The sequence below is a fragment of the Streptomyces sp. NPDC048420 genome, assembly GCF_040651535.1.
Lineage (GTDB): Bacteria > Actinomycetota > Actinomycetes > Streptomycetales > Streptomycetaceae > Streptomyces.
In genome coordinates this window covers 317858-407178 of sequence record NZ_JBEZKG010000009.1, presented here as the reverse complement: position 1 = coordinate 407178, position 89321 = coordinate 317858, and the positions used below count along the sequence as shown (strand labels likewise).

Below are 89321 nucleotides of genomic sequence, written 5' to 3'. Positions count from 1 at the left end.
GGTGAGGCGTAGGGGGGCCGCCGGGGGTCACCCGGGGGTTTCGGGGCGACCACACCAACCGGCGCCGCTCCCCTTGCAAGGGGAGCGGCGCCTTTCGTGTCGTCAGGGGCGCGGGGAACTGCGCGACCAGCCACAGACGACCTGCACCCGGCATCCAACAGAACCCGGCAGACGAGACCCTAGATCCCCTGCCAGTCAGGCTTGTTGACAAACGTGTGCCGAAAGTAGTCCGCCAGCTTCAACTTGGAAGCAGCCCCCTCGTCCACGACCACCGTCGCATGCGGATGCAACTGCAACGCCGACGCGGGACACACCGCAGCAACCGGCCCCTCCACCGTCGCCGCCACCGCATCCGCCTTCCCCTCACCCGTGGCGAGCAGCACCAGATGCCGGGCCTCGAGAATCGTCCCGATCCCCTGAGTGATCACATGGTGGGGCACCTGCTCGATGTCCCCGTCGAAGAACCGGGCGTTGTCCACCCGGGTCTGCTCGGTCAGCGTCTTGATCCGGGTCCGCGAGGCCAGCGAGGAACACGGCTCGTTGAACCCGATGTGCCCGTCCGTCCCGATCCCGAGCAGCTGCAGGTCCACGCCCCCGGCATCGGCCAGCGCCGAGTCGTACGCCGCGCACGCGCCGGGGATGTCCTCGGCCGTCCCGTCCGGCCCCATGAAGGAGGCCATCGGTACCCCCAGCGGCTCCAGCACCTCGCGTCGCAGCACCGAGCGGTACGACTCCGGATGCTCGGCCGGCAGCCCCACGTACTCGTCGAGCTGGGCTATCCGCGCCCGCGAGGCGTCCACGGCGCCGGACCGCACCTTCGCCGCCAGGGCCTCGTAGACGGGCAGCGGGGTCGAGCCGGTCGCCACCCCGAGCAGGGCGCCGGGCTTGCGCCGGAGCAGCTGGGCCATGGCCTCGGCGATGAGCTCGCCACCCGCCTTGGCGTCCGGAACGATGACAACTTCCACGCTGGGCCTGCCGATCTGGGGAAACGATCTGGGGAAACGAACCAAGCGGGGCTCGACCGGACCCGGCACAGCCCATGTGGTTTAGACCAATCTAACAGAATCGGGTCCCGCGGCCCAGGTCCCCCAACGCCGTCACCGCGCCATATCGAGGACAGGCGCCATTCCGCGCGGGGGAGTGAAATGGGGGCCATGACCACCGCCAAGACGCCCGACCCCCGCAGCGAACTCCCCGGCCGGATCATGGCCCGCGAGATGGCCGAGCAGCCCGCGGTCCTGCGCCGCATCCTGGAGGAGGGCGCCCCGGCCATCCGCAAGGTCGCCCAGGAGATCGCCGCCCGCTCGCCACGCTTCGTGCTGCTGACCGCCCGCGGCACCTCCGACAACGCGGCCCTGTACGCCAAGTACCTCCTTGAAGTCCGCCTGGGCCTGCCCTGCGGCCTGACCTCCATGTCGACGACCACCGCCTACGGTGCCCGCCCCGACCTCACCGACGTCCTGGTCGTCACCGTCAGCCAGTCCGGCGGCTCCCCGGACCTGGTCGCCTCGACCCGGGCCGCCCGCGAGTCCGGCGCGATCACCCTCGCGGTGACCAACAACCCCGACTCCCCGCTGGCCGGCGTCTCCGAGTACCACATCGACATCATGGCCGGACCCGAGAGGGCCCTCCCCGCGACCAAGACCTACACGGCCTCCCTCCTCGCCCTCTACCTCTTCGTCGAAGGCCTGCGCGGCGGTGACGGAGCCCCCGCACAGGTGCTGCCCGACCTCGCCGCCGGACTGCTCGCCCGGCAGGACGAGGTCCGCACCCTCGCCGCCCGCTACCGCTTCGCCGAGCGCATGGTGATCACCTCTCGCGGCTACGGCTATCCCACCGCCAAGGAGGCCGCCCTCAAGCTGATGGAGACCAGTTACATCCCCGCCCTCGCCTACTCGGGCGCCGACCTTCTGCACGGCCCCCTCGCCATGGTCGACAACGTCTCCCCGGTCATCGCGGTCGTCACCGACGGCAAGGGCGGCGAGGCCCTCCAGCCCGTCCTGGACCGGCTGCGCGGCCGGGGCGCCGACCTGGTCGTCATCGGCCCCGCGCCCCAGGTCGACCGGGCCTCGGCCGGCTTCGTCCTGCCCACCGAGAACGTGGCCGAGGAGGTCCAGCCCGTCCTCGAGATCATCCCCCTCCAGCTCCTGGCCTACGAGGTCACCATCGCCCGCGGCCAGGACCCGGACGCACCACGCGCCCTGGCGAAGGTGACGGAGACGCACTGAGCCTTCCAGCCGGTGCATGGATGTGATGTGCGTCACGTCGCTGTCGCTGCTCGGTGAGCTCATTTGGGAGCATGCGCCAGTCGTATGCGGGATGTGCGGCGTGCATTTCCGTTCGTACCTGGTCGGTGCCTAGATTTCTTGTCGGTCCCATGAGTCCAGACGCAAGAAAAGTAGGCCGACGTAGAGGACGATTCATGCCTTCACGTATCCTCGGAAAAATCGAGTTGGATCAGATACTGCTCGCCGACGACCTGGCTACCCTCGCTTCTTTCCCGCGCATAGAGGAAGCGTACGACGAATTCAGTTCCGGCTACTGGAAGAACTGCTCTCTCTGGAATGCTTCCGGCGAGGCGTCCGACACCACGTACCGGGACATCAACAGTCAGGCGCGGGAAACGGACTACGGCAGGAAGCTGCCCTATCTGGAAAGCGTGGTGCGCAAGCACTTCGACATGAGCAGGGTGACGATGGTCCGGGCGCGCAATCTCGTCGACGCCATGGTGATACCGCACCGGGACTTCGTGGAGCTGGAGAAGAGCAAGGAGCGGTACTTCCGCCTCTTCATGGTCCTGGAGGACAATCCGGCCGCCCTGCACTCGGACGAGACCGGGGTCTTCCGGATGCGGCCGGGTGAAGTCTGGTTCCTGGACGCAGCCTCGGTCCACGCCGCCGTCAACTTCTCGACGAACAGCCGCCAGTCGATCTGTGTCGACTTCGTCTTCGACGGGCCGTTCGAGGACTGGCAGGTATTCGCCAACCAGAAGGTCTACCGCCCTGACATCACGCCGGAAAAGCCGTTTCGGCAGCCCCCGCAGGAGGAGGAATTCTCGGAACGGCTCAGGGCGCTTGCCGCGGTCATCGACCACGACAACTTCAAGGACGTCCTGTTCCTGCTCTCCAAAGTCCACTTCCGGACGGACGTCCCGATCACGGCCACCTACGACTGGCTGGTCGAGGTGTGCAAGGAAAGCGGCGACGCCACCCTCACCCGCAAGGCGGAGAAGCTGCGCCGCTACATGGTCGAGAAGCGCGTGATGGACGAGCGTCTCTCCATCGCCTCAGCCGCCTGATTCTGTGCGGGAGAGCGGGGAGGAGAGCACATGCGGGCGGCGATCCCGGACCGGACGCGGATGAACTCGCCGGCGGCGTTCGCTCCGTGGGTCTTCGTGCTCATGTGGGCGAGCGGCGCGATATTCGCCGAACTCGGCCTGCGGTACGCGTCGCCCGTCCCCTTCCTGGCGGTCCGGGCCGTGCTCGCCGCGCTCATCGCCTGGGCGGTCACCCGATGGACGAGGGACACCAGGCCGGTCGGCCGCGGCACCCGTGGTCGCGTCGTCGTCGTGGGTCTCGTCACGCAGGTGGGCTACCAGGGAATGTTCTTTCTCGCCCTCGACCTCGGCGTCTCCGCCGGGATGCTGGCGGCGGTCCTCGGCATGCAGCCTCTGCTCACGGCCTCGATCGCCGGGCGACGGCACGCGCCCTGGGCGGGGCTCGTCATCGGACTCGTGGGCATCGTGCTCGTCGTCTTCGACCGGGCGGATCCCAGGGACGTGCTGACGGCCCTGGACGGAGTCGGCGCGGCGCTGGCCGCGATGGTCTGCCTGACGCTCGGCACCATCGCGCAGCGGCAGCTCACCGGCATCGGGCTGTGGCGGAGCATCGCCATCCAGCACACGGCGGCGAGCTGCGTCTTCGTCCTCCTCGCGCTGGCCCTGAAACAGGCCGTCGTCGATCCGGGCCCGGGGTTCTGGGTGGCCGAGGCCTGGATGGCCGTCGTCGTGTCGACCGGCGCGACGGCACTTCTCTATGCCATGGCCCGCACGGGGAACGCGACGCGAGTCGCGAGCCTGTTCTATCTGGTTCCGCCGGTCACGGCGGTGCTCGACCTCGTTGTGTTCGGCACCGGCCTGCGTCCCCACCAATGGTTCGGAATGGCCGCTGTCGTCATTTCGGTGTTCTTGGTGGAGCGTTCGACGGCGAACGACTCCGGCTCGCACACCGAGTCAAATATCATCGATCGAGTCAAAGGGAAATAAATGACCTCGCGCATTCTTGGGAAGCTCAACCTCGACGACAACAGGCTGGCCCCCGAGGTTGCCGCCATCCGAAACCTTCCGAAGGGTGAGGAGGTGTACGACGAATTCACCAGCGGATTCTGGAAGAACGTACCGCTGTGGAACGACACGGGTGACGGCAGTGACACGCTGTTCCGGGAAACGGAGTCCCCGGCCAGGCCGACGGAACATGCGACGCATCTCCCGTACCTGAACGAGGTCATCGCGAGCACATTCGCCGTGGATCGGCTGGGTATGGTCCGCGGCAGGGACATCGTCGACGCTTCGATGATGCCGCACAAGGACTTCCTCGAACTCGACGAGACGGACGGAGAGCGGCAGCAGCGGAACTTCCGGGTCCTTGTGGTGCTTGAGGACAACGAAAACACCTACAACTCGGACGAGGAACAGGTCTTCAGGATGCGGAAGGGAGAGATCTGGTTCCTGGACGCAGCCGGTGTCCACTGCGCGGCGAACTTCTCCGACGACAGCCGCATATCGCTCTGCCTCGACTTCTCCTTCGACGGGCCGTTCACCCCGGCCGACATATTCGCCGACCGGAGTGCGTACACGCCGGGCATCGAGCCGCTGCTCGTCAAGCGGACTCCGCTGCCGTCGGATTTCACGCTCGATGTGCGTCGGCTTTCGACAGCCTGCAACCGCCACACGTTCCGTGACCTCGCCTTCGCGCTGGCGAAGCTCCACTTCACCAAGGAGACGCCGAGCGTCGCATGCTACGACTGGCTCATCGAGATCGCGGAACGCACTGACGATCCGGCTCTGGTGGCCAAGGCGGAAGAAGCCAAGGACTTCTACGTCACGGACCGGGCGATGCACCAGCGATTCTCGTTCACGTCCTGGTGAACGAGTCCGGTCGATCAGGGAATTCGGGAAGGGCATGACCGGCAACCCGGCAGAAGAGGCCAGGACACCGGGCGGCGTGGCGCGCATGCCCGCTCGCTCCACGGGCGGTTCGCTGCCTCCCGCGGAGTGGGCGCTCCTCGCCGTCGCGGTCGTCGGCATCTCGCTGGCCGCACCCCTCGCCGCGGCAGCCGCGGCGCCCCCGCTGGCCATCGCATTCTGGCGCAACGCGGCGGCCAGCGTGATCGTGCTCGGCAGACGGGGTGCCGGCCGAGCACGCCGGCGGCTCGGGCGGTCGGACGTGCTGCACTGCGTGTTCGCCGGAGTGTTCCTTGCGGCCCACTTCGGTTTGTGGATCCCCAGCCTGACCATGACGTCCGTCGCCACCTCCACGGCCCTGATGTGCACGACGCCGCTGTGGGCCGGGCTCATCGCCCGGGCCCGCGGCCATGCGGTGCCGAAGGCGGGGTGGGTGGGCATGCTCGTCGCCTTTGCCGGTGTGCTCGTCGTGAGCAGCGTCGACGTGGGAGTGTCCGCCCGGGCCCTGACCGGGGACGCGCTCGCACTGGCGAGTGGCGTGTGCCTGGCGGCATACCTGTCCGTCGGTGAGCACGTCCGGCAGCGGCTCGACACCGAGACGTACACGGTGATCTGCTACGCCTCGGCGTCCGTGGCACTTCTGGCGGTGTGTCTGTTCACGGGCAGCGACCTGGTCGGGTACTCGGCCGGAACGTGGATGACGCTGGGCGCGCTGACCATCGCGGGCCAACTGCTCGGGCACTCGCTGCTGAACCGGTCACTCGGAGTGGTGAGCGGAGCCACCGTTGCCGCCGTCTCACTGCTCGAAGTGCCGGGTGCGGCCTTGTTGGCGGGCCTGTGGCTCGGGCAGACGCCACCGCTTCAGACGTACCTGGGTGTACTCGTTGTCCTGGTCGGGGTGTTCGTCGTCGTACGGGCGGATGCAGCGGCGTGAGGGGCGTGAAAGGGAGGTACGAGACGAATCACGGCGAATCAGGGAGATGGGGTGGACGGGGCGAACGCCCGCTTCATGTGGCTGGTGAAGGCAGCGAGTGCCGGGTGATCGGAGCCGGCCCGCCAGGCAAGGTGGAGGTCGACGGCCGGGACGTCCGCCAGCGCGACGAACGCCAGTGACGGATGGGGGCGGAGCGCGGCTGTGGACGCCGGGGTGAGACCGATCCCGCGTCCGGCGGCGATGGCGAAGGTCCAGTCCTCGAACGTCTCCACCGGCAGCCGCTGCTGTGGTCCGCCACCGGGTGGCCACAGACCGGAGGGCACGGTGCCTGACGTGGTGTTGTCCACGAACACTTCCGTCGCCAGGTCATCGAGGCGCAGGACGGGCCGTTCGCTGAGCGGGTGATCCCTGGGCAGGGCCACGTAACGGTCCTCGCTCAGCAGCGTGAGGCTCCGGTACGCGTCATCCGGGAGGCCGGGGAGGCCCGTCGGCCGCTCCCGGACGAGCGCGACGTCGGTGCTCCCGTCGCCCAGCCCGGCGAGCCGGTCGTCGCAACGGCGCGTGACGATGGGATGGAGGGGGTGAGCGCTCTCCCAGGTCTCCACCGTGCTCAGAATCCGGCTGTCCAGCATCGACCAGGTGTAGCCGAGCAGGAGCGGCCTGCTGAGCGAGCGCGCACTGGACAGCGTGTGGTCGAACTTGGCGACCGCCGCACGGGCGTGGTCCAGCAGTACGGCTCCCGCCTCCGTCGGCCGCGCCTCACCGGTGCTCCGGTCGATCAGCTCGGCTCCGACCGCCTCTTCCAGCTGCTTCACGGTCCGTGACACCACCGGCTGGCTGACCACCATGCGCGTGGCGGCGTGGGTGAAGCTCCGGGCCTCGCACACCGCGATGAATACGCGTAAGTGCCGTAATTCCACACTCATAGGCGCCCCCTTCGTTTACTACGTGTATGTACCCGCTATCGTAGCGTCGCTATTTCTGTGCCGCGAGAACCGCCTAGTGGAGGCTCAACAGCGATCCCCCCGTCGCGTCGACGTGCTGTCCTGTGACCCAGCGGGAGTCGGGAGACGCCAGGAACGCCACCACGTCCGCGACCTCGGACGAAGTGCCGACGCGCCGGAAGACCGACACGGACTCCGCATGCGCGCGTATCGCGGGGTCGGAGAGCGCCGTGCTGGTCAGGTCCGTGTCGATGAACCCGGGGCCTACGGAGTTGGCCGTGATGCCGCGCGGTGCCAGCTCGGCCGCGAGGGAGCGGGTCAGGGTCGTGACCGCGCCCTTGGCCATGTGAGTGGCGGCGATGGGAGCGATGGCCGCGTCCGTGGCGGCCGTGACGTTGATGATCCGGCCGTGGTCGCGCAGGCGGCGCAGGCCGTGCTTGACGATGAAGAACGGCGCCCTGGCGTTGACGGACTGAGTCCGGTCGTACATCTCCTCGTCCGTCTCGCCCACGGTCGCGAAGATCGCCATGCCCGCGTTGTTCACCAGGATGTCCACCCCGTGCGCATGCCGGTCGAAGGCCTCCCACAACGCCTCCGCGTCGCCGGGCACCCCGAGCTCCGCGCGGATCGCGAACGCGCTGCCGCCCGCCGCCTCGATCACGGCGACCGTCTCCTTCGCCGCCGCCTCATTGCTGCCGTAGTGCACGGCGACCCGGGCCCCGTCACGCGCCAGCCGCTCGGCGACGGCCCGTCCGATCCCCCGGCTCGCCCCCGTGACCAGTGCCGTCCTGCCGGCAAGCACACCCATCCCGACGCCCCCTTCACTTTTCCTAGCGGTCGCTACAAAAAGACCGTACAGGACCTCCCCGACCTTTCTCTAGCACCCGCTATACAATTCACTCCATGGTGAGCAGCGAGGAGACGAAAGCGCAGGTCAAGCCCACGATCCAGACATCCAGACCGCGCGGCCGCCCGCGTTCCTTCGACCGCGAGACCGCGCTGGAGAAGGCGATCCTGGCCTTCTGGGAGCACGGATACGAGGCCACGTCCGTCTCCGACCTCACCCGTGTCATGGACATCGGCGCCCCAAGTCTGTATGCCGCCTTCGGCGACAAGCGCTCGCTCTTCGAGGAGGCGGTGAGCGTCTACGGCTCCCGCTACGCCGCCTTCGCCGACCGGGCCCTGGCCGAGGAACCCACCGCCCGCGCCGCCGTCGAGCGGACCCTGCGGGAGGCCGCCCATGCCTACACCGACCCCGGCCTTCCGCAGGGCTGTCTCATCGCCCACGCGGCCATAAACTGCACGACCCCGGAGGTCGCGGCCTCCCTGCGGGACCGGCGCAACGCGATGATCGCCGCCTTCGAGAGCCGTATCGGAGCCGACGTCGCCGCAGGCCGGCTGCCCTCGGACACCGACGCCCGCGCACTCGCCCGGCACACCGGCGCGATCATCCACGGCATGTCCCAACAGGCGCGCGACGGCGCGAGCCGCGAGGAGTTGGAGGCGGTCGCGGAAATTGCCATGGCGATCTGGCCCCGCACATGAACCCACACGCGTTAGGCTGCGTGGTGGATGTTAGGGCGTCCGACTAGTCCGCTCCCGTGCGGGAAAGCTCCAACAACAAACAGGCTCCAACGCATGGACACACCTAGTGGTCTAGTCCACAATTGAAGCGCGACTTCCGTCTTCCCCGCACAGGAAGGCGGACCGAGGAACCGGAGCTCTCTGCCCTGACTGCCCTGGGTCCTCATCCTTCGGCCGACCGGGACCGCACACCCCACGGCCGATATTGCTCCGGGCTGCGGTGCCGGGAAGGCTGAGGGTCCTTCCCAGGCGCCGCGGCCCGCGGGTGTTTCCGGGGGCTCGCCAGTCGCCTCGGTGCACGGTGTTTTTAGGCCACTCACATACCCCCAGGTACGCTCGCACCCGTGCCCTCCATGAACGAACTGGTCCGCCAGCACACCGCCCTCGACGACTCCGACCTCGAGTGGCTCCATCTGCTGGTCTCGGAGTGGCAGCTGCTCTCCGACCTCTCCTTCGCCGACCTCGTCCTGTGGGTCCCCACCCGCGACGGCGCCCGCTATGTCTCCGTCGCCCAGATGCGGCCCAACACCGGCCCCACCTCCTACCAGGACGACATGGTCGGCCACCTCGTCCCGCGGGGCCGCCGCCCCCTGCTGGACGCGGCGCTCGACGAGGGCCGGATCGTGCGCGAGGGCGACCCGGAGTGGCGCGAGGAGGTCCCGGTCCGGGTCGAGTCGATTCCGGTACGACGGGAGGGGCGCGTCCTCGGTGTCATCGCGCGCAACACCAACCTGCTCACCGTCCGCACCCCGAGCCGGCTCGAACTGACCTATCTGCAGAGCGCGTCGGACCTGGCGCAGATGATCGCGGCCGGTTCCTTCCCGTTCCCCAACCAGCAGATGGACATGGACGCGGCCCCGCGCGTCGGTGACGGTCTGATCCGGCTCGACGCGGACGGCATCGTCCAGTACGCCTCCCCGAACGCCCTGTCCGCGTACCACCGCATGGGCCTCGCCTCCGACCTCGTCGGTCAGCCCCTGGGCCAGACCACCGCCGAACTCGCCCCCACCCGGGGTCCGGTGGACGAGGCGCTCGCCAAGGTCGCCAGCGGCTGGGCGCCCCGCGAGTTCGAGATCGAGGCGCGTGACGGGGTCATCCAGTTCCGGGCGATCCCGCTCAAGCCCAAGGGCACCCGCATCGGTTCGCTGGTGCTGCTCCGGGACGTGACGGAACTGCGCCGCCGTGAGCGCGAGTTGATCACCAAGGACGCGACCATCCGGGAGATCCACCACCGGGTGAAGAACAACCTCCAGACGGTCGCCGCCCTGCTCCGCCTCCAGGCCCGGCGCATCGAGTCCGACCGCGGTCGCGAGGCCCTGGAGGAGGCGGTGCGACGGGTCGGCTCGATCGCGATCGTCCATGAGACGCTGTCTCAGAACCTGGACGAGCGTGTGGAGTTCGACGAGATCGCCGACCGGGTGCTGGCGATGGTCGCGGAAATCTCACCGGGCAAGGTCACCGGCCGGCGCAGCGGCCGTTTCGGCATCCTGGACGCCGAGGTCGCCACCCCGCTGTCGATGGTCCTGACCGAGATCCTCCAGAACGCGCTGGAGCATGGCTTCCGCGAGGGCGACACCGGCACGGTCGAGGTCTCCGCGGTCCGCGGCGGCTCCACCAAGGAGGCCCGTCTCCTCGTCACGGTCCAGGACGACGGTGTCGGCCTGCCCGACGGCTTCGACCCGCACACCTCGGGCAATCTGGGTCTGCAGATCGTACGGACCCTGGTGGAGGGCGAGTTGGGCGGTACGTTCGACATGGTCCCGGCGCCGGAGGGCGGCACCCGGGTGATCCTGGACATGCCGGTGCAGGCCCACAAGTAGGACCCCTGAACGGTCCGGGGTACAGCAAAAAGCCCCGGACCGTTCAGGGGTCCGGGGCTCAAATGCTCGTTGCCAGCGTTTGCTGCGCATCGGGGGTACTGCGCGCTGCGGCTCGGGGGCGGGAGAAGCGTACGCGGTGTACGCGCCGCCAAGCTCAGGCTGTTTTGTGGGGCGGGTGTGTCAGGCAGAAGCCTGACGGGCCCGGTTGCGGGCGGCACGGCGCTTCATGGCGCGACGCTCGTCCTCGCTGAGACCACCCCAGACGCCGGAGTCCTGGCCGGACTCGAGCGCCCACTGCAGACACTGATCCATAACGGGGCAGCGACGGCAGACGGCCTTGGCTTCCTCGATCTGCAGCAGCGCAGGACCGGTGTTGCCGATGGGGAAGAAGAGCTCGGGGTCTTCCTCGCGGCAAACGGCGTTGTGACGCCAGTCCATGGCTGCTACCTCTCCTTGGTATTACATGCAAGTTGCTTGTGAATGTGAACGCTTTCACGAATCCCTCAACAAGTGAAGGGCCGCCCGCCGAGTCTTCCCCGGCGTGGTCCTGTGGATTGAAGAGGGGTTCCGGTGGTCAGTGGACGCTGGTGTTGCGGGCTGTCCCGACCGCCACGTAGAGACTCGCAAACCTCAGCGGCGGATACAACCCCTTCCGGAAAGTTTTTTTTGATTCCTCGGTGTCGACTAGGTCACAGCCGTACTTCCATGGGGTGGACCCTGGTCTAAACGTTCGAGTGAAAGGACTTTAGCCCCTTCTGCTCACACAATCACACGCAGTGCACGGCGTACGCCTGTGAACGTCACGCTCGTACGCAGTCCGAGGTGGTCGCCGTCCATCTGGAGGGGCAGGGGCACCTTCGAATGCAAGGTGAACTGGTCCAGGTCGTGCAGGGACACGGCGTGCTTGCCACGGGGGCCGCGTTCGGGGGACGAAGTGAGCAACTGGGTGCCATATCGGGTGATCGCGGTCGTCGTCATACGGCTGAGGCCGAGCACGTCGAGGCCTTTATCGAACGAGGCCTTAGGTGACGCGTACATCGGGTGATTGCCGAGGAAGGTCCACGGAGAGGTGTTCGAGACTATGGAAAGGACCAGATCGGTCACCGGCTCCGCATCCGGACGTTCCAGAGTGATCGTGCCGTGGCGGCGGTGCGCCTCGCCGAAGAACTGGCGCAGTGCCTGGCGGACGTAGAGAGCGTGTGTGGATTTTCTGCCGCGCTCACGCTGCTGCTCGACCCGGCCGACCACACCGGCGTCGAATCCGAGGCCGGCGTTGAAGGTGAACCAGCGTCCCGGCACGGCTTCGTCCTCGGTGCCCGGGGTGCCTGAGGTCAGACCCAGGCCGACCGTCCGCTCACGGCCCTCGCGCAGGGCGTCCAGGAGAGCGCCGGTGGCCTCGACGGCGTCGTTGGGCAGACCGAGGGCGCGGGCGAAGACGTTGGTGGAGCCGCCGGGGACCACGGCGAGACCGGGAAGGTGCTCGGGGGCCGGGCCCGCGTGCAGGAGGCCGTTGACGACCTCGTTGACCGTGCCGTCGCCGCCCAGGGCCACGACGAGGTCGATGTCCTTGCTCTCCGCCGCCTGCCGGCCCAGGTCGCGCGCGTGGCCGCGGTACTCGGTGGTGACCGCTTCCAGTTTCATCTCGCTCGCGAGCGCGTGGATCAGGACATCGCGCGTACGTGCGCTTGTGGTGGTTGCCGCCGGATTGACCACGAGAAGTGCACGCATGGGTTGCAGCGTACCTACTGGGTGGTACCGGGCACAGGCCGAGGTAGGGATCACGTAAGACCTGAGGGCGTGAGGCTTGCCACGGGGGCGCGGGTCAACCCCGGAGCGGGCGAGTGCGTCGGCCTCGCGGAGTACGCCGTGGCGCGTCGGGCGGGCGTCGGCCTCACCGCGGGGGTGCGGGGGGCGAGGGCTACTCTTCAGGGGTGAGCAGCGAGCAGACCCCCGCCACCCCCGAGACCGTCGGCCCGCGCCCGCGGCGCCTGACGTACGCCGCCGCCCTGGCCGGACTGGAAGGGCTCGCGCTCCTCGCGGGCGGCGCCTGGATGCTCGTGGAGGGCCTCGCCGGCGACCCCGACGACCGTCAGTCCGCCGTCACCGGGGGCATCACGCTGATCGTCCTCGCGCTGCTGCCGCTGCTCGCCGCGCGCGGACTGTTCGGCCTGCGCAGCTGGAGCCGCGGTCCGGCCGTCATCACGCAGATCATGGCCCTGCCCGTCGCCTACAACCTGCTCCAGGCCGACAGTGTGGCGATCCCGGCGGGCATCGCCCTCGCAGCCGTCGCGGTGACCGCGCTGATCCTCTTGATCAACCCGGCGGCAACCCAGGCCCTCGGCATCAGAGGTCCGGGACGGACAGAGGGCAAGCGGCAGCCGTAGGGCGACCTATGGCCGTCGGCCTTGAGCGTCGGCGGTGGCGAGAGGTCGGGATGTCCGTGGGGACGCGGGGCGAACGGCGCCGTCGTGCCGGGGCGAGACGTAGCCGTCGGTCCCGAGTGCAGCGTTGCCGTAGTGCCCGAGGTTCCCGAGTGCGGGCGGTCGCGGTGGCCCTCAGGGGCCGTAGCGGCGCAGGGCGGTGGCGGCCGCAGGGCCAATCGAGCCGTAGGGGCCGCGGACCCGGTGACAGTCGTGGGCCGGGCGAGGTCGCTGTCGGCCCTCGTCCTGCTTCGGGTGCCGGGTCCCTGGCCCGGTTCTCCGATCGAGGCCAGGGGGAGGCCCGGCGGCGACCTTCTCCACCTGCCTGGTTACGCACCGGCGCGAGGCGTCGGCCGCCTGAACCGGGCCGGAGGCCTACTCCTCCACGAGCAGTTTCTCGCGGAGCTGGGCCAGGGTTCGGGCCAGCAGGCGGGAGACGTGCATCTGGGAGATGCCGACCTCCTGGGCGATCTGGGACTGGGTCATGTTGCCGAAGAAGCGCAGCAGCAGGATCCGTTTCTCGCGCGGGGGCAGGTCCTCCAGGAGCGGCTTGAGGGACTCCCGGTACTCGACGCCCTCCAGCGCCTCGTCGTACGCACCCAGCGTGTCCGCGACCGCCGGGGACTCGTCGTCGGTGTCGGGGACGTCCAGGGACAGCGTGGAGTACGCGTTGGCGGACTCCAGGCCCTCAAGGACCTCCTCCTCCGAGATGGCCAGCTTCTCGGCCAGCTCGTGGACCGTGGGGGAGCGGCCGTGCCGCTGCGAGAGCTCCGCCGTCGCGGTGGTGAGCGCGAGGCGCAGCTCCTGAAGGCGCCGGGGCACCCGCACCGCCCAGCCCTTGTCGCGGAAGTGGCGCTTGATCTCGCCGACGACCGTAGGGGTCGCGTAGGTCGAGAACTCGACACCGCGGTCCGGGTCGAAGCGGTCGACCGACTTGATCAGACCGATGGTGGCGACCTGGGTGAGGTCGTCCAGGGGCTCGCCGCGGTTGCGGAAGCGGCGCGCGAGGTGCTCGACGAGCGGCAGGTGCATCCGGACCAGCCTGTTGCGCAGCTCCGCGTACTCCGGGCTGCCGTCCTTCAGCGCGCGCAGCTCGACGAACAGCGCGCGTGCCCCGCTGCGGTCCTGTGGATCGTGTCGCTGGACAGGCGTGTTGTTCGCGCCCGCCGCGCCGTCCTCTGCGTTTCGCTCGTGCTCGCTCATCGTCCCGCCCGTCGCCCTTCCACGAGCCCTCGCCTCCGTCGGCACCGGGAGGACCCCGGCCCGCCCGGCCGGAGGCGCACCCTGCACGGCACCTTCCCGATCACGCTGCCCCTCGTCCAGGAGGCCGACCACCGTCGTGTCGACGGTGTCCTCCTCCGGGTGCGGCCGGGCCTGCTCGGGGATGCCGTCGATGCCGTCCGCCATGCGTCGGGAACCGCCGGGGCCGTCGTCGCCCAGGCTGTCGGCGCCGCTCGGGCGCGGAGGGCGGTGTCCACCCTCGGCCGACAGCTCCCGTGTGCCGCGCTCTTCGTCCCGCACCGGCCCGTCCCCGTTCCTCACGCCGGCCCGGGTCCCGCGCCGCGCTGTTTGTAGAGGCTGATCGAAACGGTCTTGTCCTCGTCCACGGCCGACGAGACCTTGCCCGCGAGGGCCGACAGGACGGTCCAGGCGAAGGTGTCCCGCGAAGGTGCGTGACCGTCCGTGGTCGGGGCCGAGACGGTGACCTCCAGCGAGTCGTCGACGAGGCGGAAGACACAGCTGAGCACCGAGCCGGGCACGGCCTGCTGAAGCAGGATCGCGCAGGCCTCGTCCACCGCGATGCGCAGGTCCTCGATCTCGTCGAGGGTGAAGTCCAAACGGGCTGCGAGGCCGGCCGTGGCCGTCCGCAGCACCGACAGGTAGGCACCCGCGGCCGGCAGCCGGACTTCCACGAAGTCCTGGGTCGCGGGCTCGCCTGCGATCTGGGACACCCTCACCTCCAAGGTGGTACAAGCTTTTCGGGGCCGAGGGTCGCCCCCCGGAGTAACGCGACGTGTGGTTCAGCGGTGACGCTACCGCGCTCTCGACTTTCCTGTCCCCCGGGACCCCAACCCCTTGCCGTCACTCACAGTAAAACTGTGGACACGCTCCGTGTCTAGGGGTTTGCGGCTCCAATTGGGAAGAACGCGCGCCGGGTTGACGTACCCAGACGTCAGACGGTCGAACCGTCCTGGAACCCTGGGGTCCAGGGTCACACAAGGACGTGGTCCACGAAGCACCAACGCCAGTTCTCACCCGGTTCGTGGGTCCTCATGATCGGGTGGTCGGTGTCCTTGTGGTGCTTCGTCGCGTGCTGTCCGGGCGAGGAGTCGCAGCAGCCGACGTGACCGCAGGTGAGACACAGGCGCAGTTGTACCGGGTGGGTGCCGTCCCTCAGGCACTCCGGACACGTCTCGTTGAGAGGCTCGGGGTCCGGGTGCGGCAGCGCGTCGGCGTGCGTGCACTGTTTCATGATTGCCAGGTTACGACGGGCGCGCGAAAGGCCGCGCGCAAAATCGAGGGCGGGCGCACGACGATGAGCGAGGGCGGGCGAGGGCCATGGACGTGATGCCACTGCTGTTGCTGGTGGCGGGGAGCGCGGCGATCGCCGCGGCGGCCCGACGCACCCCGGTGCCGGCACCACTGCTGCTGGTCGCGGCCGGGCTCGTGATCTCGTACGTCCCAGGGGTCCCGGAGTACACGCTGGACCCGGACGTGGTCCTGCCCCTCATCCTGCCGCCGCTGCTGCACTCCGCGGCCACCGACAGCTCCTATCTCGACCTGCGGGCGCAGATGCGTCCCGTGGCGCTGCTGTCGGTGGGATACGTGCTGTTCGCGACCTTCGTCGTGGGCTGGGCGGCGTACCAGATCGTGCCGGGCCTGTCGCTGACCGGGGCGCTCGTGCTGGGCGCGGTGGTGGCGCCGCCGGACGCGGTCGCGGCCACGGCCGTGGCACGCCGTGTGGGGCTGCCCTCGCGGATCACCACCATCCTCCAGGGCGAGTCCCTGGTGAACGACGCGACCGCGATCACCGCCTACCGGGTCGCGCTCGCGGCCGCGGTCGGCGAGGGCGCCACCTGGGCGGGCGGCATCGGTGAGTTCCTGCTCGCGGCGGTCGGCGGGGTCGCGGTCGGTCTGGTGCTGATGGTGCCGATCCACTGGCTGCGTACGCACCTCAAGGAGCCGCTGCTGCAGAACACGCTCTCCCTGTTGATCCCGTTCGTCGCCTACGCGGCGGCCGAGCAGTTCCACGCGTCCGGGGTGCTCGCGGTCGTCGTGGTGGCGCTCTTCCTCGGACACCGCGCGTGGGAGGTCGACTTCGCGACGCGCCTCCAGGAGGACGCCGTATGGAAAATGGTCGCCTTCGTCCTGGAGTCGTCGGTGTTCGCGCTCATCGGGCTGCAACTGCCCGTCGTGCTGCGGGGCCTCGGGGAGTACGAGGGCGTCCGCGCCGCCTGGTACGCGATCGCCGTCTTCCTCGTGGTCGTCGTGTCGAGGTTCGTGTGGGTCTATCCGGCGACCTTCCTGCCGCCCATGCTGTCCGCGCGGATCCGCGCGCGTGAGGACGACCTCACCTGGAAGGGGCCGTTCGTCATCGCCTGGGCCGGGATGCGGGGTGTCGTCTCGCTGGCGATCGCCTTCTCGATCCCCGAGCACCTGGACGGCGGCGAGCCCTTCCCCGGCCGCAACCTGATCCTGTTCCTCACCTTCACGACGGTCATCGGCACCCTTGTCGTCCAGGGCGTCACCCTGCCCCCACTGATCCGCATGCTGAAGCTCCCCGGCCGCGACCAGCAGGCCGAGACGCTCGCCGAGGCCAACGCCCAGGCGCAGGCCTCCCGGGCCGCCGAACGGCACCTGGAGGAACTCCTCTCCGACGAGCGCAACGCCCTCCCACCGCCCCTCGCCGACCGTCTGCGCAGTGTCCTGGAACGCCGCCGCAACGCCGTCTGGGAGCGCCTGGGCCAGGCCAACCCGCTCACCGGCGAGACCGTCGACGACACCTACCGCAGGCTGTCCCGGGAGATGATCGGCGCCGAACGCGCGGTGTTCGTGAAGCTGCGGGACGGGCGGTACATCGACGACGAGATGCTGCGGACGCTGCTGCGCAGACTGGACCTGGAGGAGGCGGCGGCGTACCGGGAAGCGGCCGAGTAACGCCGGGCGGAGGCCAGGGAAGGGCCGGTTCAGGTCAGGGAAAGGGCCGGCCCGTGACCACCGCCGCGAGTGTCGTCCCGCGCGCGAAGGCGCCTTCTTCGGCGAGGGTGACCAATCCATACAACAACTTGGCGACATAGAGACGTTCCACGGGCAGTCCGTGGCGGTCCTCGAAGTCCTCGGCGAAGGCGTCGAGTTCGGGGGTGGTACGGGCGTAGCCGCCGAAGTGGAAGCGGTCGTCGAGCGTCCAGTCACCTCGTCGGGCACCGAAGGCGCGGTGTTGCAGGGACTCTATGTCGGCGGTCAGGAAGCCGCCCTTGAGAACGGGAACGCCCAGGCAGCGCTGGTCCGGGGCCAGTCCGGCCGCCAGGCCCGCGAGCGAGCCGCCGGTGCCGCAGGCGATCGCGACCACGTCGGCACGGCCGGACAACTCCTCGCCGAGCGCGCGGCACCCTCGTACGGCGAGCGTGTTGCTGCCGCCCTCCGGGACGACATAGGAGCCCTCGGCGTGTGCCGCGCGCAGCACGCGCGCGAGGGTGTCCGGCTCGGTCTTGCGGCGGTAGGTCGACCTGTCGACGAAGTGCAGTCGCATGCCGTCGGCCGCGCACCGGGCCAGTGAGGGGTTGAGCGGACGGTCGGCCAGTTCCTGGCCGCGGACCACGCCCACCGTGGGCAGGCCTAGGAGGCGTCCGGCGGCCGCGACGGCGCGCAGATGGTTGGAGTAGGCGCCACCGAAGGTGAGGACGGTCCGGCCGGCCGCGGCGGTGAGGTTCGGCGCGAGCTTGCGCCACTTGTTGCCGATCAGCTCGGGGTGGATCAGGTCGTCGCGCTTGAGGAGAAGGCGCAGGCCGCGGCGGCCGAAGCGGGGGTCCGACAACTCCTGGAGGGGGGAGGGGAGGCGGGGGTGCAGGGTGTCGGGACCGGTCACATGGCCATTGTGACCTGCGGTGTCACTTCAGGCGCGCCCGGATCCGCCCGCGCAGCCAGGCCATCGTGAAGCCGCGTGGGTCCACCTTCCCGGGCTGCCACTCCAGATGGCCGATGACCGACCGTTCCGTCCATCCGTGGTGGCGGCACACCGCCGCGGAGACCTTCTCGACCGCCGCCAGCTGAGCCGCCGGCCAGGGGTCCTCGCCGTCGCCGAGGTTCTCGCACTCGAAGCCGTAGAGGTGGCGGTTGCCGTCGATGTTCGCCTCGTTGTCGAGGGGGAGCGCCTTCTCCGCGATCACGGCCCGCAGGACGTCGTCGTCGCCGAGACCGGCGTGGTTGGCTCGGCCGTAGCCGACCAGGTGGACGGTGCCGTCCTTGGTGATGACACCGTGGCACAGGGGGCCGGGCAGACCGGTGTAGCCCTTGCGGCACAGTTCCACCGTCGCCGCGCCGCCCCTGGTCACCGTGTGATGGATCATCACGCCGTGCACCGGCCCCCAGGCGCCGACGTGATTGCGGTTGTGGTGCTCCCAGTCGCCGACCTCGACGACGGTGGCGCCCTCCGCCCGCAGGACCGCCAGGAATCTGCCCGCGGACATGGGTGAGGCCATGGCCGCCTCCTTCGCACTGCACGCCGGCCGCCGGACGCGGTCGGCTCGTACCGGTGCTTGTACCGAAAGCGGCCGCGTCCGACTCCTGGTCCGCACAGCGTGCGAGTCGATTCGGACAGTCAAATTCCGCTCAGGAAAACGGACTTGGCCGGGCGTGAGTGGACAGGAATCGCTCATATGCCCAGCCCAGCGGTGATCCATTCCCGCTCTTTCGGGTAATAGCATCGCCACGTTCCGTGCGGAAGGCTTGCCCGTGCACACGATGCCCAGGCGCAGATCGCGTCCGGGCATGTACCGGGAGGGCAATTCCTTATGTCGGTAGGCGAAGAGGTCCGCACCGAGCAGGACCGGCCGCAGCAGAGCCTCGGCACGGCGGCCGCGCGGAACCTGGCCACCACCACCAAGTCCGCACCCCAGATGCAGGAGATCAGCTCCCGCTGGCTGCTGCGCATGCTGCCGTGGGTGAACGTCCAGGGCGGCACGTACCGGGTGAACCGACGCCTGAGCTACGCCGTGGGCGACGGCCGGGTGACGTTCGTGAAGACCGGGGACCGGGTCGAGGTGATCCCCGCCGAGCTGCGCGAACTGCCGGCGCTCCGATCGTACGAGGACGACGACGTGCTCTCCGAGCTCGCCCAGCGCTGCCAGCAGCGGGAGTTCGCCGCCGGGGCGGTGATCGCCTCGTTCGGCGGTCAGGCCGACGAGGTGTACCTGCTGGCGCACGGCAGGGTCGAGAAGGTCGGCACCGGCCCCTACGGCGACGACGCCGTCCTCGGTGTCCTCGCCGACGGCGCCTACTTCGGCGACCAGGCGCTTCTCGACCCGGACGCCATCTGGGAGTACACCGCCCGCGCGGCCACCGCCTGCACGGTCCTCGTACTGCCCCGGCAGGACGTCGATCAGGTCGCGGAGCGCGCCGACGCCCTGCGTGAGCACCTCCAGGAGCAGCGCGCGATCCCCTCGCAGCGCACCAACAAGTACGGCGAGAAGGCGATCGACCTCGCGGCGGGCCATGACGGCGAGCCGGACATCCCGCACACCTTCGTCGACTACGACGCCCGGCCCCGCGAGTACGAGCTGAGCATCGCCCAGACTGTCCTGCGCATCCACACGCGTGTGGCCGACCTCTACAACCAGCCGATGAACCAGACGGAACAGCAGATCCGGCTGACCGTCGAGGCACTCAAGGAGCGCCAGGAGCACGAGCTCGTCAACAACCGCGAGTTCGGGCTGCTGAACAACTGCGAGTACGACCAGCGGCTCCAGCCGCACGACGGCGTGCCCAGCCCCGACGACCTCGACGAGCTGCTCAGCCGGCGCCGGGGCACCAAGCTGCTGCTCGCCCACCCGCGCGCGATCTCCGCGATCGGGCGTGAGCTCAACAAGCGCGGTCTGGTCCCGGAGACCATCGACATGGGCGGCAACCGCATCCCGACCTGGCGCGGGGTGCCGATCTACCCGTGCAACAAGATCCCGGTCACCCCGGAGCGGACCACCTCGATCATCGCCATGCGTACCGGCGAGGCCGACCAGGGTGTCATCGGTCTCCAGCAGGCCGGTATCCCGGACGAGATCGAGCCGAGCCTGTCGGTGCGGTTCATGGGCATCAACGAGCAGTCGATCATCAAGTACCTGGTGACGGCCTACTACTCGGCGGCCGTGCTGGTGCCGGACGCGCTCGGAGTCCTGGAGAACGTCGAGATCGGCCGCTGGAGGTGACGTTTCTGCACCTGGGAGCCGTGTCCCCGCCCACCGGGGCGGGTACATCCCGGTCGGACGCCGGGGTGGAGACACCCCGGTCGACCTCCGGGGTGGAGGCACCTCGGAGGACCGCACCCGCCCACAGCGGAGGCGCCACCGTCCGCGGACTGACCGAGGGGGGTCCCATGGCCGGGTTCACGACGGAGACGGAGCCGGAGCAGGAGCCGCCGGCGGAGGAGAGGGTGGCGGACAGGGCGGAGGTGCGGACACCGACCGCCGGGGGGCGGGAGGTGCCGGCCACCAGGCGCGTCGAGGAACAGGCTGACAGGCGGTCCGGGGAGCAGGCGTCGGCCTCCGAGCCGGGCACGCTCAACGGGCACGGGACGCGTCCGCTCGACGGGCACGAGGCCGGGGTGATTCTGGAGCGGGCCCGGGCGTCGGTCGATCCCGAGCTGCGTTCCGCCCTGGAGTCGCTGCCCGGTTCCCTGCGCAGGATCGCGCTCTACCACTTCGGGTGGGAACACGCCGACGGCACTCCCGCGGCCGGCAACGCGGGCAAGGCGATACGTCCCGCCCTCGTCCTCACCGCGGCCGCCGCCCTCGGCGGAGACCCGGCGCGGGCGGCAGCCGTACGGGCGGCCGCGGCGGTGGAACTGGTCCACAACTTCACGCTGTTGCACGACGACGTGATGGACCGGGACACCACACGCCGGCACCGACCCACCGCGTGGACCGTGTTCGGCGACGCCGACGCGATCCTCGCCGGGGACGCCCTCCAGGCGGTGGCCCTCAGGTTGCTGGCCGAGGACCCGCACCCCGCGGCCGCGGCCGCCGCGGCCCGGCTCGCGGCCTGTGTCGTCGAACTGTGCGAGGGCCAGCACGAGGACACCGCCATGGAAGGGCTGGACCCCGCTGAGGTCACCCTCGACCAGGTGCTCGTCATGGCCGAGGCCAAGACGGGGGCGCTGCTGGGGTGCGCCTGTGCGCTGGGGGCGCTGTACGCGGGAGCGTGCGCCGAGGACGTCGAGGCCATGGACGCGTTCGGCCGGGAGGCCGGGCTCGCCTTCCAGCTCATCGACGACGTGATCGGCATATGGGGCGACCCGAGCCGCACCGGCAAACCGGCAGGAGCGGACCTCGCCGCCCGCAAGAAGTCCCTCCCGGTGGTCGCCGCGCTCACCTCCGGCACGGCGGCGAGCGCGGAACTGGCCGCGCTGTACGCGGCGCCCTACGACGGGGAGGACTTGGCGCGTACGGCCCTCGCCGTCGAGGAGGCCGGCGGGCGGGACTGGGCGCAGGTCCAGGCGGCCGACCGGATGGCCCGGGCGATGGGAGAGCTGGCCCGCGCGGTGCCCGATCCGGAGTCGGCGGGCGGACTGCTCTCCCTCGCCGAGTTCGTGACGCGGCGCAGCGCCTGAGGGCTCCGGGGTGGCCCGCACCGTGCGGCTCCTGACCCCGCACGGTGTACGGCGGTTCCGGTACGGGCGGGTCCCGCACATCCCCACGGTGTGCGGGGCCCGTTCACATGTGTTCACCGGATAGTCTCAACACCCTTGTGTGCAACGGTGGTTGAGATGAAGGGGTGGGGCATGGGCGTGGTGATACGGACGGCCGGCGGAGGCGATCGCGAGCTGGTCGCGGGGCTGCTGGACTCGGCCTTCCAGGACGATCCGGTCAGCGGGTGGATCTTCCCGGAGGAGGAGTACCGGCGCACGACCCATCCCCGGCTGATGGCCGCCTTCGTCGACATCGTGCTCGCGGAGGGGCGGGTGGATGTCACGGAGGACGGGGCGGCGTGTGCGCTGTGGTTGCCTGTGCCGGCTGACGGGGGCGAGGAGAGCGACGAAGGGGAATTCGCTCAGCTGCGGGAGGCGCTTGATCCGGGCAACGAGCGGATCGAGCAGATCGGGACGCTCACGGCCCAGGTGCATCCGGCCGGGCGGGCCCATGAGTACCTGTGGATGATCGGCGTGGCTCCCGGGCGGCAGGGGGAGGGGCTGGGGACGGCGCTGATCGGGTCGGTGCTCGAGCGGTGCGACCGGGAGGGGGTGCCGGCGTATCTGGAGGCGAGCAGTGCGCGGAGTCGGGGGCTGTATGAGCGGCTCGGGTTCGCGCTGGTGGAGCGGCCGCTCGATCTGCCCGACGGGCCTCAGATGTGGCCGATGTGGCGCGAACCCAGGCAGCCGCGATAGGTCGTTCGGCGGGTGCGGCGCCGTTGGGGTTGGTCGCGCCCACGCGGCGGAGCCGCACATCGATACAGCCCCGCGCCCCTGACTAGGTCATCGGCACGATCGTTTCTACGATCCGTTCCACCAGGTCATCCAGGACCTGTGCCCCCGGTAGCACCCCCTCCAGCACCCCCGGCAATGTCAGATGCTCCAACAGCAAGCCCAGCATCGCCAGATAAAGCACCGTCACCGTCTCGTCGCCGCCCGGCAGCCCCGCCTCCCGGTGGAACCGCATGCCCTCCTCCAGGTCGGCCCGGACCGACTTGGTGTAGGAGGCGCGGAGTTCCGGGCGGCGGGTGGCTTCCAGGCGCATCTCCAGGAGGCCCAGGTAGCCCGTGCGGTCGTGGGTCGCGCGGGCCATCAGGTCGTGCATGAACGCCGCGACCAGGCTTCGGTCCTTCGGCCGGGTCAGCAGCTCGGCGAGCTTGTCCGGGTCGGGGGCCAGCCGTAGGTGCAGGCGGGTGTCGATCTGGCGGAGCAGGTCGTCGCGGCCCGTGAAGTAGTTCGAGGCCGTGCCCGTCGGGACCCCCGCCTCGGCGTCGACCGCGCGGAACGTCAGCCCGCGCGCCCCCTCGCGAGCGAGCACTTCGACCCCCGCGTCCACGAGCGCGGCCCGGCGCTCCGGATTGCTGACCATGCGGAATCTCCCCTCCCAGTTGCGTCCGGTCCTGAAAATACCCTTGCGACCACTACAAGTGAAGCACTACAACTGACGTGGTTCACGGTGCAGGGCTCAACCTACGAAAAGAGACCGGCTTGCGAAAGCTCACGTACTTCATCGCCTGTTCGATCGACGGCTTCATCGGGGACGAGAACGGCGACGCGTCGTTCATGTACCCCTTCGTCGTGGGGGAGTTCGCCGAGTACCTCGCCAGGGAGCACCCCGACGTCAACCCGAGTCATGTGCGACGGCTCATCGGAACCGACGGCGTCGCGATCAAGGAGTACGACACGATCATCCAGGGTCGCGGCAGCTACGACGTGGCCCTCAAGGAGGGCATCACCAGCCCGTTCGCCCATCTGCGCGAGTACGTCGCCTCACGCACGCTCGCCGAGTCGCCCGACCCGCACGTCGAGATCATCGGCGACGACCTGGTCGGCAAGGTGCGCGAACTGAAGGCGGAGGACGGCGAGTTCGGCATCTACCTGTGCGGCGGCTCGAAGGTCGCGGGCGAGCTGCTCGACGAGATCGACGAGCTGGTCATCAAGACGTACCCGATCGTGCTCGGCGCGGGCATGCCGATGTTCGGCTCCGGCTTCGCCGTCACCGAGTTCACCCTCGGCACCACCCGCACGTTCGACAACGGCGTCGTGGTGCGGACGTACAGCAGGAAGAGCTGACGTACGGCAAAAAGAGCTGAGGGAAGCGCGGACGGCTCCTTCGCCCTACCCTGAGGACATGGGCAGCGACGAACACGTCTGTCCCGCCTGCGGACAGCCGGTCCAGACAGTTGTACGGCGTCACAAGACGCTGGGTGCGTGGGTCCCCGTGTGGGTGGGCGGCCCGTGCCACAACCCGAAGTGCGAGGCGTACGCCGACGCGGAAGCCGAGTCCGACGAGGACCACGGCGGCGCGCCCGCCGGAAAAAATTCCTGAACCCTGTCGAGAATCCGTCCCCGGCTCCGACGTCCCCCGTGAGAGCCGCCCGCACCGGGCGGCCGAGCAGACCGAAGGCGAAGGAGCGGAATCATGAAGTACCTGGTCATGGTGCAGGGATCGCAGGCCGACTACGAGGCCATGCGCGGCAAGGGCTCGGAGAACTCCCCCGCCTGGAGCGAGCAGGATATCCAGGCGATGTACGCCTTCATGAACGCCATCAACGACGACCTGGCCGAGACCGGCGAGATGCTCGACGGCCAGGGCCTCGCCGAGCCCGCGAAGGTCCGGCACGTCAGCCGTGACGCGGACGGCAAGGCCGTGATCACCGACGGGCCGTACAGCGAGACCAAGGAGCTGCTGTGCGGCTACTGGGTGCTGGAGTGCGAGAGCCTGGAGCGCGTCACGGAGATCGCCGAACGCATCACCCAGTGCCCCCAGCCCGCCGGCGCCCCCGAGTACCCGGTGGTGATCCGGCCCATCCTGGACGGCGCCGGGGACATCTGAGGACCGTGCGAGAAGCCACCGAGACCGAGGACCTGCTGCGCCTGCACGCGCCGCAGGTCCTCGGCGCGCTGGTCAGGCGGTACGGCCATTTCGACGCCGCCGAGGACGCCGTACAGGAGGCGTTGCTGGCCGCGGCCGGACAGTGGCCGTCGGCGGGGGTGCCCGACAATCCGCGCGGGTGGCTCATCAGGGTGGCCGCGCGGCGGCTGACCGACGCGCTGCGCGCGGAGGAGGCGCGGCGGGCGCGGGAGGAGCGGGCGGCGGCGCTGAGCGTGCGGGAGACGGCCGTCGCCGACCGGGCACCGCGCGAGGACGACACCCTGTCCCTGCTGTTCCTGTGCTGCCATCCGCAGCTGCCCCCGGCCGCGCAGATCGCGCTCACCCTGCGCGCGGTCGGCGGTCTGACCACGGCGGAGATCGCCCGGGCGTACCTCGTCCCCGAGGCGACCATGGCGCAGCGCATCAGCCGGGCCAAGCAGAAGGTCCGGGGCGTCGCCTTCGGACGGCCCGAGCACTGGGAGGAGCGGCTGCCCGCCGTCCTGCACACCCTCTATCTGATCTTCAACGAGGGGCATACGGCGACCTCGGGACCCGCCCTCCAGCGGCGCGACCTCGCCGGCGAGGCGATCCGCCTGACCCGCATGGTCCACCGTCTCCTCCCCGACGACTGCGAGATCGCGGGCCTGCTCGCCCTGATGCTGCTCACCGACGCCCGCCGCGACGCCCGTACCGGCCCGAGCGGCGACCTCGTCCCCCTCGACGAACAGGACCGTGCCCGCTGGGACAAGGCCGCGATCGAGGAGGGCGTCACCCTGGTCACCCGGGCGCTGGCCCGCCGCCACGCGGGGCCCTACCAGATCCGCGCGGCCATCGCCGCCGTACACGACGAGGCGCCTTCCGCGGAGGAGACCGACTGGCGGGAGATCCTCGGCCTCTACGACGTTCTCGTACGGCTCGTTCCCGGGCCCGTGGAGCGGTTGAACCGGGCGGTCGCGGTCGCGATGGTGCACGGACCGGAGGCCGGGCTCGCCGAACTCGACGATCTCGACGACGAGTTGGGGCACCGGCTGGACGCCGTGCGCGGACATCTGCTGGAGCGGGCCGGTTCCCACGAGGAGGCCCGTGCCGCCTACGAGTCGGCGGCCGGGAAGACCCTGAGCCTGCCCGAGCAGCGCTATCTGCAGGGGCGGGCGGCACGGCTGAGGCCTTAACGTGACGGCATGTCCACAACGAACGCCATCGTGCACCTGACCGAACGTTCCCTCTGGGAGGAGGCCCTGGTCCGGGGCGCGTACGAGATGTCCACCCGCGGCCGCACCCTCCAGGAGGAGGGGTTCATCCACTGCTCGACGCGGGCGCAACTCCCGGGCACGGCCGCCCGTTTCTTCGCCGATGTACCGGACCTGGTGGTCCTCGTCATCGACCCCGACCGGCTCGGCGTACCGCTGAAGTACGAGGCCGCGCGGCCCGGGGGCGAGGAGTTCCCGCACGTCTACGGGCCGCTCCCGGTGACCGCGGTCGTCGACGTGGAGACATGGGGGTGACCGGGCGCCGTCGGTTATGGCGCCGGACCCTGCTGCTGTGGGCGGCTCTCGTGGTCGTCGCGGGCGGGCTCACGCTCTGGCTCCAGGACTCGGCCGAGCCGCCGGGGCCGTACGGCTGGGAGGAGAGCAGTCCGACGCCCTCGCTGCCGGAGGGGTGGGAGTCGGCGTGCGCCGGCGCCACCCCCGACGAGAAGGGCCGGACCCTCTGCTTCTTCAGGACCCGCTAGGCAGTCCGCCGGTCTCCGGGTCCCGCCCCGTCAGGCAGTACAGGCCGCCCGCCGGGTCGCGCAGCACCGCCCAGTTCCGGTGGCGGGTGACGAACTCGGCCCCCAGGCGCTCGTGTTCCGCCCGCGTCGCCTCGACGTCCGCACAGGCCAGGTCCACGTGGGCGGCGGCGGGGCGCTCCTCGTCGAGGCGCTGGAGAAGGATGCGGAACGGCAGGCCGGGCGGGGGCACGAGGACGTGGAACTCGGGCAGGGAACCCGGACGGGACTCCCAGTCGGGCAACAGCGCTGACCAGAAGGCGACTTCGGCGTCGTGGAGGGAGGGTGGGACGTCGAGGCAGACCTGGTCGAGACGGCTGCCGCGGACCACCGGTGGGCGGCTCGACTGCCCGCGCCAGGGATCGCCGCAGAACAGCAGACCGGCGGGGGAGCGGAGCACGACCAACGTGCCCTGATCGGCGACCACATGGCCGCCGAGTGCCTGCGCCGCCTTCGCGAACTTCCGTACGTCGTCGACACAGAAGTCGAGATGAGCACCGCCGGGCCCGGAGGCCACGGCCTGCACCTTGACGCTCGCGTCGGCCCCGTCGAGCGGCAGGAGGGTCACGAACTCCCGCCGCTCACCCCGGAATTCGGACAACCGGGTGCCGGTCACGCCGGCCCAGAAGTCGCAGGCCTGGGCGAATCGTGCGACGGGCCGGTCAACGAAGGCGTACGTCCAGCGGGTAGTCATGCGGTGATCGTAGGCGCCCCTACTTCGGCACCTGCATGAACCGCAGCATGTTGCCCGCCGGATCCCGGAACGCACAGTCCCGCACCCCGTACGGCATGTCCGTGGGCTCCTGGATGACGTCGGCCCCCGACTCCCGCACCCGGGCGAACAGGGCGTCGCAGTCGGTGGTCGTGAAGTTGACGCCCCGCAACAGCCCCTTCGCCAGCAGCCGCGCCATCGCCTCCTTGTCCGCGGGGGACGCGTCCGGGTCCGCGGCCGGCGGTTCCAGGACGATGTCCACGTCCGGCTGGAGCGGCGAGCCGACCGTCACCCAGCGCATCCCCTCGTACCCGACGTCGCCCCGCACCTCCATGCCCAGGACGTCCCGGTAGAACGCGATCGCCTTGTCGTGGTCGTCCACCGCGATGAAGCAGTTCTTGAGCTTGATGTCCATGGCCCCACGTTAGGCCCGTCGGGGCCGGGTGTGCCTGCGGACCACACACGGCGGAACGCCCGCGATCTCCTCGTGGTCGCGGGCCCGGTAGGCGCTCGGTGTCTCGCCCACCAGTTCCGTGAAGCGGGAGCTGAAGGAGCCGAGGGAGGTACACCCCACGGCCATGCAGACCTCCGTGACCGACAGGTCCCCCCGCCGCAGCAGCGCCTTCGCGCGCTCGATGCGCCGGGTCATGAGATAGCCGTACGGCGTCTCCCCGAACTCCGCGCGGAAGCTGCGCTGGAAGTGCCCGGGGGACATCAGCGCGGTGCGGGCGAGCGCGGGGACGTCGAGGGGCTCGGTGTACTCGCGGTCCATGCGGTCCCGCGCCTGCCGCAGCCGCACCAGGTCCTCGATGCTCACCATCACGCCAGCATCGCACGATGCTCACCGGCTGGGTGCGGGTACCTGGAACGGGCTTTGCCTCACGTTCGCCTCCCGTACGGAAGCGCTTGCTCCCATGAGAGGCATGGACCACATCACGTTCCTCGTGGCGGTCGTCATCGTCACAGCCCTGGCTTTCGACTTCACCAACGGATTCCACGACACGGCCAACGCGATGGCGACGTCCATCGCCACCGGCGCGCTGAAACCCAGGACGGCGGTCCTGGTCAGCGGTGTCCTGAACGTCGTGGGCGCGTTCCTGTCGACCGAGGTCGCCAAGACGATCTCCGGCGGCATCGTGGACGACACCCTCGTCTCACCGGGGATGATCTTCGCGGGGCTCGTCGGAGCGATTCTGTGGAACCTGCTGACCTGGCTGGTCGGCCTCCCGTCGAGCTCCTCGCACGCGCTGTTCGGCGGGCTGATCGGCGCGGTGTGGGTCGGCGCCGGTGAGCACGGCGTGCACTTCGACAAGGTCGTCGAGAAGATCCTGATCCCCGCCGTGGCCTCCCCGGTCGTCGCGGGCGTCGCGGCCCTGATCGCCACCTACCTCGCCTACAAGCTCACCGCCCGCGGCCGCAAGGACTCGGTGACCAAGGGCTTCCGGCTCGGCCAGATCGCCTCCGCGTCCCTCGTCTCCCTCGCGCACGGCACCAACGACGCCCAGAAGACCATGGGCGTCATCACGCTGACCCTCATCTCCGCCGGTGCGCTCGGCCATGACGCCGGCCCGCCGGTCTGGGTGATCGCCTCCGCGGGTCTCGCGATCGGCCTCGGCACCTACCTCGGCGGCTGGCGGATCATCCGCACCATGGGCAAGGGCCTCACCGAGATCCAGTCCCCGCAGGGCTTCGCCGCCGAGACCGCGTCCACGACGGTCATCCTGACCTCCGCCCACCTCGGCTTCGCCCTGTCCACCACCCAGGTCGCCTCGGGCAGCATCCTCGGCGCGGGCCTCGGCCGTCGGCTCGCGGAGGTCCGCTGGGGCATCGCGGGCAGGATGGTCCTGGCCTGGCTGATCACCCTGCCCGCCGCCGCGCTGGTGGGCGGCCTCTCCGCGAGCGCGGTCAAGCACGGCGGCAACTTCGGCACCGTCGTCGTCGCCCTGGTGGGCGCGGCCGTCGCCGCGGGCATCGTCCTCGTCTCCCGCCGCAACCCGGTCAGCGCCCACAACGTCAACGACGCCCACGAGGTCACCATCCGCACCGAGCCGCCGACGCGCGTCGGTACGGCCGCCTGAGCCCCAGGAGTCCCTGTCATGAGCATCGACTGGACCGCACTCGGCCAGGTCACCGCGGTGAGCATCGGCGTCACCGTCGCCGTGGTCGTCGTCTTCGCCCTCGGCGTCCTCGGCCTCGCCCGTTTCGAGGGAGCGAGGGAAAATGGCGGCAGCACGTCGAACCTCGGCGTCGCCCAGGCAGCCTTGTGCTTCCTCGCCTGCGCGGCGGTGGTGGCGTACGGCATCCATCTGATCGTGCCCCAGTTCCACTGAGACTCTGTGAGAGGGGGAGCGCGGATGACGCCCCTGCTGACCGACCTGAAGGTGGACTACACCGACCCGGACGACCCCGTGCTGATCCGCCCGGACGGGAGTCCCATCGACACCTGGCGGGAGAACTACCCCTACGCGCACCGCATGGAGCGCAAGGAGTACGACTGGCACAAGCGGCTCCAGCAGATCGAACTACTGAAGCTCCAGAGCTGGATCAAGGAGACCGGGCGTCGGCTCGTCATCGTCTTCGAGGGACGGGACGCGGCCGGCAAGGGCGGCACGATCAAGCGCTTCACGGAGCACCTGAACCCTCGTGGCGCGCGGGTCGTGGCGCTGGAGAAGCCGACCGAGCGCGAGCGCGGGCAGTGGTACTTCCAGCGGTACGTCGAACATCTGCCGACCGCGGGCGAGATCGTGCTGTTCGACCGGTCCTGGTACAACCGGGCCGGGGTCGAGCGGGTCATGGACTTCTGCACCGACGACGAGTACCGGCGCTTCATGCGGCAGGCCCCGCTGTTCGAGCGGATGCTCGTCGACGACGGCGTGGACCTGCTGAAGTTCTGGTTCTCGGTGTCGCAGGGCGAGCAGCGCACCCGCTTCACGATCCGCCAGATCGACCCCGTACGGCAGTGGAAGCTCAGCCCCATGGACCTCGCGTCCCTGGACCGCTGGGACGACTACACCGCCGCCAAGGTCGCCATGTTCCGTGAGACGGACACCGAGTTCGCCCCCTGGACGGTGGTCAAGAGCAACGACAAGAAGCGGGCCCGCGTCGAGGCCATGCGCAGTGTGCTGGCCCGCTTCGACTACTCGGACAAGGACGAGGAGGTCGTCGGTACGCCGGACCCACGGATCGTGGGCGCGGCGGCGGGCCTCCTTGAGGCGGGTGAGGACTAGGGCCTGTCCGGCGGATCATGCCGGCGGCGCGGGGCCTGGCACGCGCATCTGCCGCGTTGTCGTCACTCGCCGACGCTCCGCGTCGACTCCCTCCTCCCCTTGCAGCTGCACGCACCAGACCCCGCTCACCTGCGCTGACAGGGCGCCCGTCCTTGGAGCCGGCCTGATCCGCCGGACAGGCCCTAGGCGCCGGTCCACAGGGCGGCGACCGTCGGTGCCGCCGTCCTGCCCTGGGCGAAGCCGGCGTGGCCGGCGGGCGTCCGGCTCGCCGGGGACAGCGGGTCGTCGCCGAACGCGGTGAGGGCGGCCTCGTCGGGGGTGATGACCTCGACGCGGCCGCCGCGCTCCACGATCGCCGCCGCGTCGGCCTCCAGCACCGGGTCGGGCATCGGGGCGACGACGAGCGTACGGGCGTGACCGGCCGCGAGATCGAGGTTGGTGAAGGAGCGGACACCGCCGTCGATGTAGGGCGTGCCGTCGACGGTCGCGGCGGGCCAGACGCCGGGCAGGGCGCAGCTCGCGGCCACGGCGTCCACCAGGCCGACGCCCGAGGCGCGGTCGAGGAGCCGGGTCTCGCCGGTGCGGGCGTTCACGGCGACCACGGACAGCGGGCGCCGCGGCCACTCGTGGGACGGGAGCCGGCCCGCGATCACGGGCCGTCGCTCGGCCTCGGTGATGGTGTCCGCGGCCAGCGCCAACTCGCCCATCCTGCGCAGCCGTTCGACCGGGTCGTCGACCTCGGCGTCCAGCTTCGCGGCGAACTCGAAGAGGGCGGCGAGCGCGCCCTCGGGCGGCTGGAGCTCCTCGCGCTGGAACTCCGGGTCCACCTGGGCCCGCAGCAGCTCCGGCAGCGGTGTCCCACTGGCGAGCTGCGCGGTCACGACCGACCCGGCCGAGGTACCGAGCAGCAGGTCCGCGTCGGTGACGTGCACGCCGGCGTCGGCGAGCCCGGCCAGCACTCCTGTGGCCCATGCGATCCCGGCGACCCCGCCGCCGCCGACGACCAGTGCGCGTTCCTCACTCATCCCTGCCCCCTGCTCCTGGATCACGGATCTTGCATGAGTACCAAGTCCCGTGTGGACAGGGGCTATTCCCCGGACCGGCATGGACGCACGGGAACGCCGAAGGGGCCCGGCCATGACGACCGGGCCCCTTCAGGGTTCCCGTTGACCTGCGATGGTGCACCGATCGCGGGTCGGCGGAGGCTGACGCGGAGGTCAGGCCTTCTTGGTCTCCCAGAAGATCTTGTCGATCTGGGCGATGTAGTCCAGAGCCTTCTGGCCCGTGGCCGGGTCGGTCGAGCCCTTGGCGGCCGAGAGGGCCTTGAGGGCGTCGTTGACCAGCTGGTGCAGCTCCGGGTACTTCTCGAAGTGCGGGGGCTTGAAGTAGTCGCTCCAGAGCACGGAAACGTGGTGCTTCGCGAGCTCGGCGCGCTGCTCCTTGATGACCGTGGCGCGAGCCTGGAAGTGCGCGTCGTCGTTGGCGGCCATCTTCTCCTGCACGGCCTTCACCGACTCCGCCTCGATGCGGGCCTGGGCCGGGTCGTACACACCGCAGGGCAGGTCGCAGTGTGCGCTGACCTTGACCTTGGGGGCAAACAGGCGGGAAAGCATGGAGCGTTCCTTCCTCGTGATCGTCTTCTCAGGTGCGACATTACTCCCTGGGAGAGGCGAATTCGCGAGTGCCCCCATGGGCTTAGGACAAAAGTCCGGGGTCAGACTGAGACTGGTGGACGAACGTACCGGGGAGGTGCCGGGAATGCCGGAGCTGTCGCAGGAGACCGAGCAGGGGAGGTCCTTGCTGCCCTTCGTGGGGGTGGCCGAGGTGACCGGCCCCTCGATGGTGCCGACCCTCCACCACGGGGATCAGCTGGTCGTCCACTGGGGTGCCCGGGTCCGGCCCGGTGACGTGGTGATCCTGCGCCATCCCTTCCAGCAGGACCTGCTCGTCGTCAAACGGGCCGTGGAGCGGCGCGAGGGCGGCTGGTGGGTGCTCGGCGACAACGCGTTCGCGGGCGGCGACAGCACGGACTACGGCGCCGTACCGGAGGAACTCGTACTCGGGAAGGCCCGGCTCAGGTACCGGCCGCTCGCGCCCGGTCAGCGCTCGCCGCTGGCCGCCGTGCGCTGGGCGCTGTCCGCCGTACGGCCCGTGTTGCCCGACCGGTCGGCCTCCAGGCGCTTGCGGGCCCGGTAGGCGGCCACATTGGCGCGGGTGGCGCAGCGGTCGGAGCAGTAGCGCCGGGAGCGGTTCGTGGACGTGTCGAGGTAGGCGTTGCGGCACGGGGCCGCCTCGCACAGGCCCAGCCGGTCCACGCCGTACTCGGTGAGGTGGAAGGCCAGGCCCATCGCCGCGATCGCCGCGTAGCCTGCGGTGGCGTTGGACGGATGGTCCGCCAGGTGCATGTGCCACAGCGGGCGGCCGTCGTCGTCGCGGAAGTCGTGGCCGGAGATCTGCGGACTCACCGGGAACTCCAGCAGCAGCGAGTTCAGCAGGTTCACCGCCGTCTCCTCGTCGCCCTGGTCCGCCGCCTCGAAGACCGCCCGCAACCGGCCGCGGACCGAGCGGAAGCGGGTGACGTCGGCCTCGGTGGCCCGGCGGCCCGCGTCCTGGCTGGCGCCGAACAGATCACGGACGGCCTCGACCGAGGTCAGCGCGTCCTTGGCGCGGGCCGGGTCCTCGCTGTTGACCAGACGTACGGCGTAGTCCGAGTAATAGGCCAGTTCCACTTGTAGTCCTTACGGAGGCGTTCTATCGTCGTGGTGCGGTCAGGTAACAGCTGATCGTGCTTCCAGGGTATTACGACAGTGAGCGGACAGGGGGCTTTGATGGCGACCGGTGTTGACACCGACTGGCAGGCCTGGCAGGAGAGCTGGGACCGGCAGCAGGAGTGGTACATGCCGGACCGCGAGGAGCGGTTCCGGGTCATGCTGGACATGGCCGAGGCCCTCGTCGGCCCCCGGCCCCGGGTGCTCGACCTCGCGTGCGGCACGGGAAGTATCACGGCCAGGCTGCTCGCCCGGTTCCCGGAGGCCACCAGCACCGGCGTGGACCTCGACCCGGCGCTGCTGACCATCGCCGAGGGCACCTTCGCGGCCGACGAGCGGGTCACCTTCGTGACGGCCGACCTCAAGGACCCGCACTGGCCCACCAAGCTGCCGTACGACTCGTACGACGCCGTCCTGACCGCCACGGCCCTCCATTGGCTGCACAGCGAACCCCTCGCGGCCCTCTACGGACAGATCGCGGAACTCGTCCGCGACGGCGGTGTCTTCATGAACGCGGACCACATGACCGACGAGACGACGCCCCGGATCAACGCGGCCGAACGCGCGCAGCGCCACGCGCACATGGAGCGGGCCAAGCGCGACGGCGCCCTCGACTGGGCCGCCTGGTGGGAGGTCGCCGCCGCCGACCCGCTCCTCGCGGCGCCCACGGCCCGCCGTTTCGAGATCTACGGCGAGCACGCGGAGGGCGACACGCCCTCGGTGGACTGGCACACGCGCGTGCTGCGCGAACAGGGTTTCGGCGAGGTCCGGCCGGTGTGGTGCTCGCCGTCGGACACGCTGCTGCTCGCGCTCAAGTAGCCGCCCATGCGAAAGGGGCGGTACGGGAAGCCCGTACCGCCCCTTCGTCGTCGTACCGCCGGGACCTAGAGGGCCTAGAGGACCTTCGACAGGAACGCCTGGGTGCGCTCGTGCTGCGGGTTCGTCAGGACCTCGCGGGGGTCGCCGGACTCGACGACCACGCCGCCGTCCATGAAGACCAGGCTGTCGCCGACCTGGCGGGCGAAGCCCATCTCGTGGGTGACGACGACCATCGTCATGCCGGACTCGGCGAGGTCGCGCATGACGTCGAGGACGTCACCGACCAGCTCCGGGTCGAGGGCGGAGGTCGGCTCGTCGAACAGCATCAGCTTCGGGTCCATCGCGAGCGCCCGGGCGATCGCCACGCGCTGCTGCTGGCCGCCGGAGAGCTGCGCCGGGTAGCTCACCGCCTTGTCGGCGAGACCGACCCTCTCCAGCAGTTCCCTGGCCTGCTCCCGGGCCTCGGACTTGCTCACGCCCTTGACCTGGACCGGCGCCTCCATGACGTTCTCGACGGCCGTCATGTGCGGGAACAGGTTGAACCGCTGGAACACCATGCCGATGTCCCGGCGCTGGAGCGCGACCTCGCTGTCCTTGAGCTCGTACAGCTTGTCGCCCTTCTGGCGGTAGCCGACCAGCTCGCCGTCGACGTACAGCCGGCCGGCGTTGATCTTCTCCAGGTGGTTGATGCAGCGCAGGAAGGTCGACTTGCCGGAGCCGGAGGGGCCGATGAGGCAGAAGACCTCGCCCTGCTTCACTTCCAGGTCGATGCCCTTGAGGACCTCGACCAGACCGTAGGACTTGTGGACACCCTCGGCCTTCACCATGGCGGTCATGCCGCGCCCCTTTCACGGCTGAACGCCATCAGGTTGACCTTGATCCGCTGCCACGGCGTCGGCGGCAGGTTCCGGGACGAACCGCGGGCGAAGCGGCGCTCCAGGTAGTACTGGAACACGCTGAACACACTGGTCATGACCAGGTACCAGATGGAGGCCACGAACAGCATCTCCATCACCGCGTACGACGTCGAGCCGATGGTCGAGGTCGCGCGCAGCAGTTCGTTGTACGTCACCGCGTACACCAGCGACGAGGTCTTCAGCATGTTGATGAACTCGTTGCCGGTCGGCGGCACGATCACCCGCATCGCCTGCGGGATCACGATCCGGCGCAGCGTCTTGGCGTGGCTCATGCCGAGCGCGTGCGAGGCCTCCGTCTGGCCCTCGTCGACGGCCAGCAGGCCGGCCCGGCAGATCTCGGCCATGTACGCCGCCTCGTTCAGGCCGAGGCCCAGCAGCGCGCACATGAACGGCGTCATCACGTCCGTCATCTCGTCCTTGTAGATCGGACCGAGGTTCAGGACCGGGAAGATCAGCGCGAGGTTGAACCAGAGCAGGAGCTGGACGTAGACCGGCGTCCCGCGGAAGAACCAGATGTAGAACCAGGCCACCCAGCTCGTCACCGGGTTCTTAGAGAGCCGCATGACGGCCAGTACGACGCCCAGGACCACGCCCAGGACCATCGCCAGGACGGTGATCAGCAGGGTGCGGCCGGCGCCCGCGAGGACCGTGGAGTCGAACAGCGTGTCGCCGACCGCGTGCCACTGGATCTTCTTGGCGGTCGCGAACGCGTTGACCAGCAGGGCCACTAGCGCCAGTACGACGACGGCGCTGACGTAACGGCCGTAGTGGCGCACGGGGATGGCCTTGATCGCCTCAGGGGCGAGGGAGGCCGACGGCGGGGTGTCCGCCGGCTCCTTGTCGAGCTTGTCAGTCACAGTGACTGCCCTTCAGTGGTGCGGGGTCCGTCACTTGCCGCCGTTGATCGCGGCCTTGTCGATGGCGCCCGTCTCGGCGCCCCACTTCTCCAGGATCTTCTTGTACGTGCCGTCCTCGATGATGGCGTTCACGGCCGCCTCCAGGGCGCTCGTGAGCTCCTTGTTGTCCTTGTTCACGGCGAGGCCGAACGGTCCGGCGTCCACCTGCTCGCCGACCACCTGGAAGGCGTTGCCGCCGTCGGCCTTGCGGGCGATGTCGACGGCGACCGGGTAGTCGTTGACGCCCGCGACGGCGCCGCCCGACTTCACCCGGGTCTGGGCCTCGGTGTCGTTGTCGAACGACTCGATCTTCAGCGCCTTCTTACCGGCGTCCGTGCACTTCTTGGACTGGTCCTTGAGCATCTGCTGGTACGTCGTACCGGTCTGTACGGCGACCGTCTGGCCGCACAGGTCGTCGATCGAGCTGATGTTCTTCGGGTTGCCCTTCTGGACGTAGATGGCGGTGCCGGCCGTGAAGTAGTCGACGAAGTCGACACCCGGGCCGAGCTTCTTGCCCTTGTCGTCCAGGCCCTCCTGGCGCGCCTTGGTGTCCGTGATGGAGGACATGGCCACGTCGTAGCGGCCGGAGTTCAGGGAGCTGATCAGGCCGTCGAAGGAGCCCGAGGTGAACTTGAACTCCACGCCCAGCTGCTTGCCCAGGGCGGCCGCGATGTCGGGATCGACGCCGACGATCTTGCCGCCCTCCTGGTACTCCATGGGGGCGTACTCGGCGTTGGTGCCGACCTTGATGACGCCGGCCTTCTGGATCTTCGCAGGCAGCTTGTCGAACAGCGGCGCGCTGTTGGACGACTCGTCGGAGCTGCTGCTGCCGGTCTGGTCACCGCAACCGGTGAGAATCAGGGCGCCTGCGACCGCGATCGCACCTACCGCGGCTGTCCTGGTGCGCGCGACGGTCGTACGACGGGTGGAGCTTGCGGTCATTTTGGGTTCCTCCGGCGGATGGGTGGAGTTGCCGATGGGCGGGGCGGCTGCCGATGGGTTCGGAGCACGGCCTTCATTCCTCAGGTCGACGAGAGCACACGCCTTCGAGTGTCGCGACCTCGTGTGATTACGGCATCTTGCCATTCGGACTGGACCATTCAGGATGCCGGTCATGTCAAAATCGGATAACGGGTGACCCCCGAACCACACCATGTCCGTACATCGCGACCGGACCATCTGCGGGAATCTGGCATTCCGGCCGGAAGATCTTCGGTGTGTCCCGCGGTGCGGGCGAGCGGGCCGGAGCGAGGCGCGGGGACTCGAGCGCGCCCTCGGTGATCGTCAAGGGGCCTTCGATGGCTTGTCCGAATTACGTCCCATGATTCATGTCACCGCTCTCCGGTGATCGATGATCGATTTGCGTTCCGTCATGTGACCTTGCACGTATTGGACTCGTCCTCGACGCCGGTCGTCAGGTAAGAAGGTTCTTTACACCCCTCATCCGGGGCTCAGGGCGCGTGTGCGGCGCGCCCGTCGCGTACTGGCCCGTACGCATCAGTGATCAGGGCCGGTCGCGGTGCCCGCCCACTTCTCAACCAGGAGTGGCCACCCTCAAACCATGAAGACCTAAGGGGTACAACAAAGTGGCAGCGGAGATCGTCAATCCTCGCAGCGACAGTCATACGGGCCAGGAGGGCGGGGCGGAGCCCCTCGATTCCTTCGACCCCGCGTTCGCGCTGCACCGCGGCGGCAAGATGGCCGTGCAGGCCACCGTGCCGGTCCGCGACAAGGACGACCTGTCCCTCGCGTACACGCCCGGCGTGGCGAAGGTGTGCAGCGCCATCGCCGAGCAGCCGGAGCTCGTCCACGACTACACGTGGAAGTCGTCCGTCGTCGCCGTCGTGACCGACGGTACGGCCGTCCTCGGACTCGGTGACATCGGGCCCGAGGCCTCCCTCCCGGTGATGGAGGGCAAGGCGATCCTGTTCAAGCAGTTCGGCGGAGTGGACGCGGTTCCGCTCGCCCTGGCCTGCACGGACGTCGACGAGATCATCGAGACCGTGGTCCGTCTCGCGCCCTCCTTCGGTGGCGTGAACCTCGAGGACATCTCGGCTCCTCGGTGCTTCGAGATCGAGAAGCGGCTCCAGGAGCGGCTGGACATTCCCGTCTTCCATGACGACCAGCACGGGACGGCCGTCGTGACGCTGGCGGCGCTCAGGAACGCCGCGCGGCTGAGCGGGCGGTCGATCGGGGATCTGCGTGCGGTGATCTCCGGTGCCGGTGCGGCCGGTGTCGCCATCGCCAAGATGCTCGTCGAGGCGGGGATCGGTGACGTCGCCGTCGCCGACCGGCGCGGTGTCGTGTCGGGTGACCGGGACGACCTCACGTCCGTGAAGCGGGAGCTGGCCGGGTTCACCAACAAGGCGGGCCTGACCGGGTCGCTGGAGGACGCGCTGGCCGGTGCCGACGTCTTCATCGGCGTCTCCGGCGGTACGGTCGCGGAGTCCGCCGTCGCCTCCATGGCGGAGGGTGCCTTCGTGTTCGCGATGGCGAACCCGAACCCCGAGGTGCACCCCGATGTCGCGCACAAGTACGCGGCCGTGGTGGCCACCGGGCGGTCCGACTTCCCGAACCAGATCAACAACGTGCTGGCGTTTCCGGGGATCTTCGCGGGGGCGCTGCAGGTGCGGGCCTCCCGGATCACGGAGGGCATGAAGATCGCGGCGGCGGAGGCGCTGGCGTCGGTGGTCGGTGACGACCTGGCGGCGGACTACGTGATTCCCTCGCCGTTCGACGAGCGGGTCGCTCCGGCCGTCACGGCGGCGGTCGCGGCGGCGGCTCGGGCGGAGGGTGTCGCTCGTCGCTGAGCGTGCTGTGTGGGGGTGGTCCCGTCCGGGGGTGGTTTTCGGGCGGGGCCATTTCTTTGCTGTTGGGTGCGGCTGATCGGGTGGTGGGGGGTGGGCGTCTTGCGGGTGCGGGTGCGGGTGCGGGTGCGGGTGCGGGTGCGGGGTGGGTGGGGGCTGGTGTTTTTGCGCAGTTCCCCGCGCCCTGGATGCCTGCGGCGGCCTGTGCGGGTCCGGTGGGGGCGTGCGTAGCGCGTTGGGTTCGGTGGGTGGGTCGGGGCCGGGGTGGGGGGTATCCGTCCTCGGTCCGGCGGCTCGGTTCCTTGAGCAGGGCTCGGTGATGGACGCCGGCCGCTGCGGGCGGACACCCCCCACCCCGTCCCCTTGGCGCCGTACGCGGCGAACGGTCCGTCGTGGCGCACGGCGCGGCGAACGGTCCGTCGTGGTGCGCGGGGCGGGGAACGGTCCGTCGTGGTGCGCGAGGTGGTTGGCGGTCCGTTGTGGCGCAGGCTGGCTGCAACCCCTTAGGGGCGCGGGGAACTGCGCGACCAGCCCCCACCGACCCGCACCCGCCCAGCAACCGAACCCGGCACCCCCGATAGGCGCCCGGCCCAGGCCCAGCGCAGCGTCACAGCGAGGCACCTGAATAGGCGCCCGGCCCATCCTCACGCGCACTGTCAGTTCACGCCGTCGCCGCCGGCGGAGCCAACTGGCGTGCCAGCCACGTGGGTACGCCGCCCAGCAACCGGTACAACCGCCGTGCCTCCTCGCGGAGTCGGGACGCCTCGGGTTCCACCTCCGCGTCCGCCAGGGAGGCGAGCGCCGGCGCCGTCCCCACCAGGTACCCCAACTCCTCCCGGATCCGGAGTGATTCGGCGAAGCCGTGTCGCGCCTCGGCCAACTCCCCGTCGCGCAGGGCCAGTCCGGCGAGGTGGCGCCAGGTGAACGAGAGCAGCAGGGGGTCGGACTGCGCCGTGGCGCCCGCGTGGGCGCGGCGGTAGGCCGCCCGGGCCGACTGGGGGGAGTGGGCCAGGTTCTCTGCCAGGAGGCCGCGGCGGAAGTCGAGCAGGGCTCTTCCCTCAGCCCCCGGAGGGATCAGCGCCGCGGCCCGGCCCAGTGCCGCCCGCGCCTCGTCCGCGCGGTCACGGACCCCGTGGAGCGTCGACGCGTACGCAAGTTGCCCTCTTTCACAAGCGGCCGCCCCCCGCTCGTCGTCGCTGTGCGCCAGCGCCTCCGCGGTGCGCAGCGCGTCCTCCGCCTCCGGCCAGCCCTGCTCGGTGTAGAGACAGCGCTCCACCAGCAGCGACGCCCGTTGCAGGGCCGCCGGTGCGGTGACCGGTTGGAGCAGGGCGGCCGCGTCGGCCCAGCAGGCCCGGGAGCGCAGCCGCCATACCGCGGTCTGGAGTGGATCGTCGCCGGCGGTCGTTCCGTTACCAGACATGGCGGTATCCGCCACATTGCCCTCCCCGAGCGCGCCTTCGAGCTTTGAGTGGTGGCGGCATCTCAGCACGAAACCCGTGGCCCGGCCAAGGGGGTGGGTGAAGGAATTCACAAAGTCGTGGGTGTCCGGGGACCCACGGGGCTCAGCTCATCCTCAGTGCCAGGAAGAAATCCAGCTTGTCCTCAAGGCGGGAGAGGTCACGACTCGTCAACTGCTCGATCCGGCCGACGCGGTAGCGCAGCGTGTTGACGTGCAGGTGGAGACGGGTCGCACAGCGGGTCCAGGAGCCGTCGCAGTCCAGGAAGGCTTCCAGGGTGGGGATCAGTTCGGCGCGGTGGCGGCGGTCGTAGTCGCGGAGGGGGTCGAGGAGGCGGGCGGTGAAGGCTCGGCGTACGTCGTCCGGGACGAAGGGGAGGAGGAGGACGTGCGAGGCCAGTTCCTGGTGGCCGGCCGCGCAGACCCTGCCCGGGCGGGCCGCCGCCACCCGGCGGGCGTGCCGGGCTTCCTCCAGGGCGCCGCGCAGGCCCTCCGCCGAGTGGACCGACGCGCTGACGCCCAGGGTGACCCGTCCGTCGTCGTCGAGGCCGGCCGACAGGGGGTCCCGTACGGACTCCAGCAGGGCGTCCGCCAGGATGCCCGCCTCCGAGCCGTCGTGTTCCGTCGAGACCGCCGGGAGGGGGACCAGGGCGATCGCCTCGTCGCCCGTGTGGGCCACCGCGATACGGTCCGAGGGCTCGGGGCCCGTCGCCAGGGGGTCCACCAGGATCTCCTCCAGGAGGGACTGGGCCACCGGGCCGCCCTCCAGGTCGCCGTCCTGCCATTCGACCGTCGCCACGACCACCTGCCAGTGGGGGGCCGCTCCGAGGCCGGGGAGGAGGACCGGGGCCGCCACGCGGAGACGGGCCGCGATCTCGGCGGGGACGGCGCCCGTCTGGACCAGCTCCAGGACCTCCTGGGCCAGTCGGCGGCGGACCGTGCGGGCCGCGTCCCTGCGGTCGCGTTCCACGGAGATCAGCTGGGTGACGCCCTGGAGGAGGTCGAGGCGCTCCTCCGGCCAGTCGCCGGCGTCCGCCTCCACCGCCAGCAGCCAGTCGGACAGGACCGTCTCGCGTACGTCCCTGGAGGCCTGCGGGGAGCGGCCGCTGCTGCGGACCGGGAACAGGGAGTACGTCGACGAGCCGAGGGTGAGTCTGTGGGGGCCGCGCCGGCCGGTGCGGACCGCGGCCAGGTGTTCCGCCGCGAGCTTCGCGCAGGTGTCCGCGGGCAGGCCGGGGCCCGCCACTTTCGGGCCCGCGATCAGGCGTCCGGTGGGGGACAGGACCCAGGCGCGCAGGTCCAGGTCGGAGCCCAGGAGGTCCAGCACCACGTCCGGGCCGCCTCCTGCCGGGCCCGAGGTCATCATGCGGCGGTGGCGGTCCACCACGGCCGCCAGGTCACCCGCGCGCTCACCCGAGACCTGCCGTACGACATGCTCGGTGATCGTCGCGAAGGCCACCGACTCGTGCACCGCGAAGAGGGGGAGGCGGTGGTGGGCGCAGGCGATCACCAGGTCCTCGGGTACGTTGCCCAGCTCCGCCTCGCCGGCCGCCAGCGCGACCACTCCGGCCTGCACGAGGAGTCGTACGAAAGGCTCCGAGTCGGTGGCGTCCCGGCGCCAGGCGAGGCCCGTCAGGACCAGTTCGCCGCCCGAGAGGTAGCGGCTCGGGTCGCGCAGGTCCGTGGTCATCACACCGCGCACGGTGCGATCCAGTTCGTGCTCGCCGCCGAGCAGCCGCAGGCCCAGCGCGTCGGTGTCCAGCAGTGCGCGCAGCCGCATTCTCGTCGCCGCCGTTCTTTGTCTCGAAAACTACGATGGAGGGGGTGTCCGGTGGAGTGCGGAGAGACTTCTGTCGTCTCCGGGGCTGTGGTGCAGGTCACGTGGGCCGTGTCGCACGTTTCCGCAGGAAAGCAGGGAGGTTACCGAGGGCCTCCGTTCATACGAATCTACAAGATGAGGGCGCCGACCAGCCAACTCCTTCATGGTTTCCGTGACTGACCCGGTCGGAGTACGTCGCTGTGTACTGGCTCCACTCCGCGTAAACAGCACATGAACGAGCCGGGCCCGCCGCACACGATCTGGCTCGATCCGTACGATCACGAGACGAAGAAGAGAGCCGGTCATGGACTTCCTTCGCCCCGCCAGCTGGGAGGAGGCGCTCGCCGCGAAGGCCGAGCACCCCACCGCTGTGCCCATCGCGGGCGGCACCGACGTGATGGTCGAGATCAACTTCGACCACCGGAGGCCCGAGTACCTGCTCGACCTGAACCGCGTCGGCGAGCTCACCGACTGGGAGGTCGGCGAGGACTCCGTGCGGCTCGGCGCCTCCGTGCCGTACACCCACATCATGGAGAACCTGCGCGGCGAGCTCCCGGGCCTGGCCCTCGCCTCGCACACCGTGGCCTCCCCGCAGATCCGCAACCGTGGCGGCGTCGGCGGCAACCTCGGCACCGCCTCCCCGGCCGGTGACGCCCACCCCGCCCTGCTGGCGGCGGGCGCCGAGGTCGAGGTGGAGTCCGTACGGGGATCGCGGCTCATCCCGATCGACGAGTTCTACACCGGGGTGAAGCGCAACGCGCTGGCCGCGGACGAACTCATCCGCGCCGTTCATGTGAAGAAGGCCGACGGGCCCCAGCAGTACTCCAAGGTGGGCACCAGGAACGCCATGGTCATCGCCGTGTGCGCCTTCGGGCTCGCGCTGCACCCGCAGACGCGGACTGTGCGCACAGGTATCGGGTCGGCCGCTCCCACTCCCGTTCGGGCCAAGGCCGCCGAGGAGTTCCTGAACGCCGCTCTGGAAGAGGGCGGGTTCTGGGACAACGGCAAGATCATCACCCCGTCGGTCGTCAAGCAGTTCGCGGACCTGTGCGCCGCTTCCTGCAACCCGATCGACGACGTCCGGGGCACGGCGAGCTACCGCCGCCACGCGGTCTCCATCATGGCCCGCCGCACGCTGACCTGGACCTGGGAGTCGTACCGCGGCACCGCCGCCCGCACGGAGGGAGTCGCGTGATGCGCGTCAATTTCACGGTCAACGGACGTCCGCAGGAAGCCGACGACGTCTGGGAGGGCGAGTCCCTGCTGTACGTGCTGCGCGAGCGGCTCGGGCTGCCGGGTTCCAAGAATGCCTGCGAGCAGGGTGAGTGCGGGTCGTGCACCGTGCGGCTCGACGGTGTTCCGGTGTGTTCCTGCCTGGTGGCCGCCGGGCAGGTCGAGGGCCGCGAGGTCGTGACCGTCGAGGGGCTCGCGGAGTACGCCAGGCAGCGTGCGTGTGGGCATCCGGCTCCTCAGGGGCAGGACTCCCATACCGGCGAGGGCACCGAACTCGCCCCGATCCAGCAGGCGTTCATCGACGCCGGCGCGGTCCAGTGCGGCTTCTGCACGCCGGGGCTGCTGGTCGCCGCCGACGAGATGCTGGAGCACAACCCGAATCCCAGCGACGCGGACATCCGCGAGGCGCTGTCGGGCAACCTGTGCCGTTGCACGGGCTACGAGAAGATCATGGACGCGGTCCGCCTCGCGGCCGCCCGGCAATCCCAGGAGGTCTGACCGTGGCTGCCAACGGCGCTCCCACCAAGATCACCCAGGGTTCGAAGACCAAGGGCGGCATCGGCGAGTCCACGCTCCGCCCCGACGGCACCCTCAAGGTCACCGGCGAGTTCGCGTACTCGTCCGACATGTGGCACGAGGACATGCTCTGGGGGCAGATCCTCCGCTCGACCGTCGCACACGCCGAGATCGTGTCCATCGACACGAGTGAAGCCCTCGCCATGCCGGGCGTGTACGCCGTCATGACGTACGACGACCTGCCGACCGAGGTGAGGAACTACGGCCTGGAGATCCAGGACACCCCGGTCCTCGCCCATGGCAAGGTCCGCCACCACGGTGAGCCGGTCGCCATCGTCGCCGCCGACCACCCGGAGACCGCCCGCCGCGCGGCCGCCAAGATCAAGGTCGACTACCGCGAGCTGCCCGTCATCACCGACGAGGCCTCCGCGACCGCACCGGACGCGATCCTCGTCCACGAGGACCGCGACGACCACCACGTCGGGCACGTCCCGCACCCGAACATCCTCCACCGCCAGCCGATCATCCGCGGAGACGCCCAACAGGCCGCGGAGCGCGCGGACTTCGTCGTCAAGGGCGAGTACACCTTCGGCATGCAGGACCAGGCCTTCCTCGGCCCCGAGTCGGGTCTCGCCGTACCGGACGAGGACGGTGGCGTCCACCTCTACATCGCCACCCAGTGGCTGCACTCCGACCTGCGGCAGATCGCGCCCGTCCTCGGCCTGCCCGAGCGCAAGGTCCGCATGACGCTGTCCGGCGTCGGCGGGGCCTTCGGCGGCCGTGAGGACCTGTCGATGCAGATCCACGCCTGTCTGCTCGCGCTGCGCACCGGCAAGCCCGTCAAGATCGTCTACAACCGGTTCGAGTCGTTCTTCGGGCACGTCCACCGCCACCCGGCCAAGCTGTACTACGAGCACGGGGCCACGCGCGAGGGCAAGTTGACCCACGTGAAGTGCCGGATCGTGCTGGACGGCGGCGCGTACGCCTCCGCCTCCCCGGCCGTGGTCGGCAACGCCTCCTCGCTCTCGATCGGCCCGTACGTGGTCGACGACGTCGACATCGAGGCCATGGCCCTCTACACCAACAACCCGCCCTGCGGCGCGATGCGCGGGTTCGGCGCGGTCCAGGCGTGCTTCGCCTACGAGGCCCAGATGGACAAGCTCGCCGACGCGGTGGGCATGGACCGGGTGGAGTTCCGGCAGCTGAACGCCATGGAGCAGGGCACGATCATGCCGACCGGCCAGCCCGTCGACTCCCCGGCCCCGGTCGCCGAACTCCTGCGCCGCGTCAAGGCGATGCCGCTTCCTCCGGAGCAGCAGTGGCTCTCCGCCGGCGAGGACGCCGACGTACGGCAGCTGCCGGGCGGTCTGTCCAACACCACCCACGGCGAAGGCGTCGTCCGCGGGGTCGGCTACGCGGTCGGCATCAAGAACGTCGGTTTCTCCGAGGGCTTCGACGACTACTCCACGGCGAAGGTCCGCATGGAGGTCATCGCGGGTGAGCCCGTCGCCACCGTGCACACCGCCATGGCGGAGGTCGGTCAGGGCGGGGTCACCGTCCACGCGCAGATCGCCCGCACCGAACTCGGCGTCACCCAGGTGACCATCCACCCGGCGGACACCCAGGTGGGCTCGGCGGGTTCGACCTCGGCCTCGCGGCAGACGTACGTCACCGGCGGCGCCGTGAAGAACTCCTGCGAGCTGGTCCGGGAGAAGGTCCTGGAGATCGGGCGCCGCAAGTTCGGTTCGTACCACCCCGCTTGGGCCACCGCCGAACTGCTCCTGGAGGGCGGCAAGGTCGTCACCGACGGCGGCGAGGTCCTCGCGGGCCTGGTCGACGTGCTGGAGGACGAGAGCGTCGAGGTCGAGGCGGAGTGGCGGCACCGGCCGACCGAGGCCTTCGACCTGCGTACCGGGCAGGGCTTCGGGCACGTCCAGTACTCCTTCGCCGCCCACCGCGCGGTCGTCGAGGTCGACACCGAGCTGGGGCTGGTGAAGGTGATCGAGCTGGCCTGCGCGCAGGACGTCGGCAAGGCGTTGAACCCCCTGTCCGTCCTCGGCCAGATCCAGGGCGGCACCATCCAGGGCCTCGGTGTCGCGGTGATGGAGGAGATCATCGTGGACCCGAAAACGGCCAAGGTCAGGAACCCGTCCTTCACGGACTACCTGATCCCCACGATCCTCGACACGCCGACCATCCCCGTCGACGTGCTCGAACTCGCCGACGACCACGCGCCGTACGGTCTGCGTGGCGTCGGTGAGGCGCCGACGCTGTCCTCGACTCCGGCCGTGCTAGCGGCGATCCGCGATGCGACGGGGCTGGAGCTCAACAGGACGCCGGTACGGCCGGAGCACCTGACCGGCACGTGATGAACCGGTGAGTTTTCCCGGGGGACTTGGTCCCCCGGGCCCCCAACTGTCCGTCCTGGGCCGTCCCCCGGGTCGTGCACATCCCAAATCCCGTGCCCGAAAAGGCGGTTGCGCGGGTGCCCCTGTGAACCTTGGGAGACGGCACCATGACCCAGCAGTCCCTGGAACCCAAGACCACGGCCGAAGAGGCGGGAGAAGGCACCCGCGTCCCGGCCGGCAGGTCCTGGCTCGACCGGTACTTCCACATATCGCAGCGAGGGTCCACCGTCGCCCGTGAAGTGCGCGGCGGCATCACGACCTTCATGGCGATGGCGTACATCCTCCTGCTCAACCCCCTGATCCTGTCCGGCAAGGACGTGGCGGGTCACACCCTCGGCCAGAACGCGCTCATCACCGCGACCGCGTTCGCGGCGGCCTTCACCACGCTGCTGATGGGTTTCTTCGGCAAGGTGCCGCTCGCGCTCGCCGCCGGCCTCTCCGTCTCCGGGGTGCTGTCCTCTCAGGTCGCGCCCGCGATGACGTGGCCGCAGGCCATGGGTATGTGCGTGATGTACGGCGTGGTCATCATGCTGCTGGTCGTCACCGGCCTGCGCGAGATGATCATGAACGCGATCCCGCTGGCCCTCAAGCACGCGATCACCATGGGCATCGGCCTGTTCGTCGCCCTGATCGGCTTCTACAAGGCCGGCTTCGTCCACCAGGGCAAGGCCACCCCGGTGACCCTCGGCCCGACGGGCGAACTCGTGGGCTGGCCCGTCCTGTTGTTCGCCCTGACCCTCCTCGCGATCTTCATGCTCCAGGCCCGCGGAGTGCCCGGCGCGATCCTCATCGGGATCGTCGGTGGGACCGTACTCGCCGTTGTCCTCAACGCTGTTGGCGCCATCGCCCCGAAGCAGTGGGCGAGCGGGGCTCCTGAACTGCACGGCAGCGCGGTGTCGATGCCCGACTTCTCGATCTTCGGGCACGTCGAGTTCGGCGGCTGGGGCGAGGTCGGCGCGATGACGGTCGACATGATCGTGTTCACGCTGGTGCTCGCCGGGTTCTTCGACGCGATGGCCACCATCATCGGCGTCGGCACCGAAGCCGAACTGGCCGACGCGCAGGGCCGGATGCCGGGCCTGTCCAAGGCGCTGTTCATCGACGGCGCGGGCGGCGCGATCGGCGGAGTGGCGGGCGCCTCCGGGCAGACCGTCTTCGTCGAGTCGGCCACGGGTGTCGGGGAAGGCGCCCGCACCGGCCTGTCCTCCGTCGTCACCGGCCTGTTCTTCGCGGCCTGTCTGTTCTTCACCCCGCTGACGGCCATCGTGCCGGGCGAGGTGGCCGCCGCGGCCCTTGTGGTCATCGGCGCCATGATGATGATGAACGCCCGCCACGTCGACTGGGCCGACCGCGCCACCGCGATCCCGGTCTTCCTGACCGTCGTGATCATGCCGTTCACCTACTCGATCACCGCGGGCGTCGCCGCCGGCGTCATCTCGTACGTCGCCATCAAGATCGCCCAGGGCAGGGCCCGCGAGATCGGGGCGTTCATGTGGGGCCTGACGGTGATCTTCCTGGTCTACTACGCCCTGAACCCGATCGAGAGCTGGATGGGCGTCCACTAGCCCGCCCAACTCGCCTGTACGCAACCGCTGTTAAGGAGACCGAGAGATGCTGGACATCGCCGAAGAGCTGCACCGGTGGGTCGAGCAGGGCCGTGACTTCGCCGTGGCCACCGTGGTGGCCGTCGGCGGCAGCGCGCCCCGCCAGCCGGGCGCCGCCCTCGCGGTGGACGCCGACGGCACGGCGATCGGCTCGGTCTCCGGCGGCTGTGTGGAGGGCGCGGTGTACGAGCTGTGCCAACAGGCGCTGGAGGACGGGGAGTCGGTCCTCGAACGCTTCGGCTACAGCGACGAGGACGCCTTCGCCGTCGGCCTGACCTGCGGCGGCATCATCGACATCCTCGTCACACCGGTACGGGCCGGCGACCCCGTCCGTACGGTGGCCACGGCCGCGCTGACGGCCGCCGCACGCGGCGAGGCGGCGGCCGTGGCACGGATCGTCTCCGGCCCGCGGGAGATCGTCGGACGCGCCCTCGTCGTACGGCCCGACGGCTCGTACGACGGCGGCTTCGGCGCCCATCCCGAACTGGACCGCACGGTCGCCGCGGAGGCGGGCGCCTTCCTGGACGCGGGCCGTACCGGCACACTGGAGATCGGCGAACAGGGCTCACGCTGCGGAGCCCCGCTCACCGTGCTGGTCGAGTCCTCCGTGCCGCCGCCCCGGATGATCGTGTTCGGGGCGATCGACTTCGCCTCGGCGCTGGTGCGGATCGGGAAGTTCCTGGGCTACCGCGTGACGGTGTGCGACGCCCGCCCGGTGTTCGCCACGAAGGCCCGCTTCCCGGAGGCCGACGAGATAGTCGTCGAGTGGCCGCACACCTACCTGGAACGCACGGAGGTCGACGCCCGGACCGTCCTGTGCGTCCTCACCCACGACGCCAAGTTCGACGTACCCCTGCTGCGGCTGGCCCTCCGGCTCCCGGTCGCCTACGTCGGCGCCATGGGCTCCCGCCGGACCCACCTCGACCGCAACGAACGCCTCCGCGAAGTCGGCGTGACAGAGCTGGAGTTGGCGCGGCTGCGGTCACCCATCGGCCTCGACCTCGGCGCCCGTACGCCCGAGGAGACGGCCCTGTCGATCGCCGCGGAGATCGTCGCGAACCGGCGGGGCGGCAGCGGGGTCTCCCTCACCGGCGCGCACACGCCGATCCATCACGACCTCACGGCGGTACCGGCCCGGCGGATCGGCTCGGTGGCCTGAGCGGACGCCGCCGGCTGCGTACCGGGGTGTCCGCCCGGGGTGGGCCGGTACCCGGGTCGGTCGGACCAGGCGGGGAGGCCTCCTCGGAGAGGTCCCGCAGCAGCCGGTGGATCTGGGCGTCACCACGGCCGCCTCGGGTCATCGACCGCCACCACGCCACGGCCCGCGCGGAGTGCCAGTCGGCGTAGGGGTCTTCCCCGAAGTCGTCCGAGGGTCTGGCCGGCCAGGCGAGTCCGCCCCGCGGTGTGTCCCGCGCCGCGGCCGCCGGCCACCGCAGCCCGTCCACCGCGAGCTCCTCGACCTCGTCCACCCGGACGGTCGTACCGTCAACTGCCATGCCCGGTCACGTTCCGCGCAGCAGCCGGTTCAGGGCCCGCCCGAACACCGACCGGGCCGCCATGCCCAGCAGCGGTCCGGGGAGCAGCGGAACCCGCAGCTTCTCGCGCCAGATCACGCGGGCCCGGCCGCCCGGGCCGGGGTGGACTTCCAGTTCGGCCCAGCCCTTCACCACCCGGCCCCGCTTCTCCAAGCGGCACAGACCCGACACGCCGTCCGCGGGCGGGCGCCAGACCGTGACCTCCATGGTGTCGTCGAAGGCGAGGAGTCCGATCCCCGAACGGGCGACGACGAGTGTGCCCTCGGCCGTCGGCCCGGGCGGCACGACGGTGACGCGCGTCAGGGGGACGACCTCGCCGTGGCGGGGCCACTCCGTGAGGCGACGCCAGGCCTCGTCCTGGGAGAGCGGGGCCGTGCGTTCGAGGAGAAAGGTGACCACGGGCCGATCTTAGGGAATCAGGCCTGCTCAGCGGGGACTTCATGGGGGGCTCACATACATGGCGCAGCGGGGTGTGGGCGGGGCGGCGTACGGCATCCGGTCCGCCTGCTCGCTGTGTACACCTCCGCGTCCGTACGGCACCATGAGCGCGACCGCACCGCAGGCCGCAGGGGGAGTCTCGTGGACAGCGAACGGCACGGCAGGCTCGACGCGTTGCAGATCGATCCGTACCCGCACTACGAGCGGGCGCGGCACGCCGACGGCCTGGCGCACCTCGCCGAGCTCGACGCCTGGCTGGTCGCCCGGGACGCCGACGTACGCGAAGTGCTGCGCCGGCCCGAGGAGTTCTCCTCGGCGAACGCCCTCGTGCCCGACGTGCTGCCGTCGCCCGCCGCACTCGGTGTCCTCGGCGGCGGGTTCGGCGGGCGGCCGGTCGTCGTCACCGCCGACGGCGAGCTGCACCAGCGACTGCGCGCGCCCGTCGTGCGCGGCCTCTCACCGGCCCGGGTCGCCGCCGTCCTTCCCTACGCCGCCGAGCGGGCCGCCGCCCTGGTCGACGGGTTCGCGCAGGACGGCCGGGTCGAGCTGATGTCGGCGTACGCCCGGAAGCTGCCCGGTGACGTCATCGGGCGGATCGTCGGCCTCGACCCCGCCGACGTCCCGGCCGTGGTGCACGGCGGACACCGCGCCGAGGAACTGCTGTTCCGGCCGCTGACGGAGAGCGAGCAGATCGCCGCCGCCGAGGACGTGGTGGCGATGCAGCACATCCTCGACCGGTACGTGCGCGAACGGCACGCCGAGCCGCGCGAGGACCTGTGCTCCGAACTCGTCGTGTCCCTCACGGAACCGGGCGAGCTCACCCTCGACCACCGGCACGAACTCGTCGCCCACCTTCAGAACCTGCTGATCGCCGGGCACTTGACCACGACCGCGCTCATCGGCACCACCGTCCTGCACCTGCTGCGCCACCGTGACCAGTGGGAGCTGCTGTGCGCCGAGCCGGAGCGGATCCCGGCGGCCGTCGAGGAGGCCGCCCGCTACGACAGCGCGCTGCAGGGATTCCGCCGGGTCACCACCCGCCCCGTCACCCTGGCCGGAACCGAACTCCCCGCCGGGGCAACGGTGTTCGTGGCCTTCGGCAGCGCCAACCGGGACGGGGCCCGCCATCCGCACCCCGACGCGTTCGACATCACCCGCCCGCCCGGCCGCCACCTCGCCTTCGGGCTCGGCGCGCACAGCTGCCCCGGCTCACAACTCGCCCGCGAACAGCTCCGCCTCACGCTCCAGGAACTCACCACCAGGCTGCCGGGACTGCGACTGGCCGAAGGACACCCGGTGGCCATGCGGCCGACGATGATCCACCGCTCACCCCATGGCCTCCACCTGACCTGGTAGGTCCCGCTCCCGCCGCATGGACCGGCCCCTCGCGGTTACCCGTGGTGCGGAAGAAGTGCACAGGAGAGCCGGGAGGTGGCCCATGACGCGCGTGCGTACGGTGCTGTTCGACCGTGACAGCATCCTCGCCGAAGACCCGTTCGACCCGGGCCGGGTGTACCCGGCGTCAGGGGCCCGGGAGGCGCTCGACATGCTGCGGCTGCACGACGTCCGCACCGGGTTCGTCGCCCTGCAGCCCGACATCGGGCTCGGGCGGCTCAGCGACGCGGACGTACGGGCCGTCAACCACCGCGTCGACGAACTCCTCGGCCCCTTCGACGTCTGGGGGGTCTGCCCGCACGGGCCCGACGACGGCTGTCACTGCCGTCCGCCCGAACCGGGTCTGATCCTCTGGGCGGCGGGCCGCGTGTGCACGGCCCCGACCGACTGCGCGGTCGTCGGCACCGCCGCGGACGCCGAGGCCGCGGCCCGGGTGGGCGCCCACGGGATCCTCGTACCGGACGAGCGGACCCGCCCGGCGGAGACGGCCCGGGCCGCCCATGTGGCCCCGGACCTCCCCACCGCCGTACGCGCCCTGCTCGCCGGGCCCCCGAAGGGGAAGGTCCTGGTCGACGAGGGGCCGATCGAGGAGGCCTTCGGGAACGGCGAGGCGTGAGGTTCAGGGTTCCGTCCAGCGGCACAGCAGTCGGAACACGGAGAACAGGGTCAGTGGCCAGACGGCCGCGAACGCCCAGATCACCGCGGGCCGCGAGGTGACGATGCCGGTCACCAGGAGCGCGATCGACGCCGCGAGCAGGAGGCCCACGGTCAGGATGTGCGGCCGGTACTGCGCGACCCGGGACAGGTCGGGCCGCCGCCGCAGCCTCAGTGTGCGCAGCCGGCGGTCCAGACGGCGGTCGCGGCGCAGGGCGCGTTCCACCTCGTCCAGAATGCGCTGCTCGTGATCGGGGAGTCGCCCTGTCGTCACTGTCGCTCCTCGCGGATCCGGAGAGTCCTTCTCCGAGTGCCCGGAGAAGGTCCTGTGAACCGTCCGGCCGCGGTGCCCGGGTCGATCGGCCCGGGCACCGCGGCGACATGTGAACGCGCTACTTCTCTCCGAGGATCTTCTTCATCTCGTTGATCTCGGCGTTCTGCGTGGTGACGATGTCACCGGCCATCGCCGTGGCGGCCTTGTAGGCGCCCTTGTCCTGCTCGGTCGTGGCCATCTCGACGGCGCCCTCGTGGTGCTCGACCATCATGGTCAGGAACATGGAGTCGAAGTCCTTCCCCGAGGCCTTCCCCAGCTTCTCCATGTCCTCGGTGGACATCATCCCGGCCATTCCGGCCATCCCGGAGTGGTCCATGCCGGGCATCGACTCCGGGACGTCCTCGCCCCAGGTCTTCAGCCAGTCGGTCATCGTCGAGATCTCCGGGCCCTGCGCCTTCTCGACGCGCGCGGCGAGGTCCTTGACCTCGGCCGAGGACGCCCGGTCGGCCGCGAGCCTCGCCATCTCAACGGCCTGCTCGTGGTGCGGGATCATCCCCTGCGCGAAGGAGACGTCCTGTTCGTTGTGGGCGGCGGCCGAGGCATCGGCGGACGCGGCGGGCGACGTGTCGGCGGCGCCGCCGTCGTCGCTCTCGCCGCCGCAGGCCGTAAGGGTGAGAGCGGCGCTCACGGCCACCGCCGCGAGACAGGCGCGACGGATCAGGGGACGGGTGGTGCGCATACTGGAACTCCTGTGCTGGAAAAGGGATCTGAGCGTGACGGGGCAACGGCCCGGTCTAGATCCGCAGCAACTGGAGTTGTGCGAGCGAGGGCGGCGCGCGGGCGCCGTCCTGGGACACCGCCGCCTGCGAGCACAGGTCGTCGGGGAGTACGGCGGTCGCCGACGGGTCGGGCGCGAGGGCGGGCAGTACGGGCCCACCGCTCACCGAGGCCGACGCGCAGGTCACGTCCGCGTGGTGCAGGTGCCCGGAGCCGCAGCCGTCGTGGCAGGCCTGGTCGACGACTGCCGTGACAGTCGTCATGTGCGCGGCCGAGTGGCTCCCGGATGTGTGCAGACCGCCGACCGGGGCCAGGGCGTGCATGCTCAGCAGTCCGACGAGCAGCCCGAGCACCAGCAGCGCCCGCCACGAGGGCGGTCGCGTGCGGAGCTGCGGCGGGCAGGTCATCGGGCTCATCCTAGAGGGGCGCTGTGGCACGGCTGTGCACCGAGGTCGTCCTCCTTACGTACGTCCCAGGCGCCGCCGGCGTTCAGAGTGCCCGTCGGTTCGGGGCCCGGTGACCTCCGCGGCCGCGCGTCCCGCCACCCCTCGGACGACTTCCACCGCCAACTCGCGCTCACTGTCCTGACGCACGTCGCCGAAACGCAGTCCGCCTCCCGCGGCCTTGGGGCGTACGTTCTCCGGGAGCCCGTCGAGGGGCGACGGGCCGGGAAGGATCGCGTGGACACCGACCGCCGGGCAAAGGCACAGCGCTTCGCCGAGCTGCACCGGGAGGGCTGCTTCCTGCTCCCCAACGCGTGGGACGTGGGGAGCGCCCGCGTCCTGGAGGCGGCCGGCTTCCCGGCCGTGGCGACGACGAGCGCGGGCGTCGCGTTCTCCCTCGGCCGGCCCGACCACGACTTCTTCGCCGAACAGCCGCCCGAGGACCGTGTCGACCGCGCGACCATGCTGCGGCGCGTCGACGAGATCGCGCGCGGCATCGCCGTACCCCTGAGCGCGGACCTGGAGGACGGATACGGCGAGTCGCCCGAGACCGTCGCCGCCACCCTCGCGATGACCCTCGCCGCCGGAGCGGCCGGCGGCAACATCGAGGACTTCACCGGCGACCGCACCCGCCCGCTGTACGAGGAGAAGCTCGCCGTCGACCGCATCCGCGCGGCCCGCGAGACCCTGGCGGCCGAGGGCGAACCCTTCGTGCTGGTCGGCCGCACCGACGTACTCCTGGTCGGCGGCCCGCTCGACGAGGCCGTACGGCGGGCCAACGCCTATCTGGAGGCGGGTGCCGACTGCGCGTTCGTCCCGGGCGCCGCCGACGCCGGGACCATCGCCACCCTGGTCCGGGAGATCGGCGGTCCGCTCAACGTGGTGATGGGCCTGACCGGCAACGCGCTCTCCCTCGACGACCTGCGCGAGCTCGGCGTACGGCGGGTCACGGTCGGCGGCAGCATCGCCCGCGCGATGTACCGCCATCTGCTCGACGCGGCAAGGGAGTTGGCGGACCTTGGCACGTTCTCCTACGCCGCCGACCAGCTCTCCCAGACGGAGCTCAACGACCTGTTCCGGCGGGGCTAGCGGTCGGCAGCACACAACTCGGCGCCTCGGGAGCGTCCTTGGCGTGCCGGGTCAGCGCACACACCGTCCGCAGACCGACCTTCCAGTCACCGTCCTGGAGTACGGCCGTCCCCGGGCCGCCGGTGTCCAGCCGGCGGTCGTCGAGCGTGAGGTCGTAGGCCACGTCGGCGTGCTGGTCCGAGGTGTACGACACGGAGGTCACCTCGGCGCGCAGCTTGCTGCCGCTCGGGTCACGGAAGAGGTTGTCGATCATCAGGGCGTTCTCGTCGCCGTCCTCGACGACGTCACTGCGCTGGTCCAGGGAGGACTTCGGATCGAAGAGGACCGTCCACGCCGTCCGGATGTCCTCCTCGGCCTGTTCCGGGTCCGAGGGCGCGGTGGCGGTCGACGACGGGGACACGGAGGGCGAAGGGGAGCCGCCGGGGGTGCTCGGGCCCGGTGACCGGGTGGCCGAGGAGGCGGCCGTAGGGGAGGCGCCGTCGTCACCGCCGCCGCCGTTGCAGGCTCCGGTGAGGACGAGGACGCCGACAGCAAGGGCCACCGCCCAGGCCCCGCGCCGGGCAGGGGAGTTCACGCAGGTCATGGCACTCCATCTCCGGGTACGCCGTGTGGCTGGCCTACCCGGAGGCGGGGGATTCATCCGGGACGCGCCGGAAATCCCGCTGCACGGGGGAGCGTTTCGCGGGGGCGGCGTAGGTGGGGTGTGTCGGTTCCGGGGGCTGGCGTGTCTGGGGTGTGGTCTCCGCAGGGGTTGGTCTGCGCGGATGCGGTTTCTCCGCAGGGGTTGGTCTGCGACGGGTGCGGGTCTCCCGTGGGTGCCGGCTTCTGTGGGGTGTGTACTTTCCGGTGGCCTGGCCTGGCCTGGCCTGGCCTGGCCTGTGCGGGGTGCGACTTCTCAGCAGGGGTCGGTCTGCGCGGGTGGGGGTTTTCCCCGGGTGCCGGCGTGTGCGGGGTGCGCAGAGTCCGAGGGCTGGCCTGGTCGGGTACGACGTCTCCGCGGCGGCTGGTCTGCAACGGGTGCGGTTTCTCCGCGGTGCCGGCCCGCGGAGAAGGCAGGAGTTCCGCGGTGCCGGCCCGCGCGGACCTGGCACCGCCGCATGCCGTTTCACCGCGGGGCGCGCTGCGCAGGGTGTGGTCTCTGCTCGGAGTTGACCCGCCGACCGCGGCTACTGCTCGCTGCCGCCCCGGCGCCGTACCGCGAACACCACGACCGCCACCGCCAGCGCCACGAGGATGCCGGTCCAGGCGCCCGTGGACAGCCCGCCCTCGTCGTCCTTCTCGACCCGGGTGGCCTGCGGGGAGGCCGCCGGGGTCGTCTTCGCCGGGGGCGGAGTCGGGCTCGCGGAGACGCTCGGTGAGGGGCTGACCGGCTTCGCGCCGGGCGCCGCGGCCTTCAGCTTCAGCGTCGGCGCCGGGTTCTCGCCGTTCTCGTCCAGTTCGATCCAGCGGTCGACGTGTCCGTCGCCGTAGGTCTGGAGGGTCTTGAACGGCACCTCCCGCGCGTCGGGCAACTGCCGTACGACCACGGAGTACTCGGCGCTCGTGCCGGTCTTCAGCTCCGGCCCCTTGACGGTGTAGCCGTCGTCGGTCGCGCTGAACTTCCAGCCCGCCGGGCCCTCGTCGTACGCCACGTCGGCCGGGGCGATGCCCTCGGGCAGCACCACCCGCACCTCCTTGATACCGGAGGTGTCGGACTCGGCTTCGGCGTGGAAGGAAACCGTGACGTTCTCGGCGAGGGCCTGCGCCCTGTCGGCCTCGACCTCGGTGTGGGCGGCCGCCGGAACCGCGGTGAGCAGTACGGCGGTCGCCGCCGCGGTGACGGCAAGGGACAGGCGGGGCAGGGTGGTTCGGGACATGGATGTCTCCAGGCAGGGTGGTACGGCCGGGCGGCAGTCCGGCGTGGGCCGGACCGGTCCCGGTGGGGTCAGTGGGCGCAAGCTGCGCTCGCCGCCGGAGGACCCCGCCGTACCACCGCGTGCGCCAGCAACGGCCGTCCGGTGAGCGGCCGTTCGCCGTACGTGGGCACGACGACCCGCGCGGCCGTCGGCGCGGGTGACGCCGGCCGCGTGAACAGCAGCCGGGCGCCGGCCAGTCGGGCCCGTACCGCGTCGAGCGCCGCCGTCACCCCGCGGGCCACACTCCAGCAGGCCGCGTCCGCGCGGTGCAGCAGGACCGCGACCAGGGCGGCGGCCATGGCGTGGGCGGCCGTCATGGCGAGGGAGCCGTGCAGCCCCTCGTGCCACGCCGGCCGGGCGTCGTGCTGCTGCCCGACATGGTGCGGGGCGGCGGTCGTCGCGTGCGCGGTGAGCGTCAGCCACAGATGCAGCCCCGACTGTCCTACGACACTGCAGGCGACGACCGTCGCCAGACTGCGGGGCCGCTGCACCCCGACGAGACCCACAGCGAACAGCACCGCCGCCGCGCCCGCCCCCCGCGTCCAGGGCACCGGGCCCTCGGCGAGCAGATGATGGGCGCTGACCCCGAGCACCGTACCGACGACGGCGAACACCGCGGCCCGCAGAACGGGCAGGGGCGCGCGAGTCGTCGTGACAGAACGTTGCATGGCCCGCTCATCATGGGCCATCCCGGGCTGTCTTGGCAGGCGGGTCGAGGAATGAGCCGTAGCCGTGAGGGCGTATCGGCTCAGCGGGCGCCCGGCTCCTGGGCCTTCGCGTCCGCCGCGGGCCGCGGCTCCACGACCTCCCCCTGGATCACCTGGGGCTTCGGCTGCCCCTCCCGCGCCGCGCGGGCCTCCGCCTTGAGGATGCGCGTGGACTTGCCCGCCGCACGGGTCAGCTCAGGACCCTTCTTGACGGCGAGGACCGCTATGACGACGATCAGGATGATCGCGAGCTCACTCAGTCCGAACATGTGAAGGGCCTCCGCCAGAGGTCGACAGCGATACCGGACGAGATGCCCGCCGGACCGGCAGCGTACCCGCACTCCTGGGGCGGCGGCCGGTACGGCCGGGTCGGCGATGTCCTCCGCGAACGCTCGCTCCAGGACGCTTTGCCTGTCCTTTACCATTGGGTGAAACCCGTCCCGAGACGACGAAGGAGCCACGGACCCGCAATGGGTGAACCTCCCAGTACCAGGCGTGCCGCGACCCACCCGTACGGACGAGCGGGAGTGGCCCGGTGACCGAGATCCTGCTGCTTCTGCTGGCCCTCCTCCTCACCCTGGCCTGCGCCGTGTTCGTCGCGGCCGAGTTCTCCCTGACCACCGTCGAGCGCGGTGACCTGGAGCGGGCCGCCGAGGCCGGTGAGCGCGGCGCCGAGGGCGCGCTGAAGGCCGTACGCCGGCTGACCTTCCAGCTCTCCGGCGCCCAGCTCGGCATCACGGTGACCTCGCTGGTGATCGGCATGCTCGCCGAACCCTCCCTCGCGGCGCTCCTCAGGGGCCCGCTGGAGGCCCTGGGGCTGGGCGGGGCCGCCTCCCCGGTGGCGACCGCGCTGGGTGTGGCCCTGTCCACCGTCGTGCTGATGGTGGTGGGTGAGCTGGTGCCGAAGAACTGGGCGATCTCCCGCCCGCTGGCCGTCGCCAAGGTGGTGGCCGGGCCGCAGAGCGCCTTCACCGCCGTGTTCGGCCCGTTCATCCGGCATCTCAACGACACCGCGAACCGTTTCGTACGACGCCTCGGCCTGGAGCCCGCCGAGGAGCTGGCCTCCGCCCGCAGCCCCGAGGAGCTGGTCGCGCTCGCCGAGCGCTCCGCCGCCGAGGGCGCCCTGGAGGCCGACTCCGCCGAGCTGTTCGTGCGCACCCTGCACCTGGGCGAGCTGACCGCGGAGAACGTCATGACCCCGCGCGTCGACGTCAAGGCCCTCGAAGCCCACGCGACCGCCGCCGACGCCGCCAACCTCACCCACGCCACCGGCCTGTCCCGTTTCCCGGTCTACCGCGACAGCCTGGACGAGGTCATCGGCACCGTGCACATCCGTGACGTGCTCGCCCTGGAGCCCGGGAAGCGGGCCGTCACCCCGGTCACCGAGCTGGCCACCGCCCCCCTGCTGGTCCCGGACAGCCTGACCGCCGACCGGCTCCTGGAGCGGCTGCGGGCCACCCGCACCATGGCCGTCGTCATCGACGAGTACGGCGGCACCGCGGGCGTGGCGACGGTCGAGGACATCGTCGAGGAGGTCGTCGGCGAGGTCCGCGACGAGCACGACCCCGTCGAGATACCCGACCTGCGGCCCGCCGGTGCCGGGACCTGGGAGGCGGAAGGGTCCGTCCGCGTCGACCGGCTCGGCGAGATAGGCCTCACCGCGCCGGAGGGGCCGTACGAGACCGTGGCCGGACTGGTCGCCACCCGCCTCGCGCGCATCCCCGCCAAGGGCGACGACGTCGAGGTGGACGGCGGCTGGCGTCTGGAGGTCCTGGAGGTCGACCACCACCGGGCCGACCGCGTCCGGATCACCGCACCGGCCCTGGTGCGGACGGCGGAGGAGGCCCGATGACCACCGTGCAACTGCTCGTCGGCGCCCTGACACTGCTGACCAACGCGTTCTTCGTGGGCGGCGAGTTCGCCCTGATCTCCGTGCGCCGCAGCCAGATCGAGCCACGCGCGCGTGAGGGCCACAAGCGGGCCCGGATGACCCTGTGGGGTCTCGAACACCTCTCCGCGATGATGGCCACCGCCCAGCTCGGCATCACCGTCTCCTCGCTGGTGCTCGGCGCGGTCGCCGAACCGGCCATCGCCCATCTGCTGGAGCCCGGCTTCGAGGCGGCCCGGATCCCGCACGGCCTGGTGCACCCGATCGCGTTCGTGATCGCCCTGTCGCTGGCCACCTATCTGCACATGCTGATCGGTGAGATGGTCCCGAAGAACATCGCGCTCGCTGCCCCCGTGCCGACCGCGCTGCTCCTCGGACCGCCGTTGGTGGCCCTCACGCGCGCGTTGAAGCCCTTCGTGTTCGGGATCAACGCCTTCGCCAACGCCCTGCTGAAGCTGCTGCGCGTGGAACCCAAGGACGAGGTCGAGTCGGTCTTCACCGACGACCAGCTCGCCCGCATGGTCGTGGACGCCAGCGAGGCCGGGCTGCTCTCGCCCGCGGACGGCGAGCGGCTGCGGGACGCGCTGGAGCTGGGCACGCGTCCGGTGGGCGAGATCCTCGTCCCGGTGCAGAAGATGCGCACCGTCGACGCCTCCGTCACCCCGGCCCGCCTGGAGCGGACGGCCGCCGACGCGGGGTACTCCCGCTTCCCGGTCACCGGCCCGGACGGCACCCTGCTGGGCTATCTGCACATCAAGGACACCCTCGGCGTCACCGACCGCGACCGGCCCTTCCCGCGCTCCGCGCTGCACCCGGTCACCCGGGTCCGTATCGACACCCCGCTGGACGACACCCTCACCGCGCTGCGGGCCGACGGGAGCCATCTGGCGGCGGTGACGGGGGAGTCGGGGGTGGTCCTCGGGTTCGTGACGATGGAGGACGTCCTGACCGAGCTGGTCGGACCGGCGCCGACGGCCGTGTGACCGGCGGGCGGCCCGGCCGTACGGCTGGTCGGGCGGTCCCGCCGTACGGCTGGCAGATCTGGGAACGCCGCTTTCGCCCTGGTCGTTCACCCACTGAACAGACCGAGAAGACGGAGAGCGTCGCCGCCAATCGGCACCGTATGGAGAAGCGAAGGCGGCCCTGGCCGGGATGCGCGAGTGTCGCTGATGCCGGCAGGAGCCCAACTCGGCATCACCGTCTGCACCCTTGGCCTCGGCTCGGTCTCCAAGCCCGCGATCTCCCACGAACTCGATCCGCCGCTGCACGACCTGTGCCTGCCCGGCGCGCGTTCGGCGATGCCGTTCTCGCCGCCCTTCCGGGGTGTGGTCAAGGTGCCCCGGTGCCGGGGCACCCCGCGCGACGAGCTCGCCGCCGTGTACAACCGCGAGCAACTCACGCACCTGGTCGAGGAGTCGGAGCGGCTCGGACTGATCAGCGAGGCCGACTCGGAGCTGCTCACCCGCTCGCTCACCGAGCCCGAGACGACCGTCCCCGCATGCCGGTGCGCGAGGGCGACCGCGTCCTGGGCTCCCTGCACACCCGTGACGGAGGACACCAAGGTCGCCGACGCGATCGAACTGCTGCGCCGCAAACCGGGCCTCCCTCGCCGTCGTACGCGACGGGGTGGGCGTGATCCGGATTCGTCTCAGGTGGTCGGGCGTTCGTCGATCAGACGCAGCAGATCGGGGTAATCCAGTGTCTTGTCCACCGGGGTTGTCCCTCACCGTGCTCCGCCCGGCGGGCAGCGACTGATCCTGTTGGTGAATGGGGGGTTCGATGATCGACGTGATCGTGGCCGGAGCCGGCCCGACCGGTCTGATGCTGGCCGCCGAACTGCGGCTGCACGGCGTGCGGGTGGTCGTGCTGGAGAAGGCGGCGGAGCCGGTCGAGTACGTCCGCGCGCTCGGCCTGCATGTGCGCAGCATCGAGGTGCTGGACCAGCGCGGTCTGCTGGAGCGGTTCCTCGCGCACGGCCGGAAGTCCCGGGTCGGCGGCTTCTTCGCCGCCATCGACAGGCCCTGGCCCGACCTGGACACCGCGCACGGATACATCCTCGGCATCCCGCAGACCGTCACCGACCGCCTGCTGGCCGAGCACGCCGTCGAGGCCGGCGCCGAGATCCGGCGCGGCTGCGAGCTGGTCGGGCTGAGCCAGGACGAGGAGGGGGTGACCGTCGAACTGGCCGACGGCACCCGGCTGCGCTCGCGCTGTCTGGTCGGCTGCGACGGCGGCCGCAGCACGGTGCGCAAGCTGCTCGGCGTCGGCTTCCCCGGCGAACCCACCCAGCACGAGACGCTGTTGGGCGCGATGGAGGTCGGGGTTCCGGCGGAGACGGTGACCGCCGTGGTGACCGAAGTCCGCAGGACCGAGAAGTGGTTCGGCCTCGGACCCGTCGGTGACGGGTTGTACCGGGTCGTCGTGCCCGCCGAGGGGGTGAGCGGGGACCGCTCGGTCACGCCGACCCTCGACGAGTTCAGGCGACGGCTCCAGGCGGTCGCCGGCACCGACTTCGGTGTGCACTCACCGCGCTGGCTGTCCCGCTTCGGCGACGCCACCCGGCAGGCCGAGCGCTACCGGGTCGGCCGGGTGCTGCTGGCCGGTGACGCGGCGCACGTCCACCCGCCGCTGGGCGGACAGGGCCTCAACCTCGGCATCCAGGACGCGTTCAACCTCGGCTGGAAACTGGCCGCCGAGGTGGCGGGCTGGGCACCGGCGGGACTCCTGGACAGCTATCACGCCGAACGGCACCCGGTGGCCGCCGACGTGCTGGCCAACACCCGCGCGCAGACGCTGCTGATGTCCACCGAGCCCGGTCCGCAGTCGGTGCGTCGGCTGCTGGAGCAGCTGATGGACTTCGAGGAGGTGAACCGGTACCTCGTCGAGAAGATCATCGCGATCGGGGTCCGCTACGACTTCGGCGAGGGGCATGAACTGCTCGGCCGGCGCCTGCGGGACCTCACGCTGAAGCGCGGCCGCCTCTACGAGCAGATGCACGGCGGCCGCGGTCTGCTGCTGGACCGGACCGGCCGGCTCTCGGTGACGGGCTGGTCGGACCGCGTCGACCACGTCGTCGACGCCGCCGAGGAGCTGGACGTTCCGGCGGTCCTGCTGCGGCCGGACGGCCATGTGGCCTGGGTGGGCGAGGACCAGCGGGAACTGTCGGAGCGGCTGCGCGGGTGGTTCGGCGCGGCCGTCCGTGAGTGAGGTGCGGCCCCGGGCACGACGGGAAGGCCCTCACCGACTCATCCTGGGCGCACCCGCACCCGCACCCGCACCCGCACCGCGGACCGGCGGACCGCCCCGACCTCGTTCCCGTGTGTGCGGTCAGGCAGGGGTGTGGGGTCGGCCTTCCGGGGACGTGGTGCGGGTGGCCTCGTCCTGCACGAGCAGGGAGAGCAGTGACGCCACGGTCAGGCCTGCCTCGGCCGGGTGGCGCAGTACCTGGCCCTGCTCGATGCGGTAGGTGTTGGTCCGGCCCTCCCGCACGTGCGAGAGGTATCCGTCCTGCTCCAGATCGGAAATGATCTTCTGGACGGCGCGTTCGGTGAGTCGGCAGTGGGCGGCGATGTCGCGGATCCGGGCACTGCGGTTGTCGGCGATCGCGGCCAGCACCCGCGCGTGATTGGTGACGAACGTCCATCCGGTGTGTGACTCGGGCACTCCATCCATGAGGCGAGTCTACCGACCCGGCATTCACGCATTCAAAAACCCGAACAAAATTTCATGTATTAGTTGACGTATGTGGGTCGGCAAGGGGAATCTGAGGAGCGGAGGCAGCCGAGACGCAAGGAGAAGGGCCATGCCGGAACCTGCGCACTCGGCGCAGCCCCTCGCCACGCGAGACGACGGACCGCCGTGCCTGGCCACGATCAAGTCCGTGGCGGCAGGCGACCGGATGAACGTCGTCTGCAGCGGCGAACTCGACGTCGGGGCCCAGCGGCTCGAGTCCGAGCTCCGCGCCGTCCTCGACCGCTCGGCCACCGGAGTCGACCTGGATCTGGACGGGGTCCGATTCTGCGACTGCGGCGGCCTCAACGTCCTGCTGAACCTGCGCCGGCAAGCGCTGGACCAGGGCAAGACGGTCACCGTCCGGACGTGCAGCCCGTCGGTCGGACGGCTGCTCGACCTGACCGGCGCCCGGGAGCTGTTCACGGCCGCGGGTCCCGGCAGTGTTGACGGCCAGGCCTCCAAGACCGGCCAGGCCTCCAAGACCGGCCAGGCCTCCAAGACCGGCCCGGACGAGGAGACCGGTCCGGAGAAGCCCGAAACCCCTGGCACCGCCCCCGTCCCCGACGGTCGCAACCGCCCCGTGGACGTGGACCAGGAACTCCGCCTGGAGGTCGCCCAGCTGCGCCGGGCGATGCGGACCAGGCCGGCCATCGACGTGGCCCGTGGCATCGTGATGGCCTCGTTCGGGCTGAGCTCCGACGACGCCTGGACGGTCCTCGTCCTCGCCTCTCAGAACACCAACACCAAACTGCACCACCTCGCCCAGGACCTGATGGACGCCGTCCACGGAGAACCGGTACGGGAGGAGGTACGGCAGCAGATGGCGGCGGCCGTCGCCAAGGTGCGGGAGGCCCCTACGTGAGTTCCAGCAGTCCCCGTCGGACCGCCTCCGAGACCGCCGCCGCCCTGTTGTCCACGCCGAGCTTGCGGTAGACGCGCACCAGGTGCGTCTTGATCGTGGCCTCGCTGAGGTACAGGGAGTCGGCGATGGCGCGGTTGCTGTGACCGTCGGCCATCAGCTGTACGACCTCCCGCTCCCGGCGCGTCAACTCCGGCGCCGGACTGACCACTTGGCCCACGAGGTCCCCCACGACCTCGGGCGCGAGCCCCATGCCGCCCACCGCGGCGCTGCGCACGGCCCGGAAGAGGTCCTCGGGCGGCCCGGCCTTGAGCACATAGCCGCGTGCGCCGGCCTCCAGCGCACGCACCACGTCGGCCCGTCCGGAATAACTGGTCAGCATCACCACGGGCACGCCCGGCGCCCGCCCGGCCAGCGCACGCACCGCCTCGACGCCGTCGGACACGCCGGTGCCCCGGCCCGCGCCCTCGAACCGCAGGTCCATCAGCACCACGTCGGGTGCCAGATCCACGACCAGGGTGACGGCCTCCTCGGGATCAGAAGCCTCCGCGATCACGTCGAGATCCGGCTCGCCCTCCAGCAGGGCGCGCAGCCCGGCCCGTACGACCGTGTGGTCGTCGGCGATCAGGAGGCGCAGCGGTGCGGCGGTCACCGTACGGCCGCCGTCGGGCCCAGGGGCAGCAGCGCACCGGTACGGGCCCGGGCGGGGACGCTGGCCCGGATCCGGGTGCCCCGGCCCGGTGTCCCGTCGACGGCGAGATCACCGCCGTACTCCCGAAGCCTCGCCCGCGCGGCCCGAAGGCCGAAACCGCGGTCCGACGGGGAGGTGCCGTCGACACGGGCGAGGTCGAAGCCCACGCCGTCGTCGCACACGTCCAGGTCGACCCGGTCCGTGGTGTGACGCAGCGTCACGAGCAGGCTGGTCGCCCGTGCGTGTTCGCGCACATTGGCCAGCATGCCCTGCGCCACCCGGAACAGGGTGGTGGCGGCCTGCTCGTCCAGCTCGCAGCGGTGGCCTCCCGTCGAGCGGAACCGTACGAGCGCCGCCGTGCCGTCCTGCTCCGCGCGCAGGCACAGCAGCCGGAGCGAGCCCTCGAGACCTTCCTCGGCGACCGCGGAGGGCGTGAGGTCCCGGATCATGCGCCGGGTCTCTGCGAGGCTCACGTCCAGGCCGTCGGCGACCGCCCGCACCCGGGTGCGGGCCGTGTCGGGCCGGTGCTCCCAGTCCCGCTCGGCTGCCTGCAACAGCATCAGGCTGCCGGACAGTTCCTGCGCGAGCGTGTCGTGCAGGTCCCGGGCGATCCGCTCGCGTTCCCCGAGCACGCCGGCCCGCCGCTGCTCCCGCGCCAGTACGTCACGGGTGCCGCGCAACTCGTCCACCAGCCGTTGGCGCTCGACGGCGTCCCGCAGCTGCGCCCGGTACAGGGCCGTGGTGCCCCACACGGCCGCCACCGGGATGAGCACCATCTCCGGGTCGAACCCGCCCGCGCTGCGGGTGAGTTGACCGAAGAGCACGAGCGTGATGGTGCCCACCACGACCATGCCGGCCCGCTGCCCCAGCGCGTGCAGGGCCCCACAGGCCAGGGGGAGGGCACACCAGACGTAGGCGTGGGTCAGCAGCGGCGGGGTGAGCATCACGAGCAGCGTCCACAGCACGACCAGGGCCGCCACCCACAGGTGCCGGGTGAGCGGCCCCAGCCTGCTCCACAGCGACAGCCCGGCCGCGTACGTCGTGGCGAGCAGTCCGCTGACGATCACGATGTCCCGGCACAGCGCGAGGTCCAGCGTGACGAGCCGGATCAGTGCGGCGCCGACGACGACGAAGAACACGAGATGCGGGAGGTGCCTCAGGGCGAGGCGGTCGTACACGACGAACCCCCTGAGCGAAAGATCCATCTGGACAGGGGGTCCGAGTCTATCCACCGTCTGTATGAACGGTGTGAAGAGTTGTCGTGGGTCAGGCGCCGGGGTGCAGTCCGAGCGAGCCGGGTGTGGGGTCGCCCTTCACCTCGCCGAAGTACAGGGCGAAGGTCTGCTTCATGCGCTCCACCTCGGCACGGTCCTCCATGAACTTCGGGAAGCCGTCCACGTGGGCGTTCGGGTACTCCCAGATCGGCTTCAGACCGCCGGCCGGGGTGACGTCGGTCCGCACCGACCAGCCGTTGCGGGCGTTCTGCTGGGTGGCCGTGGACAGCTGCCAGTTGAGATACAGCTTGGCGGCCGTCGGGTTCGCGGCCTGTCCGAGGATCGCCGCACGCTGGCCCCAGGCCATGAACGGGTGATTGTCCGCGGCCACGAACCGCGCAGGGGACGAAGAGGGCGCGACCAGGCCGCCCGACCCGCCGACGCCGATCGCCTTCTCACCAGAGCGCACGGCGTCGCCGGGCGAGTTGCTGCCCCGCGCGAACCGCACGTCCTGGGCGGCCAGTCTGGCCACCCAGTCCCAGCCGTAGGTCCGGGCGTACAGCGTGTAGAGGTAGAGGACGGCGTCGTCGTCGTGCGGATACGACGAGGCGATCCTGCCCTTCCACCGCGGGTCGACCAGGTCGAGCGGGGTGGCGGGCGCATCGGATCCCACGGCCGAGGGGCCGTACATGAAGCTGAACGCGATCACCGACACGGCGACCCAGGCGCCCTGCGGGTCCTTGAAACCGTCGTAGATCTTGGAGAACCCGGCCGGCCGGTAGTTCAGCAGCCGGCCCTGCCGCTTCCAGCGGACGAAGTCCTGGAGGGTCTGCAGTTGTACGACGTCGGGGACGAGGGTGTCCGTCGCGAACTGGTTGTCGACGCGCACGTCGTGGTACTTGCTGTAGTCCACGATCATGGTCAGGTCGATGTCCGGGAAGCGGGCCTTGAAGGCCGCCTTGGTGCCGTCCTGCTGGGTGGGGGTGTCGCCACCGGCGTAGATGACGAGCTTCCCGCCCTCCTTGAGGGCCGCCTGGTAGAGCTCGTCGAGCGTACGGGTCTCCTCCGGACCGGAGGTGTGACGGGCCGGGGTGGCCGCCGAGGCGGCGGTCGCGGTGGCACCGATGGTGCCGAGACCGAGGGCGGCACCGGCGCCGGTGGTGAGGACACGTCGTCTGCTGAGGAAGCTGGACACGCTGCGGGGACCTCTCTGATGGGGGGTGACGTTCAGAGCCCGGCGCCGTGGGCGATCACCAGTGTGGTGCGGGTGGGCCCGGTGCCGCGTCGTCCGTACGCATCGTTGAGGCGGCAGACGGTGGAATCCGCGTTCAACCGAACGGTTGAAGCACCTGTGTCCGGGGCACCGGCGGACCCGACACCCCCGTTTGCTACGCTCCCCGAGCCTCCCGCGGGGGAAGTCCGGTGAGAGTCCGGCGCTGACCCGCAACGGTGTGCGTGACGGCCAGGTGGTCGTCGCGTGAGCCCGATCACCTGTGGGTGGCGCGACACCGTTCACTGCTCGCCGAGGACTGCGAGAGGGGACCGCGCGGCCGGCACGGTCGTACGGGCTTGTCTCCTGCTTCACGTCCGGGAGGCGGCCCTTGGCGAAGGACGTGCCCGCCGTGCCCCGAAGTCCGGACACCGCCCGCCGCACACCCGTGCTGCCGCTCGCCCTCGGCCTGTCCCTCCTCCTGGTCCTCTCGCTCGTCTGCGGAGTCGCCCTCGGTGCCGCCGGCATCGGGTGGCTGAGGGTCTTCCGGTTCCTGTGGGCCGGGCTGACCGGCGGGACCGTGCACGCGGACGACGCCGCCGCATACACCATCGTGTGGGAGATCCGGCTGCCCCGGGTCGTGCTGGGCGCGGTCGTCGGGGCGGGCCTCGCGGCCGTCGGCGTGGCCGTGCAGGCCATGGTGCGCAACGCCCTCGCCGATCCGTTCGTGCTCGGCATCTCCTCCGGCGCCGCGGTGGGCGCCAACGCGGTCATCCTGCTCGGCGCGTTCGCCGGGCTCGGGGTGTGGGCGCTGTCGGTGTCGGCGTTCGCCTCGGCCCTCGCCGCGATGGTCCTGGTGTACGCGGTGGCCCGCTCTCCGCACGGACTCACTCCACTGCGCCTCGTCCTCACCGGTACGGCACTGGCGTACGGCTTCGAGGCGGTCACCACCGTGATGGTGTTCGGGGCGGCCCGGGGCGAGGCCGCCCGCTCGGCGATGATGTGGCTGCTCGGCAGCCTGGGCGGCGCGACCTGGGCCCAGGTACCGCTCGCCGCCGTGACCGTGGTGGCCGGGTGGACGTGGCTGCGATGGCGGGCCGAGTCCCTCAACGCGCTCGCGATGGGCGACGAGACCTCCACCGCGCTCGGGGTCCGTCCCGGGCGGCTGCGGCGGGAGTTGTTCCTCGTCACCGCCGCCGTGACCGGAACCGTGGTCGCGGTCAGCGGGGCCATCGGCTTCGTCGGCCTGATGGTGCCGCATGTCGTACGGATGCTCGTCGGCGCCGACCACCGGCGCGTCCTTGCCGTCGCCCCGCTCGCCGGAGCCGTCCTGCTGGTCTGGGCGGACGTCGTCTCCCGGCTTCTGCTCGCCCCCGCCGAACTGCCCGTCGGAGTGATCACCGCGGTGGTCGGAGTCCCCGCCTTCCTGCTGCTGATGCGGCGCGGCGGTTACGCGTTCGGAGGCCGGTGAACATGCGCCTCGACATCGACGGCGTGAGCGTCGACGGAATCCTGCACGACCTTCAACTCACCGTGGACAGCGGGGCGTTCGTGGGACTCGTCGGCCCCAACGGCAGCGGCAAGTCCACTCTCCTGGGCTGTGTGTACCGGGCAATGCGTCCGTCCGGCGGAGCGGTACGGCTCGACGGCGACGACGTGCACGCCATGGACGCACGCGCCGCCGCCCGCGTACTGGCCGCGCTGCCGCAGGAGTCGGCGGCCGAGTTCGACTTCACCGTCGCCGAGGTGGTCGGCATGGGACGGCTCCCGCACTGCGACCGTACGGCCGCCTCGGACCGGGAGATCTGCGCCGCGGCGATGGACCGCACCGGGGTCGGCCACCTCACCGACCGCGGCTTCCTGGCCCTGTCCGGAGGCGAGAAACAGCGCGTCCTGATCGCCCGCGCGCTCGCCCAGCAGCCCCGAGTGCTCGTCCTCGACGAACCCACCAACCACCTGGACATCGCCCACCAGTTGGACGTGCTCTCCCTGGTCCGCGACAGCGGGGTCACCGTCCTGGCCGCCCTGCACGACCTCAACCTGGCCGCCGCCCACTGCGACCTCCTGTACGTCGTCCAGGACGGTCGGATCGTGGCCTCCGGGCCGCCGCGCGACGTACTCCACCCCGCCCTGCTCGCCGAGGTGTTCGGGGTCCGCGCCCACCCGGTACGGCATCCGGAGACCGGCGCCCTCCAGCTTCTGTTCGACCAGCTCCCGTAAGGACCTTTCCCCATGCGCAAGTTGCTCGCCGCCGCCCTGTGTCTCGCCGCCACCGGTTGCGGCGCGAACGTCGAGTCGTCCAGCGACGCCAAGTCCACCTCCGTCACCCTCACCAACTGCGGCCGCGAGGTGACCTACCACAAGGTCCCGGAGCGGGTCGTCACCAACGACGTCGGGATCACCGAGCTGATGTTCGCGCTCGGCCTGGAGGACCGCATGGCGGGGTTCGCCATGCCCGACGACAAGGGCGATCTGACCGACGTGCCCTGGAAGGACGGCTACGACAAGGTCAAGTGGCTCTCCAAGGACCAGCTGACGAAGGAGAACGTCCTCGACGCGAAGGGCGACTTCGTCTTCGCCGGCTGGAACTACGGCTTCCGCGACGACAACGGCCTCACCCCGGACGCGCTGAAGAAGCTCGGCATCCCCTCGTACGTCCTCACCGAGTCCTGCCGCAACGGCCGCACCGAGACCTCCCGCGGCATCATGCCGCCCCTCGACGCCCTGTACGCCGACCTCACCAACCTCGGGAAGCTGTTCGGCGTGGAGAAGCGCGCGGCCACGCTGATCGCCGGCTTCAAGAAGCGGGTCGCCGACGTCGCCACGAAGGCACCCGAGAAGAAGCCCAAGGTCTTCCTCTACGACAGCGGCCAGGACCAGCCCTTCACCTCCGGCCGCTGGGCCGCCCCCGACGAGATCATCAGCAAGGCCGGCGGGGTCAACGTCATGCACGACGTGGACGACTCGTGGACCACGGTCGGCTGGGAGAGCGTGGTCGAGCGGAACCCGGACGTCATCGTGATCTGCGACTACGGCGATGTGAGCGCCGAACAGAAGAGGAAGTTCCTGCTCTCCTACGGCCCGCTGCGGAACGTCTCCGCCGTGAAGCACCAGCGGATCTTCGTCCTCGACTACGTCGACCTGGTCGAGAGCCCCCGCAACCCGGCGGCCATCGCCCGACTCGGCGCCTACCTGCGCTCGGTGTCCCGACCTTCCTGACCGAAGGCCTCAAGGATCCGCTCGGCCGCCAGCGTGGCCGTCAACTGCCCGTCCCGGACCCGCTGTTCGAGTTCCGGGGCGAGGACCTTGACGGCCGGGTGGGAGTGCAGGCGGCCGAGGAGTTCGTCCCGCACCATCGCCCAGGCCCAACCGACCTGCTGGTCCCGCCGCTTGGCGGTGAGCCGCCCGGTGGAGTCGAGGAGGGTCCGGTGCTGTTCGAGCCGCTCCCAGACCACGTCGAGGCCGGTGGACTCGCGGGCGCTGCAACTGAGCACCGGGGGAGTCCAGAAGGCGTCCTTGCCGTGCATCAGCCGTAGCGCGCCCGCCAGTTCACGCGCTGCCGCGCGGGCGTCGCGCTCGTGCGGGCCGTCCGCCTTGTTGACCGCGATCACGTCGGCCAGTTCCAGGACACCCTTCTTGATGCCCTGGAGCTGGTCGCCGGTGCGGGCCAGGCTCAGCAGCAGGAAGGAGTCGACCATGTCGGCGACCGCGGTCTCGGACTGCCCGACGCCGACGGTCTCGACCAGGATCACGTCGTACCCGGCGGCCTCCATCACGACCATCGACTCCCGGGTCGCCTTCGCCACCCCGCCGAGCGTGCCCGCGCTGGGGGAGGGCCGTACGAAGGCGGCCGGATCGACGGCCAGGCGCTCCATCCGGGTCTTGTCGCCCAGGATCGAGCCGCCGGTACGGCTGGAGGACGGGTCCACGGCGAGCACCGCCACCCGGTGCCCCAGCGAGGTCAGCATGGTGCCGAACGTGTCGATGAACGTCGACTTGCCGACCCCCGGCACCCCGCTGACACCGATCCGCCGCGCCCGGCCGCTGTGCGGGAGCAGCTCGGTGAGCAACTCCTGTGCCAGCGACCGGTGTCGGGGATGGGTGGACTCGACGAGCGTGATCGCGCGGGCCACGATCGCCCGCTTCCCGTCGAGCACACCCTTCACATACGCGTCGAGATCGATCACTGCCCGTGCCCGAGGTCGGCCGACAGACGCTCCACCAGGTCGTACGCCGCGTCCGGGATCACCGTCCCCGGCGGGAACACGGCCGCGGCGCCCATCTCCAGGAGGGTCGGCACGTCCTGCGGCGGGATGACCCCGCCCACCACGATCATGATGTCCTCCCGGCCCTCCTCGGCCAGCGCCTCCTTCAGCGCCGGTACGAGGGTGAGGTGACCGGCCGCCAGCGACGAGACGCCGACGATGTGCACGTCCGCCTCCACGGCCTGGCGGGCCACCTCGCCCGGGGTCTGGAACAGGGGGCCGACGTCGACGTCGAAGCCCAGGTCGGCGAAGGCGGTGGCGATCACCTTCTGGCCGCGGTCGTGGCCGTCCTGGCCCATCTTGGCGACCAGGATGCGCGGCCGGCGGCCCTCGGCCTCCTCGAAGGCGTCCACCAGGGCACGGGTGCGGTCCACGTTCTCGGACTCCCCTGCTTCGTTGCGGTACACGCCGGAGATCGTACGGATCTGGCTCGCGTGCCGGCCGTACACCTTCTCCAGGGCGTCGGAGATCTCGCCGACGGTGGCCTTCGCGCGGGCCGCGTGCACGGCCAGTTCGAGGAGGTTGCCGTCGCCGTCGGCCGCCCGGGTCAGCGCGTCCAGGGCGTCCCGGCAGGCGGTCTCGTCCCGCTCCGCGCGCAGCCGGCGCAGCTTCTCGATCTGCTGGGTCCGCACGGAGGAGTTGTCGACCTTGAGGACCTCGATCGCCTCGTCGGTCTCCACCCGGTACTTGTTGACGCCGATGACCGGCTGGCGGCCGGAGTCGATGCGGGCCTGGGTGCGGGCAGCGGCCTCCTCGATGCGCAGCTTCGGGATGCCGGCGTCGATCGCCTTGGCCATGCCGCCCGCCGCCTCCACCTCCTGGATGTGCTGCCAGGCCTTGCGAGCGAGGTCGTACGTCAGCTTCTCCACGTACGCGCTGCCGCCCCACGGGTCGATGACCCGGGTGGTGCCCGACTCCTGCTGGATCAGGAGTTGGGTGTTGCGGGCGATGCGCGCGGAGAAGTCGGTGGGCAACGCCAGTGCTTCATCAAGGGCGTTGGTGTGCAGCGACTGGGTGTGGCCCTGGGTCGCCGCCATCGCCTCGACACACGTACGCGTGACGTTGTTGAACACGTCCTGCGCGGTCAGCGACCAGCCCGAGGTCTGCGAATGGGTGCGCAGGGAGAGGGACTTGGCGTTCTGCGGGTCGAACTGCCTCACCAGCTTGGCCCACAGCAGCCGCGCCGCGCGCAGCTTGGCGATCTCCATGAAGAAGTTCATGCCGATCGCCCAGAAGAAGGACAGCCGGGGTGCGAACGCGTCCACGTCCAGGCCGACTTCGCGTCCCGCGCGGATGTACTCGACGCCGTCCGCGAGGGTGTACGCCAGCTCCAGGTCGGCCGTCGCACCTGCCTCCTGGATGTGGTAGCCCGAGATGGAGATGGAGTTGTAGCGGGGCATCCGCTGAGAGGTGAAGGCGAAGATGTCGGAGATGATCCGCATCGACGGCTTCGGCGGATAGATGTAGGTGTTGCGGACCATGAACTCCTTGAGGATGTCGTTCTGGATGGTCCCGGCCAGCTTCTCGGGCGGTACGCCCTGTTCCTCCGCCGCCACGATGTACAGCGCCAGTACGGGCAGCACGGCACCGTTCATCGTCATCGACACGGACATCCTGTCCAGCGGGATCCCGTCGAACAGCTGTCGCATGTCGTAGATCGAGTCGATCGCCACGCCCGCCATGCCGACGTCACCGGTCACGCGTGGGTGGTCGCTGTCGTAGCCGCGGTGCGTGGGCAGGTCGAAGGCGACCGACAGGCCCTTCTGGCCGGCGGCGAGATTGCGCCGGTAGAAGGCGTTGGACTCCTCGGCGGTGGAGAAGCCCGCGTACTGGCGGATCGTCCAGGGCTGGTTGACGTACATCGTCGGGTACGGGCCGCGAAGGTACGGGGCCACGCCCGGGTACGTCTCCAGGAAGTCCAGGCCCTCCAGGTCACGCCCGGTGTAGAGCGGCTTGACCGCGATGCCCTCCGGGGTCTCCCACGCGGGCTCGGCGTCTCCGGTGGCCTGCTTGACGGCCGTACGCCACTCGTCGGCGCCGACCTCGGAGGCCGGGGTCCCCAGCTCGATCCCGGTGAAGTCGGGGATGCTGGACATCAGGACACTCCCATGCGGTCGAGGGTGGCGGTGAGCACGGCGACGGCGTCGCAGCCCGCGAAGACGTAGGAGTCCACGCCGGAGTACTGCCCGGGCCGCCCGGCGAGGAACACATGCCGCGCGCCCGCCGACTTGAGGGTTCCTGCGACGTCGTCGGCCTGCTCCTCGTACACCGTGTCGCTGGAGCACAGGCAGACCTCGGTGGCGCCGCTCTCCTCGAAGGTGCCCTCGGTGACGGGCTCGATGCCGCCGGCCTGGAAGAGGTTGGCGGCGAAGGTGGTGCGCGCGGTGTGGGCCGCGGCCGGACCGAGCGAGGCCAGGAAGACCCGGGGTCGGGACCCGGTCGCCGCGAGGTGGGCGTCGGAGCGGGCGCGCAGCTCCTCGTACGCCTCGTCGCGCCGGACGCGGGGCAGACCACCGGTCCGGGACTCCGGCGCGGAGGCGCGCTCCACGGGCTTCTCGCCGAGGTGCGGGAACTCGCTGACGCCGGTGATGGGTTCGCGCCGGGTGGCGAGCTTCTTGGAGCGCTGCGCCCACGTCGTGGCCAGGTCGGTGCGGAGCCGGCCGGAGCGCAGGACGGCCGCCTGGCCACCGTCGCGTTCGATCGTCCGGAAGAACCGCCAGGCGGCCTCGGCGAGTTCGTCGGTGAGCCGCTCCACGTACCAGGAGCCGCCCGCCGGGTCGATCACCCGGGCCAGGTGCGACTCCTCGACCAGGATCGTCGAGGTGTTGCGCGCGATGCGGCGCGCGAACGCGTCCGGCAGTCCGAGCGCGTGGTCGAAGGGCAGCACGGTCACGGCCTCCGCGCCGCCGACCCCGGCAGCCAGCGTGGCGATCGTCGCGCGCAGCATGTTCACCCACGGGTCGCGACGGGTCATCATCACCGGCGAGACGACGGCGTGCTGGGCCTGGGCTCCGGCACCGGGCGCCCCGCTGGCCTCGGCCACGCGCGCCCACAACCGGCGGGCCGCCCGCAGTTTGGCGATCGTCAGGAACTGGTCCGCCGTCGCCGCGTACCGGAACTCCAGCTGCGCACAGGCCTGTTCGACGCTCAGCCCGGCCTCGGTGAGCTCACGCAGATAGGCGACACCGGTGGCGATCGAGGCGCCCAGCTCCTGCGCGGCCGAACCACCGGCCTCGTGGTACGGCAGGGCGTCCACCGTCAGCGCCCGCAGCCCCGGATACTCCTCGGCGCACCTGCGCGCGAGCGGCACGACCGGCGCGAAGTCCAACGCCTCGCCCGTACGCGCCTCGTGGCCGAGCGGGTCGGCGCCGAGGTTGCCGCGCGCGGCCTTGCCGTCGATGCCGCGCTCCTCGTAGAGCCGCAGCAACTCGTCTGCGGCCTCGGCGAATTGACCGCCCGCGTCGAGAATGACCGGCGCGAGGTCGAGGTAGACGCCGTCGAGGACCTTGCCGAACGACGAGACCGGGACACCGCCCTCGCCCGCGACCAGCCACAGCGAGGTGACGCCGTTCTCCAGGTCCGTGAGCACCGCGGTGTTGTCGGCGACCGCGTGCCGCTGCCGTACGTCCCAGCCGCCGGCGGTGTTCCCCTCGGCGCGGGCACCGCGCACGAAGGGGGCCAGGCCGGGGAAGCCGGGGTCGGGCGCGGCGTCGTGCGCGGTGTACAGGGGGCGGGTGCGCAGCCCGTCCTCGAGCGCGGTGGACAGGGCGTCCTCAGCTGCCGTGCCGGAGACTTCCTTGCCCGACTTGCGCAGGACACCGGCCACCAGGCCGTGCCACTGTTCAAGGTTCGCGGCAGGAAACTCGGCGGCCAGCGAGAGCCCGTCGTCAGGCAGGACCGTCATGCTCGGATGCTAGGCCAGAGCACCAAAGGAGCAGCAGAGGGCACGGCTGTGACCTTTCCCGCAACGTCGCTGTGACGCCCGTCTCCCCTGTACAAAAGGGACGTATGGATGCCGACGCACAGACCTATATCGACGGGATCGCACCCGAGCACCGTCCCCTCTTCGACCGGGTGCACCGGCTGATCCTGGGGGCGTTCCCCGAGGCGGACCTCGCGCTGGCCTACGGGATGCCGACCTACCGGGTCGGCGACCGCAGACTGCACGTGGGCGTCTGGCGGCACGGGATCTCGCTCTACGGCTGGGACAAGGACGCGGGGGCCGATCTCCTCTCCCGCCACCCGGGGCTCCTCAGCGGAAAGGGCACCATCCGGCTGCGCTCCCAGGAGGCGGCGGACGTCACCGACGACGAACTGAGCGCTCTCGTCCGTGGCTCCCTGGGACCCGGGGGCAGCGCTGGCTGAGCGAAGACGTCCGCCGGTCGGTGTGCAGTCGCCTGGTGACCTCGGGGGTGAATCCGGTGCGTACGACGACATGCAGGACGGAGACGTCCTGGCAGGGTGCGGGGAAGGTGTAGGCGGGCAGGGGTGCCAGCCGCGGGCCCGCATGGCCTCGGAGACGTCGAAGACCGTGAAGTCCTCGGTGCCGGGCGCGAGGCGGAAGGCGAAGGCCGGGAGCTCGGAGCCGTCCGTGCGGCCGGCGTGGATGAGGGTGCCGGTGGCGGTGAGGGTCTGGCCGTCGGTGCGGGCGGCGCGGATGTAGTTCACCTTGAGTTCGAGGGTGATGTAGCCGACGCCCGCGGGCAGCGTGGAGTGGACGGCACAGGCCATGACGGCGTCCAGGAGGGTGGCGGCGATACCGCCGTGGAGGGAGATGACGACACGGCAGCGGGGTCGGTGGTCGTCATGTGCGGTCTCATGTGAGGTGCGGGGGTGCGGGGGTGCGGGGGTGCGGGGGTGCCGGGGTGTTGGGCCGTCTGGCCGTCTTCGGTGGCGGAGGGGCTCGGGCCGTCAGCCCGGCGGGTCGACGGCGTTCCGTGGGCGGGCGGTCGGGATTCCGGAGTTCGTACGGGACTTGGCGGCTCCGCGGGTGTCCGGTCAGGACAGGGCGAGGACGCAGAACTCGTGGCCGTCCGGGTCGGTCAGGCAGGTCCAGGGGACATCGCCCTGGCCGAGGTCGAGGTCGGTGGCGCCGAGGGCCCGCAGCCGGGCCACCTCCGCCGCCTTGTCGTCACCGGGATACGGCAGCAGGTCGAGATGGACACGGTCCGGCACGGTCTTCGCACCGGGGACACGGAGGAACTCCAGATACGGGCCGACGCCCTTGGCGGAGCGCAACACCGCCTGGTCGTCGGTCACTTCGTGCAGGGCCCAGTCCGTCGCCTCGCCCCAGAACCGCGCCATGACCCGCGGATCCGCGCAGTCGATCACCACCGCGGCGATCGGCCCGGTGTCCCGGTAGACCTCCCGGGGCTCCAGCACACAGAACTCGTTGCCCTCGGGGTCGGCGAGCACCGTCCACGGGACGTCACCCTGGCCCACGTGCGCGGGCGTCGCACCGAGGGCCTTCAGGCGTGCCACCAACTCCGCCTGGTGGGCAGGGGAGTTGGTGGCGAGATCGAGGTGCACACGGTTCTTCGTCGCCGACTTGGGCTCCGGGACGGGAACGACGTCGACGCCGACGAAGACCGGGTGCGGCCACACGAGACCGCCGGCGGGGCCGACGTAGGTGGTCATGCCGGGGCTGTAAGCACTCCAGCCGAGCGCTTCCGCCCAGAACCGGCCGACCGCCTCGTGATCAAGGGCCTTGATGATCAAGTGGACAGGTCGCAGTGGCATGGCGACGATCCTATGCACCGCTCCACGAGGACACCCCCACCCAAGGCATGGCTACGGGGCCATCTCGTATGTGCCGGACAACGCCTCGACCCGCTGCCAGACCCGCTCCGTGCGGGCCTCGTCGACGACCGGCCGCCGGACCGAACCGAGCGCCCACGCCTGCTGCTGTTCGGTCGCCGAGTCCTTGCCGTGCAGTTCGACGGCGTGCCCGGAGAAGTCCCGTACGAGAACGGCGAAGAGTTCGTCGAGCACGTCCTCGTCGAGCCCGGTCAGGGCGGCCTGCTCCAGGACGAGCTGCCCGTGCACGACGAGTGCGAAGAGCTGGCCGATCGCGAGGAGGAGGTCGAGGTCACGGCTCTGCTCCGCGTCGGGGGCGGCTGTGGCGACGAACTCGCAGAGCGCGTCGGCCTGTTCGCGCAGGCGGGCGACGTTGGGCAGATGCGCGTACGTCTCGAAGGCCGGACGCCAGTCGTGGAAGCGCACCGAGCCGAGGCCGCGGGCCGGGCCCTGCCGGAAGAGGAAGCCGTCGTCGGCCGCGTCGAGGCGGGTCGGCACACCCGGGTACTCGGCGGGGTCGAGGAGGTGACTGCGCATGAACTTCAGGATCAGCGCCAGGTTGACGTGGACCGTGCCCTCCAGCTTCGGAAGGCTGCGGATCTCGATGGCGGCCTGGCCGAAGTAGTTGTCCTTCTCGAAGCCCTTGGCGGCGATCACGTCCCACATCAGGTCGATGACCTTCTCGCCCTCCGTGGTCACCTTCATCTTCGTCATCGGGTTGAAGAGCAGGTAACGGCGGTCGTCGGGGCCGGCGGAGCGGAAGTAGTCCACCGCGCGGTCGCTGAACAGCTTCATGCCGATCAGCCTGACGTAGGCGTCGGTCAACTCGCGGCGCACATGCGGGAAGGCGGTGACGGGGCGGCCGTAGAGGATGCGGTTCTGGGCGTGGGTGACGGCCTCGTACATCGCGTGTTCGCAGATGCCGATCGAGGCGGTGCAGAGGTTGAACTTGCCGACGTTGACCGTGTTGAGGGCGGCGTCGAAGGCGGCGCGGCCGGTGTGCAGGACGTCCTCGGCCCTGACCGGGTAGTCCTCCAGGCGGAACTCGCTGACGAACTTGGACGAGTCGACGACGTTCTTGACCAGGTGGTAGGCCGGATGACGGCTGTCGGCCGCGAAGAACACGTAGCCGTCGGGGCCCTCGACGTCGCTGCGCCGGCCGAAGACGGAGACGAGCCCGGCGGCGTTCCCGTTGCCGATGTAGTACTTGGAGCCGGTGGCGCGGAAGCCGCCGTCGCCGTCGGGTTCGAGCAGCATGTCGGTGGAGTAGATGTCGGCGCCGTGGGCCTTCTCCGACAGGCCGAACGCGAACACCTCCCCCTGCGCGAGGAGTTCCGCGGCGCGGGTGCGGGCGGCGGCGTTGTCGCTCTGCCAGACCGGGCCGAGACCGAGGACGGTGACCTGCCAGGCGTACCAGTAGTCCAGGCCGTAGAAGCCGAGGATCTCGTTGAGCGCGGCGATACGGGCGGTGTCCCAGCGCTTGTCCGGCTCCCCCTGCCCGGCGGCGGAGGACGGCGTCAGGAAGGTGGCGAACAGGTTCTCCTTCGCGGAGAAGGCCAGGAAGTCACCGAGCCACGCCCGGGTCCGGTAGTCCTCGATCAGCTGCCGCTTCCCGCGCTCCTCGAACCAGTCGACGGTGGCACGCAGCAGGCGGCGCGTCTCGGGGTCGAAGTGGGCGGGGTCGTACGTGCGCGGGTTGAAGAGCAGTTGGTCGGCCATGGTGCGGGGCCCTTTCGGCTGGTGGACGGATGGGAGTGGCGGGGTGGCGGTCAGCGTCCGGGGTCGGGGTCGAACCGGGCCAGCGTGGCGAGCACGTCGTCCAGCCAGCCGATCATCATCCGCTCGTACGCGATGCCGCCGCGCAGTACGGCGTGCTGGAGCTCACGCTCGGCGTCGAGCGGCGTGTCCGCGGCGGCCGCGCTCGGCTCGGGGCCCGTGAAGTCCCGCTCCTCGCCCGCGAGATAGTGGGTGAGCCGGTCCCGGTGTGCCTGCCGGTGCCGCTCCACCTCGCGGATCAGGGCGGCCGGGTCGTCGAAGGCGGCGCCCCGGATCTTCACCGCCAGGTCGTGGCGGACGCTGTCCGGTTCGATCGGGTCGTGCAGCCACGAGGACAGCGCGGCGCGGCCGAGGTCGGCGACGGAGTACTCCTTCTTGTCCGGTCTGCCTTGCTGCGGGACGTCGCGGGCGGCGACCCAACCGTCGTTCTCCATGCGCTTCAGCACGCGGTAGATCTGCTGGTGGGTCGCGGTCCAGAAGTAGCCGATGGACCGCTCGAAACGCCGGGCCAGCTCATAGCCGGAACCCGGCTTCTCCAGGAGCGACACCAGGATCGCGTGTTCGAGCGCCATGGCGACGATCGTGCTATGCAACTCGTTGCATAGCAAGCCGCCCCGGCTCCGATGCGACGTGGGTCACTCTCCGCTTGTCGCCTCGCCGACCCCCGGCCCCCACTCATGACGATCGTCTGACCCGCCCCGCGGTCCTCTGTCCCGCCCGCACCCCCTCTGTCGTCGATGCGCACCCGTCTGACGTTTCCGTGCAGTCCCCCGAAAAGCCCTGACAGAGCCCTGAACCGGCCTTTCTTGAACTCGATCCCCCCACCCCGGAGGCTTGAAGTCGCGGATCGGTGTGGGCGTGTGAGGGAAGCCGGACGCGCCATGTACCGCCGCTATGTCATGTCCATTGCAAATGTCCCTTTGTGAAACGGGGAGTGGGTACGCATGCACAGCACCTTGATCGTCGCCAGGCTGGAAGCGGGTGCGAGCGCGCACGTGGCCGGCCTGTTCGCCGATTTCGACGCGACCGAGATGCCGCACAGGATGGGGACCAGGCGGCGCCAGCTCTTCCACTACCGGGGGCTGTACTTCCACCTCCAGGACTTCGACGAGGACAACGGGGGAGAGCTGATCGAGGCGGCGAAGACCGACCCCCGGTTCGTCGGGATCAGCAACGACCTGAAGCCGTTCATCGAGGCGTACGACCCGGCGACCTGGCGCTCACCGGCGGACGCGATGGCGACGCGGTTCTACTCCTGGGAGGCGTCCGAGTGAGCACGCGTCGCGTCGTCATCACGGGGCTCGAGGTTCTCGCGCCGGGTGGCGTGGGCGCCAAGAACTTCTGGAGCCTGCTGAGCGAGGGACGTACGGCGACCCGGGGAATCACCTTCTTCGACCCCGCGCCGTTCCGCTCCCGAGTCGCCGCCGAGATCGACTTCGACCCGTACGAGCACGGCCTCACCCCGCAGGAAGTGCGCCGCATGGACCGGGCCGCCCAGTTCGCGGTGGTCGCGGCGCGCGGCGCGGTCGCGGACAGCGGGATCGAGTTCGCCGACCTCGACCCGTACCGCACCGGCGTCACCATCGGTAGCGCGGTCGGCGCCACGATGGGCCTGGACGAGGAGTACCGCGTCGTCAGCGACGGCGGCCGGCTCGCCCTCGTCGACCACACCTACGCGGCACCGCACCTCTACGACCACCTGGTGCCCAGCTCCTTCGCCGCCGAGGTCGCCTGGGCGGTCGGCGCCGAGGGCCCCGCCACCGTCGTGTCCACCGGCTGCACCTCGGGCATCGACTCCGTCGGGTACGCCGCCGAGCTGATCCGCGAGGGAGCGGTGGACATCATGGTCGCCGGCTCGTCGGACGCGCCGATCTCCCCGATCACCATGGCCTGCTTCGACGCGATCAAGGCCACCACCCCCCGCCACGACGACCCCGCCCACGCCTCCCGCCCCTTCGACGGCACCCGCAACGGGTTCGTGCTCGGCGAGGGCGCGGCCGTGTTCGTGCTGGAGGAACTCGACAGCGCCCGCAGGCGTGGCGCCCACATCTACGCGGAGATCGCCGGATACGCGACCCGCTCGAACGCCTACCACATGACCGGACTGCGCCCTGACGGCGCCGAGATGGCCGAGGCGATCCGGGTCGCCCTCGACGAGGCGCGGCTGCCCGGCGACGCCGTCGACTACATCAACGCGCACGGCTCGGGCACGAAACAGAACGACCGCCACGAGACGGCCGCTTTCAAACGCAGCCTCGGCGCACACGCCTACCGCACCCCGGTCAGCTCGATCAAGTCGATGGTGGGCCACTCCCTGGGCGCGATCGGCTCCATCGAGATCGCCGCCTCGGTCCTTGCCATGGAGTACGACGTCGTCCCGCCGACCGCCAACCTCCACACCCCCGACCCCGAGTGCGACCTCGACTACGTGCCGCTGGAGGCCCGCGACCAGCTCATCGACACGGTACTCACCGTCGGCAGCGGGTTCGGCGGGTTCCAGAGCGCGATGGTGCTGGCCGAGCCGGAAAGGAAGCGGAGGTGAGTACGGCGACCGTCGTGGTGACCGGACTCGGCGTCGCCGCGCCGACCGGGCTCGGGACGCGCGAGCACTGGGCAGCCACACTCGAAGGCCGCAGCGGCATCGGCCGCCTGACCCGCTTCGACCCGTCCGGCTACCCCGCGAAACTCGCCGGCGAGATCACCGGGTTCACCGCCGAGGAGCACCTGCCGGGGCGGCTCGTCCCGCAGACCGACCGGATGACCCGGCTCGCCCTCGCCGCCGCCGACTGGGCGCTGGCCGACGCGGGCGCACGCCCCGACGAGCTGGCCTCCTTCGACATGGGCGTGGTCACCGCGACCGCGTCCGGCGGCTTCGAGTTCGGCCAGAACGAGCTGCGCAAGCTGTGGAGCCAGGGCAGCCAGTACGTGTCCACGTACCAGTCCTTCGCCTGGTTCTACGCCGTCAACAGCGGCCAGATCTCCATCCGCAACGGCATGAAGGGCCCCAGCGGCGTCGTCGTCAGCGACCAGGCCGGCGGCCTCGACGCGGTCGCCCAGGCCCGCCGGCAGATCCGCAAGGGCACGCGTCTGGTCGTGTCCGGCGGCGTCGACGCCTCCCTGTGCCCCTGGGGCTGGGTCGCGCAGCTCGCCGGCGGCCGGCTCAGCACCGGCGAGGACCCCGCCCGCGCCTACCTCCCCTTCGACCGCGACGCCTGCGGCCATGTGCCCGGCGAGGGCGGCGCGATCCTGATCCTGGAGGACGCCGAGGCCGCCCGCGGACGCGGCGCGCGCTCCTACGGCGAGATCGCCGGGTACGGCGCCACCTTCGACCCCAAGCCCGGCAGCGGGCGCCCGCCCGGCCTGCGCAAGGCCATCGAACTCGCCCTCGACGACGCGGGCGTCCAACCGGCCGACGTGGACGTCGTGTTCGCCGACGCGGCCGGAGACCTGGACCTCGACCGAGCCGAGGCCGACGCGCTCCTCCAGGTCTTCGGCGCGCACGGCGTCCCGGTCAGCGCCCCCAAGACGATGACCGGCCGCCTCTACTCGGGCGCCGCCCCCCTCGACCTGGCCACCGCCCTGCTCGCCCTGCGCGACGGGATCGTCCCCGCCACCGTCAACGTCAAGCTCTCTCCCGAGTACGACATCGACCTCGTCGTCGACCGGCCGCGCCGCCTCGGCCTGCGCACCGCACTGGTCCTGGCCCGGGGATACGGCGGCTTCAACTCCGCCGTCGTCCTGCGGGCGCCCGCACCGCACTAACCCCCGCTCAGCGGGACCGTTTCCCCGCCTGCGCCCCACCCAGCCCCCACCGGAAGGACCCCTCCCGTGTCTGCCGACCCGTTCACCCTCGCCGACCTCAAGCGCATCCTCCTGGAGGCCGCCGGCGCCGAAGAGGACGTCGACCTCGACGGTGACGTCCTGGACAGCGAGTTCACCGCGCTCGGCTACGAGTCGCTGGCCCTCCTCGAGACCGGCAGCCGGATCGAGCGCACGTACGGCATCTCCCTCGACGACGACCTGCTGACCGACGCGCTCACCCCGCGCGCCCTCATCGGCGTCGTCAACGACCTGCTGACCGTCTCCCGCACCGCCTGAGAGGCCACCATGACCACGACCACCACCGGCCGCGTCGCGCTCGTCACCGGCGCCACCAGCGGCATCGGCCTGGCCGTCGCCCGGCTGCTCGCCGCCCAGGGGCACCGTGTGTTCATCGGTGCCCGCGACCCGGAGAACGTCGAGGCCACCGTCAAGGAGCTCGTCGCCGAGGGGCTCGACGTGGCCGGCACGACCGTCGACGTCCGCGAACCCGAGGCCGTACGGGACTTCGTACAGGCCGCGCTGGAGCGGTTCGGGACGATCGACGTGCTCGTCAACAACGCCGGCCGGTCCGGCGGCGGCGTCACCGCCGACATCGCCGACGAGCTGTGGGACGACGTCATCGAGACGAACCTCACCAGCGTCTTCCGGCTCACCCGCGAGGTCCTCACCGCGGGCGGGCTGCGCCACAAGGACCGGGGCCGCATCATCAACATCGCCTCCACGGCCGGCAAGCAGGGTGTCGTACTGGGCGCCCCCTACTCCGCGTCGAAGCACGGCGTCGTCGGCTTCACCAAGGCCCTCGGCAACGAACTCGCGCCCACCGGCATCACCGTCAACGCGGTCTGCCCCGGGTATGTCGAGACGCCGATGGCGCAGCGGGTCCGGCAGGGGTACGCCGCCGCCTACGACACCAGCGAGGACGCGATCCTGGAGAAGTTCCAGGCGAAGATCCCGCTCGGCCGGTACTCCACCCCGGAAGAGGTCGCGGGCCTGGTCGGCTACCTCGCCTCCGACACCGCCGCCTCCATCACCGCGCAGGCCCTCAACGTCTGCGGTGGCCTCGGCAACTTCTGAGAAGGAGATACGCCCGTGACAACCCGTGAGGTCGAGCACGAGATCACCGTCGGCGCCCCCGCGGCGGCCGTCTACCGCCTCATCGCCGACGTGGTGAACTGGCCCCGGATCTTCCCGCCCACCATCCATGTCGACCAGGTCGAGCACACCGGCGCCGAGGAACGCATCCGGATCTGGGCCACGGCACACGGCGAGGCCAAGCACTGGACCTCCCGCCGCACCCTGGACCCGGAGCGCTTGCGCATCACCTTCCGGCAGGAGATCAGCACCCCGCCGGTCGCCGCGATGGGCGGCGCCTGGATCATCGAACCCCTCGGTGACCACCAGGCCCGGGTCCGGCTCACGCACGACTACCGCGCGGTCGACGACGACCCGGAAGGGCTCGCCTGGATCGACGAGGCAGTCGACCGCAACAGCCGCTCCGAACTCGCCGCGCTGCGCACCAACGTCGAAGCCGCCCACGCCGCCGAGGACCTGACGTTCTCCTTCACCGACAGCGTCACCGTCACCGGCGCCGCCAAGGACCTGTTCGACTTCGTCAACGAGGCCGACCGGTGGGCCGAGCGGCTCCCGCATGTCGCCTCCGTGCGCCTGACCGAGGACACCCCGGGACTCCAGACCCTGGAGATGGACACCCGCGCCAAGGACGGTTCCACGCACACCACCAAGTCGTACCGCGTGACCTTCCCCCACCACCGCATCGCCTACAAGCAGGTCACCCTGCCCGCGTTGCTGACCCTGCACACCGGCGTGTGGACCTTCGAGGAGACCGGGCAAGGCACCGTCGCCTCCTCCCAGCACACCGTCAGCCTGAACACCGACAACATCGCCGCCGTCCTCGGCCCCGAGGCGACCGTGGCCGACGCCCGGACGTACGTCCACACCGCCCTCTCCACCAACAGCCTCGCCACCCTCGGCCACGCCAAGGCGTACGCGGAGACGCTCGCGGGCGAGCGGGGCTGACGTGCTCGACACGCAGGTCGTGTTCGTCGGCGCGGGCCCGTCGGCTTGCTGCTCGCCGGGAAACTGCGCCTCGGCGGCGCCGAGGCCGTCGTACTCGAACGGCGCCCGTCTGCCGCACAGCACCGAACTCCTGTGCTCCGGACGGGGGTTGCTCCTCGGCCCCGCCGACATCCTGGCCGGCGTCCCGCACGCCCCCGCCGAGCACTGGACCCTCGTACGGCCCGACAGGCACACCGTCTGGGCGGACCCGTCCGACCCGCCGCCCACATAGGTGCTCGCCCGCTGGGTCGGCCCACCAACGACGTAAGGAAACCCGCCATGCCCCTGATCTCGCCCGACGACGGCTACCTGACCGTCTTCAACCTCTTCGAGACGGACACCCGGCCCCTCCAGGACGACGTGCTGGACGCCATGCGCGACATCATCGACCACGCCGACTACCCCGGCTGGATCTCCTCGACGCTGCACTCGGGCGTGGACGAGCCGGGCACCGTCAACTACATCCAGTGGCGCAGCGCAGCCGACCTCCAGGCCCGGTACGAGGGCCAGAAGTTCCAGCAGAAGACCGTGCCGCTGTTCCACAAACTCGCCCGGACCGTACGCCTGTTGAGGACCGAACTGGCCTTCACCCAGCACCATCCCGCGCTGGCGGAGGGCATCGAGATATCGCCGGAACGTGACGACTACACCGTCGTGATCGTCTTCGACACGCGCCCCGAGGACCAGAAGGACCTCCTGGAGACCCTCGCCCGGCCGGACGAGTGGATCACGACCGTGCCCGGCTACCGCTCGCACACCTACTTCCGGGGCACGGACGGCACGTACGTCGTCAACTACGCCCAGTGGGACAGCAAGGAGGCGTACGACGCGTTCCACGCCCTTCCCGAGGAGCGGCGGCCGGCCGACATCCGCCGGGGCCGGGAGCGGGCACGGTCCCTCGTCACCGGGCGGCAGGCCAACACCTACCGGGTGACGCACTCCCGCTCGGCTCTGTCGGTGAAGGACTGACCGCCATGGCCGACACCGACACCGACGTCATCGTCGTCGGCGCGGGGCCGACCGGGCTGACGCTCGCCGGTGAACTGCGCCTGGGCGGCGCGCGCGTGACGGTCGTGGAGCGGCTCCCCGAGCCCACCGGCCAGTCCCGGGGGCTGGGTTTCACCGCCCGCGCCATGGAGGCGTTCGACCAGCGGGGGCTGCTGCCACGCTTCGGAACACCGGAGATCAGCCCGGTCGGCCACTTCGGCGGGGTCCGGTTCGACTACACCGTCCTGCCGGGCGCCCACTTCGGGGCCCGGGGGATACCGCAGTCGCGCACCGAGGCGGTCCTGGAGGAGTGGGCGGTCGAACTCGGCGCGGTCGTCCACCGGGGGTGGGAGTTCACCGGCCTTGAGGCCGGCGACTCGGCGGTGGAGATCACCGTACGCACCCCCGAAGGGCCTCGGCGGCTGCGCGCCGCCTACCTCGTGGGCGCCGACGGCGGACACAGCCCCGTGCGCGAGGCCGCCGGGATCGCCTTCCCCGGCACACCGGCCGCCCGGGTCATGTACCTCGCGGACGTGGTGGGCCGCAGGCTGCGGCCCCGGCCGCTCGGGGAGCGCCTGGAACACGGCATGGTGATGGCGGCGCCCCTGACCGACGAGGTCGACCGCATCATCGTCTGCCCGGACGGCGCCCCACCCCGCGAGGTCGCGGCGCCCGTCACGTTCGCCGAGGTCGCGGACGCCTGGCGGCGGCTCACCGGCGAGGACATCGCCGACGCCGACACCGAGTGGGTCAGCTCCTTCACCGACGCCACCCGGCAGGCGGCCACCTATCGCGCGGGCCGGGTCCTGCTCGCCGGGGACGCCGCCCACATCCACCTCCCGGCCGGCGGCCAGGGCATGAGCACCGGCATCCTGGACGCCGTCAACCTGGGCTGGAAACTCGCCGCCGAGGTCACCGGCCGCGCCCACCCCGGCCTCCTCGACACCTACCACGCCGAACGCCACCCGGTCGGCGCCCGCCTGCTGCTGAACACCCGCGCCCAGGGCACGGTCTTCCTCGGCGGCCGGGAGTCCGACCCGCTGCGCGCCCTGTTCGCCGAACTCATCGCGTACGACGACGTCAAACGCCATCTCGCCGGCGCGGTGAGCGGTATCGACGTCCGGTACGACCTCGGCGGCGGCCACCCCCTGACCGGCGGGCGCGTCGCACCCAGCGCCCTGGTCGGGCCCGCCGGGGAGACCAGCACCGCCCGACTCCTGCACCCCGCGCGAGGAGTCCTCCTCGACCTCGCCGACGACCCGGAGATCTGCGCGGCCGCCGCGCCCTGGCACGACCGGGTGACCGTCACGACCGCCAAGCCGACCGACGACCCCTGCGACGAACTGGCCGGCCTGCACGCCCTGTTGATCCGCCCCGACGGACACGCCGCGTGGGTGTCCGCCGCGCCCGGCGGCGAGGGGCTCACCGACGCCCTGCACCGCTGGTTCGGACCCGTCACCGACCGAAAGGCAGTACCGGCATGAGCGAGAACACCCTCGCCGACCTGCGGGACAGGGCCGACCTCACCGCCCTCGCCGACCGCTACGTCACCCACCTCGACCGCGACCGGCACCGCGACGACTGGTTCGGCGAGGTCTTCACGGACGACGTCCACCTCACCTTCCCCATGGGCGAGTACAAGGGGATCGCGGGCCTCACCGAGTTCCAGGAGATGGCCCGTACGACCTTCGAGCGCACCCACCACACCGCGTCCAACTACTCCATCGACGTCGACGGCGACCGGGCCGCGATCCGCGCCCACCTGACCGCCGTACACGTCCGCAAGGCCACCGAGCCCGGCGTCCACTTCACCATCGGCGGGCACTACGAGGCCGGTGCGGTGCGGACCGCCGACGGGTGGCGCATCGACCGGTTCGTCTTCGACCTGGTGTGGCACGAAGGGCAGGGCCCGCAGGGCGCGCCGGGGCACTGACCGGCGACTTTGCAGAGATCTGACGTACCGCGCAAAGACCTGACATCAGCTCGGCTTGTACCGCCCCGACCGGCCCCAACACACTTCAGATGGGCCTGTCGGTGTGTCCCGGTCGGACCCCAACGGCCGACCCCGCCGCCAAGGAGGAAGCCCCGCCATGCCCCCAGGCACCAGTGAACTGCCCCTGCACGCACAGGTGTTGCAGCTCGTCACCGCAGGATGGCTCGCCCAGGCGGTCAGCGCGACCGCGGAACTCGGCGTCGCCGACGCGCTCGCCCAGGGCCCCCGGCCGCTCGCCGAAGTCGCCGCCGCGACCGACACCCACGCGCCCAGCCTCTACCGGCTGCTGCGGGCCGGCGCCGACATCGGCCTGTTCACCGAACACGACGGCCAGGTCTTCGAACTGACCGCACTGGGCGACGCGTTGCGCGCCGACAGCCCGGTCAGCCTGCGCAACTTCGCCATCTGGACCGGACTCCCCGCCGAACGGCACGCCTGGGCCGGCCTCGCCGACGCCGTACGCACCGGGCACACCGCCTTTCCCGAGGTGCTCGGCAAGTCCGTCTGGGACTACCTGCACGACCACCCCGACGTGCTCGGCGTCTTCGACCGGGCCATGACCGAGGCGTCCCGGCAGATCATCGCGCCGGTCGTCGCCGCCTACGACTTCACGCGGTTCTCGACGATCGTCGACGCGGGCGGCGGGCGGGGCGCGCTGCTGGCCGCCGTCCTCGCCTCCGCGCCCGGGACGCGGGGGATTCTGTACGACCGGCCCGAGGTCATCGCCTCGGCCGGGCAGCCGCTGCGGGACGCCGGGGTGGCGGACCGGGCGGAGCTGGTCGCCGGGGACTTCTTCGAGTCCGTGCCCGGCGGCGGTGACGCCGTGATCCTCTCCAACATCATCCACGACTGGGACGACGAGCAGTCCCGGCGCATCCTGACCAACGCGCGTGCCGCGCTGGCCGACGGGGGCCATGTGCTGCTGGTCGAGGCCGTGTTGCCGGACCGGCCCCGGCCGTCGCCGACGGTTTCCCTGATGGACCTCGACATGCTGGTCGTCGCCGGGGGACAGCAGCGTACGGCCGGTGAGTTCGAGGCGCTGCTCGCGGACTCGGGGCTCAAGCTGACGCGGGTCGTGCCGGGTGGGCACTGCAGCGTGGTCGAGGCCGTGCGGGTCTGACACGGGGTCCGTGTCTCCCGTGGCGGCCACTCACATCCATGCCGAGGAAAGAAGCAGATGACAGAACGGCTTGCACGCAAACTGTGGTTCGGGATCGGACCGGGGGTCGCCGTCGACGACGCGTCGGACGTCGTACGCCGGGTCGAGTACGCCGACCGGGCGGGGCTCGACTTCTTCGCCCTGTCCGACCACCCGTACTACGGCGATCGGCTGGAGGCGTACAGCACGCTCGGCCTGCTCCTCGGCCGGACCCGGACCATCACCGGCGTCACGACCGTCACCAACCTGCCGACCCGACCGGTACCGCTGCTGGCCCGCACCCTGTCGACGCTGTCCGCGCTCTCCGGGGGCCGGGTCGTCCTCGGCATCGGCGCGGGCGGCTACTGGGACGACATCGCCCGCTTCGGTGTCACCCGGCTCGACCCTGCCGCCGCCGTACGCGCCCTGGAGGAGGCCATCGGCCTGGTGCGGGCGCTGTCCGACGGCCCGGGCCCGGTCACCCTGGACGGCGAGTTCACCCAGGTCGTCGGACTCGACCCGGCTCCGGTGCCCGCTCCGCTGGTCTGGACGGGGTCCGTCGGCCCCAAGTCCCTCGCGGTCACCGGGCGTTCGGCGGACGGCTGGATACCCGGCAACGCGGCGGACTGGCACAGCGAGCGGTACCGCGGCTCGCGGCCGCTGGTCGAGGAAGCCGCGCGCTCCGTCGGCCGTGACCCCGCGGACATCGCGACCGTCTTCAACCTGCCGGCCCGCATCACCGACGCCCCCGTCAACGCCCCGCGCGACTCGTCGGGGCGGTGGCTGGGCGGTTCCGTCGGCCAGTGGATCACCGAACTGACCGAGGCCGTCCTCGAACACGGCGCGTCCGGGTTCGTGTACTTCGCGTCCGGCGACCCCTCGGGGCAGGTCGGCCTCGGCCGGTGGGCCGAGGAGATCGTGCCGGCCGTGCGGGAGGCGGTGGCCAAGGGCTGACGAACGAGAACACGCCCAGTGTCCCGAGGCGTTCGGGACGGGCCGCCTGCGCGGTTCCCCCGCAGGGGCCGTGGCGGCCGTCCGTGAGGGGGTTGCCAGGGGCTGATG

93 protein-coding genes, 2 pseudogenes and 1 riboswitch are annotated in these 89321 nt (G+C 70.9%); of the genes and pseudogenes, 53 read left to right on the top strand and 42 right to left on the bottom strand.

The genetic code is table 11. The annotated features are described in order from the left end of the window. Window positions 1–179: 179 nt before the first annotated feature. Complete coding sequence (nagB, locus tag AB0D34_RS19250; protein WP_362662960.1) at window positions 180–965, bottom strand: glucosamine-6-phosphate deaminase; 786 nt, start codon at window positions 963–965, stop codon at window positions 180–182. Between the two features lie 189 nt (window positions 966–1154). Here nagB and AB0D34_RS19245 point away from each other — a divergent pair, with 189 nt between their 5' ends. The 5 genes from AB0D34_RS19245 to AB0D34_RS19225 all read left to right on the top strand — a co-directional run bounded on the left by AB0D34_RS19245 (window position 1155) and on the right by AB0D34_RS19225 (window position 6116). Next, window positions 1155–2228: an SIS domain-containing protein gene (locus AB0D34_RS19245; RefSeq protein ID WP_362662959.1), complete on the top strand. Its 1074-nt coding sequence runs from the start codon at window positions 1155–1157 to the stop codon at window positions 2226–2228. A gap of 194 nt (window positions 2229–2422) precedes the next feature. Continuing rightward, entirely contained in the window at window positions 2423–3298 is an 876-nt protein-coding gene (locus AB0D34_RS19240; RefSeq protein ID WP_362662958.1) for an aspartyl/asparaginyl beta-hydroxylase domain-containing protein, read from the top strand. Window positions 3299–3328: 30 nt separating this feature from the next. Continuing rightward, window positions 3329–4264, top strand: coding sequence for a DMT family transporter (locus AB0D34_RS19235; protein ID WP_362662957.1), 936 nt, complete (start codon window positions 3329–3331; stop codon window positions 4262–4264). After that, a complete protein-coding gene (locus AB0D34_RS19230) occupies window positions 4265–5146 on the top strand; it encodes an aspartyl/asparaginyl beta-hydroxylase domain-containing protein (protein ID WP_362662956.1) in 882 nt (293 codons plus the stop codon). Window positions 5147–5180: 34 nt separating this feature from the next. Then, window positions 5181–6116 (top strand): DMT family transporter, encoded by a 936-nt coding sequence (locus tag AB0D34_RS19225; RefSeq protein WP_362662955.1) that lies wholly within the window; start codon window positions 5181–5183, stop codon window positions 6114–6116. Between the two features lie 38 nt (window positions 6117–6154). Here the strand turns inward: AB0D34_RS19225 and AB0D34_RS19220 are convergent, their stop codons facing one another. Then, complete coding sequence (locus tag AB0D34_RS19220; protein ID WP_362662954.1) at window positions 6155–7042, bottom strand: LysR family transcriptional regulator; 888 nt, start codon at window positions 7040–7042, stop codon at window positions 6155–6157. 73 nt (window positions 7043–7115) lie between these two features. Continuing rightward, a complete protein-coding gene (locus tag AB0D34_RS19215; protein ID WP_362662953.1) occupies window positions 7116–7868 on the bottom strand; it encodes an SDR family oxidoreductase in 753 nt (250 codons plus the stop codon). Between the two features lie 95 nt (window positions 7869–7963). On the opposite strand from AB0D34_RS19215, the gene AB0D34_RS19210 reads away from it, so the two are divergent. After that, window positions 7964–8605 carry a TetR/AcrR family transcriptional regulator gene (locus tag AB0D34_RS19210; protein ID WP_362662952.1) on the top strand — a complete coding sequence of 214 codons (642 nt, stop codon included), beginning with the start codon at window positions 7964–7966 and terminating at the stop codon, window positions 8603–8605. 392 nt (window positions 8606–8997) lie between these two features. Then, window positions 8998–10464 (top strand): PAS domain-containing sensor histidine kinase, encoded by a 1467-nt coding sequence (locus AB0D34_RS19205; protein WP_362662980.1) that lies wholly within the window; start codon window positions 8998–9000, stop codon window positions 10462–10464. Window positions 10465–10644: 180 nt separating this feature from the next. Here AB0D34_RS19205 and AB0D34_RS19200 read toward each other — a convergent pair whose 3' ends face one another. Further along, on the bottom strand, window positions 10645–10902 hold the full coding sequence (locus AB0D34_RS19200) for a WhiB family transcriptional regulator (RefSeq protein WP_006142322.1): 258 nt from the start codon (window positions 10900–10902) through the stop codon (window positions 10645–10647). A gap of 321 nt (window positions 10903–11223) precedes the next feature. Further along, the gene (locus tag AB0D34_RS19195; protein WP_362662951.1) at window positions 11224–12192 is read right to left on the bottom strand and encodes a diacylglycerol kinase family protein; all 969 of its coding nucleotides are present in this window, start codon (window positions 12190–12192) and stop codon (window positions 11224–11226) included. Window positions 12193–12395: 203 nt separating this feature from the next. Here AB0D34_RS19195 and AB0D34_RS19190 point away from each other — a divergent pair, with 203 nt between their 5' ends. Beyond that, window positions 12396–12848 (top strand): hypothetical protein, encoded by a 453-nt coding sequence (locus tag AB0D34_RS19190; protein ID WP_362662950.1) that lies wholly within the window; start codon window positions 12396–12398, stop codon window positions 12846–12848. Between the two features lie 411 nt (window positions 12849–13259). Here AB0D34_RS19190 and AB0D34_RS19185 read toward each other — a convergent pair whose 3' ends face one another. The 3 genes from AB0D34_RS19185 to AB0D34_RS19175 form a co-directional block, all read right to left on the bottom strand. Continuing rightward, a complete protein-coding gene (locus AB0D34_RS19185; protein ID WP_362662949.1) occupies window positions 13260–14405 on the bottom strand; it encodes an RNA polymerase sigma factor SigF in 1146 nt (381 codons plus the stop codon). Window positions 14406–14422: 17 nt separating this feature from the next. After that, window positions 14423–14836, bottom strand: coding sequence for an anti-sigma regulatory factor (locus tag AB0D34_RS19180; RefSeq protein WP_004925829.1), 414 nt, complete (start codon window positions 14834–14836; stop codon window positions 14423–14425). A 260-nt stretch (window positions 14837–15096) separates the two neighbouring features. Then, the gene (locus tag AB0D34_RS19175; protein ID WP_362662947.1) at window positions 15097–15357 is read right to left on the bottom strand and encodes a UBP-type zinc finger domain-containing protein; all 261 of its coding nucleotides are present in this window, start codon (window positions 15355–15357) and stop codon (window positions 15097–15099) included. A gap of 86 nt (window positions 15358–15443) precedes the next feature. On the opposite strand from AB0D34_RS19175, the gene AB0D34_RS19170 reads away from it, so the two are divergent. Further along, the gene (locus tag AB0D34_RS19170) at window positions 15444–17042 is read left to right on the top strand and encodes a Na+/H+ antiporter (RefSeq protein ID WP_362662946.1); all 1599 of its coding nucleotides are present in this window, start codon (window positions 15444–15446) and stop codon (window positions 17040–17042) included. Between the two features lie 34 nt (window positions 17043–17076). Here the strand turns inward: AB0D34_RS19170 and AB0D34_RS19165 are convergent, their stop codons facing one another. Both AB0D34_RS19165 and AB0D34_RS19160 read right to left on the bottom strand, forming a co-directional pair. After that, window positions 17077–17970, bottom strand: a complete 894-nt coding sequence (locus AB0D34_RS19165) for a pyridoxal-phosphate dependent enzyme (RefSeq protein ID WP_362662944.1) — start codon at window positions 17968–17970, stop codon at window positions 17077–17079. A gap of 22 nt (window positions 17971–17992) precedes the next feature. Further along, complete coding sequence (locus AB0D34_RS19160; RefSeq protein WP_362662943.1) at window positions 17993–18583, bottom strand: N-acetylmuramoyl-L-alanine amidase; 591 nt, start codon at window positions 18581–18583, stop codon at window positions 17993–17995. Between the two features lie 312 nt (window positions 18584–18895). Between AB0D34_RS19160 and AB0D34_RS19155 the strand changes: the two genes are divergently transcribed. The 3 genes from AB0D34_RS19155 (at window position 18896) to AB0D34_RS19145 (ending at window position 22476) form a co-directional block, all read left to right on the top strand. Continuing rightward, on the top strand, window positions 18896–20302 hold the full coding sequence (locus AB0D34_RS19155; RefSeq protein ID WP_362662941.1) for a family 2B encapsulin nanocompartment shell protein: 1407 nt from the start codon (window positions 18896–18898) through the stop codon (window positions 20300–20302). Window positions 20303–20469: 167 nt separating this feature from the next. Next, a complete protein-coding gene (locus AB0D34_RS19150) occupies window positions 20470–21702 on the top strand; it encodes a family 2 encapsulin nanocompartment cargo protein polyprenyl transferase (protein ID WP_362662939.1) in 1233 nt (410 codons plus the stop codon). Between the two features lie 171 nt (window positions 21703–21873). After that, on the top strand, window positions 21874–22476 hold the full coding sequence (locus AB0D34_RS19145; RefSeq protein ID WP_362662937.1) for a GNAT family N-acetyltransferase: 603 nt from the start codon (window positions 21874–21876) through the stop codon (window positions 22474–22476). 82 nt (window positions 22477–22558) lie between these two features. Here the strand turns inward: AB0D34_RS19145 and AB0D34_RS19140 are convergent, their stop codons facing one another. Continuing rightward, a complete protein-coding gene (locus tag AB0D34_RS19140; protein ID WP_362662935.1) occupies window positions 22559–23149 on the bottom strand; it encodes a TetR family transcriptional regulator in 591 nt (196 codons plus the stop codon). Window positions 23150–23268: 119 nt separating this feature from the next. Here AB0D34_RS19140 and AB0D34_RS19135 point away from each other — a divergent pair, with 119 nt between their 5' ends. From AB0D34_RS19135 to AB0D34_RS19110, 6 genes are all read left to right on the top strand, one after another. Beyond that, a complete protein-coding gene (locus AB0D34_RS19135) occupies window positions 23269–23853 on the top strand; it encodes a dihydrofolate reductase family protein (RefSeq protein ID WP_362662933.1) in 585 nt (194 codons plus the stop codon). 58 nt (window positions 23854–23911) lie between these two features. Next, window positions 23912–24109, top strand: a complete 198-nt coding sequence (locus AB0D34_RS19130; protein ID WP_362662931.1) for a hypothetical protein — start codon at window positions 23912–23914, stop codon at window positions 24107–24109. Window positions 24110–24202: 93 nt separating this feature from the next. Continuing rightward, the gene (locus AB0D34_RS19125) at window positions 24203–24616 is read left to right on the top strand and encodes a YciI family protein (RefSeq protein WP_362662929.1); all 414 of its coding nucleotides are present in this window, start codon (window positions 24203–24205) and stop codon (window positions 24614–24616) included. A gap of 5 nt (window positions 24617–24621) precedes the next feature. Continuing rightward, window positions 24622–25827, top strand: coding sequence for a sigma-70 family RNA polymerase sigma factor (locus tag AB0D34_RS19120; RefSeq protein ID WP_362662927.1), 1206 nt, complete (start codon window positions 24622–24624; stop codon window positions 25825–25827). 9 nt (window positions 25828–25836) lie between these two features. Then, a complete protein-coding gene (locus AB0D34_RS19115; protein ID WP_362662925.1) occupies window positions 25837–26160 on the top strand; it encodes a DUF952 domain-containing protein in 324 nt (107 codons plus the stop codon). Continuing rightward, complete coding sequence (locus tag AB0D34_RS19110; RefSeq protein ID WP_362662923.1) at window positions 26151–26387, top strand: hypothetical protein; 237 nt, start codon at window positions 26151–26153, stop codon at window positions 26385–26387. The genes AB0D34_RS19115 and AB0D34_RS19110 overlap by 10 nt, the downstream gene beginning before the upstream one ends. On the opposite strand, the gene AB0D34_RS19105 is transcribed toward AB0D34_RS19110, so the two are convergent. Genes AB0D34_RS19105 through AB0D34_RS19095 form a run of 3 tightly spaced genes read right to left on the bottom strand, consistent with a single transcriptional unit; the run spans window position 26374 to window position 27955 of the window. After that, on the bottom strand, window positions 26374–27117 hold the full coding sequence (locus AB0D34_RS19105; RefSeq protein ID WP_362662921.1) for a VOC family protein: 744 nt from the start codon (window positions 27115–27117) through the stop codon (window positions 26374–26376). The genes AB0D34_RS19110 and AB0D34_RS19105 overlap by 14 nt on opposite strands. Before the next feature lie 19 nt (window positions 27118–27136). Next, window positions 27137–27550 carry a VOC family protein gene (locus AB0D34_RS19100; RefSeq protein ID WP_362662919.1) on the bottom strand — a complete coding sequence of 138 codons (414 nt, stop codon included), beginning with the start codon at window positions 27548–27550 and terminating at the stop codon, window positions 27137–27139. A 9-nt stretch (window positions 27551–27559) separates the two neighbouring features. Continuing rightward, the gene (locus tag AB0D34_RS19095) at window positions 27560–27955 is read right to left on the bottom strand and encodes a helix-turn-helix transcriptional regulator (protein WP_362662918.1); all 396 of its coding nucleotides are present in this window, start codon (window positions 27953–27955) and stop codon (window positions 27560–27562) included. A 103-nt stretch (window positions 27956–28058) separates the two neighbouring features. Here AB0D34_RS19095 and AB0D34_RS19090 point away from each other — a divergent pair, with 103 nt between their 5' ends. The 3 genes from AB0D34_RS19090 to ppk2 are packed head-to-tail and all read left to right on the top strand — an operon-like array spanning window position 28059 to window position 30362. Further along, a complete protein-coding gene (locus AB0D34_RS19090; protein ID WP_362662916.1) occupies window positions 28059–29213 on the top strand; it encodes an inorganic phosphate transporter in 1155 nt (384 codons plus the stop codon). An 18-nt stretch (window positions 29214–29231) separates the two neighbouring features. Then, entirely contained in the window at window positions 29232–29465 is a 234-nt protein-coding gene (locus tag AB0D34_RS19085) for a hypothetical protein (protein ID WP_362662915.1), read from the top strand. A gap of 24 nt (window positions 29466–29489) precedes the next feature. Then, window positions 29490–30362: a polyphosphate kinase 2 gene (gene ppk2, locus AB0D34_RS19080; protein ID WP_362662914.1), complete on the top strand. Its 873-nt coding sequence runs from the start codon at window positions 29490–29492 to the stop codon at window positions 30360–30362. Between the two features lie 182 nt (window positions 30363–30544). Here ppk2 and AB0D34_RS19075 read toward each other — a convergent pair whose 3' ends face one another. Then, entirely contained in the window at window positions 30545–31387 is an 843-nt protein-coding gene (locus tag AB0D34_RS19075; protein ID WP_362662912.1) for a patatin-like phospholipase family protein, read from the bottom strand. Window positions 31388–31579: 192 nt separating this feature from the next. Next, window positions 31580–31975 (bottom strand): superoxide dismutase, Ni, encoded by a 396-nt coding sequence (gene sodN, locus AB0D34_RS19070; protein ID WP_055531247.1) that lies wholly within the window; start codon window positions 31973–31975, stop codon window positions 31580–31582. A 145-nt stretch (window positions 31976–32120) separates the two neighbouring features. On the opposite strand from sodN, the gene sodX reads away from it, so the two are divergent. Beyond that, the gene (gene sodX, locus AB0D34_RS19065) at window positions 32121–32558 is read left to right on the top strand and encodes a nickel-type superoxide dismutase maturation protease (RefSeq protein ID WP_362662979.1); all 438 of its coding nucleotides are present in this window, start codon (window positions 32121–32123) and stop codon (window positions 32556–32558) included. On the opposite strand, the gene AB0D34_RS19060 is transcribed toward sodX, so the two are convergent. Next, complete coding sequence (locus tag AB0D34_RS19060; RefSeq protein WP_362662910.1) at window positions 32462–33091, bottom strand: CGNR zinc finger domain-containing protein; 630 nt, start codon at window positions 33089–33091, stop codon at window positions 32462–32464. The two genes, sodX and AB0D34_RS19060, sit on opposite strands and share 97 nt — an antisense overlap. Before the next feature lie 99 nt (window positions 33092–33190). Between AB0D34_RS19060 and AB0D34_RS19055 the strand changes: the two genes are divergently transcribed. Next, a complete protein-coding gene (locus AB0D34_RS19055; RefSeq protein WP_362662908.1) occupies window positions 33191–33949 on the top strand; it encodes a class I SAM-dependent methyltransferase in 759 nt (252 codons plus the stop codon). Window positions 33950–34023: 74 nt separating this feature from the next. Here AB0D34_RS19055 and AB0D34_RS19050 read toward each other — a convergent pair whose 3' ends face one another. Genes AB0D34_RS19050 through AB0D34_RS19040 form a run of 3 tightly spaced genes read right to left on the bottom strand, consistent with a single transcriptional unit; the run spans window position 34024 to window position 36704 of the window. Further along, window positions 34024–34785 (bottom strand): amino acid ABC transporter ATP-binding protein, encoded by a 762-nt coding sequence (locus AB0D34_RS19050; RefSeq protein ID WP_362662906.1) that lies wholly within the window; start codon window positions 34783–34785, stop codon window positions 34024–34026. Then, on the bottom strand, window positions 34782–35723 hold the full coding sequence (locus tag AB0D34_RS19045; RefSeq protein ID WP_362662904.1) for an amino acid ABC transporter permease: 942 nt from the start codon (window positions 35721–35723) through the stop codon (window positions 34782–34784). Before AB0D34_RS19045 ends, AB0D34_RS19050 begins: the two co-directional genes overlap by 4 nt. Window positions 35724–35753: 30 nt before the next feature. Further along, window positions 35754–36704, bottom strand: coding sequence for an ABC transporter substrate-binding protein (locus tag AB0D34_RS19040; RefSeq protein WP_362662902.1), 951 nt, complete (start codon window positions 36702–36704; stop codon window positions 35754–35756). Between the two features lie 644 nt (window positions 36705–37348). Between AB0D34_RS19040 and AB0D34_RS19035 the strand changes: the two genes are divergently transcribed. Continuing rightward, window positions 37349–38572, top strand: coding sequence for an NADP-dependent malic enzyme (locus tag AB0D34_RS19035; protein WP_362662900.1), 1224 nt, complete (start codon window positions 37349–37351; stop codon window positions 38570–38572). A 658-nt stretch (window positions 38573–39230) separates the two neighbouring features. On the opposite strand, the gene AB0D34_RS19030 is transcribed toward AB0D34_RS19035, so the two are convergent. Both AB0D34_RS19030 and AB0D34_RS19025 read right to left on the bottom strand, forming a co-directional pair. After that, window positions 39231–40004, bottom strand: coding sequence for a hypothetical protein (locus AB0D34_RS19030; protein ID WP_362662898.1), 774 nt, complete (start codon window positions 40002–40004; stop codon window positions 39231–39233). A gap of 127 nt (window positions 40005–40131) precedes the next feature. Next, window positions 40132–41805: a PucR family transcriptional regulator ligand-binding domain-containing protein gene (locus AB0D34_RS19025; protein ID WP_362662897.1), complete on the bottom strand. Its 1674-nt coding sequence runs from the start codon at window positions 41803–41805 to the stop codon at window positions 40132–40134. A 343-nt stretch (window positions 41806–42148) separates the two neighbouring features. Between AB0D34_RS19025 and AB0D34_RS19020 the strand changes: the two genes are divergently transcribed. The 5 genes from AB0D34_RS19020 to AB0D34_RS19000 all read left to right on the top strand — a co-directional run bounded on the left by AB0D34_RS19020 (window position 42149) and on the right by AB0D34_RS19000 (window position 48764). Beyond that, window positions 42149–43039 carry a xanthine dehydrogenase family protein subunit M gene (locus AB0D34_RS19020; protein ID WP_362662895.1) on the top strand — a complete coding sequence of 297 codons (891 nt, stop codon included), beginning with the start codon at window positions 42149–42151 and terminating at the stop codon, window positions 43037–43039. Further along, window positions 43039–43575, top strand: coding sequence for a (2Fe-2S)-binding protein (locus tag AB0D34_RS19015; RefSeq protein WP_362662893.1), 537 nt, complete (start codon window positions 43039–43041; stop codon window positions 43573–43575). Before AB0D34_RS19020 ends, AB0D34_RS19015 begins: the two co-directional genes overlap by 1 nt. 2 nt (window positions 43576–43577) lie before the next feature. Next, the gene (locus tag AB0D34_RS19010; protein ID WP_362662891.1) at window positions 43578–45962 is read left to right on the top strand and encodes a molybdopterin cofactor-binding domain-containing protein; all 2385 of its coding nucleotides are present in this window, start codon (window positions 43578–43580) and stop codon (window positions 45960–45962) included. Between the two features lie 146 nt (window positions 45963–46108). Then, the gene (locus tag AB0D34_RS19005; protein ID WP_362662889.1) at window positions 46109–47566 is read left to right on the top strand and encodes an NCS2 family permease; all 1458 of its coding nucleotides are present in this window, start codon (window positions 46109–46111) and stop codon (window positions 47564–47566) included. A 46-nt stretch (window positions 47567–47612) separates the two neighbouring features. Then, window positions 47613–48764, top strand: a complete 1152-nt coding sequence (locus tag AB0D34_RS19000) for an XdhC/CoxI family protein (protein WP_362662887.1) — start codon at window positions 47613–47615, stop codon at window positions 48762–48764. On the opposite strand, the gene AB0D34_RS18995 is transcribed toward AB0D34_RS19000, so the two are convergent. Further along, window positions 48724–49101, bottom strand: coding sequence for a hypothetical protein (locus AB0D34_RS18995; RefSeq protein WP_362662885.1), 378 nt, complete (start codon window positions 49099–49101; stop codon window positions 48724–48726). The two genes, AB0D34_RS19000 and AB0D34_RS18995, sit on opposite strands and share 41 nt — an antisense overlap. 6 nt (window positions 49102–49107) lie before the next feature. Then, window positions 49108–49539, bottom strand: a complete 432-nt coding sequence (locus AB0D34_RS18990) for an SRPBCC family protein (RefSeq protein WP_362662883.1) — start codon at window positions 49537–49539, stop codon at window positions 49108–49110. 180 nt (window positions 49540–49719) lie between these two features. Between AB0D34_RS18990 and AB0D34_RS18985 the strand changes: the two genes are divergently transcribed. After that, entirely contained in the window at window positions 49720–50934 is a 1215-nt protein-coding gene (locus AB0D34_RS18985; RefSeq protein ID WP_362662881.1) for a cytochrome P450, read from the top strand. 82 nt (window positions 50935–51016) lie between these two features. Continuing rightward, entirely contained in the window at window positions 51017–51589 is a 573-nt protein-coding gene (locus AB0D34_RS18980; RefSeq protein ID WP_362662880.1) for an HAD-IIIA family hydrolase, read from the top strand. A gap of 3 nt (window positions 51590–51592) precedes the next feature. Here the strand turns inward: AB0D34_RS18980 and AB0D34_RS18975 are convergent, their stop codons facing one another. From AB0D34_RS18975 to AB0D34_RS18965, 3 genes are all read right to left on the bottom strand, one after another. Next, window positions 51593–51901 (bottom strand): DUF3040 domain-containing protein, encoded by a 309-nt coding sequence (locus tag AB0D34_RS18975; RefSeq protein ID WP_362662878.1) that lies wholly within the window; start codon window positions 51899–51901, stop codon window positions 51593–51595. Window positions 51902–52019: 118 nt separating this feature from the next. After that, on the bottom strand, window positions 52020–52640 hold the full coding sequence (locus AB0D34_RS18970) for a DUF305 domain-containing protein (protein ID WP_362662876.1): 621 nt from the start codon (window positions 52638–52640) through the stop codon (window positions 52020–52022). A gap of 55 nt (window positions 52641–52695) precedes the next feature. Then, complete coding sequence (locus tag AB0D34_RS18965) at window positions 52696–53085, bottom strand: DUF6153 family protein (protein WP_362662874.1); 390 nt, start codon at window positions 53083–53085, stop codon at window positions 52696–52698. Between the two features lie 273 nt (window positions 53086–53358). On the opposite strand from AB0D34_RS18965, the gene AB0D34_RS18960 reads away from it, so the two are divergent. Further along, entirely contained in the window at window positions 53359–54210 is an 852-nt protein-coding gene (locus tag AB0D34_RS18960) for an isocitrate lyase/phosphoenolpyruvate mutase family protein (RefSeq protein WP_362662872.1), read from the top strand. Here the strand turns inward: AB0D34_RS18960 and AB0D34_RS18955 are convergent. The 4 genes from AB0D34_RS18955 to AB0D34_RS18940 all read right to left on the bottom strand — a co-directional run bounded on the left by AB0D34_RS18955 (window position 54185) and on the right by AB0D34_RS18940 (window position 57081). Then, on the bottom strand, window positions 54185–54793 hold the full coding sequence (locus tag AB0D34_RS18955) for a hypothetical protein (RefSeq protein WP_362662870.1): 609 nt from the start codon (window positions 54791–54793) through the stop codon (window positions 54185–54187). The genes AB0D34_RS18960 and AB0D34_RS18955 overlap by 26 nt on opposite strands. 583 nt (window positions 54794–55376) lie before the next feature. Next, window positions 55377–56066 (bottom strand): DUF1775 domain-containing protein, encoded by a 690-nt coding sequence (locus AB0D34_RS18950; RefSeq protein WP_362662868.1) that lies wholly within the window; start codon window positions 56064–56066, stop codon window positions 55377–55379. 68 nt (window positions 56067–56134) lie between these two features. Then, complete coding sequence (locus AB0D34_RS18945) at window positions 56135–56773, bottom strand: hypothetical protein (RefSeq protein WP_362662867.1); 639 nt, start codon at window positions 56771–56773, stop codon at window positions 56135–56137. 80 nt (window positions 56774–56853) lie between these two features. Next, a complete protein-coding gene (locus AB0D34_RS18940) occupies window positions 56854–57081 on the bottom strand; it encodes a twin-arginine translocase TatA/TatE family subunit (protein ID WP_362662865.1) in 228 nt (75 codons plus the stop codon). 266 nt (window positions 57082–57347) lie between these two features. On the opposite strand from AB0D34_RS18940, the gene AB0D34_RS18935 reads away from it, so the two are divergent. From AB0D34_RS18935 to rox, 4 genes and pseudogenes are all read left to right on the top strand, one after another. Further along, window positions 57348–58664: a hemolysin family protein gene (locus AB0D34_RS18935; RefSeq protein WP_362662863.1), complete on the top strand. Its 1317-nt coding sequence runs from the start codon at window positions 57348–57350 to the stop codon at window positions 58662–58664. After that, the gene (locus AB0D34_RS18930) at window positions 58661–59683 is read left to right on the top strand and encodes a hemolysin family protein (RefSeq protein WP_362662861.1); all 1023 of its coding nucleotides are present in this window, start codon (window positions 58661–58663) and stop codon (window positions 59681–59683) included. Before AB0D34_RS18935 ends, AB0D34_RS18930 begins: the two co-directional genes overlap by 4 nt. 148 nt (window positions 59684–59831) lie before the next feature. Next, window positions 59832–60332: pseudogene (locus tag AB0D34_RS18925) on the top strand (hypothetical protein); the annotation flags it as partial. A 147-nt stretch (window positions 60333–60479) separates the two neighbouring features. Further along, complete coding sequence (gene rox, locus AB0D34_RS18920; protein ID WP_362662859.1) at window positions 60480–61907, top strand: rifampin monooxygenase; 1428 nt, start codon at window positions 60480–60482, stop codon at window positions 61905–61907. A 120-nt stretch (window positions 61908–62027) separates the two neighbouring features. On the opposite strand, the gene AB0D34_RS18915 is transcribed toward rox, so the two are convergent. Then, entirely contained in the window at window positions 62028–62372 is a 345-nt protein-coding gene (locus tag AB0D34_RS18915; RefSeq protein WP_362662858.1) for a helix-turn-helix domain-containing protein, read from the bottom strand. Window positions 62373–62502: 130 nt separating this feature from the next. Here AB0D34_RS18915 and AB0D34_RS18910 point away from each other — a divergent pair, with 130 nt between their 5' ends. Next, window positions 62503–63294, top strand: coding sequence for an ANTAR domain-containing protein (locus AB0D34_RS18910; protein WP_362662856.1), 792 nt, complete (start codon window positions 62503–62505; stop codon window positions 63292–63294). Here the strand turns inward: AB0D34_RS18910 and AB0D34_RS18905 are convergent. From AB0D34_RS18905 to AB0D34_RS18895, 3 genes are all read right to left on the bottom strand, one after another. Further along, window positions 63287–63943, bottom strand: coding sequence for a response regulator transcription factor (locus AB0D34_RS18905; protein WP_362662854.1), 657 nt, complete (start codon window positions 63941–63943; stop codon window positions 63287–63289). The genes AB0D34_RS18910 and AB0D34_RS18905 overlap by 8 nt on opposite strands. Beyond that, the gene (locus tag AB0D34_RS18900) at window positions 63940–65187 is read right to left on the bottom strand and encodes a sensor histidine kinase (RefSeq protein ID WP_362662852.1); all 1248 of its coding nucleotides are present in this window, start codon (window positions 65185–65187) and stop codon (window positions 63940–63942) included. The genes AB0D34_RS18905 and AB0D34_RS18900 overlap by 4 nt, the downstream gene beginning before the upstream one ends. Window positions 65188–65248: 61 nt before the next feature. Continuing rightward, on the bottom strand, window positions 65249–66391 hold the full coding sequence (locus AB0D34_RS18895) for an ABC transporter substrate-binding protein (RefSeq protein ID WP_362662850.1): 1143 nt from the start codon (window positions 66389–66391) through the stop codon (window positions 65249–65251). Between the two features lie 217 nt (window positions 66392–66608). Further along, a riboswitch (cobalamin riboswitch) is annotated at window positions 66609–66688 on the top strand. Between the two features lie 166 nt (window positions 66689–66854). On the opposite strand from AB0D34_RS18895, the gene AB0D34_RS18890 reads away from it, so the two are divergent. The 3 genes from AB0D34_RS18890 to AB0D34_RS18880 are packed head-to-tail and all read left to right on the top strand — an operon-like array spanning window position 66855 to window position 69625. Beyond that, entirely contained in the window at window positions 66855–67877 is a 1023-nt protein-coding gene (locus AB0D34_RS18890; RefSeq protein WP_362662978.1) for an iron ABC transporter permease, read from the top strand. Between the two features lie 2 nt (window positions 67878–67879). After that, window positions 67880–68626 (top strand): ABC transporter ATP-binding protein, encoded by a 747-nt coding sequence (locus AB0D34_RS18885; RefSeq protein WP_362662848.1) that lies wholly within the window; start codon window positions 67880–67882, stop codon window positions 68624–68626. A 12-nt stretch (window positions 68627–68638) separates the two neighbouring features. After that, window positions 68639–69625 carry an ABC transporter substrate-binding protein gene (locus AB0D34_RS18880; protein ID WP_362662846.1) on the top strand — a complete coding sequence of 329 codons (987 nt, stop codon included), beginning with the start codon at window positions 68639–68641 and terminating at the stop codon, window positions 69623–69625. On the opposite strand, the gene meaB is transcribed toward AB0D34_RS18880, so the two are convergent. Genes meaB through AB0D34_RS18865 form a run of 3 tightly spaced genes read right to left on the bottom strand, consistent with a single transcriptional unit; the run spans window position 69595 to window position 74575 of the window. Next, the gene (gene meaB, locus AB0D34_RS18875; protein WP_362662844.1) at window positions 69595–70593 is read right to left on the bottom strand and encodes a methylmalonyl Co-A mutase-associated GTPase MeaB; all 999 of its coding nucleotides are present in this window, start codon (window positions 70591–70593) and stop codon (window positions 69595–69597) included. The two genes, AB0D34_RS18880 and meaB, sit on opposite strands and share 31 nt — an antisense overlap. Continuing rightward, window positions 70590–72767, bottom strand: a complete 2178-nt coding sequence (gene scpA, locus AB0D34_RS18870) for a methylmalonyl-CoA mutase (RefSeq protein WP_362662842.1) — start codon at window positions 72765–72767, stop codon at window positions 70590–70592. The genes meaB and scpA overlap by 4 nt, the downstream gene beginning before the upstream one ends. Beyond that, window positions 72767–74575 carry a methylmalonyl-CoA mutase subunit beta gene (locus AB0D34_RS18865; RefSeq protein ID WP_362662840.1) on the bottom strand — a complete coding sequence of 603 codons (1809 nt, stop codon included), beginning with the start codon at window positions 74573–74575 and terminating at the stop codon, window positions 72767–72769. Before AB0D34_RS18865 ends, scpA begins: the two co-directional genes overlap by 1 nt. Window positions 74576–74679: 104 nt before the next feature. On the opposite strand from AB0D34_RS18865, the gene AB0D34_RS18860 reads away from it, so the two are divergent. Beyond that, entirely contained in the window at window positions 74680–75036 is a 357-nt protein-coding gene (locus tag AB0D34_RS18860; RefSeq protein WP_362662838.1) for a DUF1801 domain-containing protein, read from the top strand. A gap of 279 nt (window positions 75037–75315) precedes the next feature. Here AB0D34_RS18860 and AB0D34_RS18855 read toward each other — a convergent pair. From AB0D34_RS18855 to AB0D34_RS18840, 4 genes and pseudogenes are all read right to left on the bottom strand, one after another. Beyond that, window positions 75316–75402 (bottom strand): annotated as a pseudogene (locus tag AB0D34_RS18855) (thioesterase); the annotation flags it as partial. A 267-nt stretch (window positions 75403–75669) separates the two neighbouring features. Continuing rightward, window positions 75670–76410 carry a VOC family protein gene (locus tag AB0D34_RS18850; protein WP_362662836.1) on the bottom strand — a complete coding sequence of 247 codons (741 nt, stop codon included), beginning with the start codon at window positions 76408–76410 and terminating at the stop codon, window positions 75670–75672. A 51-nt stretch (window positions 76411–76461) separates the two neighbouring features. Then, the gene (locus tag AB0D34_RS18845) at window positions 76462–78186 is read right to left on the bottom strand and encodes an acyl-CoA dehydrogenase family protein (protein ID WP_362662834.1); all 1725 of its coding nucleotides are present in this window, start codon (window positions 78184–78186) and stop codon (window positions 76462–76464) included. Window positions 78187–78236: 50 nt separating this feature from the next. Next, a complete protein-coding gene (locus AB0D34_RS18840) occupies window positions 78237–78815 on the bottom strand; it encodes a PadR family transcriptional regulator (protein ID WP_362662832.1) in 579 nt (192 codons plus the stop codon). Window positions 78816–79187: 372 nt separating this feature from the next. Here AB0D34_RS18840 and AB0D34_RS18835 point away from each other — a divergent pair, with 372 nt between their 5' ends. From AB0D34_RS18835 to AB0D34_RS18780, 12 genes are all read left to right on the top strand, one after another. Beyond that, window positions 79188–79517: a TcmI family type II polyketide cyclase gene (locus AB0D34_RS18835; protein WP_362662831.1), complete on the top strand. Its 330-nt coding sequence runs from the start codon at window positions 79188–79190 to the stop codon at window positions 79515–79517. Continuing rightward, the gene (locus tag AB0D34_RS18830) at window positions 79514–80785 is read left to right on the top strand and encodes a beta-ketoacyl-[acyl-carrier-protein] synthase family protein (protein ID WP_362662829.1); all 1272 of its coding nucleotides are present in this window, start codon (window positions 79514–79516) and stop codon (window positions 80783–80785) included. The genes AB0D34_RS18835 and AB0D34_RS18830 overlap by 4 nt, the downstream gene beginning before the upstream one ends. Continuing rightward, entirely contained in the window at window positions 80782–82005 is a 1224-nt protein-coding gene (locus AB0D34_RS18825; protein ID WP_362662828.1) for a ketosynthase chain-length factor, read from the top strand. Before AB0D34_RS18830 ends, AB0D34_RS18825 begins: the two co-directional genes overlap by 4 nt. A 66-nt stretch (window positions 82006–82071) precedes the next feature. Beyond that, complete coding sequence (locus AB0D34_RS18820; protein WP_362662826.1) at window positions 82072–82341, top strand: phosphopantetheine-binding protein; 270 nt, start codon at window positions 82072–82074, stop codon at window positions 82339–82341. A 9-nt stretch (window positions 82342–82350) separates the two neighbouring features. Then, on the top strand, window positions 82351–83139 hold the full coding sequence (gene fabG / locus AB0D34_RS18815) for a 3-oxoacyl-ACP reductase FabG (protein WP_362662825.1): 789 nt from the start codon (window positions 82351–82353) through the stop codon (window positions 83137–83139). A gap of 15 nt (window positions 83140–83154) precedes the next feature. After that, window positions 83155–84102, top strand: coding sequence for an aromatase/cyclase (locus AB0D34_RS18810; RefSeq protein ID WP_362662823.1), 948 nt, complete (start codon window positions 83155–83157; stop codon window positions 84100–84102). 1 nt (window position 84103) lies between these two features. Further along, a complete protein-coding gene (locus AB0D34_RS18805) occupies window positions 84104–84373 on the top strand; it encodes a hypothetical protein (protein WP_362662821.1) in 270 nt (89 codons plus the stop codon). 47 nt (window positions 84374–84420) lie between these two features. Beyond that, entirely contained in the window at window positions 84421–85110 is a 690-nt protein-coding gene (locus AB0D34_RS18800) for an antibiotic biosynthesis monooxygenase family protein (protein ID WP_362662819.1), read from the top strand. A 5-nt stretch (window positions 85111–85115) separates the two neighbouring features. Next, entirely contained in the window at window positions 85116–86612 is a 1497-nt protein-coding gene (locus AB0D34_RS18795) for an FAD-dependent monooxygenase (protein WP_362662817.1), read from the top strand. After that, the gene (locus tag AB0D34_RS18790) at window positions 86609–87061 is read left to right on the top strand and encodes a nuclear transport factor 2 family protein (RefSeq protein ID WP_362662815.1); all 453 of its coding nucleotides are present in this window, start codon (window positions 86609–86611) and stop codon (window positions 87059–87061) included. The genes AB0D34_RS18795 and AB0D34_RS18790 overlap by 4 nt, the downstream gene beginning before the upstream one ends. Before the next feature lie 157 nt (window positions 87062–87218). Next, window positions 87219–88241 (top strand): methyltransferase, encoded by a 1023-nt coding sequence (locus AB0D34_RS18785; protein WP_362662813.1) that lies wholly within the window; start codon window positions 87219–87221, stop codon window positions 88239–88241. A gap of 57 nt (window positions 88242–88298) precedes the next feature. Next, window positions 88299–89213, top strand: coding sequence for an LLM class flavin-dependent oxidoreductase (locus AB0D34_RS18780; protein WP_362662811.1), 915 nt, complete (start codon window positions 88299–88301; stop codon window positions 89211–89213). Window positions 89214–89321 lie beyond the last annotated feature (108 nt).

Bases quoted from the DNA above. Each gene is read 5' to 3' on its own strand.
- AB0D34_RS19245 (WP_362662959.1), top strand. From the start codon at position 1,155: ATGACCACCGCCAAGACGCCCGACCCCCGCAGCGAACTCCCCGGCCGG.
- AB0D34_RS19240 (WP_362662958.1), top strand. From the start codon at position 2,423: ATGCCTTCACGTATCCTCGGAAAAATCGAGTTGGATCAGATACTGCTC.
- AB0D34_RS19235 (WP_362662957.1), top strand. From the start codon at position 3,329: ATGCGGGCGGCGATCCCGGACCGGACGCGGATGAACTCGCCGGCGGCG.
- AB0D34_RS19230 (WP_362662956.1), top strand. From the start codon at position 4,265: ATGACCTCGCGCATTCTTGGGAAGCTCAACCTCGACGACAACAGGCTG.
- AB0D34_RS19225 (WP_362662955.1), top strand. From the start codon at position 5,181: ATGACCGGCAACCCGGCAGAAGAGGCCAGGACACCGGGCGGCGTGGCG.
- AB0D34_RS19220 (WP_362662954.1), bottom strand. From the start codon at position 7,042: ATGAGTGTGGAATTACGGCACTTACGCGTATTCATCGCGGTGTGCGAG.
- AB0D34_RS19215 (WP_362662953.1), bottom strand. From the start codon at position 7,868: ATGGGTGTGCTTGCCGGCAGGACGGCACTGGTCACGGGGGCGAGCCGG.
- AB0D34_RS19210 (WP_362662952.1), top strand. From the start codon at position 7,964: ATGGTGAGCAGCGAGGAGACGAAAGCGCAGGTCAAGCCCACGATCCAG.
- AB0D34_RS19205 (WP_362662980.1), top strand. From the start codon at position 8,998: ATGAACGAACTGGTCCGCCAGCACACCGCCCTCGACGACTCCGACCTC.
- AB0D34_RS19200 (WP_006142322.1), bottom strand. From the start codon at position 10,902: ATGGACTGGCGTCACAACGCCGTTTGCCGCGAGGAAGACCCCGAGCTC.
- AB0D34_RS19195 (WP_362662951.1), bottom strand. From the start codon at position 12,192: ATGCGTGCACTTCTCGTGGTCAATCCGGCGGCAACCACCACAAGCGCA.
- AB0D34_RS19175 (WP_362662947.1), bottom strand. From the start codon at position 15,357: ATGAAACAGTGCACGCACGCCGACGCGCTGCCGCACCCGGACCCCGAG.
- AB0D34_RS19170 (WP_362662946.1), top strand. From the start codon at position 15,444: ATGGACGTGATGCCACTGCTGTTGCTGGTGGCGGGGAGCGCGGCGATC.
- AB0D34_RS19160 (WP_362662943.1), bottom strand. From the start codon at position 18,583: ATGGCCTCACCCATGTCCGCGGGCAGATTCCTGGCGGTCCTGCGGGCG.
- AB0D34_RS19155 (WP_362662941.1), top strand. From the start codon at position 18,896: ATGTCGGTAGGCGAAGAGGTCCGCACCGAGCAGGACCGGCCGCAGCAG.
- AB0D34_RS19150 (WP_362662939.1), top strand. From the start codon at position 20,470: ATGGCCGGGTTCACGACGGAGACGGAGCCGGAGCAGGAGCCGCCGGCG.
- AB0D34_RS19145 (WP_362662937.1), top strand. From the start codon at position 21,874: ATGGGCGTGGTGATACGGACGGCCGGCGGAGGCGATCGCGAGCTGGTC.
- AB0D34_RS19140 (WP_362662935.1), bottom strand. From the start codon at position 23,149: ATGGTCAGCAATCCGGAGCGCCGGGCCGCGCTCGTGGACGCGGGGGTC.
- AB0D34_RS19130 (WP_362662931.1), top strand. From the start codon at position 23,912: ATGGGCAGCGACGAACACGTCTGTCCCGCCTGCGGACAGCCGGTCCAG.
- AB0D34_RS19125 (WP_362662929.1), top strand. From the start codon at position 24,203: ATGAAGTACCTGGTCATGGTGCAGGGATCGCAGGCCGACTACGAGGCC.
- AB0D34_RS19115 (WP_362662925.1), top strand. From the start codon at position 25,837: ATGTCCACAACGAACGCCATCGTGCACCTGACCGAACGTTCCCTCTGG.
- AB0D34_RS19110 (WP_362662923.1), top strand. From the start codon at position 26,151: ATGGGGGTGACCGGGCGCCGTCGGTTATGGCGCCGGACCCTGCTGCTG.
- AB0D34_RS19105 (WP_362662921.1), bottom strand. From the start codon at position 27,117: ATGACTACCCGCTGGACGTACGCCTTCGTTGACCGGCCCGTCGCACGA.
- AB0D34_RS19100 (WP_362662919.1), bottom strand. From the start codon at position 27,550: ATGGACATCAAGCTCAAGAACTGCTTCATCGCGGTGGACGACCACGAC.
- AB0D34_RS19095 (WP_362662918.1), bottom strand. From the start codon at position 27,955: ATGGTGAGCATCGAGGACCTGGTGCGGCTGCGGCAGGCGCGGGACCGC.
- AB0D34_RS19090 (WP_362662916.1), top strand. From the start codon at position 28,059: ATGGACCACATCACGTTCCTCGTGGCGGTCGTCATCGTCACAGCCCTG.
- AB0D34_RS19085 (WP_362662915.1), top strand. From the start codon at position 29,232: ATGAGCATCGACTGGACCGCACTCGGCCAGGTCACCGCGGTGAGCATC.
- ppk2 (WP_362662914.1), top strand. From the start codon at position 29,490: ATGACGCCCCTGCTGACCGACCTGAAGGTGGACTACACCGACCCGGAC.
- AB0D34_RS19075 (WP_362662912.1), bottom strand. From the start codon at position 31,387: ATGAGTGAGGAACGCGCACTGGTCGTCGGCGGCGGCGGGGTCGCCGGG.
- sodN (WP_055531247.1), bottom strand. From the start codon at position 31,975: ATGCTTTCCCGCCTGTTTGCCCCCAAGGTCAAGGTCAGCGCACACTGC.
- sodX (WP_362662979.1), top strand. From the start codon at position 32,121: ATGCCGGAGCTGTCGCAGGAGACCGAGCAGGGGAGGTCCTTGCTGCCC.
- AB0D34_RS19055 (WP_362662908.1), top strand. From the start codon at position 33,191: ATGGCGACCGGTGTTGACACCGACTGGCAGGCCTGGCAGGAGAGCTGG.
- AB0D34_RS19050 (WP_362662906.1), bottom strand. From the start codon at position 34,785: ATGACCGCCATGGTGAAGGCCGAGGGTGTCCACAAGTCCTACGGTCTG.
- AB0D34_RS19040 (WP_362662902.1), bottom strand. From the start codon at position 36,704: ATGACCGCAAGCTCCACCCGTCGTACGACCGTCGCGCGCACCAGGACA.
- AB0D34_RS19025 (WP_362662897.1), bottom strand. From the start codon at position 41,805: ATGCGGCTGCGCGCACTGCTGGACACCGACGCGCTGGGCCTGCGGCTG.
- AB0D34_RS19020 (WP_362662895.1), top strand. From the start codon at position 42,149: ATGGACTTCCTTCGCCCCGCCAGCTGGGAGGAGGCGCTCGCCGCGAAG.
- AB0D34_RS19015 (WP_362662893.1), top strand. From the start codon at position 43,039: ATGCGCGTCAATTTCACGGTCAACGGACGTCCGCAGGAAGCCGACGAC.
- AB0D34_RS19005 (WP_362662889.1), top strand. From the start codon at position 46,109: ATGACCCAGCAGTCCCTGGAACCCAAGACCACGGCCGAAGAGGCGGGA.
- AB0D34_RS19000 (WP_362662887.1), top strand. From the start codon at position 47,613: ATGCTGGACATCGCCGAAGAGCTGCACCGGTGGGTCGAGCAGGGCCGT.
- AB0D34_RS18995 (WP_362662885.1), bottom strand. From the start codon at position 49,101: ATGGCAGTTGACGGTACGACCGTCCGGGTGGACGAGGTCGAGGAGCTC.
- AB0D34_RS18980 (WP_362662880.1), top strand. From the start codon at position 51,017: ATGACGCGCGTGCGTACGGTGCTGTTCGACCGTGACAGCATCCTCGCC.
- AB0D34_RS18970 (WP_362662876.1), bottom strand. From the start codon at position 52,640: ATGCGCACCACCCGTCCCCTGATCCGTCGCGCCTGTCTCGCGGCGGTG.
- AB0D34_RS18965 (WP_362662874.1), bottom strand. From the start codon at position 53,085: ATGACCTGCCCGCCGCAGCTCCGCACGCGACCGCCCTCGTGGCGGGCG.
- AB0D34_RS18955 (WP_362662870.1), bottom strand. From the start codon at position 54,793: ATGACCTGCGTGAACTCCCCTGCCCGGCGCGGGGCCTGGGCGGTGGCC.
- AB0D34_RS18950 (WP_362662868.1), bottom strand. From the start codon at position 56,066: ATGTCCCGAACCACCCTGCCCCGCCTGTCCCTTGCCGTCACCGCGGCG.
- AB0D34_RS18945 (WP_362662867.1), bottom strand. From the start codon at position 56,773: ATGCAACGTTCTGTCACGACGACTCGCGCGCCCCTGCCCGTTCTGCGG.
- AB0D34_RS18940 (WP_362662865.1), bottom strand. From the start codon at position 57,081: ATGTTCGGACTGAGTGAGCTCGCGATCATCCTGATCGTCGTCATAGCG.
- AB0D34_RS18930 (WP_362662861.1), top strand. From the start codon at position 58,661: ATGACCACCGTGCAACTGCTCGTCGGCGCCCTGACACTGCTGACCAAC.
- rox (WP_362662859.1), top strand. From the start codon at position 60,480: ATGATCGACGTGATCGTGGCCGGAGCCGGCCCGACCGGTCTGATGCTG.
- AB0D34_RS18915 (WP_362662858.1), bottom strand. From the start codon at position 62,372: ATGGATGGAGTGCCCGAGTCACACACCGGATGGACGTTCGTCACCAAT.
- AB0D34_RS18910 (WP_362662856.1), top strand. From the start codon at position 62,503: ATGCCGGAACCTGCGCACTCGGCGCAGCCCCTCGCCACGCGAGACGAC.
- AB0D34_RS18900 (WP_362662852.1), bottom strand. From the start codon at position 65,187: ATGGATCTTTCGCTCAGGGGGTTCGTCGTGTACGACCGCCTCGCCCTG.
- AB0D34_RS18885 (WP_362662848.1), top strand. From the start codon at position 67,880: ATGCGCCTCGACATCGACGGCGTGAGCGTCGACGGAATCCTGCACGAC.
- AB0D34_RS18880 (WP_362662846.1), top strand. From the start codon at position 68,639: ATGCGCAAGTTGCTCGCCGCCGCCCTGTGTCTCGCCGCCACCGGTTGC.
- scpA (WP_362662842.1), bottom strand. From the start codon at position 72,767: ATGTCCAGCATCCCCGACTTCACCGGGATCGAGCTGGGGACCCCGGCC.
- AB0D34_RS18865 (WP_362662840.1), bottom strand. From the start codon at position 74,575: ATGACGGTCCTGCCTGACGACGGGCTCTCGCTGGCCGCCGAGTTTCCT.
- AB0D34_RS18860 (WP_362662838.1), top strand. From the start codon at position 74,680: ATGGATGCCGACGCACAGACCTATATCGACGGGATCGCACCCGAGCAC.
- AB0D34_RS18850 (WP_362662836.1), bottom strand. From the start codon at position 76,410: ATGCCACTGCGACCTGTCCACTTGATCATCAAGGCCCTTGATCACGAG.
- AB0D34_RS18845 (WP_362662834.1), bottom strand. From the start codon at position 78,186: ATGGCCGACCAACTGCTCTTCAACCCGCGCACGTACGACCCCGCCCAC.
- AB0D34_RS18840 (WP_362662832.1), bottom strand. From the start codon at position 78,815: ATGGCGCTCGAACACGCGATCCTGGTGTCGCTCCTGGAGAAGCCGGGT.
- AB0D34_RS18835 (WP_362662831.1), top strand. From the start codon at position 79,188: ATGCACAGCACCTTGATCGTCGCCAGGCTGGAAGCGGGTGCGAGCGCG.
- fabG (WP_362662825.1), top strand. From the start codon at position 82,351: ATGACCACGACCACCACCGGCCGCGTCGCGCTCGTCACCGGCGCCACC.
- AB0D34_RS18800 (WP_362662819.1), top strand. From the start codon at position 84,421: ATGCCCCTGATCTCGCCCGACGACGGCTACCTGACCGTCTTCAACCTC.
- AB0D34_RS18795 (WP_362662817.1), top strand. From the start codon at position 85,116: ATGGCCGACACCGACACCGACGTCATCGTCGTCGGCGCGGGGCCGACC.
- AB0D34_RS18790 (WP_362662815.1), top strand. From the start codon at position 86,609: ATGAGCGAGAACACCCTCGCCGACCTGCGGGACAGGGCCGACCTCACC.
- AB0D34_RS18785 (WP_362662813.1), top strand. From the start codon at position 87,219: ATGCCCCCAGGCACCAGTGAACTGCCCCTGCACGCACAGGTGTTGCAG.
- AB0D34_RS18780 (WP_362662811.1), top strand. From the start codon at position 88,299: ATGACAGAACGGCTTGCACGCAAACTGTGGTTCGGGATCGGACCGGGG.